Origin of the sequence: Halorubrum zhoui, from assembly GCF_051194155.1 — an archaeon.
In the GTDB taxonomy this organism is placed as follows: Archaea; Halobacteriota; Halobacteria; order Halobacteriales; family Haloferacaceae; genus Halorubrum.
Map to the genome: position 1 here is coordinate 223,407 of NZ_JBLZNJ010000001.1, position 109,976 is coordinate 333,382.

General features: G+C 67.8%; 119 protein-coding genes (2 of these 119 cut by a window edge). 55 read left to right on the forward strand and 64 right to left on the reverse strand.

The genetic code is table 11. The features are described 5' to 3' along the window. Positions 1-348: the 5' portion of a hypothetical protein gene (locus tag ACNTAO_RS01115; RefSeq protein ID WP_435160084.1), read on the reverse strand. The gene continues 54 nt to the left of window position 1, outside the view; the window shows 348 of its 402 coding nt (coding positions 1-348); it begins with the start codon at positions 346-348; its stop codon lies off the left edge, out of view. 130 nt (positions 349-478) lie between these two features. Here ACNTAO_RS01115 and ACNTAO_RS01120 point away from each other — a divergent pair, with 130 nt between their 5' ends. From ACNTAO_RS01120 to ACNTAO_RS01130, 3 genes are all read left to right on the forward strand, one after another. Beyond that, positions 479-679: a hypothetical protein gene (locus ACNTAO_RS01120; protein ID WP_435160086.1), complete on the forward strand. Its 201-nt coding sequence runs from the start codon at positions 479-481 to the stop codon at positions 677-679. Between the two features lie 64 nt (positions 680-743). Then, positions 744-1,916 carry a Cdc6/Cdc18 family protein gene (locus ACNTAO_RS01125; protein ID WP_435160087.1) on the forward strand — a complete coding sequence of 391 codons (1,173 nt, stop codon included), beginning with the start codon at positions 744-746 and terminating at the stop codon, positions 1,914-1,916. Positions 1,917-1,994: 78 nt separating this feature from the next. Beyond that, the gene (locus tag ACNTAO_RS01130) at positions 1,995-2,678 is read left to right on the forward strand and encodes an HAD-IIB family hydrolase (RefSeq protein ID WP_435160089.1); all 684 of its coding nucleotides are present in this window, start codon (positions 1,995-1,997) and stop codon (positions 2,676-2,678) included. Between the two features lie 26 nt (positions 2,679-2,704). Here ACNTAO_RS01130 and ACNTAO_RS01135 read toward each other — a convergent pair whose 3' ends face one another. Then, positions 2,705-2,983 (reverse strand): ribonuclease P protein component 4, encoded by a 279-nt coding sequence (locus ACNTAO_RS01135; protein ID WP_435160090.1) that lies wholly within the window; start codon positions 2,981-2,983, stop codon positions 2,705-2,707. Between the two features lie 157 nt (positions 2,984-3,140). On the opposite strand from ACNTAO_RS01135, the gene ACNTAO_RS01140 reads away from it, so the two are divergent. After that, a complete protein-coding gene (locus ACNTAO_RS01140) occupies positions 3,141-4,529 on the forward strand; it encodes an MmgE/PrpD family protein (protein ID WP_435160091.1) in 1,389 nt (462 codons plus the stop codon). A gap of 38 nt (positions 4,530-4,567) precedes the next feature. Here the strand turns inward: ACNTAO_RS01140 and ACNTAO_RS01145 are convergent, their stop codons facing one another. The 7 genes from ACNTAO_RS01145 to ACNTAO_RS01175 form a co-directional block, all read right to left on the reverse strand. Beyond that, a complete protein-coding gene (locus ACNTAO_RS01145) occupies positions 4,568-4,996 on the reverse strand; it encodes a universal stress protein (RefSeq protein ID WP_435160093.1) in 429 nt (142 codons plus the stop codon). Positions 4,997-5,082: 86 nt separating this feature from the next. Next, positions 5,083-6,267: an MFS transporter gene (locus ACNTAO_RS01150; RefSeq protein ID WP_435160095.1), complete on the reverse strand. Its 1,185-nt coding sequence runs from the start codon at positions 6,265-6,267 to the stop codon at positions 5,083-5,085. Between the two features lie 40 nt (positions 6,268-6,307). Continuing rightward, positions 6,308-8,626 carry a TRAP transporter permease gene (locus ACNTAO_RS01155; protein ID WP_435160096.1) on the reverse strand — a complete coding sequence of 773 codons (2,319 nt, stop codon included), beginning with the start codon at positions 8,624-8,626 and terminating at the stop codon, positions 6,308-6,310. Between the two features lie 36 nt (positions 8,627-8,662). After that, a complete protein-coding gene (locus tag ACNTAO_RS01160) occupies positions 8,663-9,751 on the reverse strand; it encodes a TAXI family TRAP transporter solute-binding subunit (protein WP_435160098.1) in 1,089 nt (362 codons plus the stop codon). Positions 9,752-9,939: 188 nt separating this feature from the next. Next, the gene (locus ACNTAO_RS01165; RefSeq protein WP_435160099.1) at positions 9,940-11,448 is read right to left on the reverse strand and encodes an acetyl-CoA hydrolase/transferase C-terminal domain-containing protein; all 1,509 of its coding nucleotides are present in this window, start codon (positions 11,446-11,448) and stop codon (positions 9,940-9,942) included. Continuing rightward, the gene (locus ACNTAO_RS01170; RefSeq protein ID WP_435160100.1) at positions 11,445-12,044 is read right to left on the reverse strand and encodes a MaoC family dehydratase; all 600 of its coding nucleotides are present in this window, start codon (positions 12,042-12,044) and stop codon (positions 11,445-11,447) included. The genes ACNTAO_RS01165 and ACNTAO_RS01170 overlap by 4 nt, the downstream gene beginning before the upstream one ends. A 99-nt stretch (positions 12,045-12,143) precedes the next feature. Further along, complete coding sequence (locus ACNTAO_RS01175) at positions 12,144-13,352, reverse strand: acyl-CoA dehydrogenase family protein (RefSeq protein WP_435160101.1); 1,209 nt, start codon at positions 13,350-13,352, stop codon at positions 12,144-12,146. 105 nt (positions 13,353-13,457) lie between these two features. Between ACNTAO_RS01175 and ACNTAO_RS01180 the strand changes: the two genes are divergently transcribed. The 4 genes from ACNTAO_RS01180 (at position 13,458) to ACNTAO_RS01195 (ending at position 15,963) form a co-directional block, all read left to right on the forward strand. After that, positions 13,458-14,231, forward strand: a complete 774-nt coding sequence (locus ACNTAO_RS01180; protein WP_435160103.1) for an IclR family transcriptional regulator — start codon at positions 13,458-13,460, stop codon at positions 14,229-14,231. A gap of 175 nt (positions 14,232-14,406) precedes the next feature. After that, positions 14,407-14,703 (forward strand): PadR family transcriptional regulator, encoded by a 297-nt coding sequence (locus ACNTAO_RS01185; protein WP_435160104.1) that lies wholly within the window; start codon positions 14,407-14,409, stop codon positions 14,701-14,703. Positions 14,704-14,806: 103 nt separating this feature from the next. Next, complete coding sequence (locus tag ACNTAO_RS01190; protein ID WP_435160105.1) at positions 14,807-15,142, forward strand: carboxymuconolactone decarboxylase family protein; 336 nt, start codon at positions 14,807-14,809, stop codon at positions 15,140-15,142. 83 nt (positions 15,143-15,225) lie between these two features. After that, the gene (locus tag ACNTAO_RS01195; RefSeq protein WP_435160106.1) at positions 15,226-15,963 is read left to right on the forward strand and encodes a helix-turn-helix domain-containing protein; all 738 of its coding nucleotides are present in this window, start codon (positions 15,226-15,228) and stop codon (positions 15,961-15,963) included. On the opposite strand, the gene ACNTAO_RS01200 is transcribed toward ACNTAO_RS01195, so the two are convergent. The 3 genes from ACNTAO_RS01200 to ACNTAO_RS01210 all read right to left on the reverse strand — a co-directional run bounded on the left by ACNTAO_RS01200 (position 15,964) and on the right by ACNTAO_RS01210 (position 19,280). Further along, positions 15,964-17,619 carry an FAD-dependent oxidoreductase gene (locus tag ACNTAO_RS01200; RefSeq protein WP_435160107.1) on the reverse strand — a complete coding sequence of 552 codons (1,656 nt, stop codon included), beginning with the start codon at positions 17,617-17,619 and terminating at the stop codon, positions 15,964-15,966. It abuts the gene before it with no gap. 150 nt (positions 17,620-17,769) lie between these two features. Further along, complete coding sequence (locus ACNTAO_RS01205; protein ID WP_435160108.1) at positions 17,770-18,885, reverse strand: Mrp/NBP35 family ATP-binding protein; 1,116 nt, start codon at positions 18,883-18,885, stop codon at positions 17,770-17,772. Then, complete coding sequence (locus tag ACNTAO_RS01210; RefSeq protein WP_435160109.1) at positions 18,882-19,280, reverse strand: hypothetical protein; 399 nt, start codon at positions 19,278-19,280, stop codon at positions 18,882-18,884. The genes ACNTAO_RS01205 and ACNTAO_RS01210 overlap by 4 nt, the downstream gene beginning before the upstream one ends. 159 nt (positions 19,281-19,439) lie before the next feature. Here ACNTAO_RS01210 and ACNTAO_RS01215 point away from each other — a divergent pair, with 159 nt between their 5' ends. The 6 genes from ACNTAO_RS01215 (at position 19,440) to ACNTAO_RS01240 (ending at position 25,176) form a co-directional block, all read left to right on the forward strand. Beyond that, a complete protein-coding gene (locus ACNTAO_RS01215; RefSeq protein WP_435160110.1) occupies positions 19,440-20,102 on the forward strand; it encodes a GNAT family N-acetyltransferase in 663 nt (220 codons plus the stop codon). Between the two features lie 268 nt (positions 20,103-20,370). Next, positions 20,371-20,616, forward strand: a complete 246-nt coding sequence (locus ACNTAO_RS01220; protein ID WP_435160111.1) for a 4Fe-4S ferredoxin N-terminal domain-containing protein — start codon at positions 20,371-20,373, stop codon at positions 20,614-20,616. After that, complete coding sequence (locus ACNTAO_RS01225) at positions 20,609-22,963, forward strand: molybdopterin-containing oxidoreductase family protein (protein ID WP_435160112.1); 2,355 nt, start codon at positions 20,609-20,611, stop codon at positions 22,961-22,963. The genes ACNTAO_RS01220 and ACNTAO_RS01225 overlap by 8 nt, the downstream gene beginning before the upstream one ends. Before the next feature lies 1 nt (position 22,964). Continuing rightward, positions 22,965-23,567: a 4Fe-4S dicluster domain-containing protein gene (locus ACNTAO_RS01230; protein ID WP_435160113.1), complete on the forward strand. Its 603-nt coding sequence runs from the start codon at positions 22,965-22,967 to the stop codon at positions 23,565-23,567. Between the two features lie 5 nt (positions 23,568-23,572). Continuing rightward, entirely contained in the window at positions 23,573-24,595 is a 1,023-nt protein-coding gene (gene nrfD, locus ACNTAO_RS01235) for an NrfD/PsrC family molybdoenzyme membrane anchor subunit (protein ID WP_435160114.1), read from the forward strand. Between the two features lie 20 nt (positions 24,596-24,615). After that, entirely contained in the window at positions 24,616-25,176 is a 561-nt protein-coding gene (locus ACNTAO_RS01240) for a molecular chaperone TorD family protein (protein ID WP_435160116.1), read from the forward strand. A 28-nt stretch (positions 25,177-25,204) separates the two neighbouring features. Here ACNTAO_RS01240 and ACNTAO_RS01245 read toward each other — a convergent pair whose 3' ends face one another. Further along, positions 25,205-25,978 (reverse strand): creatininase family protein, encoded by a 774-nt coding sequence (locus ACNTAO_RS01245; protein WP_435160118.1) that lies wholly within the window; start codon positions 25,976-25,978, stop codon positions 25,205-25,207. Between the two features lie 163 nt (positions 25,979-26,141). On the opposite strand from ACNTAO_RS01245, the gene ACNTAO_RS01250 reads away from it, so the two are divergent. Both ACNTAO_RS01250 and ACNTAO_RS01255 read left to right on the forward strand, forming a co-directional pair. Next, a complete protein-coding gene (locus ACNTAO_RS01250; protein ID WP_435160119.1) occupies positions 26,142-26,552 on the forward strand; it encodes a nascent polypeptide-associated complex protein in 411 nt (136 codons plus the stop codon). Further along, positions 26,549-27,289: a methyltransferase domain-containing protein gene (locus ACNTAO_RS01255; RefSeq protein ID WP_435160120.1), complete on the forward strand. Its 741-nt coding sequence runs from the start codon at positions 26,549-26,551 to the stop codon at positions 27,287-27,289. The genes ACNTAO_RS01250 and ACNTAO_RS01255 overlap by 4 nt, the downstream gene beginning before the upstream one ends. A gap of 60 nt (positions 27,290-27,349) precedes the next feature. Here ACNTAO_RS01255 and ACNTAO_RS01260 read toward each other — a convergent pair whose 3' ends face one another. Then, positions 27,350-28,789, reverse strand: coding sequence for an amidohydrolase family protein (locus tag ACNTAO_RS01260; RefSeq protein WP_435160121.1), 1,440 nt, complete (start codon positions 28,787-28,789; stop codon positions 27,350-27,352). A 231-nt stretch (positions 28,790-29,020) separates the two neighbouring features. Here ACNTAO_RS01260 and ACNTAO_RS01265 point away from each other — a divergent pair, with 231 nt between their 5' ends. The 3 genes from ACNTAO_RS01265 (at position 29,021) to ACNTAO_RS01275 (ending at position 31,960) form a co-directional block, all read left to right on the forward strand. Then, complete coding sequence (locus tag ACNTAO_RS01265) at positions 29,021-30,145, forward strand: pyridoxal phosphate-dependent aminotransferase (RefSeq protein WP_435160122.1); 1,125 nt, start codon at positions 29,021-29,023, stop codon at positions 30,143-30,145. Between the two features lie 69 nt (positions 30,146-30,214). Continuing rightward, positions 30,215-31,417: a methionine adenosyltransferase gene (locus tag ACNTAO_RS01270; protein WP_435160123.1), complete on the forward strand. Its 1,203-nt coding sequence runs from the start codon at positions 30,215-30,217 to the stop codon at positions 31,415-31,417. 90 nt (positions 31,418-31,507) lie between these two features. Continuing rightward, complete coding sequence (locus tag ACNTAO_RS01275; RefSeq protein ID WP_435160124.1) at positions 31,508-31,960, forward strand: DUF5804 family protein; 453 nt, start codon at positions 31,508-31,510, stop codon at positions 31,958-31,960. Positions 31,961-31,983: 23 nt separating this feature from the next. Here ACNTAO_RS01275 and ACNTAO_RS01280 read toward each other — a convergent pair whose 3' ends face one another. Continuing rightward, positions 31,984-32,844 carry a glycoside hydrolase family protein gene (locus tag ACNTAO_RS01280; protein ID WP_435160125.1) on the reverse strand — a complete coding sequence of 287 codons (861 nt, stop codon included), beginning with the start codon at positions 32,842-32,844 and terminating at the stop codon, positions 31,984-31,986. A 344-nt stretch (positions 32,845-33,188) separates the two neighbouring features. On the opposite strand from ACNTAO_RS01280, the gene ACNTAO_RS01285 reads away from it, so the two are divergent. Then, positions 33,189-33,494 carry a hypothetical protein gene (locus ACNTAO_RS01285; protein WP_435160126.1) on the forward strand — a complete coding sequence of 102 codons (306 nt, stop codon included), beginning with the start codon at positions 33,189-33,191 and terminating at the stop codon, positions 33,492-33,494. 54 nt (positions 33,495-33,548) lie between these two features. On the opposite strand, the gene pyrI is transcribed toward ACNTAO_RS01285, so the two are convergent. Then, positions 33,549-34,007 carry an aspartate carbamoyltransferase regulatory subunit gene (gene pyrI / locus ACNTAO_RS01290; RefSeq protein ID WP_435160127.1) on the reverse strand — a complete coding sequence of 153 codons (459 nt, stop codon included), beginning with the start codon at positions 34,005-34,007 and terminating at the stop codon, positions 33,549-33,551. Further along, positions 34,000-34,917 carry an aspartate carbamoyltransferase gene (pyrB, locus tag ACNTAO_RS01295; RefSeq protein WP_435160128.1) on the reverse strand — a complete coding sequence of 306 codons (918 nt, stop codon included), beginning with the start codon at positions 34,915-34,917 and terminating at the stop codon, positions 34,000-34,002. Before pyrB ends, pyrI begins: the two co-directional genes overlap by 8 nt. 113 nt (positions 34,918-35,030) lie before the next feature. On the opposite strand from pyrB, the gene ACNTAO_RS01300 reads away from it, so the two are divergent. Together ACNTAO_RS01300 and ACNTAO_RS01305 are read left to right on the forward strand one after the other, a co-directional pair. Beyond that, positions 35,031-35,348, forward strand: coding sequence for an ASCH domain-containing protein (locus ACNTAO_RS01300; RefSeq protein ID WP_435160129.1), 318 nt, complete (start codon positions 35,031-35,033; stop codon positions 35,346-35,348). Between the two features lie 13 nt (positions 35,349-35,361). Further along, positions 35,362-35,967 (forward strand): methyltransferase domain-containing protein, encoded by a 606-nt coding sequence (locus ACNTAO_RS01305; protein ID WP_435160130.1) that lies wholly within the window; start codon positions 35,362-35,364, stop codon positions 35,965-35,967. Between the two features lie 13 nt (positions 35,968-35,980). Here ACNTAO_RS01305 and ACNTAO_RS01310 read toward each other — a convergent pair whose 3' ends face one another. Continuing rightward, a complete protein-coding gene (locus ACNTAO_RS01310) occupies positions 35,981-36,382 on the reverse strand; it encodes a DUF7475 family protein (RefSeq protein ID WP_435160131.1) in 402 nt (133 codons plus the stop codon). A gap of 767 nt (positions 36,383-37,149) precedes the next feature. Here ACNTAO_RS01310 and ACNTAO_RS01315 point away from each other — a divergent pair. Beyond that, entirely contained in the window at positions 37,150-37,539 is a 390-nt protein-coding gene (locus tag ACNTAO_RS01315) for a 2Fe-2S iron-sulfur cluster-binding protein (RefSeq protein WP_435160132.1), read from the forward strand. 88 nt (positions 37,540-37,627) lie between these two features. Continuing rightward, positions 37,628-38,488 carry a hypothetical protein gene (locus tag ACNTAO_RS01320; RefSeq protein ID WP_435160133.1) on the forward strand — a complete coding sequence of 287 codons (861 nt, stop codon included), beginning with the start codon at positions 37,628-37,630 and terminating at the stop codon, positions 38,486-38,488. 269 nt (positions 38,489-38,757) lie between these two features. On the opposite strand, the gene ACNTAO_RS01325 is transcribed toward ACNTAO_RS01320, so the two are convergent. From ACNTAO_RS01325 to ACNTAO_RS01345, 5 genes are all read right to left on the reverse strand, one after another. Then, entirely contained in the window at positions 38,758-39,864 is a 1,107-nt protein-coding gene (locus ACNTAO_RS01325) for an ATP-NAD kinase family protein (protein WP_435160134.1), read from the reverse strand. Between the two features lie 255 nt (positions 39,865-40,119). Continuing rightward, the gene (locus ACNTAO_RS01330; protein ID WP_435160135.1) at positions 40,120-40,806 is read right to left on the reverse strand and encodes a competence/damage-inducible protein A; all 687 of its coding nucleotides are present in this window, start codon (positions 40,804-40,806) and stop codon (positions 40,120-40,122) included. A 75-nt stretch (positions 40,807-40,881) separates the two neighbouring features. Beyond that, positions 40,882-41,661 (reverse strand): DUF5803 family protein, encoded by a 780-nt coding sequence (locus ACNTAO_RS01335; protein WP_435160136.1) that lies wholly within the window; start codon positions 41,659-41,661, stop codon positions 40,882-40,884. 3 nt (positions 41,662-41,664) lie between these two features. Continuing rightward, positions 41,665-42,399, reverse strand: coding sequence for a DUF2110 family protein (locus ACNTAO_RS01340; RefSeq protein ID WP_435160137.1), 735 nt, complete (start codon positions 42,397-42,399; stop codon positions 41,665-41,667). Continuing rightward, the gene (locus ACNTAO_RS01345) at positions 42,399-42,923 is read right to left on the reverse strand and encodes a transcription factor (RefSeq protein WP_435160138.1); all 525 of its coding nucleotides are present in this window, start codon (positions 42,921-42,923) and stop codon (positions 42,399-42,401) included. Before ACNTAO_RS01345 ends, ACNTAO_RS01340 begins: the two co-directional genes overlap by 1 nt. 135 nt (positions 42,924-43,058) lie before the next feature. On the opposite strand from ACNTAO_RS01345, the gene ACNTAO_RS01350 reads away from it, so the two are divergent. The 10 genes from ACNTAO_RS01350 to ACNTAO_RS01395 all read left to right on the forward strand — a co-directional run bounded on the left by ACNTAO_RS01350 (position 43,059) and on the right by ACNTAO_RS01395 (position 50,186). Next, a complete protein-coding gene (locus tag ACNTAO_RS01350; RefSeq protein WP_435160139.1) occupies positions 43,059-44,000 on the forward strand; it encodes a hypothetical protein in 942 nt (313 codons plus the stop codon). 102 nt (positions 44,001-44,102) lie between these two features. Next, positions 44,103-44,306: a DUF7576 family protein gene (locus ACNTAO_RS01355; RefSeq protein WP_435160140.1), complete on the forward strand. Its 204-nt coding sequence runs from the start codon at positions 44,103-44,105 to the stop codon at positions 44,304-44,306. A gap of 107 nt (positions 44,307-44,413) precedes the next feature. After that, positions 44,414-45,139 (forward strand): ribosome assembly factor SBDS, encoded by a 726-nt coding sequence (locus ACNTAO_RS01360; RefSeq protein ID WP_435160141.1) that lies wholly within the window; start codon positions 44,414-44,416, stop codon positions 45,137-45,139. Between the two features lie 3 nt (positions 45,140-45,142). Further along, positions 45,143-45,664, forward strand: a complete 522-nt coding sequence (locus ACNTAO_RS01365; RefSeq protein WP_435160142.1) for a YbaK/EbsC family protein — start codon at positions 45,143-45,145, stop codon at positions 45,662-45,664. Between the two features lie 81 nt (positions 45,665-45,745). Then, on the forward strand, positions 45,746-46,927 hold the full coding sequence (locus ACNTAO_RS01370) for a metal ABC transporter substrate-binding protein (protein ID WP_435160143.1): 1,182 nt from the start codon (positions 45,746-45,748) through the stop codon (positions 46,925-46,927). A 68-nt stretch (positions 46,928-46,995) separates the two neighbouring features. Continuing rightward, positions 46,996-47,736, forward strand: coding sequence for a metal ABC transporter ATP-binding protein (locus ACNTAO_RS01375; RefSeq protein ID WP_435160144.1), 741 nt, complete (start codon positions 46,996-46,998; stop codon positions 47,734-47,736). Further along, positions 47,736-48,773, forward strand: coding sequence for a metal ABC transporter permease (locus ACNTAO_RS01380; RefSeq protein WP_435160145.1), 1,038 nt, complete (start codon positions 47,736-47,738; stop codon positions 48,771-48,773). Before ACNTAO_RS01375 ends, ACNTAO_RS01380 begins: the two co-directional genes overlap by 1 nt. A gap of 99 nt (positions 48,774-48,872) precedes the next feature. Then, positions 48,873-49,157: a DUF7545 family protein gene (locus ACNTAO_RS01385; RefSeq protein ID WP_435160146.1), complete on the forward strand. Its 285-nt coding sequence runs from the start codon at positions 48,873-48,875 to the stop codon at positions 49,155-49,157. Between the two features lie 54 nt (positions 49,158-49,211). After that, entirely contained in the window at positions 49,212-49,646 is a 435-nt protein-coding gene (locus tag ACNTAO_RS01390) for a thiol-disulfide oxidoreductase DCC family protein (protein WP_435160147.1), read from the forward strand. 72 nt (positions 49,647-49,718) lie between these two features. Next, the gene (locus ACNTAO_RS01395; protein ID WP_435160148.1) at positions 49,719-50,186 is read left to right on the forward strand and encodes a GIY-YIG nuclease family protein; all 468 of its coding nucleotides are present in this window, start codon (positions 49,719-49,721) and stop codon (positions 50,184-50,186) included. 24 nt (positions 50,187-50,210) lie between these two features. Here ACNTAO_RS01395 and ACNTAO_RS01400 read toward each other — a convergent pair whose 3' ends face one another. Both ACNTAO_RS01400 and ACNTAO_RS01405 read right to left on the reverse strand, forming a co-directional pair. After that, a complete protein-coding gene (locus ACNTAO_RS01400) occupies positions 50,211-50,729 on the reverse strand; it encodes an acyl-CoA thioesterase (protein ID WP_435160149.1) in 519 nt (172 codons plus the stop codon). A 70-nt stretch (positions 50,730-50,799) separates the two neighbouring features. Further along, on the reverse strand, positions 50,800-51,252 hold the full coding sequence (locus tag ACNTAO_RS01405) for a bifunctional nuclease family protein (RefSeq protein WP_435160150.1): 453 nt from the start codon (positions 51,250-51,252) through the stop codon (positions 50,800-50,802). Positions 51,253-51,404: 152 nt separating this feature from the next. On the opposite strand from ACNTAO_RS01405, the gene ACNTAO_RS01410 reads away from it, so the two are divergent. The 3 genes from ACNTAO_RS01410 to purM all read left to right on the forward strand — a co-directional run bounded on the left by ACNTAO_RS01410 (position 51,405) and on the right by purM (position 54,861). Further along, positions 51,405-53,138 (forward strand): TraB/GumN family protein, encoded by a 1,734-nt coding sequence (locus tag ACNTAO_RS01410; protein WP_435160151.1) that lies wholly within the window; start codon positions 51,405-51,407, stop codon positions 53,136-53,138. A 2-nt stretch (positions 53,139-53,140) separates the two neighbouring features. Beyond that, positions 53,141-53,809: a metalloprotease gene (locus tag ACNTAO_RS01415; RefSeq protein ID WP_435160152.1), complete on the forward strand. Its 669-nt coding sequence runs from the start codon at positions 53,141-53,143 to the stop codon at positions 53,807-53,809. A 65-nt stretch (positions 53,810-53,874) separates the two neighbouring features. Then, positions 53,875-54,861 (forward strand): phosphoribosylformylglycinamidine cyclo-ligase, encoded by a 987-nt coding sequence (gene purM / locus ACNTAO_RS01420; protein WP_435160153.1) that lies wholly within the window; start codon positions 53,875-53,877, stop codon positions 54,859-54,861. A 6-nt stretch (positions 54,862-54,867) separates the two neighbouring features. On the opposite strand, the gene ACNTAO_RS01425 is transcribed toward purM, so the two are convergent. From ACNTAO_RS01425 to ACNTAO_RS01435, 3 genes are all read right to left on the reverse strand, one after another. Then, the gene (locus ACNTAO_RS01425) at positions 54,868-55,161 is read right to left on the reverse strand and encodes a DUF6360 family protein (protein ID WP_435160154.1); all 294 of its coding nucleotides are present in this window, start codon (positions 55,159-55,161) and stop codon (positions 54,868-54,870) included. A 21-nt stretch (positions 55,162-55,182) separates the two neighbouring features. After that, positions 55,183-56,931 (reverse strand): nitrite/sulfite reductase, encoded by a 1,749-nt coding sequence (locus ACNTAO_RS01430; protein ID WP_435160155.1) that lies wholly within the window; start codon positions 56,929-56,931, stop codon positions 55,183-55,185. A gap of 105 nt (positions 56,932-57,036) precedes the next feature. Continuing rightward, positions 57,037-57,330, reverse strand: a complete 294-nt coding sequence (locus ACNTAO_RS01435; RefSeq protein WP_435160156.1) for a DUF8134 family protein — start codon at positions 57,328-57,330, stop codon at positions 57,037-57,039. A 332-nt stretch (positions 57,331-57,662) separates the two neighbouring features. On the opposite strand from ACNTAO_RS01435, the gene ACNTAO_RS01440 reads away from it, so the two are divergent. Next, positions 57,663-57,827 carry a DUF8595 family protein gene (locus tag ACNTAO_RS01440; protein ID WP_435160157.1) on the forward strand — a complete coding sequence of 55 codons (165 nt, stop codon included), beginning with the start codon at positions 57,663-57,665 and terminating at the stop codon, positions 57,825-57,827. Between the two features lie 33 nt (positions 57,828-57,860). On the opposite strand, the gene ACNTAO_RS01445 is transcribed toward ACNTAO_RS01440, so the two are convergent. The 11 genes from ACNTAO_RS01445 to ACNTAO_RS01495 all read right to left on the reverse strand — a co-directional run bounded on the left by ACNTAO_RS01445 (position 57,861) and on the right by ACNTAO_RS01495 (position 68,203). Continuing rightward, positions 57,861-58,400 (reverse strand): CBS domain-containing protein, encoded by a 540-nt coding sequence (locus ACNTAO_RS01445; protein ID WP_435160158.1) that lies wholly within the window; start codon positions 58,398-58,400, stop codon positions 57,861-57,863. 83 nt (positions 58,401-58,483) lie between these two features. Beyond that, on the reverse strand, positions 58,484-58,852 hold the full coding sequence (locus ACNTAO_RS01450) for a DUF555 domain-containing protein (RefSeq protein ID WP_435160159.1): 369 nt from the start codon (positions 58,850-58,852) through the stop codon (positions 58,484-58,486). A gap of 48 nt (positions 58,853-58,900) precedes the next feature. Further along, positions 58,901-59,893 (reverse strand): isocitrate/isopropylmalate family dehydrogenase, encoded by a 993-nt coding sequence (locus ACNTAO_RS01455; RefSeq protein ID WP_435160160.1) that lies wholly within the window; start codon positions 59,891-59,893, stop codon positions 58,901-58,903. Positions 59,894-59,943: 50 nt separating this feature from the next. Further along, positions 59,944-60,549: a 3-isopropylmalate dehydratase small subunit gene (locus tag ACNTAO_RS01460; protein ID WP_435160161.1), complete on the reverse strand. Its 606-nt coding sequence runs from the start codon at positions 60,547-60,549 to the stop codon at positions 59,944-59,946. Then, entirely contained in the window at positions 60,549-62,009 is a 1,461-nt protein-coding gene (gene leuC, locus ACNTAO_RS01465; RefSeq protein ID WP_435160162.1) for a 3-isopropylmalate dehydratase large subunit, read from the reverse strand. The genes ACNTAO_RS01460 and leuC overlap by 1 nt, the downstream gene beginning before the upstream one ends. Before the next feature lie 46 nt (positions 62,010-62,055). After that, the gene (gene ilvC / locus ACNTAO_RS01470) at positions 62,056-63,114 is read right to left on the reverse strand and encodes a ketol-acid reductoisomerase (protein ID WP_435160163.1); all 1,059 of its coding nucleotides are present in this window, start codon (positions 63,112-63,114) and stop codon (positions 62,056-62,058) included. A gap of 2 nt (positions 63,115-63,116) precedes the next feature. After that, positions 63,117-63,761 carry an acetolactate synthase small subunit gene (ilvN, locus tag ACNTAO_RS01475; RefSeq protein ID WP_435160164.1) on the reverse strand — a complete coding sequence of 215 codons (645 nt, stop codon included), beginning with the start codon at positions 63,759-63,761 and terminating at the stop codon, positions 63,117-63,119. After that, positions 63,758-65,593 carry a biosynthetic-type acetolactate synthase large subunit gene (gene ilvB / locus ACNTAO_RS01480; protein WP_435160165.1) on the reverse strand — a complete coding sequence of 612 codons (1,836 nt, stop codon included), beginning with the start codon at positions 65,591-65,593 and terminating at the stop codon, positions 63,758-63,760. The genes ilvN and ilvB overlap by 4 nt, the downstream gene beginning before the upstream one ends. Positions 65,594-65,984: 391 nt before the next feature. After that, entirely contained in the window at positions 65,985-67,166 is a 1,182-nt protein-coding gene (locus tag ACNTAO_RS01485) for a LeuA family protein (protein ID WP_435160223.1), read from the reverse strand. Positions 67,167-67,283: 117 nt separating this feature from the next. Further along, positions 67,284-67,580, reverse strand: coding sequence for a DUF7111 family protein (locus ACNTAO_RS01490; RefSeq protein ID WP_435160166.1), 297 nt, complete (start codon positions 67,578-67,580; stop codon positions 67,284-67,286). A gap of 80 nt (positions 67,581-67,660) precedes the next feature. Further along, positions 67,661-68,203, reverse strand: a complete 543-nt coding sequence (locus ACNTAO_RS01495) for a carboxymuconolactone decarboxylase family protein (RefSeq protein ID WP_435160167.1) — start codon at positions 68,201-68,203, stop codon at positions 67,661-67,663. A 147-nt stretch (positions 68,204-68,350) separates the two neighbouring features. Here ACNTAO_RS01495 and ACNTAO_RS01500 point away from each other — a divergent pair, with 147 nt between their 5' ends. Together ACNTAO_RS01500 and ACNTAO_RS01505 are read left to right on the forward strand one after the other, a co-directional pair. Continuing rightward, a complete protein-coding gene (locus ACNTAO_RS01500; protein WP_435160168.1) occupies positions 68,351-69,280 on the forward strand; it encodes a 1,4-dihydroxy-2-naphthoate polyprenyltransferase in 930 nt (309 codons plus the stop codon). Beyond that, positions 69,280-70,359 (forward strand): mandelate racemase/muconate lactonizing enzyme family protein, encoded by a 1,080-nt coding sequence (locus ACNTAO_RS01505; RefSeq protein ID WP_435160169.1) that lies wholly within the window; start codon positions 69,280-69,282, stop codon positions 70,357-70,359. Before ACNTAO_RS01500 ends, ACNTAO_RS01505 begins: the two co-directional genes overlap by 1 nt. A 33-nt stretch (positions 70,360-70,392) precedes the next feature. Here the strand turns inward: ACNTAO_RS01505 and ACNTAO_RS01510 are convergent, their stop codons facing one another. Further along, the gene (locus ACNTAO_RS01510) at positions 70,393-70,944 is read right to left on the reverse strand and encodes a hypothetical protein (RefSeq protein ID WP_435160170.1); all 552 of its coding nucleotides are present in this window, start codon (positions 70,942-70,944) and stop codon (positions 70,393-70,395) included. A 121-nt stretch (positions 70,945-71,065) separates the two neighbouring features. Between ACNTAO_RS01510 and ACNTAO_RS01515 the strand changes: the two genes are divergently transcribed. Next, a complete protein-coding gene (locus ACNTAO_RS01515) occupies positions 71,066-73,750 on the forward strand; it encodes an AAA domain-containing protein (RefSeq protein ID WP_435160171.1) in 2,685 nt (894 codons plus the stop codon). A gap of 29 nt (positions 73,751-73,779) precedes the next feature. Here ACNTAO_RS01515 and ACNTAO_RS01520 read toward each other — a convergent pair whose 3' ends face one another. From ACNTAO_RS01520 to ACNTAO_RS01535, 4 genes are all read right to left on the reverse strand, one after another. Continuing rightward, the gene (locus ACNTAO_RS01520; protein ID WP_435160172.1) at positions 73,780-74,493 is read right to left on the reverse strand and encodes a DUF47 domain-containing protein; all 714 of its coding nucleotides are present in this window, start codon (positions 74,491-74,493) and stop codon (positions 73,780-73,782) included. 85 nt (positions 74,494-74,578) lie between these two features. Further along, entirely contained in the window at positions 74,579-75,289 is a 711-nt protein-coding gene (locus ACNTAO_RS01525) for a halocyanin domain-containing protein (protein ID WP_435160173.1), read from the reverse strand. A 103-nt stretch (positions 75,290-75,392) separates the two neighbouring features. Beyond that, the gene (purF, locus tag ACNTAO_RS01530) at positions 75,393-76,895 is read right to left on the reverse strand and encodes an amidophosphoribosyltransferase (protein WP_435160174.1); all 1,503 of its coding nucleotides are present in this window, start codon (positions 76,893-76,895) and stop codon (positions 75,393-75,395) included. Between the two features lie 90 nt (positions 76,896-76,985). Continuing rightward, positions 76,986-77,453 (reverse strand): OsmC family protein, encoded by a 468-nt coding sequence (locus ACNTAO_RS01535; RefSeq protein ID WP_435160175.1) that lies wholly within the window; start codon positions 77,451-77,453, stop codon positions 76,986-76,988. Positions 77,454-77,587: 134 nt separating this feature from the next. Here ACNTAO_RS01535 and ACNTAO_RS01540 point away from each other — a divergent pair, with 134 nt between their 5' ends. Then, positions 77,588-77,989 (forward strand): helix-turn-helix domain-containing protein, encoded by a 402-nt coding sequence (locus ACNTAO_RS01540; RefSeq protein WP_435160176.1) that lies wholly within the window; start codon positions 77,588-77,590, stop codon positions 77,987-77,989. A gap of 33 nt (positions 77,990-78,022) precedes the next feature. Here ACNTAO_RS01540 and ACNTAO_RS01545 read toward each other — a convergent pair whose 3' ends face one another. Beyond that, positions 78,023-78,484, reverse strand: coding sequence for an Hsp20/alpha crystallin family protein (locus ACNTAO_RS01545; protein WP_435160177.1), 462 nt, complete (start codon positions 78,482-78,484; stop codon positions 78,023-78,025). 112 nt (positions 78,485-78,596) lie between these two features. Beyond that, positions 78,597-79,172, reverse strand: coding sequence for a DUF7344 domain-containing protein (locus tag ACNTAO_RS01550; protein ID WP_435160178.1), 576 nt, complete (start codon positions 79,170-79,172; stop codon positions 78,597-78,599). A gap of 448 nt (positions 79,173-79,620) precedes the next feature. Here ACNTAO_RS01550 and ACNTAO_RS01555 point away from each other — a divergent pair, with 448 nt between their 5' ends. Beyond that, positions 79,621-80,265, forward strand: coding sequence for a DUF7344 domain-containing protein (locus ACNTAO_RS01555; RefSeq protein WP_435160179.1), 645 nt, complete (start codon positions 79,621-79,623; stop codon positions 80,263-80,265). 127 nt (positions 80,266-80,392) lie between these two features. Here the strand turns inward: ACNTAO_RS01555 and ACNTAO_RS01560 are convergent, their stop codons facing one another. The 3 genes from ACNTAO_RS01560 to ACNTAO_RS01570 form a co-directional block, all read right to left on the reverse strand. Further along, entirely contained in the window at positions 80,393-80,533 is a 141-nt protein-coding gene (locus ACNTAO_RS01560; protein ID WP_435160180.1) for a hypothetical protein, read from the reverse strand. 82 nt (positions 80,534-80,615) lie between these two features. Next, complete coding sequence (locus ACNTAO_RS12465) at positions 80,616-80,918, reverse strand: DUF7999 family protein (protein ID WP_496923234.1); 303 nt, start codon at positions 80,916-80,918, stop codon at positions 80,616-80,618. Positions 80,919-81,289: 371 nt separating this feature from the next. Beyond that, a complete protein-coding gene (locus ACNTAO_RS01570) occupies positions 81,290-81,538 on the reverse strand; it encodes a DUF7563 family protein (protein WP_435160182.1) in 249 nt (82 codons plus the stop codon). A 159-nt stretch (positions 81,539-81,697) separates the two neighbouring features. Here ACNTAO_RS01570 and ACNTAO_RS01575 point away from each other — a divergent pair, with 159 nt between their 5' ends. Both ACNTAO_RS01575 and ACNTAO_RS01580 read left to right on the forward strand, forming a co-directional pair. After that, entirely contained in the window at positions 81,698-82,360 is a 663-nt protein-coding gene (locus ACNTAO_RS01575) for an HAD family hydrolase (RefSeq protein ID WP_435160183.1), read from the forward strand. A gap of 123 nt (positions 82,361-82,483) precedes the next feature. Beyond that, a complete protein-coding gene (locus ACNTAO_RS01580) occupies positions 82,484-83,146 on the forward strand; it encodes an AIM24 family protein (RefSeq protein ID WP_435160184.1) in 663 nt (220 codons plus the stop codon). A gap of 62 nt (positions 83,147-83,208) precedes the next feature. On the opposite strand, the gene map is transcribed toward ACNTAO_RS01580, so the two are convergent. The 3 genes from map to ACNTAO_RS01595 all read right to left on the reverse strand — a co-directional run bounded on the left by map (position 83,209) and on the right by ACNTAO_RS01595 (position 85,694). Beyond that, positions 83,209-84,114: a type II methionyl aminopeptidase gene (map, locus tag ACNTAO_RS01585; protein WP_435160185.1), complete on the reverse strand. Its 906-nt coding sequence runs from the start codon at positions 84,112-84,114 to the stop codon at positions 83,209-83,211. Positions 84,115-84,292: 178 nt separating this feature from the next. Then, positions 84,293-85,219, reverse strand: coding sequence for a DMT family transporter (locus ACNTAO_RS01590; RefSeq protein WP_435160186.1), 927 nt, complete (start codon positions 85,217-85,219; stop codon positions 84,293-84,295). Positions 85,220-85,325: 106 nt separating this feature from the next. Then, a complete protein-coding gene (locus ACNTAO_RS01595; protein WP_435160187.1) occupies positions 85,326-85,694 on the reverse strand; it encodes an Hsp20/alpha crystallin family protein in 369 nt (122 codons plus the stop codon). Positions 85,695-85,836: 142 nt separating this feature from the next. Here ACNTAO_RS01595 and ggt point away from each other — a divergent pair, with 142 nt between their 5' ends. Further along, positions 85,837-87,495 (forward strand): gamma-glutamyltransferase, encoded by a 1,659-nt coding sequence (gene ggt, locus ACNTAO_RS01600; protein WP_435160188.1) that lies wholly within the window; start codon positions 85,837-85,839, stop codon positions 87,493-87,495. 55 nt (positions 87,496-87,550) lie between these two features. On the opposite strand, the gene lipA is transcribed toward ggt, so the two are convergent. The 3 genes from lipA to ACNTAO_RS01615 are packed head-to-tail and all read right to left on the reverse strand — an operon-like array spanning position 87,551 to position 89,960. Further along, on the reverse strand, positions 87,551-88,492 hold the full coding sequence (gene lipA, locus ACNTAO_RS01605; protein WP_435160189.1) for a lipoyl synthase: 942 nt from the start codon (positions 88,490-88,492) through the stop codon (positions 87,551-87,553). 60 nt (positions 88,493-88,552) lie between these two features. After that, on the reverse strand, positions 88,553-89,095 hold the full coding sequence (locus tag ACNTAO_RS01610) for a cysteine hydrolase family protein (RefSeq protein WP_435160190.1): 543 nt from the start codon (positions 89,093-89,095) through the stop codon (positions 88,553-88,555). Next, positions 89,088-89,960, reverse strand: a complete 873-nt coding sequence (locus ACNTAO_RS01615) for a YqcI/YcgG family protein (protein WP_435160191.1) — start codon at positions 89,958-89,960, stop codon at positions 89,088-89,090. Before ACNTAO_RS01615 ends, ACNTAO_RS01610 begins: the two co-directional genes overlap by 8 nt. 167 nt (positions 89,961-90,127) lie before the next feature. Here ACNTAO_RS01615 and ACNTAO_RS01620 point away from each other — a divergent pair, with 167 nt between their 5' ends. Next, positions 90,128-91,306 (forward strand): M24 family metallopeptidase, encoded by a 1,179-nt coding sequence (locus ACNTAO_RS01620; RefSeq protein ID WP_435160192.1) that lies wholly within the window; start codon positions 90,128-90,130, stop codon positions 91,304-91,306. Positions 91,307-91,320: 14 nt separating this feature from the next. Here the strand turns inward: ACNTAO_RS01620 and ACNTAO_RS01625 are convergent, their stop codons facing one another. Then, positions 91,321-92,304 (reverse strand): D-2-hydroxyacid dehydrogenase, encoded by a 984-nt coding sequence (locus ACNTAO_RS01625; protein ID WP_435160193.1) that lies wholly within the window; start codon positions 92,302-92,304, stop codon positions 91,321-91,323. A 123-nt stretch (positions 92,305-92,427) separates the two neighbouring features. On the opposite strand from ACNTAO_RS01625, the gene ACNTAO_RS01630 reads away from it, so the two are divergent. Next, positions 92,428-93,717 carry an amidohydrolase gene (locus ACNTAO_RS01630; protein WP_435160194.1) on the forward strand — a complete coding sequence of 430 codons (1,290 nt, stop codon included), beginning with the start codon at positions 92,428-92,430 and terminating at the stop codon, positions 93,715-93,717. A gap of 11 nt (positions 93,718-93,728) precedes the next feature. On the opposite strand, the gene ACNTAO_RS01635 is transcribed toward ACNTAO_RS01630, so the two are convergent. The 4 genes from ACNTAO_RS01635 to proC form a co-directional block, all read right to left on the reverse strand. Beyond that, positions 93,729-95,090: an aminotransferase class III-fold pyridoxal phosphate-dependent enzyme gene (locus tag ACNTAO_RS01635; protein WP_435160195.1), complete on the reverse strand. Its 1,362-nt coding sequence runs from the start codon at positions 95,088-95,090 to the stop codon at positions 93,729-93,731. A 179-nt stretch (positions 95,091-95,269) separates the two neighbouring features. Then, a complete protein-coding gene (locus ACNTAO_RS01640; RefSeq protein ID WP_435160196.1) occupies positions 95,270-96,613 on the reverse strand; it encodes a glutamate-5-semialdehyde dehydrogenase in 1,344 nt (447 codons plus the stop codon). Then, on the reverse strand, positions 96,606-97,538 hold the full coding sequence (proB, locus tag ACNTAO_RS01645; RefSeq protein ID WP_435160197.1) for a glutamate 5-kinase: 933 nt from the start codon (positions 97,536-97,538) through the stop codon (positions 96,606-96,608). Before proB ends, ACNTAO_RS01640 begins: the two co-directional genes overlap by 8 nt. Beyond that, positions 97,535-98,305 carry a pyrroline-5-carboxylate reductase gene (gene proC, locus ACNTAO_RS01650; RefSeq protein WP_435160198.1) on the reverse strand — a complete coding sequence of 257 codons (771 nt, stop codon included), beginning with the start codon at positions 98,303-98,305 and terminating at the stop codon, positions 97,535-97,537. The genes proB and proC overlap by 4 nt, the downstream gene beginning before the upstream one ends. 193 nt (positions 98,306-98,498) lie before the next feature. Between proC and ACNTAO_RS01655 the strand changes: the two genes are divergently transcribed. The 6 genes from ACNTAO_RS01655 to ACNTAO_RS01680 all read left to right on the forward strand — a co-directional run bounded on the left by ACNTAO_RS01655 (position 98,499) and on the right by ACNTAO_RS01680 (position 104,569). After that, positions 98,499-99,506, forward strand: a complete 1,008-nt coding sequence (locus tag ACNTAO_RS01655; protein ID WP_435160199.1) for an agmatinase family protein — start codon at positions 98,499-98,501, stop codon at positions 99,504-99,506. Positions 99,507-99,662: 156 nt separating this feature from the next. Further along, entirely contained in the window at positions 99,663-100,832 is a 1,170-nt protein-coding gene (locus tag ACNTAO_RS01660) for an ABC transporter substrate-binding protein (RefSeq protein WP_435160200.1), read from the forward strand. A 23-nt stretch (positions 100,833-100,855) separates the two neighbouring features. Beyond that, positions 100,856-101,947, forward strand: coding sequence for an ABC transporter ATP-binding protein (locus ACNTAO_RS01665; RefSeq protein WP_435160201.1), 1,092 nt, complete (start codon positions 100,856-100,858; stop codon positions 101,945-101,947). Between the two features lie 4 nt (positions 101,948-101,951). Beyond that, complete coding sequence (locus ACNTAO_RS01670; RefSeq protein WP_435160202.1) at positions 101,952-102,878, forward strand: ABC transporter permease; 927 nt, start codon at positions 101,952-101,954, stop codon at positions 102,876-102,878. A gap of 2 nt (positions 102,879-102,880) precedes the next feature. Beyond that, positions 102,881-103,735, forward strand: a complete 855-nt coding sequence (locus ACNTAO_RS01675; RefSeq protein ID WP_435160203.1) for an ABC transporter permease — start codon at positions 102,881-102,883, stop codon at positions 103,733-103,735. Positions 103,736-103,780: 45 nt separating this feature from the next. After that, positions 103,781-104,569 carry a creatininase family protein gene (locus ACNTAO_RS01680; RefSeq protein WP_435160204.1) on the forward strand — a complete coding sequence of 263 codons (789 nt, stop codon included), beginning with the start codon at positions 103,781-103,783 and terminating at the stop codon, positions 104,567-104,569. 15 nt (positions 104,570-104,584) lie between these two features. On the opposite strand, the gene ACNTAO_RS01685 is transcribed toward ACNTAO_RS01680, so the two are convergent. The 4 genes from ACNTAO_RS01685 to ACNTAO_RS01700 all read right to left on the reverse strand — a co-directional run bounded on the left by ACNTAO_RS01685 (position 104,585) and on the right by ACNTAO_RS01700 (position 109,155). Further along, positions 104,585-105,232 (reverse strand): DUF8102 family protein, encoded by a 648-nt coding sequence (locus tag ACNTAO_RS01685; RefSeq protein ID WP_435160205.1) that lies wholly within the window; start codon positions 105,230-105,232, stop codon positions 104,585-104,587. A gap of 135 nt (positions 105,233-105,367) precedes the next feature. Next, complete coding sequence (locus ACNTAO_RS01690; protein ID WP_435160206.1) at positions 105,368-106,648, reverse strand: amidohydrolase; 1,281 nt, start codon at positions 106,646-106,648, stop codon at positions 105,368-105,370. Between the two features lie 35 nt (positions 106,649-106,683). Beyond that, entirely contained in the window at positions 106,684-108,114 is a 1,431-nt protein-coding gene (locus ACNTAO_RS01695; protein WP_435160207.1) for an aspartate aminotransferase family protein, read from the reverse strand. Between the two features lie 72 nt (positions 108,115-108,186). Further along, entirely contained in the window at positions 108,187-109,155 is a 969-nt protein-coding gene (locus ACNTAO_RS01700) for a hydroxyacid dehydrogenase (RefSeq protein WP_435160208.1), read from the reverse strand. 153 nt (positions 109,156-109,308) lie between these two features. Between ACNTAO_RS01700 and dnaG the strand changes: the two genes are divergently transcribed. Continuing rightward, positions 109,309-109,976: the 5' end (the start) of a DNA primase DnaG gene (gene dnaG, locus ACNTAO_RS01705; protein WP_435160209.1), read on the forward strand. 751 nt of this gene lie beyond the right edge of the window; only the first 668 of its 1,419 coding nucleotides appear in the window; it begins with the start codon at positions 109,309-109,311; its stop codon lies beyond the right edge, outside the window.

Consider the following 109,976-nt stretch of genomic DNA (forward strand, 5'->3'; position numbering starts at 1 on the left):
GACCCCGACGCCAACGGCGGTGACGAGCGCGTGAGTAGCGACGAACGCGCCAACCGCGACGAGAGACGAGACGAACAGGCCGAGCCCCGCAGCACCGTGATGGTACTCGCCTACTGCCGGGTGGTCGGCGAGCGGCGTCCGTTCGGCCTCGGGGATCCGCAGGTTCGCGTGGTACGGGACGTACAGTCGAACCGCGATCCCCGTGGCCGCCGCGGTGATCGAGGCGAACTGCACGTCCGCGACGACGGCGCGTATCGCCACGAACGCGACGACCGCGACGACCAGCGCCGCGGCCTTGCTCCACTGGTCGGCCCGCTTCACCGAGTCGTGGACGGTCGGCTCTGTCATGTCGCGGGGAACGAAACCCCGGCGAATAAGTGTGTGGTTGCGACGCGGCCGGTCTCACCGCCGCGCGACGATCCGTGCCAGTGCCGCTCGAGGTGGGTGGATTTAACCCGACCACCCTCGATGGTCGCGCATGAACACGTACGGATTCACCCGCGCGGACGGGCGAAATCTGCTCGTCGTCGCCGGCATCGTCGGTGCCGTCACCGCGGTGACGACGGCCGGCTCGCCCGCGGTGCGGGTCGCATCGGGCGTGCTCGCCGGAGTCATAAGCGGCGTCGTCTTCACCGTGTCGACGGTGCTCATCAACCGGTACAAGCCGGACCACTGGTAGCGACGGCCGCGCTCACGCACCCGCGTCGCCGCGCGTGCGGTCGCCCGCCGGCGGTGATCGCTCGATGAACATCGACGACCGCATCGAACGCCGTCTGGGCTACGACGCCGGAGCGGGGGTGTTGATCACCCTCGACGCTGTCTCGCCCGTCGCACACCTCGACTCGCCGATCGGTCGCGGGCCGGCCCTCGAGCGGCTGCTCGACGTCTTCAACCCGGCACTCAGCGGGCAGCTCCCGCCGAGCACCTACGTGTTCGGACCGAAAGGTAGCGGGAAGTCGGCGGTCGTGAGCGCACTGTTCGCCCGACTCGCGACGTACAGCGGCCCACCGCAGGCGATCCAGACGACGACGCGGGCCGTCGAGCCGACCCTGCCGGGGTTCGTCTACGTCGACGCGCGACGGGCAGGCACCCGGTTTCGACTCTACCACGACACGCTCGCCGCCGTCACCGACGAGTCGGTTCCGGACCACGGCGTGGGCACCGACGACCTCGCCGCGTCCCTTCGGTCGGCCGTCGACGACGGCACCGCGGTCGTGGTCGCCGTCGACCACACGAACGAGCCGGAGACGCCCGCGCCGGCGACGGTCGTCGAGTGGCTCACGGACGTCTCCGGCCGGATCGTTCCGGTCTGTCTCGGCAGAGACCAGCCGGACGCGCTCGCGTGGGACCCCGACGCGTCGGTCGCGTTCACCCGCTACCGGCGACACGTGCTCGTCGAGCTGTTGACGAGCCGGTGTTCGACCGGGCTCGGGCGCGACGCGATCAGCCACGATCAGATCCGTGAAGTCGCAGAGTGGGCGTCAGGCGACGCACACGACGCACTCGCGGCGATCGCGGGCGCGGCCATCACGGCGACGCGGAGCGGGGCGTCGACTATCAGACCGACCCACCTCGACGCGGGCATCGAGGGAGTCCCCAAGCCGTGTGCTGCACTCGGCCGAGTCCTCGGTCTCTCTGCGAGCCGGCAGCGGCTGCTCTACGAGCTCGTCTCGCTGCCGGAGTCGGACCGCTCCTCGGTGAGCACGGCGACAGAGGCCATCGCTACGACCGATCACGTCGACCTCTCGGTGTCGACGGTCCGACGGATGCTCTACGAACTCGCGGACGCCGAGCTGCTCGAGCGCGTGACCGTCGAGCGGAGCGACGGGAAGGGCCGCCCCCCGAGCCGGCTCGTGCCGCGCTTCCCGACGGTGGTGTTTCGGGAGGTGTTCGCGCGGCCAACATCGGGACCGTAGCCGTCGGTGCCGGCGGCCTCTCGTCCCGATCGTCGGTCGAGCGCAAGGTAGTTCGGGACGCTGCACGAACCACACGATATGGTTCCGCCGCTCGCGTTGGACATCGACGGCACGCTGACGACAGCCGACGGGCGCATCGACCCTCGCGTCTTCGAGCGCCTCCCGACGTGGGACGCCCCGGTCGTCTTCGCGACGGGGAAGGCGTTCCCGTACCCGGTCGCGCTCGCGACGTTTCTCGGACTCCCGATCCGCGTGGTCGCGGAGAACGGTGGGGTCGTCCACGCGGACGGTGAGACGTCGATCCGAGCGAATCCAGCGGCTCCCCAGGCCGCCGCCGAGGCCTTCCTCGAGCGCGGCGGGAGCCTGGGATGGGGGACAGACGAGACCGTGAACCGCTGGCGCGAAACGGAGGTCGCGGCGGCACCCGACGCCGACGAGTCGTTGTTGCGGTCGGTGGCGGCGTCGACAGACGACGTCGACCTGATCGACACCGGCTACGCCTTCCACCTCACGTCGCCGACCGTTAGTAAGGGCGACGGACTTCGTCTCGTCGCCGAGGCGCTCGAGCTCGCTCCCGACGCGTTCGTCGCAATCGGCGACAGCGAGAACGACGTGTCGACGTTCGACGTCGTCGGGCGCTCGTACGCCGTCGCGAACGCGGACCAGGCGGCGACCACGGCCGCAGACGTCGTCCTCGAGGAGTCGTTTGCGGACGGAACGATGGCCGTCCTCGACACGCTTCACACGGCGGCGAACCGCTGAGCGGTCGACGACGTTGGTCGTGCGGCTCAGTCGTACGGGTACCGACCGGTCGCGCCGCACTCGCGACACCTGACGACGACGCGTCCAGGGCCGAGTCGCACCCGGCTCGTCTCTCCGGCCCGGAGGTATACGGCACAGTCGTCACACGTCTTACGCTCGAACTCGCGGGGGACGCCACAGCGGTTCCGCTCGGCGATACGACGCGCGAGCCGGACGTACTCGCGCGCGCGGTCGTATTCGCCGTCGACGACGGCCTCGCGTGCGAGACCGAACAGCCGATCGATTCGCTCGGAGGGGATCCCCATGGTCGCTCTCACCGGGTCGAGTGACAAGCCGCTGTCGCTCCCCGCGTCGAGTCGTGTGTCGTCCCGGGATCCGATCGCGTGGTGGCGACCGTGGTCGGACCGACGGGCCGTCTGCCGAGACGCCAACGTTGATGTGTGTGCTGCGCCGATCTGTCGCATGGTAACTGAGCGCCTCGTCGCCCACTGTCTGCGAGCCGACGGCGACCGCGACGCGCTCCCTGCTCACCTCCTCGACTGGTTCGGCGTGACCATCGGCGGCGTGACGCACGCGGACTCGTCGCCGGCGGTGCTCGACGGCATCGACGCGCTCTGTGGTCCGGCACCGGACCCGGCGACCGACTCCGCCGCGACGCTCGTTCCGAGCGGGCGACGGCTGACTCCGGCCGACGCCGCGTTCGCGAACGGGACGTTCGCGCACAGTCTCGACTTCGACGACACACACCTCGGCTCGTCGCTTCACCCGGCGGCGCCGACGGTCGCCGCCGCGCTCGCCGCCGCCGAGGCCACCGACGCGAGCGTCGAGCGGTTCTACGACGCGGTCGCCGCCGGCTACGACGTGGCGTGTACGGTCGGTGAACTCGTCGGGCCGGACGCTCACTACGCGCGTGGGTTTCACATCACCGCGACCTGTGGCACGTTCGGCGCCGTCGCGGCGGCCGGCGTCGCCGGTGGCCTCACCGAGGCCGCGCTTCGGGACGCGTTCGGTATCGCGGGGAGCCAGGCGGCGGGATCGATCCAGTTCCTCGAGAACGGCGCGTGGAACAAGCGCCTCCACCCGGGACTCGCCGCTCGCCGCGGGATCGAGGCGACGACGCTCGCCGCGGCCGGCGTCGTTGGGGCCGAAGCGCCGATCGACGGCGAGTACGGCTTCCTCGCGGGGTACACACCCGACCCGGACCACGCGGCGATCGACCGGCTGGAGACGCGCGACGCGGTCGCCGAGACGGGACTGAAGCCGTATCCCTGCTGTCGGTACCTCCACGCGGCGATCGACGGCCTCCGCGAGCTCGCTCCGTCGATCGAGACGCGTGCGGTGTCGGCGGTCGAGATGGCCGTTCCGAGCCCGGGCGTTCGTTTGACCGGCGACCCGATCGAGGCGAAGCGGCGCCCGCAGAGTTTCGTCGACTGTCAGTTTTCTGCACCCTTCGTCGCCGCGTTGACGCTCGAGACGGGCACCGCAGACGCGACGACGTTTCTGGACGCGGTCGGACAGGGAGACGCTCCTCCACGGTGGGGAACGACGACCACGCGCCGGCTGATGGACGCGACGAGCGTGACGACAGACGAGGCGATCGAGCGCCGATTCCCCGAGGAGTGGGGTGCTCGCGTCTCCGTGCAGGCGGACGGAGAGACGCACTCGGCGACGGTTCGTATCCCCGCCGGCGAGCCCGGATCCCCGCTGACCGACGGTGAGGTCAAAGCGAAGACGGCCGCGCTGCTCCGTGGCTCGGGGGTCGACCCCGACCGGCTCTCCACGACGCTCCTCGAGCGCGAGCCGCGGTCGGTGGCGGCGATCGTCGACGCGGCCACGAGCGACGGTGGGTGACGGCGAGCCTGACCCACCGCGGTCGCGAGCGGGGCCGGTCACTCGGGCCGGTCGACGATGACCGGCCGGTCGGCCGAGAGGAGGACCGCCTGGCCGACGCTTCCGAAGAGGGCCTTCCCGACCGGAGTCCGCGCTCGAACGCCGACGGATATCGCGTCGGCGTCGTGGGCTGTGGCGGCCGAGACGATCGCGTCTGCTGGCTCACCGACGTGTAACTCGCGGTCGTGAGCGATGGCCAGTGCGTCGAGCCGCGACTCGACGGCCGTGACCGACTCTGGGATCCCGCGGAGGTCTTCGATCGATCGATTGACGTCGTCGATGACGCTCGAGCCCGCCTCGTCGGCGGGGGCGTCGACCGCCTCGTACACGTGGACGACGGTCACGAACAGCTCGTCGGCCGAGGCGGGGAGGGCCTCGAGTACGTCCACCTGTGACAGCGCGCGGTCGACGTCGGTGTCTACAGCCACCAGCACGTGATACATACCGCACGATTGTTCGTCCACGACCTATAAGTAATCCGCATCGACGGTGGTCCCCTCACGGCCCGCCACAGTCAGGCGGTTACGGCCCGAGGCGGCGGGCTCCGGATGACCGCGGCGACGAGCAGGGCGGCGAGCAGACACGTCACGGCGAGGAAGGTCCAGCCCGTCCCATAGTCGACACCGTCGGCGAGGAGTCCGAACACCGGCGGAGCGACGAGCGCGCCCGCGTTGAGCGTGAGCTGACAGCCTGCGGTCGCACTCCCGACCGCGCCGGGAGCGACGAGCGTCGTCATGTACGAGTAGTACACGCCGGTGAACCCGAGCACGAAGAATCCCAGCGCGGCGAACGCGAGGGCGGCACTCCGTGGCGTCGAGGTGCGGGCGACGACGAGAAACAACGCCCCACTCGCGAGCGTCTGGACCAGTAAGATGCCTCCGATGCGTTTGTGTGGGTCGCCCGGGAGCCGGTCGGCCAACCAGCCGGTGAGCACGCGTCCACCGCTCCCGAAGAGCTGGACGACTGCCAAGACGACGCCGCCAAACGCGACCGACCCGCCGAGCGACTCCTCGACGTAGAGGATGGTGTAGCCGGTCGTGGTGAACAGCGCGGCGCCGAGAAAGAGGCCAGAGAGCGCCAGAAGCACGTAGGGCCGATTGTCGGTGAGCGCCCGAAGGTCTGGATACTCGGCGGTTCCCTCGCGTTTCGTGCGGTACAGCGCGTAGAACGCGACGGCGACGGCCGCGCCGACGACCGCGGCGACGAGGAACCCGGCCTGCCAGAACAGATAGCCGGCGAGTCCGGTCACGAGGAGGGCGCTGAGGCCGCTGCCGCCCGTGATCCCCACCTGTTTGATCCCCATCGCGGTGTTCAGTCGGTCTGCCGGGATGGTGTCGTACACGGCCTTGTTCGTTCCGGGCATCGCGGTGCTGTAGACGGCACCGAGGAGCACGACGGCCACCAGCAAGGAGGCGTATCCGGACGCGCTGGCGACGAGCACCATCCCGACCGCGAGACCGACGAGCCCACCCGTGAGCGTTACGCGCTCGCCGTATCGGTCGGTGAGGGCACCGACGGGGATCAGACAGACCGCGTATCCCAGCGTGAGCGCGGTGACCGTGAGTCCGACCTCGAACCGGGAGAGCCCGAACGCGTCCCGGAAGAACGGGCCGGCCGCGAAGACAGCGTAGTAGCAGACGCTCGCGGCGATCTGCCACGCCGTGACGAGCCCGACCGTCTGCCAGAGGTCACGGTCCATCACTGCATCACGCAAAGGAGGCGGGTCGGGACGTATTACCCTACCGTTTGCGGCCGGAGAACAGCCCCGCCGCCCCGCGAAGCGTTCGTAGCGGATCCGGCCGACCGACGGCGGTCTGAAGGACGTACAGTCCGCCGACTGCCGCGAGCGCGCCGAGCTGTACCTCCACCATCGGGTGGACCATCGCGAGGACGCCGGCGACGAAGAACGCCACCCGAAGGCCGTACGTCTGCCCCCGACCGAAGACGAACTGATAGTTGATCCCGTGGATCATCGCGATCGACCCGAAGAGCGCGAGCAGTCCCGAAACGATCGCCGCGGGTTCGAACGTCCCCGAAACGAGCTCCGGATGGTAGACGAACGCGAACGGCAGCACGAAGAGCGGCGCCGAGATCCGAAGCGCCTCCTTACAACTCGTCCAGAACCCGCCGCCGGAGATCCCACACGTCACCGCGACGCACGTCGCGATCGGCGGCGTCAAGCCGGCCAAGATAGCGGCGTAGAACACGAAAAAGTGCGCGGCGAACTCGGGGACGGCGAACTGGCTGATGAGCGTCGGAGCGACGAGCAACGCGACGACCGTGTACGCCGCGGTGGTCGGCATGCCGAGCCCGAGTAGGATGCAGATGATCATCGCGAGAACGAACGCGATGATCGCGACCCCCCCAGAGAGGTCCAAGAGCGTGAGCGAGATGGCCGTCGGCACGCCGGTGGCCATGAGAATGTCGACCACGCCATTGATCGCCGCGAGGATGATGGTGACCGGTGCGACCACGATCACGCCCTCTCGGAAGCCGTCGACCGTCTGCTCTAGGGTCCCGACGAACGCGTCTCGACGGCTCTCTCCGGCCAGCGTCGCCTGTACGAGCGGGATCCCGATGCCGAAGGCGATCATCGACAGCGCCGTGTAGAGCGCGGCGGTCATCACGGTGTACTGTAACACCCCGAGCACGTAGATCAGGATCGCGAGCGGCACCCCGTACTTGATCGACTCGAGCACCATCTCCTGGCGGTCCATCGCCTCGGAGAACACGCCGCTCATCTCGGGGTCTGCGATCTGCGGTGCCGCGACGTAGTGGACGGCCATCACGATCGAGACGACGAGCACTGCGGCTGGGATCAGCCCCGCGATGATCACGTCGACGTAGGTGATCCCCGTGATGAGCGACGCCATGATGAACGCACCGGCGCCCATCACCGGCGGGAGCACCTGTCCGGACGTCGAGGCGACGGCCTCGATGCCGCCCGCGGTCTCCGGTTTGATCCCGTTTTCTTTCATCAACGGGATCGTGAACGACCCCGTCATCCCGGCGTTCGCCGTCTGGCTCCCGTTGACCGAGCCGATGACCGCGCTCGCGATGACCGCCGTCTGTGCGATCCCCGAGTCGACGTACTTCGCCGACCGGACCGCGAGCCGGAGGATCAGACTGAACGCGCCGTACGCCTTCAACAACCCGGCGTACAGGAGGAACAAGGCGATCCACGCCGCGACGAGCCTCGTGAGGAAGCCGTAGAAGCCGTCGACCGAGACCACGAGGATCCGGAGGATGCGGTCGGGCGAGAGCCCGCCGTGGCTCAGCGCGCCCGGCATCTGTGGCCCGGCAAGCCCGTACCCGATCCCGATGAGCACGACCGTGAGGAACGTGAGCCCGAACGAGCGCCACGTGAGGTAGATCATCGAGAGCGTAAACAAGAACGCGAGGGCGATCTGCCCCTCCGTCGCCCGCCCGACCGTGTCGATCGCGACGGATTGGTAGTTCATGAACAGGTACCCGCTCGTCACGACCGAGATGAGACCGGTCGTGAGCAACAGTCCTGCCTCGAGCCAGCGCTTCTCGACGAGCGGCCGGTCGAGTTCGGAGAGGACGTACAACGCGAGGATGAACCCGAGGAAGGCGACGGCGTACCGCCCACGGGGCATCTGCTGGGTGTACGAGTACCACATCACGATCATCCAGAACGGGACCGAGTACGACACGAGCGCCATCCGGAGCCGTTCTTCGATCCCGGAGCCGAGCCAGAGGATAGCTGCCGTTACGCCGAGAATGCCGACCGCCCCGGCGACGCCGAGTACGGTCGTCGACAACGACTCGGCGGTTGCTGCGGCTGCCGCCGGGTCCTCGACGAGGAGCGCCGGTATCCACGCTCCGTACGCACCCGACAGCGCGTTCGGCACGACGACCGTGGGCACGAAGATGACGAGCGCCCAAAACGGCAGTGAGAGGAGGTACAACCAGAGCTGTCGGTTCCCTCTGGAACCGTCGGCGAGTTCGAGCGAGCGATCGGTAGCGAGCAGGTCCCCTGCTGAGGACGGCTCGGCGTCGTCTGTGTCGGATGGTGTCTCGGAGTTCGTGGACATTCGTCGGATGTAGGGGTGGTGAAGCTCCCGGGAGCGCTACTCGTCGCCGCGGCTCCAGGAGTCGTTCCAGACGTCGTTCGCCTCGAAGAAGTCGGCCACGCCGGCGTGGACGTCGATCTCGGGGATCACCGTCTGCGTCATCGCCTCCGGCGTGTACTCGAGCGTCGTCGGGTCCGACTCACGCAGCGTCTCTTCGTGTTCGATCGCGAGACGGCACACCTCCTCGGTCGCACGCGCCGGGATGTCCGGACTGAACGCCCACTGTCCGGCGAGCGACCAGGCGGTGAGCGTGTCGGTGTACGCCGTGACCTCCTGTTCGTAGCCGTACGGCTCGACCTCTTCGAGGATCGCTCCGGGGTGTTCTTCGACCACCGAGCGGAACTCGTCGTCGACCTCGAGCAGATTCAGGCCGCCGCCGCTGCGGACGTCCACCTCCTGACACCAACCGGAGAGGTTGACGCCGTTCGCCCCGTACAGACACAGCGCGTCGACGCGACCCTCTTCGACGGCCCCGGGAATGTCGCCCGTGTCGACGTTGAGGATGTCGTTCTGCTCCCAGAGTCCCGCCTCCTTCAGGATCTCCTCGGTGAGGAGCCGCGTTCCGAAGCCGGGCTGGATCGGGTAGATCGTGTAGCCACCCTCGCGCAGGTCGGCGACCGACTCGACGCCGCTGCCCTCTAGGCCGACCCAGTGAATCTGAAGCGACGTGAACAGGAAGCCCTGATTCGGGAGCGTGTCGACCGGATCCTCGGCGAACGGCCCCTCCTCGCTGAGCGCCTTCGAGAGGGAGTTGTTGTCGACACCCATCGCCGGGATCTGGTCGTTGGCGTACTCGTAGAGGTTCGCCGTCCACCCCTGTGTCTCTTGGACCGAGACGTTGAGGAAGTCGCTGTGCTGTTGAGCGGCTCGCGCGAGCGCCTGGCCGGCCGCCTGCGTCGAACTCCCCGTCGAGGTGCCGCCGATGGTGATCGTCACCTCACCGCCGTCGTCGCCGCCGTCGCCACCGTCACCGCTGCTGCCTTCGCCACCGTCGCCGCCGCCAGAACACCCAGCGAGGCCGACGACCCCGAGTGTGGCCGCTCCTTTGACGACGTCCCGCCGCTTCGTGCTGTCATCATCTATCATGCGATATATGAGAGAGAACGCGTCGGTAAAAGTGTAACGTAATTACTCCTGATAGTTGTATCACGCGGTGGTCACGCCGCACCGTATCGTCTCCGCGGCGTCGCTCTCGGCCGGCACCGGAGCACGATACGTGGGGACCAACCGACGAACCACGGGACCGGCCGGCCGACCGACGCACGTCCCGATCGCTACCGGGTCCAGTCGAACGCCGACTCGAGGTCGTGTGGCGTGTTGCCGTCGCCGGACGCCGCGCGCTGGCGGTAGCGCTCGAGGTCCTCGCGAAACGCGGGGTCGGCGACCGCGGTCAGGGCCTCGGCGCGCTCGCGCGGCGACCGCCCTCGAAGGTCGGCGACGCCGTGTTCCGTGACCACGACGCTCGCGTCGTGTTCTGTGTGGTCGACGTGCGGCGTGAGCGGCACGATCCGCGACACGTCACCCTCGACGGCCGTCGAGGGAAGGGTGACGATCCCGAGCCGGCAGTTGCGGGCGAAGTCGCCGCCGCCTCCGATGCCGTTCACCACCCGCGTCCCGCGGATGTGCGTGGCGTTGACGTTTCCGTAGAGGTCGACTTCGACCGCACTGTTGATCCCGACGACGCCGAACCGGTCGATCAGCGCCGGCGCGTTCGAAATGTCTGCTGGACGGAGAATCACGTCGGCTGCGTAGCGCTCGACGTCGTCGAACAGCCGCGCCTGTCCGTCCGCGGAGAGCGCGAGCGAGGTGGCACTCGCGCCGGATAGCTGGCCGCCGTCGAGCATGTCTAACAGGCCGTCCTGTACCACTTCCCCCACGTACGACACCTCGCGATCGCCGAAGTCGACGGCCGACAGCCCACCCATCAAGGCGTTCCCGAGCGACCCGACGCCGAACTGGAGGTTCACCCGCTCTGCAAGCAGTGGGTTCCGTGCCAGCTCCGCCTCCAGGAACCGACAAAGGTGGTCGGCGATCGCCCGTTCGGTCTTCCCCGCCTCCCGAAACTCGTAGGGGTCGTCGGGCCGGTCGGTCTCGACGACGGCTCGGAGCGTCGCCGGATCGAATCTGATGGCCGGTCCCCCGATCGTGTCGAGCGGATCGTCGAGCGGGATCGGCTCTCTGTGTGGTGGCGCCTGCCGGAGGTAGACGTCGTGGACCCGACCGAGTTCGAGCGGCTGTGCATGGTTCACTTCGACGATGAGGTGGTCCGCCGTCTCGACGTACGCCGGGGTGTGTCCGACCGACGTCGACGGGATGAGCCAGTCGCTCCCGACCGCCACGGCCTCCACGATGGCGACGGTCGGTCCGTTCATGCCGGCGCGAAGACCGCCGAACCGAACCTCGTCTGCGAGCCGCGAGATGTGTCTGTCGTGGAACGCCACCGCACCCGCGTTGACCGCGTCTCGAACCGTCTCGTTCGGAACGAACGGGTACCGTCGCGCCATGTCCCCCGACTCGACGAGGTCGCGGTCGATCTCGTCGCCGACCCCACCGCCAGAGACGACGGTCAGCTCGCGTTGGTCGCCGGCTGCTATCGCCTCTGGAACGAGCTTCGGATACCCGACGCCGCCGAACCCAGAGACCAACAGGGTCGCCGTCTCCGGGACGGTCGCGGCGGCCTCCGCGGGCGTCGTGGTCGACAGGCGACCGGTCAGTCGCGTCGACGGGACCGGGTTCGCCGCCGTCGGCACGCCGGCGTCGTTCGACCCGGAGGATCCGCTCACGAGACGTCCTCCGGCTGGGTGCCGATGCCTGCTGGCCACCCCGTCGGCTGTGCCGCCGTCGGGTCGGCGTGTGACCGCTTCAACACCATCGGCGTGCGCTCTAACGAGAGGACGAGGTCGCCGTCCTGATTGTACGTGCGGAGTTCGGTCGTGACGATACCCACGTGATCACGGGAGTCCGACTCGCGTTTCGAGAGCACCTCCGACTCCGCGAACAGCGTGTCTCCGTGAAACACCGGTGCGTGGTGGCGTATCGCGTCGTACCCGAGGTTCGCGGTCGCGTTGGCGCTGACGTCGATCACGCTCATACCGACCGCGAGTGCGATGACGAACGTGCCGTCGACGAGTCGCTCGCCGAACTCGGTGGTCGCGGCGTACGCCTCGTTGAAGTGCATCGGATTGAGGTTCATCGAGACGTTCGTGAACCAGACGTTGTCGGTCTCGGTCACCGTGCGACCGTACGGGTGTTTGTACACGTCGCCGACGGCGAAGTCCTCGTAGTACCTGCCCTGCCAGCCCGCTATCAGTCGTCTCTCGTCGGCACTGTCTGCGTTGTCGGTGCTGCTGGATTCGTTAGTGGCTGGGTCGTCGGTCATGCGTCAAGTGTATGTGTTGTATGGTATCGGTGGTGAGTCGTTCCGGTGACGGTACGGGTCATGGTGTCACTAAGTGCGGTATCGTCGCGCTCGAGACGCTCAGTACGAGCGCGGGAGCCCGAGCTCCCGCTCGCCGATGTAGTTGAGCGCGAGCTCCTGGGCGATCGGCACGAGCCGAGAGAGCCGCGCCTCACGAAAGTATCGCTCCACGTCGTACTCGACAGCGATCCCCTTCCCGCCGTGAGCTTGCACGGCGGCGTCCGCCGCGCTCGACGCCGCGTTGGCGGCGAGGTACTTCGCCGCGTTCGCACGCGCACCGAGCGACTCCCGGTCGAGGCTGCCCTCGGCGGACCGACTCGCGGCCTCGTACGTCACCTGTCGGGCCGCCTGCACTTCGGCGTGTGCGGCCGCCAAGGGGTGTTGAATCGCCTGGTTCGCCCCGATCGGCCGGTCGAACACGTCCCGGTCCGCGGCGTAGTCGGCACCCTTCGACAGGGCGAGCTCGGCCATCCCGATCAGCTCTGCGGCGATGACGAGCCGTTCTTCGTTCAGGCCGTCGAGGACCTGGTAAAATCCCGCGCCCTCCTCGCCGATCAGGTTCTCGGCCGGAACGCGAAGGTCGTCGAACGTCAGCCGGTAGGAGTTGACGAACGTGCTCGCCGACTTCTCGATCGGCTCTTTGTGTAACCGACCCTGCGATCGCGCGTCTTCGAGATCTACGAGGAACGTGGAGATGCCGCGCGTACGCTTGTCGACCGCCGACTTGGGACTGGTCCGAGCGACCAACAGCATGTAGTCGCTCACGTCGACCCGGGAGATCCACATCTTCTCGCCGGAGACGACGTACTCGTCCCCCTCGCGCCGGGCGAACGTCTCCATGCTCGGCGCGTTGGATCCCGCCTCGGGCTCTGTCAGCCCGAACGCCTGGATCGAGACCTCCCCCCGCGCTATCTTCGGAAGCAACGTCTCCTTGCGGTCCGGGCTCGCGTTGTTCACCAGTGGCGGCGAGTTGTATATCCCCCCGTGGATCGTCTGTGCACCGCCGAATCCGGCCCCGCTCGCGGCGATCTCTTCCATCATCACCACCGTCTCTGGCGTTCCGAGCCCCTTCCCCCCGTACGACTCCGGAACGAGCACCCCGAGCCATCCCTCCGCGGCGAGCGCATCGACGAACTCGTGCGGATAGGTCTCCTCGCGAGCGTGCCGCCGCCAGTACGCGTGGTCGAAGTCGTCACAGATCGCGCGTATCGACTCGCGAACGTGGCGCTGGCTCTCCGTCAGGTCGATGTCGAACCGCGGGACTGGCATACCAATTCTTCACTATCTATTGTATAATAACGGTACTGGTAGGGGAACCGACGCGTTCGTTCGACGATGCAGAACACATTTGTCCCGGCGCTCGCCGGTGGACACATGACCAAGACGGAGGACGAACCCGACCGAGACCGCGTCGGTGCCGCACAGACGGTGTTCGAGATCATCGAGCAGGTGCGTGCGGAGGCCAGTCCCACGCTCTCAGACATCGCCCGCGAGGTACCGTACGCGAAGAGCACCGTGTTCCGACACCTACAGACGCTCGAATCGCTCGGACTGGTCGTCGAACGTGCGAACGGCTACCAGCTCGGACTGCGATTCCTCCAGTTGAGCCAGCGGGCGTGTCGGAGCCACCCGGGGTACGAACTCGCTCGCGAGAAGGTCGCCGAGATCGCGACCGAGACGGGCGAACGAGCGCAGTACATCGTCGAAGAGCACGGCGAGGCCGTGTACCTCTGTCGTGCCGTCGGCGCGCGTGGGGTCCGCACGGACCCCGGTATCGGAAGCCGGATCCCGCTTCACTCGACGGCCGCCGGAAAGGCCATCCTGGCGGCGATGACCGCAGAGCAGGCGGCGGCGATCTTAGAGGAGCAGCCGCTCGCTGCCCGCACCGACGCGACGATCACCGACGAGCGACGCCTGTTCGACGCGCTCGAACGCGGCCGAGAACGCGGGTACAGCCTCAACCGCGAGGAGAACGTGTCCGGGCTCAACGCCGTCGGCGTCCCGGTGGTCGTCGACGACACCGTCGTCGGCGCGCTCAGCGTCTCTGGCCCCTCCCACCGGCTCGCCGGCGACAGGCTCACTGGCGAGCTGCCGGACTACCTGCTCGGTGCCGCCAACGAACTCGAGTTGAACGTCGCGTACGCCTGATCCTGCGGCCTCGACGCTGCCCGGCCGGCTCGGCCGACCACAGGGCGTCGGAGTCGACGGTTCGACGGCGCGGAACTGTCGACCTGTGATAGTGTCGATAGCGTTCGCTACTATCGACTACCTGACTCGCGTAGGCACCGCATACCCATACGTCACGGCGGTGACGTCGATTCGCATGCACGACCTGACAGGATTCCAGCGCGACCTCCTGTACGTGACCGCGGGGCTCGAACGACCACACGGTCTGGCGATCAAACGCGAACTCGACGAGTACTACGACACCGAGATCCATCAGAGCCGGCTCTACCCGAATCTCGACGCGCTGGTCGAGAAGGGGCTCCTGTACAAACGGCGCCGTGATCAACGGACCAACGAGTACGGGCTGACCGGTCGGGGGAAGCGCGAAATCGACGCCCGGATGGCGTGGGAGACGCGGTACGAGGATCGGATGTCGAGCACTGCCACCGGGTGATGGACGCGATCCCGTCTCGTTTGACGCCGGACCGCTTCGACCCGCCGGACCGCGAGACGGTCGTCTCCACAATACCTTTGTTCTGGGCTGCGAACGTCGACCGATGACAGACACCGGAGACGACAGCGAGGAGCTCCCGTCCGCCGCCGGCAACTTCGCCAACGAACACCCCGACGTGTGGGAGGCGTACAGCGACCTCGGCGAGGCGTGCGCCGCGGCCGGGCCGATCGACGGCGAGACGAAACGACTGGTCAAACTCGCGCTCGCGGCGGGTGCCGAGTCGGAGGGGGCGGTCCACTCGCACGTCCGTCGGGGACTCGACGCAGGGATCGACCCCGACACGCTGCGTCACGTGGCCGTGCTGGCGGCACCGACGATCGGGTTCCCGAAGGCGATGGCGGTGTTGACGTGGATAGACGACCTCGCCGACGACGCGTAGGTCGGTGTGTGCGGCATCGACTCGAATTCTTACGCGGTGACGCGGCGGGGTACCTTTTTACGGCTACTGACGAACGGTCTCGTATGAGTCGTTCCGATGGAAACACGTCGGTCACCGATGCCCCGTCGGCGACCGTCGAGGACCGTGACCTCCGTGTCGTCCTCGAGATCGAGCGGGGTGGCCCCTGTTTTATCGACGACATCGACGGCGACGTACTGGACGTCGACGTACGGGTTGCAGGGGGGACGTGTCACACCGAGGTCACGGTGTGTGAGTCCTGTACGCCCGACGAGCCCGCGCTCGATGCGCCTGCCAGCCACGACGAGCCACGTCCCGACGGGCGCCCGCGAACGCAGGATCGACCGGACGACGACGCCGAAGACCGGGTCGTCACCAAGTACCACACCGACGACGTCTGTGACCACTGTCCGACCGCGGTGTTCGCGACCTACGGCTGCATTCCGCACTTCGTCCGCGCCGAGCACCGATCGTTTTTCGTGAAGGCGTTCCTGCCGAACTCGGCTGCGGTGTCGAACCTCGTCGCCGACCTCAACGAGATCGGCGCTACCGTACGGCTCGTGAGCATGACACACACCGGCAGCGGCGAGGAGCTCAGCGACGAGATATACGAGGTCGACGTCTCGGCGTTGACGCCGAAACAGCGCGAAGCGCTCGAGTTGGCGATCGACGAGGGGTACTACGAGGCCGGTGAACGCCCCTCGATGGCGTCACTCGCCGAACGGCTCGACATCTCGACGTCGGCGTTCTCCCAGCGGCTGGCTCGTGCCGAAGGAAACGTGATGAGCCAGTTCGCGACGTGATCAGTCGTCCGCCGAGGCGGCCAGTTCGTACCGGTAGTATCCGCCGGTGAGACTCCGGGCGTCGATCCCTTCGTGCTCGAGAATACGACTCGCCATGTACGAGCTCTTCCCGATCTTACAGTAGGTCAACACCGTTTCGTCGCCGTCGCAGTCGGCGGCCCACGAGCGCAGTCGGCCGAGCGGGACGTGCTCGTCGCCGGGGATCGACCCCTGCGCCTCGCGCATCGCTGGTGGCCGGGTGTCGACGACGGTCGCGGTCTCGCGTTCTTCGAGGAACTCCTCGAGGTGGATCACGGATGCCACGTCGGAGAGCACGTTCGCGCCGATCATTCCCAACACGTTGACCGGGTCCTTCGCGGCCCCGTACGGCGGGGCGTACGCCAGATCGAGGTCCCGGATGTCGAACACCGTATCGCCGTGGGATATCGCGGTCGCCAACACGTCGATTCGCTTGTCGACGCCTTCCTCGCCGATCGCTTGGACGCCGAGGACCGTGCCATCGTCCGAGTCGAACAACAGTTTGAAGTGAATGTCGACGGCGCCAGGGTAGTACTCGGCGTGGCTCGGCTCTGCGGTGTACACCGTCTCGTACGGCCGGTCAGCCTCCGTGAGGTCGGCTTCGGTGAACCCGACCGTCCCGACGTCGAGGTCGAACACCTTGGCGATCGCGGTGTCGAGGACGGGGTCGAGTGCGTCCTCGTGGCCAGCGATGTCGTTCGCGGCCACCCGTCCCTGTCGGTTGGCCGGCCCACCGAGGGGGATCCAGGCGTGTCCCTCGCCGAGCGCGCTCGGCGCCGCAGCCGCGTCACCGACCGCGTGGATCGACGGCTCGCTCGTTCGGAGTCGGTCGTCGACCACCACCGCACCGCTCTCGTGCCGGTCGAGCCCGATGGCATCGGCAAGGCCGGTTCGGGGCCTGACCCCGGTGGCGATCACCACGAGGTCGAACGTGCGGTCGGTCGCACCGTCCATGGAGGCCGTGATCGAGCCGTCGTCGGTCTGTGTCAACGACTCGACGCCGACGCCGAGTTGCAGTTCGACGCCGTGGTCGGTGAGGTGTCGCTCGACGCGGGTCGCCATCTCCGGCCCCAGCGTGTTCGCCATCACGTGGTCAAGCAGCTCGGCGACGACGACGTCGTGGCCCGCCTCGTGGAGGTTCTCTGCGACCTCGACCCCGATGTACCCGCCACCGATGACCAGCGCCTCCTCGGCGTCGTCTACCCGGTCGCGGATGGCGATCGCGTCCTCGACGGTGCGCAGCGTGTGACACCCGTCGAGCGCGTCGACGTCGAACATCGGCGGCACGAGTGGCTCTGCGCCGGTTGCGAGCACGAGGTCGTCGTACGTCAGTTCGTAGGGCTCGCCGTCGCTCGGGGTTATCGTCGCGCGCCGTTCTTCTGGCGCGACGTCGGTCACCGTCTCTTCGGTTCGAATGTCGAGGTCGAACGCCGCGCTGAGCTGGTCGACGCCCATGACCGCGAGGTCGGATTCGACGACCGTGTCGCTCAGGTGATACGGGAGTCCGCAACTCGCGTACGAGACGGTGTCGGTCGACTCGACGATCGTGATGTCTGTGGCCTCGTCTACCCGCCGTAACCGTGTTGCCGTGCTCATCCCCGCCGCGTTCCCGCCGACGATCAGGCAGTGTGAACCCATACCCGAACGCGGCGGCTGTGGGGGTTATGGGTTGCTCGCGTTTTCAGTTCGTGGCACCGCTGTCGGGCGAACCTCGCGGTGGGCGGGCGTCGAATCGGCCGACCGGTCCCGACGGACGACGACGCCGGTTCGGTGCGCCCCGCGCTCCGTTCAGGGCCAGTCGGTTCCCCCAGACGCGTGTGATCGTCGCCGGTGTGCTCCCACGTGATCCATCACCGTCCCCGCGAGGTCGGCGAACCGTTCGCCGACCGGTGCGTCGTCGAACACGATTGGCTCGCCGACCTCGCCGGCGTCGCCGATGGCCGGGTCGAGGGGAATCCGGCTCAACACGGGGAGGTCGAACTCCTCGGCGAGCCGGCTGCCGCCACCGGCGCGGAACACCTCGTGGTGGTCTCCACAACTCGGACAGGTGAACGCGCTCATGTTTTCGACGATCCCGAGGACGTCGGCTTCGTGGTCGTCGAACAGCCGGACCCCTTTGCGAGCGTTGTCGAGCGCGACGTCCTGTGGGGTCGTCACGACCACCGATCCGACGACGGGCATCTGCTGGAGCATCGTGAGCTGGGCGTCACCGGTGCCGGGCGGGAGGTCGACAACGACGTAATCGAGGTGCCCCCAGTTGACGTCATGCCAGAGTTCGGTCAGCGTCTGGTCGACGAGCGAGCCACGCCAGACGACCGGTAGGTCCTCGTCGACGAGGAAGCCGACGCTCATCAGCTTGAGCCCGTGTGCTTCGACCGGGACGATCTGCTGGTGGCGGTCGGCTCGGACCGGCTCACCCTGGACGCCGAGCATCCGCGGCACGTTTGGACCGTACACGTCCGTGTCGAATAGTCCGACCGCCGCACCGCGATCGGCCATCCCCGCCGCGAGGTTCACCGCGATCGTGCTCTTTCCTACGCCGCCTTTCCCCGAGGAGACCGCGATCACGATCGGCGCGTCGCCGGCCGCGGGCGTTTCGTCGTCGATCGCGACCGACAGCGACGGCTCGAAGCCAGCCGTCTCAACCGCACTCCGGACCGCTTTCGCCAACGCCGTCTCGGCCGGCGAGTACGGAGCGCCGAGCGCCAGCGGGATCGTCGCGACGTCGCCGTCTACCGTGACGTCGCCGACGAGGCCCGCGGAGACGACGTCGGCTTCGGCATCCGCGTCCGGGTCGTCGGCGTCGCCGTGTTCGACTCCCTCCGCTCGTCCGTCGGTCTCGTTCGTCACCGGTGATGACGGTGCCGGGACCGATCGGAGCGCCGCTTCGATGGCGTCGTTCATCGAACCTCCTCGGTGACCGAGGAGCGTCGTTCGCAGTCGGCAGTAGAGGGAAGCTGCTCGTCGGCCGATTCGGTCACGTCGAGTCGGATGCCGTCGCGCTCCCAGAGCGTCGCCTCGAGTCCCGTGACCAGTCGTCGCAGCCCCTCCGTCGCCAGGACGTGACACCGGCTGTCGACGAACCGCGTCCAGGCGTCGAGCGTGCGGAAGCCGAACTGGAACTTGACCTCCGGTGTGAGTCCCTTGTCGTTCTGCCAGACGTCGAACGCTGCCACGGTCTCGTGGGTGATCCACGGCATCCCGTTTTCAGCGACCCACCGGTCGTACGCCTCCCGTCGGTCGCCGATCACGTCGAACTCGATCTCGTAGCTGTATGGCGTCGTGCGCAGTGTCGTCATGCGTGAACACACACGGTCGATCCGTATTGATGTACGCCTCAACAGGATAAGATTTTAAATAGGCACGTCGCCCGGCCGGACTGCACCTGGGCCCGCACGGCTTCTCACATTTTGGGAGCCGAGGGAGGGGTGAAAGTCGAGCGGTCCCGAAACACGATCATGAATCACTCGCCCGACATCGACCGTGGTGGTCGGGACGATGCCGACCGCGACGACCGGGACGATGCCGACCGCGACGACCGGGACGGTGCCCGCCGCGAGAGCGGGGACCACGCCGACCGAACGGGCACGGCAACCGACCCACCGCGCTGGCCGCAGTTCGTCGACAAGGAGGGGTCTCGCTGGACGCTCCGACAGGCAGACCACGCCGACCTCGACCAGCTCGTCGAGCTGTACGACGCGTTCGGCGACGCCGACCGTGCACAGGGTATCCCGCCGGCGGTCGAGCACCGCCGCCGCTCCTGGATCGAGATGCTGCTCGAAGACGGGTATAACATCGTCGCCGAAGGCGACGGAGGGATCGTCGGTCACATCGTGTACACGCCGCTCGAGGACGCCTGTCCGGAATTGGCGATCTTCGTGCACCCCGCGTTCCACGACCGCGGGATCGGCACCGAACTCTGCAGACGGCTGGTCGCGTCGGCTGCGGCCGCCGACCGCGAAGCGCTCGAACTCTTCGTCGAGCTGCGAAACCGTGCCGCGATCAGCGTCTACCGCCGGGTCGGCTTCGAGACGGTCGACTCCGACCACGAGGTCCGCATGGTTCACGCGCTCGAGGACCCGACGGTGTCTGCAGTCGGGTCCCCGCCCGCCGACTCGTAGCGGGACGAGACCCAGCCGACCCAGTCTCTCGTCTCGAACGTCGCGGTATCGCTTCATGTCGACGGCATGACGGTGCAGATCTCTCCCAGCACGTGAACACCTCATCGGGTACGCGTCGATGGCCTCGGGTACGCGGCCGCGACGTGTATCGACCCGACTCGGATCCGCACACGACTCGCTGACGTGATCGGGGCCTGCGGCGGGTAGTATATAAAACCTTCACCGGTTGAGAGTGACGCCTACGGCGGCGGGTCGCGTGTGTACAGATATGAGCGACTCAACCGACCCATCGGCGGACGGCGGACTGGACCCGCTCGACCTCGTCGGCGCACTCGAGGAGGCACCGGCGGAGAGCGAGTACGACCAGGAGTTGGGGAGGCGCATGGGGGTCGACGCCATGCGCGTCGCCAACGGCGAGCTCGACGAGCGGGCGTTCCACGAGAAGTACGAGTCGGCGCTGCTCGCGGAGTTCGGCGACGACTACGAGCCGGCGGAGGTGATGGCCGATGAGTAGTGACGCGGGCGACGGCCTCACGCGCCGCACGCTGTTGAAGACGGGCGCCGGCGCGGCGACGATGGCCGCACTCGGCGGGTGTGCAGACACCGCCCGCCAGCTCGGCATCGGTCAGACGGACCGTTCGGCGACTCCCGTCGCCGACGCGAACGTCGCGTACGGCAACTGTTGGATGTGCTGTCACAACTGTGCACAGGAGGTGAAGGTGACCGACGACGGTTCTGTCGTCGGCATCACCGGTGTGGACGGCAACCCTCGTGGGAGCGCTGGTCCTGGAACGGAGGGAACGCTCTGTCCGAAGGGGCTCGGACAACTCGATAAGACCCACGACCCAGAGCGGATCAAGCAGCCGTACATCCGCGTCGACGGGGAACTCCAAGAGGCGACCTGGGACGAGGCGTTCGAGTACACCGCCGAGCGGCTCCGTGAATTCGACGACGAACACGGCGCAGAGACGTTCCTCGACGCGGGAAGCTGGGCAGAGACGCCGATCTTCCGCACGATTTGGCGGGACCTCTACGGGACGCCAGAGCGGATCGGCCGCGGGATCCACGTCTGTGCCGGACCGACGTTCGTCAACGGCGGGATGATGGGTATCGGCTCGAACGCCCGGGTGCCGGACTACCAGAACTCCGAGTACCTCATCATGTGGGGACGCAATCCGCTTGAGGCGTTCGCCGGGCAGTTCGAGGCGAAGGGCATCCTGAAGGCCATCGAGGAGAACGACGCGACGCTCGTTACCATCGACCCGCAGTACACCGAGACCGCCGAGAAGTCGGACGCGTGGCTCCCGATCGAGCCGCGAACCGACGGCGCACTCGCACTGGCGATGGCGAACGTCATCATCGACGAAGAGCGGTACGACGCCGACTTCGTCGAGAACCACACCTACGGGTTCGAGGCGTACCGCGAGGCCGTCGCGGACACGACGCCCGAGTGGGCCGCCGAGATCACCGGCCTCGACGCCGAGACGATCCGCGTTATCGCTCGTGACTTCGCTGAGGCCGCCCCACAGGCCGGCATCTCGGTGTGGTCGGGCACCGCCCAGTCTGGCAACGGCTGGAAGGCGACCCAGAACATCATCGCGCTCAACGGACTCGTCGGCAACATCGACCGACCCGGCGGCCTCCGGCTCTGGAAGTCGACGCCGATGGCCGACCCGTTTGAGGTGTGTGAGTGGACACCCGAGGGCAAAGGCAGCGGTGCGGCCCGCGGCACCGAGACGACGATCGGCGTCGACCTGCCGAACAACGCCGAGGGCAAGACGCCCGCGTTCCGCAAGTACGACGAGTACAGCGACTACCCGGCCCGGCACATCACGGGTATCGCACACAATCTCGTCCCCGAGATGGTCGAGAACGGCCACATCAACGGGATGTACTGTCACCACGACATGCCGCTGAAAGACGGCAACGCCGAGGCGTGGCTGACCGCGCTCGACGAGATGGACCTCGTCATCGCCGTCGACGCCTACTGGAACGGCGTCACTCGGAACGCGGACGTCGTGTTCGCGGACGCGACACAGCTCGAGAAAGACACCGTCGGGACCGGCTCGTGGAGCTCCTACAGCGAGGCGCAGTGGGTCGTCGGGGGGAAGGCCGCCGTCGAGCCACAGTTCAACACGAAGCCAGACTACGAGATCCTGACCGGCCTCGCCGAGGCGATGGGCTGGGGTGAGTACTTCCCGTGGGAGGACCACGAGGCGTTCATCGACGACCAGCTACAGTCGGTGGACCTCACGCTCGAGGAGCTCTCGACCGGCGAGAAGAACTACGCGATCGTCGGCGAGTACGGCTACGAGCAGTGGCGCGAGAGCGACGGACCCGCGTTCCGGTTCGACCTCGATCAGGTGCCGTCGTTCACGGCGGCCGCAGAAGAGGCCGGCATGGACACCGCGCCGTCGTGGCAGCCACCGGGAACGTACGGCGACAGCCTCGACGAGACGTACCCACTGGAGTTCTACGACGTCCGGTCGGTGTACTTCTCACACGGGAGTGACCAGGGGATCGACCGGCTCCTCGAGCAGTTCGCACGCAAGAACGACTTACACGACGAGGAGTACCGCGGTAACTACCTCCACATCAACCCGGTCGACGCCGAGGCGCGGGGCATCGAGACGGGTGATATGGTGACCGTCGAGTCGAAGACGGGCGGCGGCGAGCTGATGGCACACGTCACCGAGCTGATCAAACCCGGGGTCGTGACGAGCGAGTACGGCTTCGGCGAGGGGTCGACCCAGCAGGACTACGAGGGACTGAACACCATGAAGCTACACGAGACGCAGATGGACCCGATCACGGGACAAGTAGACAGACACATCGCGGTCGACGTGACCGGAGGTGAGTGAGATGGGAGAACAGTGGGGGTTCTACTTCGACTCAGACAAGTGCATCGGGTGTCACGCCTGCTCGGTGTCGTGTAAACAACGACACGGCCGCGACCCCGAACAGGACGAGTGGCGAACGGTAACGAACGTCACGACCGGCGAGTTCCCCGACGTGAGCTCGCTGCCCGTCTCGATGTCGTGTATGCACTGTTCGGACGCCCCCTGCGAGAAGGTGTGTCCGTGCAACTCGATTCAAAAACGCGAGGAGGACGGCATCGTCGTCGTCGACCGCGACAGCTGTATCGGCTGTCACTACTGCGGCTGGGCGTGTCCGTACGGCGCCCCGACGTACGACGACGGCGGCATCATGTCGAAGTGTAACCTCTGTATCGGCGAGGGACCCGGTGGCGGTCACGAGATGCCGCCGCGCGAGGAACAGGAGGACGGCGGTGCCCAGCCCGCGTGTGTCGACAACTGCGTCGGCGGCGCCATCCAGGCCGGGCCGGTGAGCGAGTTGAAAGAACAGGCGACGACGGAGGCAGTCGAGCGGTTCGAACAGGAGCCGGCCAACGTCATCGTCGAGGCGAACAGAGACGACACCACCGCGTTCCCGTACGAGGCGTGATCACGATGGCATCATTTGGACTCTGGTGGGGCGGTGTCGGCCACTGGGACGTCTTCGTCGCCATCTACCTGTTCCTCGGGGGGATCTCGGGCGGGTCGTTCCTCGTCGCGTCGATCGCCGAGTGGTTCGGTGAGCGCCGCCAGCAGGCCGGCTACGCGCACATCAGCCGGTGGGGGTGGACCCTCTCGTTCGGCACCATCGTCGTCGGTTCCTGGACGCTGTTGGCACACCTCTCGGGGCCGTTCCTCCGGGCGTTCATGTTCCCGATCAAGTTCACCAACTGGACGTCGTGGATGGCGATCGGAACCTGGGTAGTCGTCACCTTCAGCCTCGTCGTGATGGCGCGGATGATCTGGGCGACGTTCGGCACGGCTGCCGTCGACGACCCGAGTGGGCTGCCGAGACACCTCGTCGAGCGCGTCGGATTCGGCCTGACCGACCTCGTCGACCGCGGTGCCGACCTGACCCGGCCGACGGGCCCACTTCGGCGGCTCGTCCAGGTCACCGGCGTCGGCCTGGCGGTCATGCTCGTGATCTACACGGCGCTGTTGTTGAGCGCGGTCGGCTGGCTGGTCCCGCTGTGGAACCAGACGCTGTTGCCGCCGTTGTTCGTCGCCAGTGGCTTCTCGGCCGGCATCGCGCTGGTGATCGCGGTCACCGCCTGGCAGAACGACCTCGACGGCGGGCTCGTTCACCGGTTCGGGCTGCTCGACGACGCGGTGATCGTCGTGGAGGGGGTCGTCCTCGCCACGCTGTTGTACACGCTCACGACGGGGGGTGCCGCCGCGGCACGAACGGTCAACGGGCTCACGAGCGGCAGTGGGCTGCTGTTGTTGGTCGGGATGGTGAGCGCCGGGCTCCTCCTCCCGCTCGCCATCTCGGCGGCACAGGAGCTTCTCGGCAGCGACAGCCTACTCGCGAGCAGACAGGTGACGACCGCGAAGTTCGGGCTCGTGATCGCAGGGTCCTTTCTGCTCCGCGTCCTGCTGATATTCACCGCGCTCCAACAACCGATCATCGTCACCTAACACCCCAGTATCCGTTCGCCATGGCTCACTCCTACGCAGACTGTTACGCTGCGCTCGCAACGTGTTTTCAACACCCCGACGACGACTTCGTCGAGGCCGTCGAGGACGGGACCCTCGCGACGACGATCGCCGAGTGCGCCGAGGACCTCGGCGTCCGGGGCGTCGAAACGCCGCCGTCGTTTCGAGCGCCGCCGCGGGAGGCGTACCTCCGGACGTTCGAGGCGTTCGACGGCGAGTACGCGCCGCCCGCCGAGTCGGCGTATGAGGCGTGGTGGGACGGCGATCAGCGCGGGATCCTCTCGGGGCCGCCCGCGGCCGACATGCGGCAGCGCTACGAGGCACTCGATGCCGAGGTCCCGCCCGCCTACCCGGCCGACCACGTCTCGTTGCTGCTCGAGTACGCCAGTCTGTTGTTGGAGACGGCTGACACCGCGACGTACGCCACGTTCCACGAGGCGCACTTCGCGTGGCTTCCCGCGTTCCGCGAGCGGGTGGAAGCGACCGCCGACGCTCCCTTCTATCACTGGGCCGTCCAGACGCTCGACCGGGTCACGTCGGCCGCGGCCGACGAGTTCTGTTGAGGGTGGGTCCGAGACGGAACGACCCCGCTTACACGTGCGGCTTCGGTAGCAAGTCAACGAGCGGCTTCGACTCCAGCCACTCACACAGCCGGACGAGCTCGTCGGTCGCCGCCTCGAAGAGCCGTGCCCCCTTCTCTGCGGTCGCGTCCGTCTGATCACCGAAGACGCCGTTGTCGGTGTTGTCGATCGCGTCGTAAAACGTCCGGGAGCCGTGCACGCGGAGTCCGTCTCCGGCGCGCCAGTCGCGAAGGCCGCCGTCGCGGGCAGCCTCGAGTCGATCCTCGCGGACGAGCTCGCCGGCGACGTGCTGGATGAGCGCCGTCTCTTTCGGGCCGCCGTGCGGACCGTTCTGTTCGAAGGCGTCGTCGACGAGGTCCGGGATGCTCTCGTTCCACATCCACTCGATCGCGTACAGCTCCCCGTCGTCTCTGAGTCGGCGGCCCACCTCGCGAAGGTGCTCGACGTTCCCGCCGTGGGCGTTGACGTAGACGACGCGGTCGACGCCGTGGTACGCGAGGTTGCGCGTCAACGACTCGACGTAGTCACGAAAAACCGGCGCGTCCACCCACATCGTGCCGGTGAACTGCCGGTGGTGCGGGCTCACGCCGACGGTGACCGTCGGGGTACAGAGGACGTCCGCTCGGTCGGCGGCCTCGCGGGCGAACGCCTCCGCGATCAGGTGGTCGGTCGCGAGCGGGAGGTGGGGACCGTGCTGTTCCGTCGAGCCGAGCGGAACGAGCGCCAGCGACTCGTCGGTCACGTGCGCGTCCAGCTCGGGCCACGTGTGATCTGCGAGGTACACACCCGCCTGTGGACAGCGGCCCGTATCAAACCAGGTGTCGTGGCGGTGTCTGCCGACTGGTCACGCCGGACAGGCCACGATAGAAGAGCCACGCAGGACGGACCACGCTGCTCGGGCTCTGCGTGTCGTCACCCTTTTTGTGCCCTGTGGCCGAACGAGGTGTATGTTCGGAGGAGGCGGCCTGAATCCGCGGAAAATGAAACAGATGATGAAACAGATGGGGATCGACGTCGACGAGCTCGACGCCGACCGCGTGGTGATCGAGACCCCCGACGACGACCTCGTCTTCGAAGCTCCACAGGTCACCCGCATGGACGCCCAGGGTCAACAAACCTACCAGATCGTCGGCGAGGCCGAGGCGGTCGCCGACGCCGGCCTCGACGGTGCGGCCGCGGCGGTCGAGGGTGACGCCGACGAGTCGTCGAGCGACGACACGGCGAGCGAGACGGACGCGATCCCCGAGGCCGACGTGTCGCTCGTCGCCGACCGCGCTGGCGTGCCGGAGTCGACCGCGCGCGAGACGCTCGAGGCGCACGACGGCGACCTCGCGGCGGCGATCGCCGAGCTCGAGTGAGCGACCCCGCGTATCTACTGGTGGCCGACGACCGCGAGTACCTCGTCGAGCCCGGGACCGAGTTCGGGACGGACCTCGGCGTCTTGGAGGTTCCCGCGGACGTGGCTGCCGGCGACACCGTCGAGACGCACCTCGGGACGCCCTTCGAGGTGCGTGCGCTCCGCGGACCGGACCTCTTCACGCACCTCGACCGCACTGGCGCTCCGATGATGCCACGGGACATTGGCCTCGTCGTCGGGCTGACGGGTGCGGCCGCCGGCGACCGGGTTCTCGACGCGGGGACCGGTACCGGCATCCTGGCCGTCCACCTCGGACGCATCGGTGCGTCGGTCACCACCTACGAGATCGATCCCGACTTCGCCGACGTCGCCCGCGAGAACGTCGCGACCGCCGGCGTCGCCGACCACGTCACGGTCCACACCGGTGACGTCACCGACGAGCTCTCCGAGCTGGCAGCCGGCGAGCCGTTCGATGTCGTCACCCTCGACACGGGCGACGCCCCCGACGTCGTCGAACGCGCCCCCGACCTCCTCGTCGGTGGCGGCTTTCTCGCCGTCTACTCGCCGTTCGTCGAGGGTGCCCGCGACGCGGTCGAGGCGGCTGAAGCGGCCGGACTCGAGTCAGTGACGACACGCGAGACGATCCAGCGCGAGATGGAGTTCACCGACCGCGGCTCACGGCCCTCGACCGCGGGCGTCGGGCACACCGGTTATCTGGTCGTCGCCAGAGCACCCTGATCGGCCGGTCGGAGCGGCGGTTCGTGGCGTCGGCGACCGACGAGACGACGACCGGTCGACTCAGAGCCGACCGCGGTCGGCCGCGTCGACGAGCGCCGAGTCGGCCGCACGCCAGTCGGCGGCCGCATCGTCGAAGATTCGTCGTGCGCGCTCGGCGGCCTCCGTGACGACCGCGTCGACGTCGACGCCGACGATGCCGCCCGCAGAGACGACCTGCACGCCGTCGACGAAGACGTCTTGAACCACGTCGCCGCCACCGTACACGAGGTTCGGGATCGCGGTGTGAAACGGCTCTCGCACACACGGCGCGATACTCGGACGCGTCAAATCACAGCACACGACGTCCGCGCGCTTTCCGGGCGTGAGCGTCCCGACCCGGTCGGCGATTCCGAGTGCGCGTGCTCCACCGACCGTCGCGAGCTGGAGTGCTCCAGCGGCGTCGAGCGCGGTCGGGTCCGCGTGTGCTGCCTTCGTCACCATTGCGCTCGTGCGCGCCTCACGAAGCGCGTCGTGCCCGCCCGGACCGGGCGCTTGGTCGGTCCCGAGTCCGACGACCCCGCCGACGTCTCGGTACTCGACGACGGGCGGAACGACACCGTCGATGGCGGTGATAGAGGACGGACAGCCGACCATCCGAACGCCCGCGTCGGCGAGCTGATCACGTTCCGTCGGTGTCGCGCCGTGGAGGTGTGCCGCGAGTAGGTGGTCACCGAGGAGTCCCTCGCGCTTGAGGATCCCGACGGTCGTCGCCCCGTCACCGTACCGGGCGGCGATCTGTTTCCGCTCCCTGTCGCCTTGTGCCACGTGGACGTGGACGGTTCGGTCCGCCTCGCGGGCGCGGTCGGTGATCGTCTCGAGCCGGTCGAGCGAGACCATGTCGAGCGCTTGGGGGCCGTACGCCGGCTCGACGAGCGGATCGTCGGCGAACCGCTCGAAGAGCGACTCGGCGCGGTCCAGCGCGGCCGTGCCCGCCGCGTCGTCGAGCGGGTACGGCTCGTCGGGGTCGCGGTCGGATCGGTCGGCCGTCACCTCGGAGATCGTCTCGGTGGCGACGACGCGGAGCCCGTGTGGCCGGTACACCGACGCGACGAGCTCGCTGACGTTCGTCGCGTACTCGCCGAGCGTCGTGGTCCCGGAGGCGAGCGCCTCGATCGCCGTGAGCCGCGCGCCGACGACGCCGTCCGCTGCGGTCGCGTGGTCGGCTATTGGCCCAAGCGCGCGCGTCATCCACTCGATCTCCGGGACGTCTTGTGCGGCCCCGCGCAGGATAGTCTGTCGGCCGTGGACGTGGGCGTTCACCAACCCCGGAAGTGTGAGACAGCCACCGCCGTCGACGATTCGATCGGCGGCGGCGTCGACCTCGCTCGCCGGACCGACGTAGGTGATCTCGCCGTCGACCCAGCCGACCGCGCCGTCGTCGACGATCCCCAACGCGCCGGTCGCCCCCGAGACGTCCGGGTCCATCGTCACGAGGAGCGTGTTGGTGACGAGCGCGTCCATGCGACGGCTTCTCACCCCGACGACAAGGACCTGTCGGTGTCACAGAATCAGTCGTCGCGGGTGGAGCACGGTCCGTCGATGCGGGTGGAGCACGGTCCGTCGATGCGGGTGGAGCACGGTCCGTCGATGCGGGTGGAGCACGGTCCGTCGATGCGGGTGGAGCACGGTCCGTCGATGCGGGCACCGGGAGCCGTGACAAGACATAACTCCGGGCGGCGCTCTCGCTGTGGTATGCCGAACTTCGCAGCGCGCGTCGAGTCGATCGGGATCAGCGGCATCCGCGAGGTGTTCGAAGCGGCCGGCGAGGACGCGATCAACCTCGGAATCGGTCAGCCGGATTTTCCGACGCCAGCACACGCCCGACAGGCAGCGATCGACGCCATAGAGCGCGGCGACGCCGACGCGTACACGCCGAACAAAGGCACGGTCTCGCTCCGCGAGGCGATCGCGGCGAAACACCGGGCCGACCAGGGGATCGACTTGGACCCGAAGCGGGTCATCGCTACCGCCGGCGGGAGCGAGGCGCTCCACATCGCGTTGGAGGCACACGTGAGTGCTGGTGAGGAAGTCATCGTCCCCGACCCCGGATTCGTCTCGTACGACGCGTTGACGCGACTCGCCGGCGGGACGCCGGTCCCCGTCCCGCTGCGCGACGACGACACGATCGACCCGGCCGCGATCGAGGCGGCCATCACCGAGGACACCGCCGCGTTCGTCGTCAACTCGCCGGGGAACCCGACGGGGGCAGTCTCACCGCCCGAGGACGTGCGGGAGTTCGCGCGGATCGCCGACGAACACGACGTGCTCTGTCTCTCCGATGAGGTGTACGAGTACACCGTCTTCGAGGGTGAACACCGCTCGCCGATGGAGTTCGCCGACCGCGACAGCGTCGTGGTGGTCAACTCGGCGTCCAAACTCTTCTCGATGACCGGTTGGCGGTTGGGATGGGTGTACGGCTCGGCCGAGCGGGTCGACCGGATGCTCCGCGTCCACCAGTACGCACAGGCGTGTGCGTCGGCGCCGGCACAGTACGCCGCGGAGGCCGCCCTGCGGGGCGACCGGAGCGTCGTCGACGAGATGACGGCGTCGTTCCGACGTCGTCGCGACATCCTCCTCGACGGGCTCGAAGACGCGGGTATCGAGTGTCCAACACCGAGAGGGGCGTTTTACGCGATGCCCCGCGTCCCCGAGGGGTTCGTCGACGCGTGTCTCGACCGTGGCGTCGTCGTGGTTCCGGGGTCGGCTTTCGGCGCGGGAGGCCGCGGGTCGGCACGGATCTCGTACGCGACCGCAGAAGCGGACCTCCGTGAGGCGATCGACGTGATGGCGGCCGCGGCCGAGGCCGTTCGAGAATAACTTACGGGCATAATTATCCGTCGAGTGGTTTCCGCAAGTTATACCGTAGGGCGCATCGAGGTGAGAGGTATGCGTCGGAACATACGGGTCAGCCGGCTCGATCGGCAGGCGGTCGAAGACCAGACGGTCGAGATCGTCGAGCGGAAGGGGATCGGCCACCCCGACTCGATCTGCGACGGCCTCGCGGAGGCGGTCTCGCGCGCGCTCTCACAGCTGTACCTCGACCGCGTCGGGAAGGTCCTCCACTACAACACCGACGAGACGCAGCTCGTCGCGGGACGGGCCGCACCGGCGTTCGGGGGCGGTGAGGTCATCGAACCGATCTACGTCCTCATCGTCGGCCGGGCCACGAAAGAGTACGACGGACAGCAACTCCCCGTCAACTCTCGGGCGCTCGCCGCTGCGCGCGAGTATCTCACCGAGTCGCTCCCGGCGCTCGAGTACGGGACCGACATCGTCGTCGACGTTCGTCTCGGCGAGGGGTCTGGAGACCTACAGGACGTCTTCGGCGAGGAGACCCAAGAGGTGCCGATGGCCAACGACACGTCGTTCGGGGTCGGCCACGCGCCGCTGACCGAGACGGAGACGATCGTATACGAGACCGAACACGAGCTCAACACGTCGTACGCGGCCGACCACCCGGAGCTCGGCCCGGACGTGAAGGTGATGGGTAAACGCGAGGGCGACGCGATCGACATCACGGTCGCGGCGGCCATGGTCGATGCACATGTCCCGGACCTCGACGCCTACGACGACGCGGTAGAGCGCGTCCATGCCTTTGTCACCGACCTCGCCGAGTCACGGACCGACCGGACGGTCAACGTCGACGTCAACACCGCCGACGACTACGAAGCGGGGTCGATCTATCTCACCGTCACTGGCACCTCCGCCGAGCAGGGCGACGACGGCTCCGTCGGCCGCGGGAACCGCGCGAACGGCTTGATCACGCCCAACCGCCCGATGTCGATGGAGGCCACGTCGGGAAAGAACCCGGTCAACCACATCGGAAAGATCTACAACGTGCTCTCGACGCACATCGCCGAGACGGTCACCGACGAGGTCGATGGGATCCGCGACCTCCAGATCCGCCTGCTCTCACAGATCGGCCGGCCGATAGACGAACCCCACGTCGCGGACGCACAGATCGTCACCGAGTCGGGCGTCGACCTCGCGGCGATCGAAGACGACGTCGTCGCCATCGTCGACGCCGAACTCGCAGACGTGACGTCGGTGACACGCCGGGTCATCGACGGCGAGGTCTCCACGTTCTGAACGCCGCGGCGGCGTTCACCGTGACCACACCGCTGTCGTCGACGATCACCGATCAGAACGGATTTGTGGCTCCCCGCCGACCGGCCGGTCGTGACGCGGGTGTGTCTCCTCGGCGAGCCGGACGTGACCCTGCAGTACGAGCTGTTGTCGCGTGAGACCGCCCGCGAGGCGCTCGCTACCTACGACATCTCGACGCCGTTCGAGAACAGCGTCGCCGTCGACACCGTGAGTCTCGGTGCTGCGGTGTCGCTGTGTAACGACCTCGACTGGTACCTCGTTCGGTTCGTCGACACGGCGTTGGTGTTGGAACCGTCGGTGTCGACCGACGAGTGGCTCTCGCGCGACCTCGCCGAGCGGGTCCGAGACGGCGCGGTGCCGCCAGAAGAAACCGACCAGCGGCTGCTCGTGTACGGCATCGTCGACGGGCGACCCGTCGAACCACTGTACGTCCGCCGAACCCAAGGAGAGCGGCCCACGTACGACCTCCGTGACGTCGACGAGACGCTCGTGGTGCGCGTGAGTGCGGCCGAGTTCGGCGCGTGAGTGCGGCCGAGTTCGGCGAAGGGTCACTCCGGACGGTGGACGACGCCGTCTCGGGAGTCGGCGTCCTTCCGGCGGAGCGCGGCCGCCGCGTTGTTCGCGTCGTAGCCGAAAAAGACGTCTTTGGCGTACGTCTCTGCGACCTCTGTCGCGTGGACCAGTGCGTCGAGGCCGACGTCGACCGCGTACAACTCGAGTGAGAACGGGGTGTCCGGCGGTGCGCCGTACACGTCGTAGTCGCCACCGAGTCGCGAGCGGAACCCACGGGCGACGGTCTCCAGCCAGTACGTCGTCTCGTACGCGGTGTCGTACAGCGGCACGACGAACTCGTCGACGTGTTCGCTCAGCGCGTCGACGTCGATCCCAGCGCGCGCGGCGAGGTGGTCTGGGTACGGGTCGGGGTACAGCGTCAGTAGCGTCCGCCCCGGAACGCGAGACGCGGCCTCGGCGACGAAGTCGGTGATCACGGCCGTGCGCCACGCAGCCCACTCGTCGTGGGCGCTCTCGTCGAACAGCCGACGACACCGGTCACAGCGACAGTAGCCCTCGCGTGGAAATCCGACGTCGTCGAGGCGCACGTCGTCGCTTACGCTGGCACAGTCTTCGACGATCTCGAGGAGCCCCGCACGGTACTCGGGGTGAGTGGGACAGATGTACGCCCAATCGAAGTAGTCGCGATCGCGGGTCGCGGGCTCGCCGGTCTCGTCGACCGGGACGAGGTCCGGGTTCTCGGCGGCGGCCGCGTTGTCGCCGAAACACGACACCATGTTCACCGCGTTCGGGATCGGCGCGGCCGCCCGTCCCGTCACGTCTTTGACCTCGTAGAACCCGCAGTCGAACGGGTCCATCTCGACCTCGTCGGCGTTCCGCGTCACGACCCCGTACATGGCTCAGGCTACGCGGCTCGGTGGTAAAAGCGTCGGGCTCCGTCCGACGCGATCACGTTCGTGTGACGATGCGACTGGGCCGCCGACTCACTCGATCTCGATCGGTTCTTTGTCGCCCGCGAGGAGGACGTACGCGAGGACGACGAGCGAGACGGCCAGGACAAGTTTCGCTTTCGTTCCCATACACGCAGATTGGTTAGCGCTCAGTAAAAGCTACCGGCCGCTCCCGGTCCGTGGCCACTCGACTGATCGTCACGCAATCAGTCGATGGCACGCGACTGGTGGCCGCCGCGGCTGCTCGCCCGGCGGAGCGCCCAAGTGTCTCGCGCCCGTGAGATACGCGTATGTTCGGCGACAAACGCGGTTGTCTGTCAGGCGACGACGACGCGGAGCGAACGGTCGCATCGTCCGGGGCGCAAGTCGGCGCTCGCATCGGTGCCGCAGTGGGATCGCGCGGCGGACCGTTCGCCGCCGGCCTCGCCTCCGGGCTGGGCGGTGCGACGGGCTACCTCGTCGGTGCCGTCGTCGACGACGTCGAAGCGAGCGTGAAGTCGAAGACGCCGCTCCCGGACGGGGGCCAACCGGCTGCACACGACGGCCGCGGTGCGGCGGACGAAGACGGCGTGGCGATTCCCGTCACCGAGGAGTGAGGGCGCGGCGACGGCCGGTGTGTCGGCGCTGTTGGCCCCAGCACGTCCACGACCTCACACGTCGATGTGGGCGGCGATGTCTGCGCGTACCACGGTCGAGCAGTACTCACATCGGACCCCATCGGCGATCACGGTGAATCGCGTGTCGACTGGCTCCTCGGCATTCGTGATGCAGTTTCGGTTGGGACACGAGAGCACGCCGACCACGCGCTCCGGGCGGGTCACGCGGTTCTTCTCGACCACGTCGAACGCACGAACGATGTTGATCGTCGCCTCCGGTGCGATGAGCGAGAGCACGTCGACTTCCGACGACGAGAGCTCGCGCCCTTCGACCTTGACGATGTCCTTTCGCCCGAGTCGGTCCGAGGGGACGTTCATCCCGACGGAGACGCTCAGCCCTTCGCTCCCGTCGATACCCAAGATCGCGAGGACGTTGAGCGCCTGTCCCCCCTGGACGTGGTCGATGACGGTACCGTTGCGGATCTTCGAGACGCGGAGTTCGTGTTCACTCATGGGTGGACTCTAGGAGGGAGTCGAGAAGCGCCATCCGGACCGGGATGCCGTTGTGTGCCTGCTCGAAGTACCGGGCGTGGTCGGTGTCGTCCACGTCGGGGGCGATCTCGTCGACGCGCGGCAGCGGGTGCATCACGGTGAGGTCGTCTGCGGCCGCCTCGAGGACCGACGCGTCGATCTGGTACTCGCCGGCGACGCGGTGATACTCGTTCTCGTCTGGAAATCGCTCCTGTTGAATCCGCGTGACGTACAACACGTCGAGTTCGGGCAGGACCGCCCCGAGGTCGTCGTGTTCACGGATCTGCGCACCCGTCTCGTGGAGGTCGAACCGAACGGACCGCGGCAGCCCGAGCGACTCGGGGCTGATGAAGTGTTGGCGGGCGTCGAAGTTCGTGAGCGCGGTCGCGAGCGAGTGGACCGTCCGACCGTACTTCAAATCCCCCATCACCCCGATCGTGAGGTCGTCGAGTCCGTGCGTCTCCTGGATTGTGTAGAGGTCTAACAGCGTCTGTGACGGGTGCTGGCCGGCCCCGTCGCCGGCGTTCACCACCGGGACGTCGACGAACTCGGCGGCCATCTGTGCGGCCCCCTCGCTCGGGTGTCGCAACACGAGCGCGTCGCTGTATCCCTCGATCACGCGCACGGTGTCGGCGAGCGACTCGCCTTTCGACACCGACGACGCGGAGACGTCTCCCATGTCGATGGTGTCGATGCCGAGGCGTTTCGCGGCCGCATCGAAGCTCATCCGCGTGCGGGTGCTCGGCTCGAAAAAACAGAGCGCGAGCACCGTCCCGGCGTGTCGGTCCGCGTACGCGGTCGGGTCGGCCGCGATCGCGCGGGCCCGATCGAGTACCGCCTCGATGTCACCCCGCGAGAGCTGCGTCGCGGTGATGAGGTGGTCCTGACGCATCGTCGAAGAAGGGGCCCGGCACGCTCTTGAATCTCCCGGCTCAGCGTCCGCCGGCCAGCCGCACGACCACCCGCGAGGCGGTGGTATATACGATCGGAGGCCCTAACTCAACTATGAGCGACACCGACGCCGAGGCGCTGTTACCGAACGATCGCGTGAAACAGGCCGCTCTCGACGGCGACGTCACCCAACTCCACCGTGGCAACCAGTACGGCGAGGTCGGCGACACGTTCACCATAGACGACGTCACCTTCGAACTCGTCGAGGTGACGGAACGAACGCTCGGTGACATGACCGACGCGGACGCGACCCGCGAGGGATCGCCGTCACTTGAGGCGTACAAAGAACGGATGGTCCACGCACACGGCGGCGAGTTCGAGTGGGACGACGACGCCGACGTGGTCAGGCACCGTTTCGAGCGCGTCGCGTAGTCCTCACGCGCCGATGGTGCTCGACGACGCCGAGCGGGGAAAGCTCGACGAACGCGACGACGACGTGTTCTACGCCGAGCCACGGCTCGTCACCCACGTCGACGCGGGATTCCGTGCGCGTCTCACCGCGCTGTACGACGAGGTGCTCACGGCTGGCGACCGGGTGTTCGACGCGATGAGCAGCCACGTTTCCCACCTGCCGGACCGGCGGTTCGACCGGGTCGTCGGCCACGGGATGAACGCGACGGAGCTGGCCGCAAACGACCGACTCGACGACTGGTTCGTCCAGAACCTGAACGAGACGCCGACGCTCCCGCTCGACGACGCGGCGTTCGACGCGGTGACGTGTGCGGTGTCGGTTCAGTACCTCCAGCGTCCGGAAGCGGTGTTCACAGAGTTCGCCCGCGTGCTCACACCGGGCGGGGTCCTCGTGGTGAGCGTCTCCGATCGGATGTTTCCGACCAAGGCGGTCCGCGCGTGGTGGGACCGGTCGATGGACGAGCGGGCCGATCTCGTCGTCGCGTACGCCGAGTCGACCGGTCGGTTCGCCGACACGCGGATCGTCACCGATCGTCCCGACCGCGATCCGTTCGTCGGGATCGTCGCGCGACGAGCGTGAGTCGGTCGACCCCCTACTCGGTCGCGTAGAGGTAGAGCGAGGCGGCCGCGAGCACGACCTCTGCGGCCTTCGAGATCACCGCGCCGGGATTCACCGCGCCGCCGCGGTAGAACGCTTCGACGCTGAATCCCTGAAAGACGAACAGCGCGAGGACGGTCACGAGGGCGTAGCCCGCGGCGACCACGTAGAGCTCTCGGCGCCAGTAGCCAGAGAGGTAGACGCCGATCCCGCCGAGGAAGCCGAGCCCGTTCAACGCGAACAGCACGGCGAGGAACTGGCTGACGCCGATCACTTGCGTTGCGAGCACGAGGTGGAGGACCCCGGTCACGATCGCGGCGAGGATCGCGACGTAGCCGACCGGATCGTCCGGCAGTCGCGACTCGCTCGTAGCTGCGGTTCTGGTAGCCATACACATCATTCCGCGCACGACACACATAAAGTTATTCGAATCAGTGACACGACTCTGCACAGGGTTTGCACGCGCTGTGCTCGAGCCGACCGTCGGAGCGGCGTCTCGGCCGGTGGGCGAGCCCGACGACACGAACGACCAACAACGTGGCGCGCGCCTCGTGAGGTCGCCGCAGGCGGCCTCGCGAGCGCGTGCGAGGGATGAGCGAGTCGCCGCAGGCGACGAGCGAATCGGCTGGGGAGGGTGTGGCCAACTGGTGTCCGGCGGTCGCGGAGTCGTGTTGTTCACACAGCCACACACGCACGAGAGCGAATCGGCTGGGGAGGGTGTGGCCAAACCGTGCCCGGCGGTCGCGGAGTCGTGTTGTTGGGTGAACGGTGGTAGCCTGGCGACCGTGTGAACGAGACGCCGCTGCGACACCCGGACACCACTTCGCCACACCCTCCCCAGCCGATCTATTATGCGTGTAGTGGCTGTATGATCGAGACGACCGCACGGTAGCCGGGCACCACTTCACCACACCCTCCCCAACCGATTCGCTCGGTCGCTTCACTCCCTCGCTCATCCCTCGCACGCGCTCGTGAGCCCGCCTGCGGCGACCTCACGAGGCGCGCGCCACCGCAGAGGGCTCTGTCTCGACGATGGGGGTCGAAACGGCGCAGCTGCGCGTCAGGACGTCGCTCGTCGGTGCACTGTCGGCCGCCGGTCCAATCTAATAGTGACCAATGCACAATACTCACATTTATTGTTGATCACGGATCATCTGTGTGATGATGGCGACGGTGGAATACCTCAACTACGACGTCCTCGAGAACCGTGGGTGGGCGCTCCACGACCGCTCCACCTTCCAGAAGGCGGCACGGGCCGAACTCGACCGCACGGATCACGGGACCGTCGAGGTATCCACCGACGAGTCGATCCTCGAGGCGGCCGAGCGAGCGGGACTCGGGTGGTCCTCGAAGTGTCTACAAGGGCGGTGTGGACGGTGTGTCGCCGTCGTCGTCGACGGAGACGTCAGGATGGACGCCGACCAGGAGTTCCTGACGCCCGCAGAGGTCGACGCGGCCGACTACTGTCTGACGTGTCTGGCCACCCCAGCGAGCGACCTCAAACTGGTGTACGGCGTCGAGACGCACGAGGCTCTCACACACCGTGTGAAGTGACTCCCGCGGGGGTGCGGCCGATTCGGGTCTTTCACGCCCGATGGAACCGCAGACAGGTTTATGATCGAACGATGATCATGATTCGGTGATGGCTATCGCTCCGTTTCCGGAGATTCCTCCGTACGACGACGCAGATCACGTGTTCGACTCGGGGCATCTGTGGATCACGGAGTGGATCGTCGGTGACCCTCTTCGGTTTCAGCTCACCCACGACGGGTTCGTGCGGTTTGGCACCGACGAGCAGGTACTCGCACACGACGCGATCCCACTCGGCGTCCAGACCGCCGTCCGCACGGTCCGAAACGACTTCGACCGGTCGGCGTTTCGGGCGGCCGTCGACGACACCGAGTCGGTGACGTTCCACGGCGTGGCCACACACAGCCGGACGCTCCCGTACGACCTCGACGACATCCCGGCGTTCGTCGGGACGGCGATCTACGACGAGACGTGGGGACGAGCGCTGCCGCCGGACACCGTCGAGAAGGTCTTCGATCGGGTGAACCTCGCGAGCGTGGACCCGGTCGACAGGGAGGTTCGTGCGACCGACCTCGACCCGGCGCGGTATCAGCTGCCCACGTCCGCGTGGCTCGATGGGACGGCGCCCGGCGTCGTGTTCGTCAACAAAGGCGGCGGACGGGCGTATCGCACGCAGCCCCGCGACGCGTGGCCGACCGGGGTGAACGACGACACGATGGCGGAGGTAGACGACGCGACGGCCGAATCGGCGAGCGAGATGGTGAGCCGGTGGGTGACCGACGAGTGGGTCATGGATCGTATCGACTCCTGTGGGCCCGCGGAGACGGTCGAAGCGATCACGGCCCACGCGCTCCGGCGACTCGCCAGGGAGGTCCCCGTAGTGGGCACGGAGACGGGACGCGCAGACGCGGGGGTGTCGGTCGGCGCGCTCCGGTCGGCGCTCGCAGAACGGATCGCCGAGGAGGTAAGCTGACACGACGAGGTACCCCGGCGTTCGACCACCTCTCGGGCGACGGTGTCGCGTCCCACATCGACCGTCCGCTCGACCCGGCGGACGCATTCGTAGCCGAGACCGGCCAAGACTGCCGACGTGACGGCACCGAATTCGAACCCGGCGAGATCGTCAAGAGATGTCGCTCGCGGGTAGCTACCGGATGTCGTGGGAGATCAAGATATCCTCCTCACGAACCGATCGACGCCCGTCGGCCACGCTGTCGGACGCCCCGCGGTGCGATCGGCCACTCACACGATCCGCATCATCCGGGTTTCGAACTTCCCGACGCGGACGCGCACCCAGCCCGCGAGCGACTCGTCTAGTGCCGGGTCGTCGGTGTCGACACGGAGGGTACGGACCGTGTCGAGTTTCGCACGGGAGGCGACGATCTGCACCTCGGCTTCGCGGATGACCGCCGGAGAGAGCTGCGGGTTCCCGCGACCGAAGACGAAGCCCTGGCCGCCGATCGGCGAGACGACGATGACCGCCTCGCCATCGAGTTCGTCAACGATCGCCGACTCCGCTGCGTCTCTCGCGACGACCGCTCCATCCCGCCAGACGTCGACGCCGATGGGTGAGGGCTCGAAGCCGAGCGCCGATTTGATCGCCCCGACCGTCGATCCCGGACCGAGGACGTAGGTGACCCCGTCGCCGTCGCGCGCCCGGATGTCCGCGGCGACGCCCTCGGCCAACGACTCGACCGTCCCGCTCGCGGTCTGTTTCGACGCCTGGAGGTTCTCGGCGACGGGGACGTGTGCGATACCGCGAAGCGTGGGCACCACCTCCCCCTCGCGGTACGCGTCCTCGTCGATGTCCATCACCTCGCGGCGTTCCGTCCGTGAGAACCTGACGGCGACCTCGGCGGCGTCCTCTGGAGAGACGCCGAACACCGACGAGTACACCTTCACGCCGGCCGGGACGCCGAGCATCGGCGTGTCGTCTCCCTCGAGTGCGGACGCGACGTCCGTCGCGGTGCCGTCGCCACCGACGAACAACACGAGGTCGACACCGGCAGCTGCGAGCCGTTCGGCGGCGACCCGGGTGTGTTCGGCGGTCGTCTCCGTCGGGACGTCCCCGACGTCTACCGCCGGCATCGGGTCGTCGAACGGGTCGACGACGCGCTCAGGCTTGAAGCCGGCCGCACGAACGAGTCGCTCGCCCATCGGTGCGGCCACCGTCGAGACGGTCGCGTCGGGAGCGAGCTCGGCCAGCCGGTCCAGTGCCCGACGCGCGCGGTCCGGCGCCCAAGGGTCGGCCCCGCGTTCGAGTGCCGCCTCGAGTTTCCCGTCGGTTCCTTTTAATCCAACGCGACCGCCCATCCCGGCGATCGGGTTCACGACGACACCGACGTGCATACAGACGGGTCGCGCGGCAGCCACTTAACGGGGCCGCGACGGATCCACCGCGTGTGGCGACCCATCTGCAAACAATTAAACCATCCCCGTCGAACGATCACGTATGATCCTGTCTGCCGTGCAGCCGGAGCCGCTCCCGATCGAGGCGACCGCTATCGCCGTGCTCGTCGCCGGACTACTCGTCACCGCAGGATGGCTCGGGCTCCTCGCGCGGTGAACGCGAATCCGGGGCGGCCAGACCCACGGCGACACCGCTCACACGACGGCGTCTGAACGATCGCGGAGCCACTCGGCGGCGCGTTCTGCTTCGGTCGCCTCCGTGGCCGAGAGTTTGACCCTGACGCGCTCGCCTGGGTACGACCCAACCCGCACGTCGAACCGGTCGCGAAGCGTCTCGAATCGGTCGAGCAGCGCGCTCTCCGGTTCGGCTACCTCAACGACGACCGTGTGCGTCCGCGTCCCTTCGAACTCGTCTGCGATCCGCTCGAACATGGCCCGCATCTCGGCGGGCACACCGGGGAGGACGTACGCGGACTCGACGACCGCTCCCGGGGCGACCCCCGCCTCGTTGGGGAGCGGACGACACCCCGACGGGAGATGCGTCGTCCCCTCGTCGAGATCCTCGCCGCTGTAGCCGTGTGACGCCAGCCACGTCGCGGCCTCCTCGTTCGCCTCGACCGTCCGGCCGAATGCGGCCGCCACCGCCTCCATCGTGACGTCGTCGTGTGTCGGCCCGAGTCCGCCGGTCACGATCACCGCGTCGTAGGCTGCGTGGTGCTCGTTGACGACCTGGGCGATCTCGCCCACGTCGTCGGGAACCACAGACACGCGGCGCACGGTCACGCCGCGGTCGGCGAGCCGTGCACACAGCCACGTGGCGTTCGTGTTCTCCGTGTCACCGACCAGGAGCTCGTCTCCGACGGTGACGATCGCGGCGTTCATACGCGCCGGTATGCGACCGTCGCTCAAAAGATCGCCGACACCGACGGGGCGGGCGAGTGCGCGTCCTCCGCAGGCTCAAAGCAGTCCGTCATCGTCGTCGTCTTCGTACACGCCGAGCCCCATCTCGCGTCGTTTCTCGCGCAACGCGTCGAGCTGGCGTTTGAATCGAAGGGTCCCGACGACGGCGACGATCGACGCGACGCCGAGGATGCCCGCGAAGATGACCAGGTCGGTCTCGCGGTACGACTGTACGACGATCGAGTCGGTCACCGACTCCCAGACGATGCGGTCGCGGCCGTTCACCGTCTCGACCGCGTAGTCGCGTGGCGCCACGTGCCCGACAACCGGCACGTCGGTGCTGAACTCAGGCGGGAGCGTCACCGCGTAGGAGCCTTCGACGTACGCCAACGAGGTGAATCGACGCGGCGATCCGCGCCCGGCGATGGCGAGTTGCCCGTCGTCCATCTCGTCGGTGAACCGAACGTACACCTCGTCGGGCGTCTGTTCGACCTCCCCGCCACGCGCCCGAAACTCACTGCCCGTGATGACCTCGCCGTCGGCGTAGCGGTACCGGAGCCCCTCGAACTCGAGCGGCTGGTCGCCGGCGTACGGCGTCTCACGGTAGAGTCTGAGCGTCGATCGGTCGGAGACGTTGTACACGACGGTGTACTCCGCGTCTGCCGACAGCGTGAACGCGGCGTCGCGGTCCGTCTCGAAGTCGTACGACATCGGGGGGTCGGCGTCGAGCGTCTCGTTCGTCACCTCGCCGCCGCCAGTGACGTAGCCGAGACACCCACCGGTGAGTGTGAGCAACGCGACGGCGACCAACGCGAGCGCGAGGCGTCGTCGGGTCACGGCTCAGACGACACACCGCATTTCGGCCGGGAGGTACGAACCGATCGACGCGAGTAGTCCCGGCGGGTCGGTTCCCTCTGCACAGACGATGCTCTGTTCTGTGAGACCGAGGCGTTCGACGGTGACGATGTCGTTGGCGTGGCCCGCGCGGTTGACCGTGGCTCTGACCTCACCACGCGTCGCGGAGTTGACGGTCACCCGGCCGGGACCGCGCTGCCAATCGTAGAGTCGGTCTCGCTCGGCGTCGGCGAGCCGCGTGGCGTCTGGGCCGTTGCCGCCGGAGTCGGCACCAGTTGCGGTGTCGCCGTCGGTGGCACCACTCTCACCGCCGTAGACGAACTGCATCGGGAGGTGCTGGACGAGCCCGAACCGCTCGACGACCTGTGGTGGGGCGCCCACGCCGAGTCCCAGCTCGTCGGCAGGGACGTGGACCGTCGTGCCCGCGTCCAAGACGATCCCGTCGTCGTCCCACGACTCGAGGGTTCCGACGTGCGTCTCCCCGCGAGTCAATCCCTCGTCGTGGGCGACGATCTCGCCCCACGTCTCGGCGAGGGCGTTCTCGGCGACGGTCGCGTCTGCTCCGCCGAGGTCAACCTGCACGAAGCCGTCGTCCCGGACGCCGACCGTCCACTCGACGCGTAGGTCACCGACCTCGTTGTCGACGAGCGAGTGCATCCCATCGAGCGCGCGCCCGCGGGCGTCGCCCTCGAGATAGCACTTGGTTGCGAGCACGACCATCAGCCGGTCACGTCCACGTTGAGTTCCTCACGCAGTTCCTCGACTCGCCACTCCATGGTCTCCCGGAGTCGGTCGTTCTCCATCGCGTCGAGCGGCGACCCACACTCTGGACACTCGAAGCCGAAGTCCATGGCCTCGCCAAACTCGAAGCGGAGCGAACACACCTCACAGAGGTAAAATTCGTGGGTCCGCTCGTACTCCGCACGGTCTTCGAGTGCCTCGAGCAGCCGGTACATCTCCGCCTGGAGGTTCTCCGGGATGTTGTCGTAGTGAAACGTCCAGAGGTACGTGAGCCATCCCGAGTCCTCGTCGCGAACGCGTCGGTACGTGGCTAGGTCGTTCTCGTAGAGAATAAACAGTGCACGTCTGACGTCGTTCAACTCCAGTCCGAGCTCTTCGGCCAGCTCCTCGTCGGTCACCTCGCCGTCGGGAGGTGCGGCGGCGACCGGCATCCCCGTCGGTCCCACGAGTTCGTGGAGGTACTTCTGGATGACGGGGTCGTTCAACAAGTCCTCAAAAGCCATTGTGTATCGATAGCGCCGCCGTCCGATTAAAAGCTCCGAATACCGCGGTCGCATCCATCGGCGTCGACGCAGCCGATCAGCGTGCACCAACGTGGGGTCGACACAGATAACTGTCCGCCACGAGAGCATCGCCCGATGCCATCGACACGCGCCCGCCAGGTGACGCGGGCACTCGGCGCGCTCGCGCTCGTCGCCGTCCCCTGCCTCTTCGCGGGGCTCTTGATCGCGCCGCTCGTCGCCTTCACGCGCGTGGGTCCCGTAGCCGGAGGCGTCGCCGCGACCCTGGGCGGCGTCGTCACGGCGGTCGCGCTCGGCCCGGTCGTCGTCGACCGACGGGTCGCGTCACTGCCGCGGGTCGGTCCGAACGACGACCGGCGGTCGCTCGCCGAGTCGCGCGTCGCCGCGATCGCCGCCCAGCTCGGCGTCGACCGACCCGCGGTGACGGTTGCAGCCGTCGACGCGGTCAACGTCGCGGTCACCGACGGCCACCGCGGCAGCCGGCTGGTCGTCACCACGCGGCTCCTGTCGCTTCCGCCGTCGAGTCGCGACGCCGCGATTCGGCACGCGATCGCTCGACTCCAGCGCCGTGAGGCAGCGGTCACGACAGCCGCACTCCCCGGGCTCGTCGCGGTCGAGACCGTGGCGCTCGCTGCGATCCTCCTCGTCTCTCACGAACCGGACCGTCGACCGACCGACAGGCGAGTCAACCGAATTCACGGGTACGAGCCCGACCGGGACCGGATCCCGGCGCCGCTGTACACCGCCGGCGGACTGCTCGCGTGGCTCGTGACGCTGCCGGTGTGGCTTCCGGCAGCGGTCGGCGACCGGCTCTTCGTCGGCGGCCGTCGGCGCGACGCAGACGCCGTGGTCGCGCGGTTCGACGCCGACGCTCGAGCGGGGCTCGCCGCGGCGATCAGGGCCACCGAGGAGGCGCCGGGTGCGGGCGACTGGCCGCCGCTTCTCGACCGACTCTCGGTGGTCTCGATGGGCGACGCGACGACCGAGCGGGTGCGCGGCACGAGCCGACACGAGACGCGCTGTCGGCTCGCTCGGCTCCGGTCGAAGCAGCGTCTGTGAACGACGACTGTCACGTGCCGTCATCGACCCGGCGAGCCACCGGGTGCGACCCTCGCCGCGCACAACTGACGGGTTCAAGTGGCTTCGGGCGCACGGGCGCGTATGGTTGATCCGACATCCGACCTCGGCGAGGACCTCACCGAGGAAGACGCACCCCGGTGTGCGTGGTGTGAGGAGCCTGCCTTCGGCGTCGGCAGACGCGTCGTCACGCGGGTAGTAAACGGACAGATCGAACACGTCCACTTCTGTGGAGACGCCTGCCGGACGGCGTGGCAGCGCGACGAACGGGAGGCGACACACCCGTAGCGGACGGACAGCCGCCGTGTGGTGGCGAGTGAGCGGGCGCGTCCAGGCCGACGACGAGAGGGGGCCCGCGCGGGAGGCTTTTTATCGCGGGGGTGGTACGTATCGATATGATATCACTCGACGAAGCGGTGACCGCACGGCTCGAATCCCACGGCGAGCGGTTCGAGGTGCTCGTCGACCCAGAGGCCGCCTTGGCGATGAAACGCGGCGAGTTCGAGGGAGACCTCGAGGACGTCATCGCCGCCGAGGACGTCTTCGAGAACGCCTCGCGAGGCGATCGACCCGCCGAGTCGGCACTCGAGACGGTGTTCGAGACGACGGACCCACTCGCGATCATCCCGGAGGTCGTTCGCGAAGGAGAGATACAGATCACTGCCGAGCAGCGCGAGGCAATGCAGGAACGCAAACACCGTGGACTGGTGAACACGATCACCCGCAACGCGGTGAACCCGCAGATGGACGACTCACCGCATCCGCCCGAACGAATCGAGCGCGCGCTCGAGGAGGCTGGGTTCCAGGTCGACCCGATGGAGCCCGTCGAGAGTCAGGTCGACGAGGCGCTGGAGGCGCTGCGCCCCGTGATCCCGATCCGGTTCGAGGAGGTGACGATGGCGGTGCAGCTCCCGGCCGAGTACGCCGGGTCGGGACAGGCACAGGTCCGCGAGTTCGGCGACCTCGAGCGGGAGGAGTGGCAAAACGACGGCTCGTGGGTCGGCGTGCTCACCTTCCCCGCGGGGCTCCAAAACGACCTCTACGACCTCGTCAACGAGGTGACCTCGGGTGAGGGCGACGCCCGCGTGATCAAAGACAAGGACGAACTCCGGACGCGGTGAGCCGTGCACGACCGCGCAGCCGAGTTCGTCGATCGGGCGCACGGCCGATACGACGTCGCCCTCGAGGTACGAGAGTTCGACGCGGGCACGGAGACCGCCGCCGCGGCGGCCGAGGCGGTCGGGTGTGACCCCGGCGCGATCGCCTCGACGATCGTCGTCTCGCTCGGTGACGACGACACACCGACCGAAGCTACAACCGGCAGCGACGCGTCCGCCGAGACCGACCTCGTCGCCGCGATCACGAGCGGAGCGAACCGTCTCGACCTCGACGCGGTCGCCGACCACTTCGGCGTCGCGGCGGCGGCGATGGGGACACCGGACCGGATCCGGTCGGTCGTCGGCTGGAGCATCGGCGGCGTCCCCCCGATCTGTCACGACACGCCGATTCCGACGGTGATGGACCCGTCGCTCTGTGCGTTCGATCGGGTGTACGGCGCAGCCGGAACCCCGAGCGCGTTGTTCTCGATCGCCCCAGACCGCCTCGCGGACCTCGCCGACGCGACCGTCGTCGACCTCACCGAGTGACGCGACGCACCGTCCTCAGCATTGTTAATCGAGCGTTGTGAAATAATAGGACTTATGTATTAATCGGACATAGGGTGGTGTATGGCACACTCACGACGCGCGGTGTTGAAGCGTGGGACGGCACTCGTCACAGCGGGCGCGGCGGCCTCGATGGCCGGCTGCACGGGAGACGCGACCAGTAGCGGAGGAGGCGCTGCCGGTGGGTTCGAGGAAGGATACGCCGCCTTTTTTACCCTCCACGACTGGACGAGCCAGGTCGCTGGCGACCGCGTCGCGTTCACCGACCCCGTCGACGTCGGACAGCTCGGTCACGGCTGGGAGCCGGACGGCGACCTGGTCGCCGACGTCGCCGCCACCGACGCCTTCGTCTACCTCGACAGTCCGGAGTTCGCGTGGGCCCAAGACGTGGCGTCGACGCTCGAAGCCGACTACGACGGGGTTGCGGTCGTCGACGCGCTCGCTGGTGTCGAAGACGACCTGTTGGCGTGGGACCACGACCACGGCGCCGAAGGCGAGCACGATAGCGCCGAAGTGGACGATCACAGTGAGGGGGACGGCCACGACCACGCCGAAAAAGAGGATCACGACCACGCCGAAGAGGACGACCACGACCACGCCGAAGAAGAGGATCACGACCACGCCGAAGAGGACGGCCACGACCACGCCGAAGAGGACGGCCACGACCACGCCGAAGAGGAGGACGGTCACGATCACGGTGGCACCACACAGTACGACCCCCACGCGTGGGTCGACCCCGTGCTCGCGGGCGACATGGTCGACACGATCGCCGACGGCCTCGGCGCTGCGGACCCGGACAACGCAGAGGCGTACGCCGACAACGCTACCGCGTACATCGAATCGCTCGACTCGGTTCACGAGGCGTTCGAACGGATAGCGGCGAACGCGACGCGAGACGTTGCGGTGCTCGCCGGGCACAACTCGTTTCAGTACCTCGAGGCGCGCTACGGCTTCCGGCTCCACTCGCCCGTCGGCGTCTCACCGCAGAACGAACCCAGCGGCACCCAGATCGCCGAGACGGTCGGGGTGGTCGACGACGAGGGCATCGACACGATCCTCTACGACCGTTTCGAGTCCCCGCGGCTCGCCGAGACGATCGTCGAGAACAGCGACGCGACCCGGACGATGGCCGTGTCCCCGGCCGGCGGCACGATAGCCGAGTGGAACGACGCGGGCTACGGCTACCTCGAGCAGATGACCGAGATCAACGTCCCGGCGTTCGAGCGGGCGTTCGGCGCACAGTGAGCCGCGCCGAGCCGCGCCCGCGGAGTAAAAGAGCTAAACGTTCGGACGCGAGATCATATACGAACACCGTGCCACCAGTGGTCGAGATCACAGACGTCACGTTCGCCTACGGCGACACGCCCGCCGTGAGTGACGTCTCCTTGACCGTCGAGGCCGGCGATTTCTTAGGTCTCGTCGGCCCGAACGGCTCCGGGAAGACGACGCTTCTACACCTCATGCTCGGGCTGTTGACGCCCGACGAGGGGGCCGTCGAACTCTTCGGTGAGCCGGTCGAGGCGTTCGACGACGGCGGACGGATCGGCTACGTCTCACAGAAGGCGACGAGCCAGGGCGGGTCGATGCCCGTCACCGTCCGCGAGTGCGTGACGATGGGGCGCTACGCACACGTCGGCCGCGGCCGACTCACCGACGCCGACCGCGACGCCGTCGCCGACGCGCTCGAGACGGTCGGCATCGTCGACCTCGCCGGCCGGATGCTCGCCGAGCTCTCGGGCGGACAGAAACAGCGCGCGTACATCGCCCGGGCGCTGGCGAGCGACGCGGACCTGTTGGCGCTCGACGAACCGACGGTCGGGGTTGACGCGGAGTCACGAGACGCGTTCTACGCGCTTCTCGACGGGCTCAACGACGACGGCATCACGATCGTGCTCATCGAACACGACATCGGTGTCGTTACCGACCGCGCGAGCCGCGTCGCCTGTATCAACACCGAGCTGTACCACCACGGCGACACGGCGTCGTTCGTCGAGAGCGACGCGCTCGCCGAGGCGTACGGCACGACTGGCCAGGTCGTCCACCACCACCACTGATGTCGGCTCTCACGTCGACCGACCTCGCCGACCGTCGCCGAGCCGTCCAAGTCGTCGGCATCGGAGCCACGGCACTGCTCGCCGCCGGGATGCTCGGCTTTCTCGCCCTCTACTGGGCCCAGGACCTGCCCGTCGCGCGCGAGCTCTACGCCGCGTTCCGCGCGATGGGGCGCGGTGTGGACGCGGCACTCGGCACCAACGTCTTTCGGCACCCGTTCATGTGGCAGTCGCTGTCGACGGGGGTGCTCGTCGGCGTCGTGGCCCCGCTCGTCGGCGTCTTCTTGGTCCACCGGGAGATGGCGCTTATCGGCGAGACGCTCGCACACACCGCCTTCGCGGGCGTCGCGGTGGGGCTGCTGGTGACGTCGACGACCGGCTGGAGCGGGTCGCTCCTACTCGTCGCGCTGGTCGTTGGGATCGCCGGCGCGCTCGGTGTGCAGTGGCTCACCGAACACACCGACGCGTACGGCGACGTCCCGATCGCGATCATGTTGAGCGGGAGCTTCGCGGTCGGAACGCTGATCATCAGCTACGGCAGAGGGCTGACCGGCATCAACGTCGAGGGGTACCTCTTCGGGAACCTCGCGGTCGTCACCGTCGAGGGCGCACGCCTCATGGGGGTGCTCTCGGTCGTCGTCGTCGCCGCGATTCTGCTCACGTACAAGCCACTGCTGTTCATCACGTTCGACGAGCAGGCCGCTCGGGTCGCCCAGCTCGACGTCACGGGCTACAACGCGCTGTTGGTCGTGTTGACGGCCGTCGTCGTCGTCGGCGCGATGCAGGTGCTCGGCGTCATCCTCGTCGCGGCGATGCTCGTCGTCCCCGTCGCGGCCGCCTCGCAGGTGGCCCGGAGCTTCCGCGAGGCGACGCGTCTCTCCGTGCTCTTTGGCCAGCTGTCGGTGCTCGGCGGCTTCGCGCTGGCGATTCGGCTCGGCCTGCCGACGGGTGGCTCGATCGTCGTGGTCGCGATCGCGATCTATCTTGGGGCCATCGCGCTCGCCGGGTCCTCGACTCGGGCGATCTCGACGCACGGGTGAAGCCCATCACCCGTCTCGGGCCCACACGCGACGGTCACGCCCCACCGCCGGTCGTCGCAGTTCCCACAGAGCCTTATGTCGTGGTCTCGACGAACTGGTATGGGAGACACAGAGACCTACACCGTCACCGCGCCGGACGGCACCGAAGAGTCGTTCGACCTACCAGCCGGCCTCGTCGACGTGCTCAGCGAGCAGGGCGAGCCGTCGACCCGTGTCGTCAGCGACGTCATCGTCCAAGCGATGGCACAGCAGGCGCACGTCATCGCACACCACAGCGAAGGCGAGGTTCCAGCCGACGTCGCAGAGATGAGTGAGACGGCCGCCGATCTCTTCGAGGAGCGCTTCGGCCAGTCACTCGAAGACGTCCTCGGTCACTCACACTGACGACGCGCGGGTCGCGGCCGACGGCTTAAGACCGTTCGGGGCGTAGCAGACGTCATGAGTAAGACGGCGGGCGCGCCGGTGTTGATCTTCGACGGTGACTGTCCGTACTGTTCGATCGCTGCGGTCGCGCTCCGACGGCTAGAGGGCGTCGAAGCGGTCCCGTGGGAGGCCGACCCGGTGGGACCGTTCCTCGAGGCGCAGTTCGGTGACAGACCGTTCGCGATGGTGCTCGTCGACCCTCGCGAGCGACGCGTGTACGCCGGTCGGTCGGCGGCCGAAGAACTCGCGACGCGAGCCGGCACTCCAGGTATCGTCGGCGGACTCGTCCGCGACAACTACGACCGAATCGCCGACGTCGTCGGGACGCTCTCCGGGCGTGGGCGCGACCCCGCAGACGTCCACGACACGTATCCGCTCGACCCGGCGGCCGGCGACCTCGTCGACGAGCTCCGCGCCGCCGCCAGCGACGCCCCCGCGCCGACCGTGTGAGCCGTGCGCGGCGATCCTGACCGAAGGGAAGGCTCGGAACAAGCGAGCGGCGGAGCCACGAGCGACGAGCCCGTGTCGACGACGTCGGCCCGACAGCGCGACGCCGGCGGCACCTACACGCTCCTCGTCGACCTTCCCGCGACGACGACGGTGACCGTCGGTGCGCTCGGCACGCATCGGCTGTCGGCGGGCGCGTACGCCTACACTGGGAGCGCCCTCGGACCGGGCGGGTTCGCGCGGGTCACACGCCACCGCCGGACGGCTCGCGACGACCACGACGTCCGCCACTGGCACATCGACTCGCTTCTCGGCGACACGCCGGCGACGATAGACCGCGTCTACTACGCCTCTGGGGCCGACGTCGAGTGCTCGGTAGCCGACCGACTCCCGGCGGGACCGGTCGACGGCTTCGGCGCTTCCGACTGCGGCTGTGTGAGCCACCTGGCCGGTCCCGAACCGGCCGACGTGCTCAGAGAGCGCGCCAGGCGCGCGTACGACGCTGAGGCGTCAACGGTCGACGTCTCGACGGACGGACGATAGCGCGACCGGTCGCGCCTCGAGCCGTCACAGTCCGTGCCGCGCACACACCTGCTCGAGCTGTTCGAGCCGTGCGTCGAGCGCGCGGTCGCGCCGCGCCGCCTCTTCGTCGCTGGGACACACGAGCGACGGCACCGGCGTCGGCTGTTCGTCGTCGTCGAGCGCGACGAACGTCAGATACGAACTCGTCGTCTGGCGGTGCTCCCCGGTTCGCGGGTCGGCCGCCCGTACCTCGACGGTGACGTCGAGGCTCGTCCGACCGGTGTCGAACACGAACCCCTCGATCGTGGCCACCTCGCCGACCTCGATCGGGGCGATGAAGTCGACGTGTTCCATCGAGGCCGTCACCACCTGCTGTCCGGCGAATCGCATGGCTGCGATAGCCCCGCAAACGTCCATCCAGTGCAGCACCGTCCCGCCGAGCGCTCGTCCCAGAGAGTTGGTGTCGTCCGGTACGAGGAGTTCCGTCATCTCCGTGTGGGAGACAGCGAGCCGTTCGGTGTCGTCGGGAGGCGTCGACGCCGCGGACGTGTTCGTCTCGTCCATACGACCGGTCCGACCGAGACGTACTTGAACGCGTGGCTCTGCACCGCACCGCGACCACGAGGTCGACAGGTCAGGGTCCACCTCGGGTTCCATCATCAAATTGGATCGATTCGGGCGGTTGTCCGGCCTCGTCGACCACGTCACCGGCGACGACCACCGGACACTCGACGCGAACGGCGAGCGCGATGGCGTCGGACGGACGCGCGTCGAAGACGTATCGTTCCGGCTCGCCGGCGTCGTACCGCTCGACGTCGACTTTCGCGTAGAACGTGCCGTCGGCGAGGTCGTCGATCCGAACCCGGTCTATCGCGCCGCCGAACTCGGTGAGGATGTCGACGAGCAGGTCGTGTGTCAGGGGACGATCGAACGGCTCGTCTTCGAGCACCGTCGCGATCGATCGGGCCTGATCGCCACTGACGAAGATGGGGACGTACTCCTCGCGAACGCTGAGCACGACCGTCGGGACGTCGCCGCCGGGTGCAGAGCCCGCCCCGACTCCGACGACCTCGGCTTCGTGTTCCATACCGCCGCTTGGCGAGGCCGGCTTGAATAGCTGTCCCCGACCGTGTGCCTCGCTCGCGGTCACGAGCCGCCCTCGCCGGTCACGAGGCCGCCCGCGGAGACCGCACCTCGTGACGACAAAGTTGAAACGCGGTGACGAAGTACGTCTGCGTGATGACAGAGACGCCAGGCGGGGCGACCGGTGTCGACACCCTCACAGCGACCGACGACGACGAGTCGGCAGAGGGCTCGGTGACGGTCGTCGGAACCGCCCACGTCTCGTCGCGCTCCGTCGAGGAGGTCGAAGCGACGATCGAACGCGAGCGTCCCGACGTCGTCGCCGTCGAACTCGACGAGGGACGCTATCGGCGACTCAACGGCGAGACCCCCGACGACCTCGACGCCGGTGATCTCCTGCGTGGAAACACCGTCTTCCAGTTTCTCGCCTACTGGATCCTCTCGTACGTCCAGACGCAACTCGGAGACCGGTTCGACATCGAGCCCGGAGCAGACATGAACGCGGCGGTCGACACCGCCGAACGACTCGGCATCGACGTCGCGTTGGTCGACCGCGACATCCAGACCACGATACAACGCTTCTGGGGACGAATGACCGTCACCGAGAAGGTCCGGATGGTGGGCGGGCTCGCGTTCGGGGCGACGGACGCCCGCGTCGTCGGCATAACCGCCGGGGTGTTCATCGGGCTCGTCGCCGGCCCGCTGGTCGGGCTCTTCGGCAGTGCCGTCGGCATCACGACTGGAATGTTGACGAGCGTGACCGCTGGCGTGGCCGCGGCGATCCTCACGGGCGTGATCGTCGACCAGGTCGGGAAAGCCGCGTTATCGCCGGATGGACGGCTCTACGCCGCCGCGGCTCTCGGGCCGCTCACGGGCCTCTTCGTCGCACTCAGTGGCGTCGCCGACGGAGTCGTCGCGGCGGCGGTCGGCGACCTCACGGTTCGTGCGGTCGGGAGTCTCGGTATCGGTCTCGCCGCCGGGCTCTCGATCGGTCTCACCGCCGTCGTCGTCCTCGGCGCGTTCGGCAGACTCGACGCACCGCCTGCGGACTCGACCGATGGCCTCGACGAGCTCGACCTCGACGCGCTCACCGACACCGACGTGGTGACGATGATGATAGACGAGTTCCGTCGGTTCTCGCCCGGCGGCGCCGAGGCGCTCATCGACGAGCGCGACGCGTTCATCGCGCGCCGACTCGTCGCGCTCAGAGACGCCGGCCACGACGTCGTCGCCGTCGTTGGTGCGGGTCACAGAGCGGGCATCGAGCGGTACCTCGATGCCCCGGCGTCTCTGCCGCCCGAGTCGACGCTCGTCGGGACCGCAGGGTCACGAGGGGTACCCTGGAAGCGCCTCGTCGGGTACGGCATCACCGTGGCGTTCGTCGGCTTCTTCGTGCTGCTCGCGATGGCCGGCGTTCGGAACGGCTTCCTGCTCCGGCTGTTCGGGGCGTGGTTCCTGATAAACGGCGTCTTCGCGTTCGGCTTCGCGAAACTCGCCGGGGCCCGGTGGTCGTCTGCGGGGGTCGGTGGCGCCGTCGCCTGGATGACGTCTATCAACCCGCTGCTCGCGCCGGGGTGGTTCACGGGGTACGTCGAGCTGCGACACCTCACGGTGAACGTCGCCGACATCGAGCGGCTCAACCGTCTGCTCTCGGACGAGTCGCGGTCGCCGCTCGACCTCGTCTCACGGATGCTCGAGGTGCCCTTGTTCCGGCTGATCGTGGTCGTCGCGATGACGAACGTCGGCAGCATCGTCGCGAGCCTCTTGTTCGCGGTGTACGTGTTGCCGGCGATGTTTGGCGCCGAAGTCGGGAGCGTCGACGAGGTGACGCGGCTCATGCTTCGGGGCGCACAGAACAGCGTCGACCTCTTACAGGGGCTCGTCGGGTAACCGTGTCGGCACGCACGCGCGGACGCCGGATCGGCGGGCTCTACTTCAGTGGCACCGAGCTTCGCGACCTCCTCGTCGCCTGGCTCGCGCTCGGCGTCGCGTTCGCGCTCTTTTTCGTCGGTGGGGCGGCCGGCATCGGCCGAATCGTCGCCGCCGGCGTACTCCTCCCGCTCGTGGTCAGTTTGGTGACGGCGGGGAGCGGATTTCTGTTCCACGAGCTGGCTCACAAGGCCGTCGCGGTGCGTTACGACCAAGTCGCCGAGTTCCGCGCCGACCGCGGTATGCTGTTTCTCGCCGTGATGAGCGCGCTCTTGGGCTTCATCTTCGCGGCCCCCGGTGCGGTGTACCACCGCGGCCGGGTGACGCCCGGCGAGCAGGCCCGGATCGCGCTCGCCGGTCCAGCGGTCAACGCGGTCCTGCTCGTGGTGTTCGTTCCGGTGTTCGTTCTCGGCGGCGCACTCGGTAACGAGGTCGTGACGCTCGTCGGCGAGCGAGGAGTCGCAATAAACGTCTTCCTGGCCGCGTTCAACCTGATTCCGTACGGACCGCTCGACGGCCGGACCGTCTACCGGTGGCGGCGTCTCGCGTGGGCGGTGACGTTCGTTCCCGCGGCGCTCTCCGCTGGACTCCTCGTCTTCGGCTTCGGCCTCGGGTTCGGCGGGCCGTTCTGACGGCCGACGACGACTCGCGCTCGGCCAAGCGGTGTGCTTTTGCTCTGCCGGATCACGACACGCGTATGACCGAAGACGACGCAGACGAACTCACGTACGCGGACGCGGGCGTCGACATCGACGCGAGCGAGGCGGCGACCGCGGCGCTCATCGGTGCCGTTGGCGAGAGCGCGGGCGACTACGCGGGGCTCCTCGACATCGGCGACCGATACCTCGCGTTGGCGACGGACGGCGTCGGCACGAAGCTCCTCGTCGCCGACGCGCTCGGCGACTACTCGACCGTCGGGATCGACTGCGTCGCGATGAACGTCAACGACCTCGTCGCCGCCGGGATCCGGCCCGTCGCGTTCGTCGACTACCTCGCCGTGGACGAACCGGACGAGACGTTCGCCGAGCAGGTGGGCGTCGGCCTCTCACGCGGTGCCGAGCTGGCCGGCCTCGAGCTGGTCGGCGGTGAGACCGCGGTGATGCCGGAGGTCGTCACCGGCCTCGATCTCGCCGGCACCTGTGCGGGTCTCGCCGCGAAAGACGCGGTGTTTGCGGGCGAGGCTCGTCCGGGCGACGCGCTCGTCGGCTGGCGCTCGTCGGGGATCCACTCGAACGGATTGACGCTCGCGCGCGAGGCCGTCACGCGGGACCACGCCTACACCGACCCGGCCCCCTTCGACGGGCACGACACGCTCGGCGAGGCGTTACTCGAGCCTACACGAATCTACACCGACCTGCTCGACCCGATGCGCGCACACGACGTCCGCGCCGCGGCACACGTCACCGGCGGAGGGTGGACGAACCTGACGCGGCTGGGCACGCACCGATACGTCGTGGAAGACCCATTCGACGCACAACCCGTCTTCGAGTTCGTCCAGCGCGTGGGGAACGTCTCCGACGAGGAGATGCACCGGACGTTCAACACCGGAACCGGGTTCGTCGCCGCGGCGGCTCCGGCGGACGCCGAGACGCTCGCGGCCGAGACCGGCGGCCGCGTGATCGGCCACGTCGAATCGACGTCGGAGACGGACGGGTCGGTCGCGATCCGCGACCTGGAGCTCTGAGTCGACTCAGGCGTCGTCCGTCTCGGTCGCGCCCTCAACGCGGTTTGCCGCCGACTCCAGCGCCCCGGCGAGCGTCCGAGCCTGGTCGGCAGAGAGCGTGATCTCGTCTGCGTGTGCCGGGAGCGACTTGACGTCGGCGTCGTCGAGCTCGACTTGGAGGTCGACGTGGTCTGGCGTCTCACGCGGCGTCGAGACGTTCACCACGCCGAGCGCCGTCGCCTCGAAGTCGTGGCCTCGCACCCGTGCATCCACGAGGTCGAGCGTGGTGTACGCGTTCACACGGAGCAGTCGATCGCTCATGGTGGTCGCTCGCGTGTCATCTCAGTCGTCTGCTGGCGTCGGCGGGGCGTCTTCGAGCGCGTCGTCTTCGGCGTACGGGTACCAGGTCCGCTTCGTGTTGTGCATCATCGGATCCTCGTAATCCGTCTCTTCGGGCTCGACGAACCCGTCGAGCGTCTCGTCGTCGTGCCGGGCGACGAACGCACGGAACGACTCACCGGGATTCCGCCGTTCGGCGAACGTCTCGAGGAGGGTCGCGATCGCACCGGGCACCTCGTCGACCGGGACGCGTTGGGTGACCCACCGGGCGAACGTCGGCTCGTCGCCGAGGCCGCCGCCGAGACCGACGTCAAGCGCCTCGACGGGCTCGCCGTCCTTTCGCGTCTTCATCCCCCGCAGACTCACGTCGGCGATCTGCGGCTGTGCACAGGAAGCGGTACAGCCGGAGAGGTGCACGTGGAACTCGTCGACGTCGGCGGGGAGCGAGGCGTTCTCTTTGAGCCACCGAGCGAACCGAACCTGTCGGTTCTTCGTCTCGACGATGGAGAGCGAGCAGAACTCGGTGCCGGTACACGCGACGGAGCCGCGCATGAACGGGGACGGCTCCGGCGAGTAGTGTTCCAATAGCGGCTCCGCACAGAACGCCTCGAGCTCGTCGTCAGGAACGTCGGTGACGATCACGTTCTGCCGCTGTGAGAGTCGTACCTCGCCAGAGCCGTACTCGTCGGCGAGGTCGGCGAGCGCGAGCACGTCGGCTGCGCCCATGCGACCGACGAGCACGTTCAAGCCGACGAAGTTCGTGCCGTCGGCTTGGTCGTGAACGCCAACGAGGTCGTTCCGGGTGCCATCGCCGGTGTTGTACGTGTACTCCGAACGAACGTCACGGCCGGCCGTCTCGAGGTCGAAATCGACGTACTCCGCCTGGAGCGTCTCACGCACTCGTTCTGGCCCCCACTCGTCGACGAGGAACTTCACCCGCGCGTTGTAGCGGTCCTCGCGGTCGCCGTTGTCGCGGAACAGCGCAGAGATGCCGCCGGCGACGGCCGCGACCCGCTCCGGCCGGACCCAGACGTCGATGTCGCGGGCGAACCGCGGCTCGTTCCGCGCGAGTCCCCCACCGACTCGGACGTTGAATCCGACGACCTCCTCACCGTCGACCGTCTTGTACGCGGGCTCGAACGCCAGGTCGTTGATGTCGCCCTGTCCGGAGCCGTCTGCCGACCCCGTCACGGACACCTTCCACTTCCGGGGGAGGTTCGCGTGCGCGTCGTTCCCCGTGAACGTCTCGTTGAGCTCTTGGATGACGGGCCAGGCGTCGACGACCTCGCGGGCGTCTTTGCCGGCGACGGGGTTCCCGACGATGTTTCGCCAGGAGTCACCACACGCCTGCTGTGTCGAGAGTCCGTGTTCGTCGAGCGTCTCGAATATCTCCGGGACGTCTGCGAGTTCGATCCAGTGGAGCTGGATCGACTGGCGGGTCGTGAAATCGACGTACGCGTCGCCGAAGATTGGATTCGTTCCGGGCCCGCGTGCGTAGGTGTCGGCTATCTCGCCGACTGCACGGAGCTGACCGGGTTTTAACACGCCGTTCGGCGTCCCGATCCGCATCATGAAGTACCCTTCCTGACCGTTTCGCTGGTGGTACAACCCCCACCACTTGAACCGCTCGAACCACGCGTCCCGCTCGTCGTCGGGGATCGAGTCGAAGCCCGTCTCGGCGAACGCGAAGAGATGGTCACGGATCTCCTCGCCGTAAACCGCTGATTTCCACTTCTCGACGTCTGTTGGCATCGTAAGGGGACAGGGGACGCCACGACATAGCTGCCCGCGTGGAGTCACCATTGCCCGGTGCCCCCCTAAACGAGCAATTGTTTCCGGTATGTGGCGTGGGCGCGTTCACCGGATCGACGCCCGATCGACGAGGAGAAACTCGCCGTCTCGCACCGCTCCAACCGGGAGCCAGCCGGTTATCCCCGTCTCACCACAGGCGATACACTGGCCGTAGATCCGGGTCTCGACCGTTCGTCCGTCGACGCCGACGTCCTGGAAGTTCTGGACGACGAGGTCAGTGGGCGCACAGGCGCAGAAATCCGGCGAATCGAGCCGCCAGAGTTCGCCGACGCGCACCGCTCTGGCGTCGTCGACGGAGATCCACGCGCCGTCGTCGAGCACGCGCAATCGAGTGGTCACACCTCGCGTTCGCCCGCCACACGGCAGTGCCTGCCGGTGCGTGCAAGCCCCGTCGACGTCGATGACGCAGATCGTGTGTGAAAACCACGAGACTGCGAGTCGATACGCCCCGCGTACCGCGACACAGATGGCCGCGATACTGGCCGGTACTGGTGAGTAGTGGTCCGATTTACTGCGGGAGGTCGGCTTATTCATCCCGCTGCGGTACTGCCACCGATGACAGAGTCAACGCCCGAAGAGACAACCCACCGATCGGAGTCGCCCGACGCGCCGTACGAACACACCTCGGCCGACGTCGCACCCGAACTGTTCGACGGGTTCACCGAGAGCCGATGACGGACGAGCGAGCAGCGACAGACACAGAAGCGACGGACCAAGCAGCGACGGACCCAGACGCCGGCGACGACGAAGACGACACGGGACACCTCGACGACCTCCCCGACGGCGCCGGCTGCACGGAGATCTGGGAGCACATCTCGGACAATCGCGACGAGTGACGCCGGCGGAGACCGTCGCGTGCGCGACACCCGCTAGGAGAGGTACGCGGCGATGTCCGCCTCGGTGATGATCCCGACCGTCTCGCCGCCGTCGGTCACCATCACGGCCGTGTAGTGGTCGAGGAGGTTCCGCACCTCGTCTACCGTCGCGCCGGCACCGACCGTCGGGAACGACTCGCTCATCACCTCGCTCACCGGGTGCGTCCCGACCTTCTCGCCCGCGTGGACGACGTCGCCCTGACTGATCGAGCCGACGGGGACGCCGTTTTGTAACACCGGCAGCTGTGAGTACGCCTCGCGCTCCATCAGCTCGACCGCGTCGCGCACGGCGTCGTCGGGAGCGACGCTGATCACGGTCTCGTTCATCAGGTCGGCGGCCCGAACCACCGCGCCTTCCGCCTCCTGGAGTGCGTTCACGATGCGGCGAAGCGTCGAGAGCCGCGGGTCGACGTCGCCGCCTTCGATCCGCGCGATGAGCGGCTGGGAGACGCCGGCCGACTCGGCGAGCTCACTCTGGGTGAGCTCCAGTGACGTCCGTCGTTCTCTGAGGTCCTGTGGGGTGGGAAGCTGCATGGATCTAATTACTATTAGTTATTAGAAAAGCTTTCGCCACCGCGCGCACCCGCGACTCACAGACGGTGCCGCCCGTCACCGGCTCACCGCTCGTCGTCTTCGTCGTCCGCTTCGGTCTCGACCACGTCGATGACCTCGAGCGGGACGTCGCGCAGTGCGCCACCGACTTCGCTCTTTGCGATCCGCTCTGCGTGTTCGTCGCTGTCGGCGTTGAACACGTCTATCTCCAGGAGGAGCCCGACGAGCGCCGTGTTCGCCGCGAGGAAGGCGGCATCGAACGGCTCCCCACAGGCCGGACAGCCGGTGACGCCGGGTTCGACCTCGACGTACTGCTTGTCCGTCTCGTTGAGTCGCTTTCCGGCCTCGCTGACCGCGACGCCGATGGCGTCGTCGGTCTCTTCGACGTCACGGACCAACCAGGCGGCTTCCATCGCGACTGCGTAGTTGCTCATACGCGGAGCAACGCGCCGCAGGGTTTCACCTCTTGTGGTTCGGTCGGCTCAGAGCGCACCGAGTATCGCCGTCGTCACGGCCTCAGTCGTCGCGTCGCCGCCGAGGTCGCCGGTCCGTGGACCGTCGGCGAGGACCGTCTCGACCGCCGCCCGCACCCGCTGTCCGTCCGCCGTGTAGCCGAGGTACTCGAGAAGCATCGCCGCCGAGAGTATCGCGGCGGTCGGATTCGCGACGCCCTCGCCGGCGATGTCCGGTGCCGTCCCGTGGACCGGCTCGAACAGCGCGTTGTCGTGGCCCACGTTCGCCGACGGCAACAGCCCGAGCCCGCCGACTAACCCCGCAGCGAGATCAGAGAGGACGTCGCCGGCGAGGTTCGGACAGACGATCACGCCGTACTGCGTCGGGTCGAGTGGGAGCTTCGTCGCGAACGCGTCCATCAGCTCCTCGTCGGCGTCGACGCCGTGTGCGTCGGCGACCTCGAGGGCGGTCTCGCGGAACCGGCCGTCGGTCTCTCGCATCACGTTCGCCTTGTGTACGACGGTGACGGCCTCCCGTCCCGCCGGGCCGCGTCCGTCCGCGACGAACTCGCAGGCGTACTCGGCGAGTTCGCGCGACGCCGACGACGTGACGACCCGCGTCAGCGTCGACAGGTCGTCGCTGAGCCGGTCCTCGTGGCCGGCGTACACGCCCTCGGTGTTCTCGCGTAAGAACACGACGTCCGTCTCCGGCCGAAGGGCGTCCACGCCGGGGTACGCCCGCGCCGGACGAACGTTCACGAACGAGTCGACGGCGTCCCGTAGCGGTAAGATGACGTCCGCGGCCGTCTCGCCTGCCGCACCGAACAGCGTCGCGTCCGCCTCGGCTGCTAGCTCGTACGTCTCCGTCGGCAGCGCCTGACCGGTCTCCGCTCGCACGGCGTCACCCGCCGCACCCGAGACGAACGTGAACTCCCGGTCGAGCGCCTGCAACACCTCGACGGCCGCGGGGATCACTTCCTGGCCGATACCGTCGCCTTCGATGACCGCGATTCGGTCGCTCATGCGATGACTCCACCCGACGCCGAAAAGAGGATGTCGATGTCGAGACCGGCTCAGTCGTCGCTCTCGACGTACGGAAGGTCGGCGACCGTCTCGTCGACCTTACTGCGGTTCGAGTACATGAGCGCGGTCGTGTCCCAGATGCCATCCACGAGCGCCTCCTGCATCGATCCGTCGATGTCGACGTCGATCGTGGTGTCGCCGTACGTCACCGTCGCCGCCTCGACGTCGATGTCGATCTCGCCGTCCGGGTTCGCTTCGATCCACTCCTGGAGCTCGGTCACCGTTTCGTGGTCCGCGGTCACCGCCGGAATGCCGAGCGACTTGCAGTTGTCGCGGAAGATCTCCGCGTACGACTCGCCGACGACCCCGTCGACGCCCCAGCGCATCATCGCCTGGGGGGCGTGTTCACGCGAGGAGCCACAGCCGAAGTTCGAGTTCACGACGGCGATCGACGCGCCCTCGAACCGATTGAGCGGGTGGTCGTTGTACGCGCCGTCGGCGTCCCGTCGCGCGTCATAAAAGAGGTAGTCGGCCATGTTGTCGAAGGTGACCTCCTTCATGAACTTCGCGGGCAGGATCTGGTCGGTGTCGACGTCGTCGCCCGGGATCGGAACGCCGGTGCCGGAGACCGCGGTGATGTGTTGGTCGTCGCTCATCAGTCCGCCACCTCCTCGACGCCGCCCGCGCCACCGGTCGGACCCTCACCGAGGTACTCGCGGGCGTCGGTGACTGCACCCTCGACGGCCGCGGCCGCGACCATCGCCGGACTCATCAGGACGGTCCGCCCCTCCTTCGAGCCCTGCCGGCCGACGAAGTTCCGGTTCGAAGAAGACGCACACACTTCGTCGCCCTCGAGCATGTCGTCGTTCATCGCGAGACACATCGAACAGCCGGCGCGCCGCCACTGGAAGCCAGCGTTGATGAACGTCTCGTCTATCCCGCGTGCCTCACACTCCTTTCGGACCGTCTCAGAGCCGGGGACCGCGAGCGCCCGCACGCCATCGCCGACCGTGTGTCCTTCGAGCACCGCAGCCGCCTCCTCGAAGTCCGAGACCCGACCGTTCGTACACGTGCCGAGGAACGCCACGTCGACCTCGTAGCCGAGCATCGACTGGCCGGGTTCGATCTCCATGTGCTCGAGCGCCGACGCCGCGGCCTCGCGGTCGGTCCGCGCCTCGAACGACGACGGCTCCGGCACCGGCTCCGAGATCTCGATGACCTGGCCGGGGTTGATCCCCCACGTCACGAGCGGGTCGATGCCACCTGCGTCGACGGTGACGACGTCGTCGTACTCGGCGTCGTCGTCGGAGGCGATCGACTCCCAGTAGGCTTTCAGCTCCTCGAACGCCTCGCCCTCCGGAACGTACTCGCGCCCCTCGAGGTACTCGAAGGTCGTCTCGTCCGGGTTGATGTAGCCCGCGCGAGCGCCCCCTTCAATCGACATGTTACACACCGCGAGTCGGCCCTCCATGTCGAGCGCCTCGATGGCCGGGCCGCCGTACTCGTAGACGTGGCCGACCCCGCCGTCGACGCCGAGGTCCTGGATCACTTTCAGGATGATGTCTTTGGCGTAGACGCCCTCGCCGAGTTCGCCTTCGATCTCGATCCGTCGAACCCGTTGTTTGTCCGCGGCGATACACCCCGTCGCGAGGACGTCGCGGATCTGGCTCGTGCCTATCCCGACGCCGATCGAGCCGAACGCGCCGTGCGTCGCGGTGTGGCTGTCACCACACGCGACGGTCATCCCAGGCTGTGAAAGCCCCAGTTCGGGGGCGACGACGTGGGTGATCCCCTGCTTGCCCGACTCGAAGTCGAAGAACGTGATCCCGTTCTCGTCGGTGTTCGACTCGAGCGCCGAGAGCATCTTCTCTGCTTGGTCGTCGACCAACGGCCGCTCGCGCTTTTCGGCCTCCGTCGGGGCGATGTGGTCGGTTGTCGCGAACGTCCGGTCCGGGTACGCCACGTCGAGGTCCCGCTCGCGAAGCATCCCGAACGCCTGCGGGCTCGTCACCTCGTGGACGAGGTGGAGGCCGATGAACAGCTGGTCCTGGCCGTTCGGCAGCTCCGTCACCTTGTGGTTCTCCCACACCGCGTCGTACAGCGTCCCCTCGCTCATCGGTGTTCACCCGCGTTGGGTACGTCGTGCGCCCGCTCGTCGGTCATCACGCCTTCACCTCGGTCGGCTCCTCGTCGTCCGTCGCTTCGTCCTCCTGCCAGGCGAAGAGTCCACGCAGCTCCTCGCCGACGGCCTCGATCTCGTGATTCTTCTCGGCGGTGCGCAGCTGGGTGTACGACGGCCGACCGGCCTGGTTCTCGGCGATCCACTCGCGAGCGAACTCCCCGTTCTGTACCTTCTCGAGGACCTGTTCCATGTTCTCACGGGCGTGCTCGTCGACGACGACGTCACCCTGCGTGAGCCCGCCGTACTCGGCGGTGTCGGAGACCGAGTCCCACATGCCGCCGAGCCCGTCCTCGTACATTAGGTCGACGATGAGTTTGAGCTCGTTGAGACACTCGAAGTACGCCATCTCCGGGGAGTAGCCGGCGTCGACGAGCGTCTCGTAGCCCTGTTTGACGAGTGCGGTGACGCCACCACACAGGACCGCCTGCTCGCCGAAGAGGTCGGTCTCGGTCTCCTCGCGGAACGACGTCTCGACGACGCCGGCGCGGGTACAGCCGATCGCGGCCGCGTACGCGAGTCCCTCCTCGTGGGCGTCGCCGGTCGCGTCCTGGTAGACGGCCAACAGTCCGGGGGTCCCCTCGTCGTTCTCGTAGTTCCGGCGGACGAGGTGTCCCGGCGACTTCGGCGCGACCATCGTTACGTCGACGTCTGCTGGCGGCTGGATCTGGTTGTAGTGGATGTTGAAGCCGTGTGCGAACTGGAGCGTGTCGCCCGCCTCGAGGTTCGGCTCGATCGCGTTCTCGTAGACGTCCGGCTGGACGGTGTCCGGGACGAGTACGCTCACGGTGTCGGCGTCTGCGACGGCGTCGGCGGGCGTCGCGACCCGCAGGCCGTCACTCTCGGCGGCGGCGCGCGAGGAGCTGTCCTCGCGGAGCCCGACGACGACGTCGACCCCGCTGTCGGCGAGGTTCTGCGCGTGGGCGTGTCCCTGCGAACCGTAGCCGAGGACGGCGACGGTCTTGTCGGCGAGCGCCGTGGGGTCGGCGTCCGCGTCGTAGTATACTGTCGAATCGAACGGTTGTGCGTCGTCTGCTGTCATGATTACTGTGAAGTCGGCGTCGTCGGTTCGCCGGCCGTGGCGGGCTTTTCTCCGGGTGCCGTGGGGATGTTCCCCCGGGCGAGTGCCGTCTGACCGGTCCGGGCGATCTCGACGATCCCGAACTGGCCGAACGCGTCGATAGCGTCGTCGATCTTCGACTCGTCACCGGTCAGCTGGACGGTGATCGTCTCCGGACCGGCGTCGAGCGTCTGTCCGTCGTACATCTCGGCGACCGCGTGGACCTTGTCGGGTTCGTCGCCGGTGACCTTGAGCAAGACCAGCTCGGAGGTGACCGCGTCGCCGGACACCTCGCCCACCGAGATGACGGGCTTGAGTTTCGCCATCTGTTTTTCGATCTGGTCGATGCCGGGGTCGGTCTCTTCGACGACCATCGTGATCCGCGAGTGGCCCTCGACGGTCGTCGGCCCGACAGTCAGGCTCTCGATGTTGAACTGTCGCCGCGAGACGAGCCCGGAGACGCGCGCGAGCACGCCGGGTTCGTCTTCGACCAGCGCCGAGATGACCGCGCGTCGCACGTCGTGTTCCGCCTCGACGACCGGGTCGATACGGTGGCCTTCGAGGTTCCGTCGACCCTCGGGGTGCGGCCGCTCGTCTGGGCCCGGACCCGTCATTCCCTCGCCGCTCATAGCTGGTCCTCCGAGAGGGCGAACCGCCCGTTTGCGCCGCCGCTCGGAACCATCGGTAGCACGTTCTCTTCGGGATCGACGTGGAAGTCGACCACGGCGGGACCGTCGTACGCGAGCGCCTCCTCGACCGCCGGCGCGACCTCGTCGTAGCCGTCGACACGGATCCCAAGCGCGCCGAACGCCTCGGCGAGTTTGTCGAACTCGGGCATCCAGTTGTACTCCGACGCCATGTGTCGCCCCTCGAAGAACGCGTCCTGCCACTGGCGAACCATCCCGATGTACTCGTTGTTCAACACCGCGACGGTGATGTTCAGATTCTCGCGCACGGCGACCGAGAGCTCCTGCATCGTCATCAACAGCGAGCCGTCGCCGTCGAAACAGATCACGTCGCGGTCGGGCTCGTCCATCGCGTCGGCGGCCATCCGCGCGCCGATAGCTGCCGGCAGTCCGTACCCCATCGTGCCGAGGCCGTGTGAGGAGACCCACGTTCGCGGCTCCGTGTACGTCCAGAACTGCGAGGCCCACATCTGGTGTTGGCCGACGCCCGTCGTGACGATCGTGTCGTCGTCGGTCGCCTCGTCGAACGCCTCGACGACGAACTGCGGTTTGAGCGGCTCGTCGTCTGGTGCCGCGTAGGTCATCGGATACGTCTCTTTCCACGCTCGACACTGCTCGCGCCAGTCGTCAGCGGCTGGCGTGGTGTCGATCGCTCCGTCGAGCTGTTCGAGCACGGTCGCCGCGTCTCCGACGAGCGGGTAATCGGCGTACACGTTCTTCGAGATCTCCGCCGGGTCGATGTCGATGTGGACGACCTCGGCCTCCGGTGCGAACGTGTCGATGCCGCCGGTGAGCCGGTCGTCAAATCGGGTCCCCACCGCGACGAGACAGTCGGTGTGGGTTATCGCCATGTTGGCGTAGCCGGTGCCGTGCATGCCGGCCCACGACAGACAGAGCTCGTCGTCTTCGGGGAACGACCCGATACCCGGCATCGTCGTCACGACTGGGATTTCGTACGTGCGCGCGAACTCGCGCGCCGTCTCGCTCGCCTCGCCTTTGATCACGCCGCCGCCGAACAGACAGACGGGCTTGTCGGCCGACTCGATCGCACGCGCGGCGGCCTCGACGGCATCGGCCCGCGCGCTCGGGTCGGGATCCGTCCCGGCGGGCGCCTCGGCGTCGCCCGGCTCCTCGTCCGTCTCGTCGAGCGTGACGTCCTTCGGGAGGTCGACGAGCGTCGGGCCGGGTCGGCCGACCGACGAGAGCGCGAACGCCTCACCGACGACGTCACCGACCGAGTCGGCGTCGCTCGCGAAGTAGTTGTGTTTCGTCACGGGGCGAGTGACGCCGACGGTGTCGGTCTCCTGGAACGCGTCGTTGCCGACGAAGTCCGTCGGCACCTGGCCGGTCAACGCCAGCATCGCGTCGGAGTCCATGTCGGCGTCGGCGATGCCCGTGACGAGGTTCGTCGCTCCCGGACCCGAGGTCGCCAGACAGAGCCCGGGCTCGCCGGCGACCACGCCGTACGCGTCTGCGGCGTGTGCGGCGCCCTGTTCGTGCGCCATCATGACGTGGCGGATGGACGAGTTGTACAGCGCGTCGTAGACGGGCATTATCGCCCCGCCTTGCACGCCGAACGCCGTCTCGGCACCCGCCGCCTCGAGCGCGGCGACGACCGACTCTGCGCCGGTCGTCACCGTCTCGATCGGGTCGCCCGTCGGTGGCGTCTCCTCGACGGACGGGTCCGTGCCGTCCGTTGGGTCCGGTCCGTCCGTGTCGGTCGCCGCGTCGGCGTCCGCGCCCTCTTCTCGTGGGTGTGCTGCTGAGTCGCTCATCGTATGTGGTGTGTCGGTGGTGTCTGCGGTCGAGTGTCGATCGGTTCGAACGAGCGGTTGCGCGAACGGTTCGCGCCGTGGCGTCGTCCGACGGTTCGGTGTCTCGGTGAGGAAGGGGTGCTGTAGGGGCTCAAACCCCTACGATACGTACAGCGACGGCTCCCGTTCGGGAGGACACCTCGGGGTGTCGAAACGACCGTCGCATTCGGTTGCAACTCACACCGCCCGCCTATAAATCTGTGTCGGAGCGCGGGCTCGACCCCCTTCTCCGTCGGCCCAGCCGGGGGGAGCACCGACGATCCGTCACCGTGAGGCCACCGAGGGCCGGACGGTGCCCGTGGTGTCGGCGTCGACGGCCGCTCGCCGGGCGCGCGTGCCGGCTGGGAGGCCATCAGACCCGAACCTCCTCCTCGCGGTCGACGCCCGTCTCCCGGGCGAACCGCTCGACGTCGCCGGCCGTCACCTGTCGCTTGCCAGCGCCGTACTCTTTCACCCGTTTGGTGATGTCGCGCACCTCGCTCTCCGTCGGGTCGAAGCCGGCTTCGACGAGGTGTTTCCGCACGCTGTGGGTACCAGTGTGTTTGCCCAACACGAACTCGCGTTCGGCGCCGACCATCTCCGGAGTCATCACGCCTGTCTCGAACGTATCGGCGTTCTCGATGACGCCCGCCGCGTGGATACCCGACTCGTGGGCAAACGCGTTGCGCCCGGTGACGGGCTTGTTGGCCGGAACCGGAATGTCCGAGGCGTCCTCGACGATCCGGGCCAGTTTCGTTATTTGGGTCGTGTCGATGCCGGTATCGACGCCGTACACCGACTCGACGGCCATGACGACCTCCTCGTAGGCGGCGTTGCCGGCGCGCTCGCCGATCCCGTTGACCGACACCTGCGCCTGGGCGGCACCGTTTTCGAATCCGGTGACCGCGTTCGCCGCAGCCATGCCGAAGTCGTCGTGGGTGTGGACGTCGACGCGAGCGTCGGTCGCCTCCACGACGGCTGCGACCGTCTGCCCGAAGCTGGTCGGCATCGCGACGCCGCAGGTGTCCGGGATGTTGATCCAATCGGTGCCGGCCTCGCTGACGGCCTCGACGATCTCGGTGAGGTACGCCGGGTCCGTTCGGGTCGCATCCATCGGCGAGAACATACACTCGACGCCGACGGCTTTCACCTGTTCGACGGCGTCGACCGCGCGCGCCTTCGCCTCCTGGCGGGTGGCGTGCATCGAGTCCTCGAGTTGGACGTCGCTCGTCGAGACGAACACGTGGATCATCTCGACGCCGGCGTCGATCGCCGCCTCGATGTCGCCGTCGACGACGCGGGCCAGCCCGCAGACCGTCGTGTCCGTCGCCGCCGCGATGTCGCTCACGGCTTCGAACTCCGCGTCGGAGTTCACCGGGAACCCAGCCTCGATGACGTGGGTGCCCATGTCGTCCAGCGTCGCCGCTATGTCGCGTTTTTCGTCGTAGCTGAACGACGTCCGTGGTGACTGTTCGCCGTCTCGTAACGTCGTATCGAAGATCCGTACAGGACCGATCTCGGTGTTAGAAGCTATCGTGCCCTGGAAGAACTCGATCCGCCGGGGTGTCCGACGAAGCCTCCGTGATGTCTACCATCAGTTTCATCGAACGTTGACACCTACTTAAGCGTTTCTGGACGAACCCGGCTGGCGGTCCGTCGTGTGACCGAGACGTCACATCCCCATGTCCGTGGCCGCCTCTGGCACGGGTAGGTCGCGGACGCCGACGGCGAGCCGCTCTGCGGCGTGGTCGAGCGCCATGTCGAATCCGTAGTACCGCTCCAGCTCGTCGCCGTCGGGACCCGTTCGCACCTTCAACATCGCGTAGCCCTCCTGGTTCTGTGCCACCGTCGCGGTGCGGCCGTCTGCGGCGAACGTCAGGAGCCGCTCACCGTTCGCCTCCTCGTAGCGGGCGGTGACCCCGTCGGCTTCGACGCTCGTCTCTGTGGTCGTCTCCGTCGCGTCGGTCATAGCTACGCTTCGAGCCGAGCGGAGTCGTATCTGTCGGTCGCCTCGGTGCACCCCGTCTCGTCACACGGGCTCGGTCAGCCTTACCGAGGGTCCCACCCGTGGAACGACTCGTCGGGTTCTAACTTGAGGTCGAACGCGCGGATGAGCCCGCCGAGTGCGACGTACCCTTGCGCGGTCGCGGCGATGCCAACGAGCACGTCGGGGTCGTATCGGTCTGCCGCCACGGCGTGTGCGACGGCGTCGACCCGTCCGGTGACGACCGCGCGAACGTACTCGACGAGCGTCCGGTCGGCGTCCTTGAGGGCGGCGAGTGCCCCGTCGCCGATGGCGGCGATGACCGCATCGTCGACGCCGACGTCGCGGGCAATCGCCACGTGCTGGTGCCACTCGTAGCGGCTCTCAACCGTCGCCGCGGTCGTGAGGATGACGAGCTCGCGCTCGCGTTCCGAGAGGCCGCTATCGCGCCACAGCGCGCGCAAGAGTGCTCGCATTCCCGCGAGCACGGGCGGGTTGTTTCCGAGCGCGCGGTACACGTTGAGCGGCTTGCCCTGGAGCTCAGATGACAGTAGTGACTCGTGCTCGTCTGGGACGTCTTCGGGGTCAGCGTACGGAACGCGTGCCATACCCGCGACGCGTGTGCCAGGCAATTAGGGCTGTGTACCCCGGCCCGGATCGCCGGAGGTGTTCGTACCGAGGAGCCGGTGACGGCCTCCCGGCCGGGGCGTCAGCCGATCCGAATCTTAAGTACGGTGACGCCCCAACGGCTCGTAATGGCTACCCAGGTGTCGCGCCGTCGGGCGTGGGTGATCGCCGCGCGGCCACAGACGCTGCCGGCGGCGGCTGCGCCGGTGATCGTCGGTGTCGGTCTCGCACTCGATGCGGGCGTGTTCGCCCCGCTGCCGGCACTCGCCGCGCTCATCGGCGCGGCACTCATTCAGATCGGGACCAACTTCGCGAACGACTACTACGACGCGATCCAGGGCGCCGACACCGACGACCGCGAGGGCTTCACCCGCGTCGTCGCCAGCGGCCTCATCGACCCTGACGAGGTCAAACGCGCCATGTGGCTGACGTTCGCGGCCGCCATCGTCGTCGGAACGTATCTCGTCGCTGTCGGCGGCCTTCCAATCCTCGTGATCGGGCTCGCGTCGGTCGCGGCGGGTATCGCGTACACTGGCGGCCCCTACCCGCTCGGATACCACGGACTCGGTGACGTCTTCGTCTTCGCGTTTTTCGGCGTGATCGCGGTGACGGGCACCTACTACGTGCAGGCCGCAGCACTCACCGGCGGGCTGTTTCCGCTCGCGCCGCCGCCCGGAACGATACCCCTCACGGCGGTCGTCGCGAGTCTCCCCGTCGCCGCGTTGTCGACGAACATCCTCGTCGTCAACAACGTTCGCGACCGCGAGGAGGACGCCGAGACGGGCAAGCGGACGCTGGCGGTTCGGTTCGGATACGGCTTCGCGCGGACGCAGTACGTCGGCCTCCTCGGGCTCGCGTACGCCGTCCCAGTCTGGTTCGCCGCCACCGGCCACGGCCTCGCGGTCCTCCTCCCGCTGGCGACGGCGCCGCTCGCCGTCGGCGTCGCGAAAACCGTACTGACGGAGACGGCCGGTGAGGCGCTCAACCCCGCGCTCGAGTCGACCGGCAAACTGCTCGCGGCGTACGCCGTCGCGTTCGCGGTCGGGCTCGGTGTCTGATGCAGACGCGTCGCTTCACGGCCCCCCTTTCGCGGCCGCTCGAGACGGCTCGGGGACCGATCCGCGAGCGTCGTGGCCACCTCGTCGCCGTCGGACCCGAACCGGGAGACGGCGTAGAGACGAACGGAATCGGCGAAGCCACGCCGCTGTCCGGCTGGACGGAGTCGCCCGCGGCGTGTGCGTCGGCGCTCGCGTCCGGTCGACCCGCACGGGCCGTGCTCGACGGTCTCGATCCGAGGGAGACGCCGGCCGCTCGCCACGGCGTCTCGCTCGCGCTCGCGGACGCGAGTTCGCGCGCGGACGGACGCCCGCTCGCCGCACACCTCGCCGACGGTGCCGGACTCTCGTCACCCGCCCGGTCGGTGCCGGTGAACGCGACGATCGGCGACGGGAGCCCCACCGAGACCGCGGCCGCCGCGTCACGGGCCGTCGACGGGGGCACCACCTGTCTCAAGCTGAAGGTCGGCGCTCGGTCGGTCGACGCGGACGTGCGGCGGCTTCGAGCGGTCCGAGATGCGGTCGCCCCGGCCGTCGAGGTGCGCGCGGACGCGAACGGTGCCTGGGACCTCGAGACCGCCCACCGGGCGCTCGACCGGCTCGAACCGATGGACCTCGCGTACGTCGAGCAGCCGCTTCCGGCGACCGAACTGGCGTCGACGGCGCGTCTAGCCCGGGAGAGTGCCGTGTCAATCGCCGTAGACGAGTCACTCGCCGAACACGGCGTCGACGCGGTGCTCGCCGCCGACGCGGCCGACGTGGTGGTCCTCAAACCCATGGCGCTCGGCGGACCAGACCGAACCGTCGACGCCGCCGTGCGGGCCCGGGACGCGGGCGTCGAGCCCGTGGTCACGACGACGATCGACGCCGTCGTCGCCCGGACCGCGGCCGTGCACGTCGCCGCCGCGATACCGAACGTGTCGGCGTGCGGGCTCGCGACGGCCGGACTCCTCGAGGAGGACCTCGCGGCGGATCCGTGCCCGGTCGAGGCGGGGTGGGTGTCCGTTCCGGACGGACCTGGGCTCGCCGGCGATGCGTTCGACGGACTGGTGGACTCGGTCGGCGGGCACGATCGGGGGTGAGCTACCCGGTCGATCGTGCGACGACGGCGCCGGTCAGTGAAACCCGCGGTCGACGTCGTCGGCCTCGATGAGCTCGTCGAGCTCGGCCGAGAGCAGCGCGTCGGCCTCCTCGAACGTGTCGTTGAGCTCGTCGAGCTCGTCGGGGCGTCCATCGAACGCGTAGTCCATGGGTCCGAATGCCGGTGCGTCGACCGCTTCCATCACGTCTTCGAAGAGGTGCTCGGGGTCCGTCGGCGTCTCGGCGTGGACGCGAAGCGTCTCTTCGAGCCGGGTCGCCATCGACGTCGCCTCGTCCTCGTCCGCCGGAGGCCGCCGGACGGCGAACCGTCCCTCGGCGTCCTGGGTGGGTAACAACGGGTCGAGGCCGTCGTCGACCCGGCGGGCCACGCGCGTCCCGACGCCGCGGAGGTCGCGCGGGTTCTTGGCGTACGTCTTCAGGTGATACACTCCGACGGTCGGGTGACCGAAGTAGAGGTCTTCGCCGAGCCCCGACCGCCGGGATCCGGCGACGGCACGCCAGCCGTCCGGGTCGGTCGAGTCGCTCGCGACGTCCGCGAGAATGTCCTGCCAATCGCGTACGCGCATGGACGACAGTACGAGCGAGCGGCCGTATGAGCGTATCGGTCGAAGAGACCGTGACAATCGGCGGCGACCGAGGACCTCGTGCACCGACAGCGTTTTTTCGCGACGACGACGACGGGTGCGCGTGAAGATTCGGGGGCCCATCGTGTCGGTCGCGGAGCCGCGAACGGTGTCGACGTCGTCGGGTGAGCGGACGCTGTGTGAGATCGACGTCAGGCCGGACCGTGGCGAGCGAGATCCCGTCACCGTCACGCTCTGGGGGGACTGGGCGGAGACGGCCGAGCACGCCGAACCCGGGATGTCCCTGCTCGTCACTGAGGCGGCCGAGAACGACTACCGGGGCGAAACGGGATACGCGACGTCCGGCGATTCGTGGGTCGTCGTAGAGCCCGACTTTCTCGTCGACGTCACCGGCATCCGGTCGTGGGTGCAGTGTCCCCGGCTGTACTACCTCAACAAGCTCTCGGGCATCCCGCTCAACTATCCGGTGGTCAAGGGGACGATCGTCCACGAGGTGTTCGGCGACCTGCTTCGTGGCGTCGACCTCGAAACGGCGGTCACAGACCGCGTCGAGGAGGCCGGGCTGGAGTTGGGGCTCCTCGGGTACGACCGTGTGACCGTCGAAGACGAGGTTCGGCGCAACGCGGCGGCGATCGAGGGCTGGCTCGCACAGGGGACGCTCGGCGACGACGACTCCTGGCGGTCCGAGTTCACGCTCCTCTCGCCGACGTTCGGCCTGAAGGGCCGAGCGGACGCCCTCCGGCGTGGAAGCCCCGTGGAGTTGAAGACCGGGAAGAACACCAACCGTGAGCCGCGGTTTCACGACAAGATCCAGGCGGCCTGTTACGCGCTCATGCTCGAGGAGCGAGGGGTCGACCCGGAGTTGGCGACGCTGTTGTACACGAAGAACACCGCGCTCGACCGCTCGGAGGCGTCCGGCGACCTCTCACCGGCGAAGGAGTTCACCGTCGGTGCGGGATTGCTCCGGTTCGTCGTCCGCGAGCGCAACGCGCTGGCGGCGATGGAGTGGCGGGCGCTCCACGACTCGGCGGCTCGGCCAACGGTGCCGACCGGCCACGAGGCCGACGCGACGTGTGCGTACTGTTTCGAACAGGACACCTGCATGGTCGTCTCCGGCCGTCTCGATCAGGAGTCGAAAGCCGGCCAGGTCGGAACCCCGGTCCCCGCGGACGAACGGGCGTACTTCGACCGCTTCTACGTCGCGATCGAAGAAGAGCGCCGGCAGACCCACGCGGAGTACCGCAAGCTGTGGGAACAATCGCCCAGCGAGCGCGCCGCAGACGACCGCGCCCTGATCGACCTCGAACCGATCGCCCAGACGCAGGTCGACGACAATCGGTACGAGCTCCGCGCGCGAGTACCCGACGACGCGGTCTCGAAGCTGCGCGAGGGCGACGTGGCGCTCGCCAGCGACGGGAGTCCGGTCGAGGGGCACGCCGAGCTCTGTCGAATCACCACCCTCGAAGACGTGGTCGTCGTCGAGACGGACGAGCCCGTCGAGCTCCGTCGGCTCGACGTCTATCCATCCGAGATCTCGGTCGACCGGATGCTCACCGCCCTCCACGACGCGGTGTTGAAAGGCGACGAACGGCGCAAGGACGTGGTGTTCGGCCGGCGTGAGCCGTCCTTTCGTGACCGATCTGCGGACGGCGACCGACCGACCTACGTCGACAACAACGCGGCCCAGGACGCGGCCGTCGCGCTCGCGGTCGACGCCGAAGACTGTGCGCTGATCCACGGCCCGCCTGGGACGGGCAAGACGTACACGATCGCCCAGACGATCCGAGCCCTCGTCGAGCGTGGCGACCGCGTCTTGCTCGCCGCCTTCACCAACCGGGCCGTCGACAACGCGATCGAAGCGCTTCGCGACCAGGGGTTCGACGACGTGTGTCGGATCGGCTCGGAGAGCGGCGTTCGCCGCGACATGCACGACCTCCGGCTCGTCGAGCGCGGTGACCCGGACGCTAAGGCGGCCGAGTTGCGATCGGCACCGGTGGTCGCAGCGACGACGGCGGCGTGTGGGTCGCGGGTCCTCCGTGAGTGTTCGTTCGACGTGGCGCTCGTCGACGAGGCCTCACAGCTGACCGAGCCGAGCACGCACGCGGCGATCGCGTTAGCGGACCGGTTCGTGCTCGTCGGCGACCACCAGCAGCTCCCGCCCGTCGTCCGCGCCGAGAACGACCTCAAACGGTCGTTGTTCGAGCGCCTCATCGAGGCGTATCCCGACGCGAGCGTGCTGCTCGACCGGCAGTACCGCATGAGCCAGCGCATCCAGGCGTTCTCGTCGGCCGCGTTCTACGACGGGGCGCTCAGACCGGCGACGCCCTCGGTGGCACGACGGAGCCTCGCGGACCTCGCCGACCTCGACGCGCTTCCCACGGGGCTCGACGGCGGGGTCACCGTCGTCGATCCCGACGGGACGCGGGACGGCAACCGGAACGTCACCGAGGCGCGCCAGGTGGCCGCGATCGTCGACGCCTACCGGGCCGCCGGCGTCGACCCCGAAGACATCGGCGTGATCGCTCCGTTCCGCGCGCAGGTCGCCGAGATCGGCGGGCGTACGGACGTGACCGTCGACACGGTCGACCGGTTTCAGGGCTCCGCAAAGGAGGTGATCGTCGTCTCGTTCGTCGCCACGGGTACCCTCGACGGGCCGATCTTCGAGGACCACCGTCGGGTGAACGTGGCGCTCACGCGGGCGAAACGCCAGCTCACCCTCGTTTGTGACACCGACGCACTGGCGAGTGACCCGTTCTACGCTCGGATGCTCGAGTGGGCGCGACGGTGAGTCGAGGCGAAGCCGTCGTCGCCGTCCGCTCACTCGGTCACGTCCGGGTCGGCGTCGGTGACGATTCCCGGCTCCGTGCTCGCGATGACGATCATCCGGTCGGTGAGGTCTTCGATCGTGTTCGCGAGTTCGTCGAGTAAGATCGCGAGTTCACGGTAGACGAGCGGTGCGTCGATCGACTCGTCGGCGAAGGCGGTCGCGATGGCGTCGTTGCGCAGCTCGTCACAGGCGCTCTCGAGTTCCCGAATCGTCTCGATGTCGTCGACGAGCGTGCGGGTGCCGTCGCTCTGGGTGAGCCCCCGGACGAAGTCGCCGACGACCGACTCCAGTGTGGCCGTCATCTCGACTATCAGGCCGGCCATCTCGCGCATGTCGGCGAACGGCTGAACGTCGGCCGGCGGGCGCATCATCACGACCTCCTGGACGATGCGCTCTGTGTGGTTCGCGACCACGTCGAGCGTCTTGTACAGGTCGATGAGCGCCGATTCGTTGAACGTGATTCGGGTGTTGAGCAGTCCGATGTCGTCGGGACCGGCGTTGGTGATCACGGCGGTCAGCTCGCGAACGCGTTCGTCGCACTCGCTCTCGATAGTGCCGATCTCCGCGGCCGTGTCGGTGGTGTCACCGGTCGTCTCGTACGTCTCGAGTGCGACCGGGAGGAGACGGACGCAGTCGTGGATCCGCTCGAGGTACGCGTCGGTCTGTGTCTCCAGTCGCTCGCCGAAGTCGCCGTCGGTTGCCATACACGTCGTGACAGCGCGCAGGGGTAAAACGGTTCGTCGATGGCGTGGAGCGCCGACGTCGGCGACCGGGGAGACGCGTCGACGATTACTCGCGCTCTGCGCGCCGATGCGCGGCGTAAAAAAGCGGCACGAGGAGTGCGCCGGCGACGCCCAGCCCGAGCGCGAGCGCGACGACGTCGCCGGTCGTGAGTCCGTCTCCGCGCCCGCCATCGGTCGACTCGGCCGTCTCGTTCTCCGCAGTCGCGTTCCCGTTCGTCTCGTCGCCGTCCGTTTCGCCACCGCCCGTTCCGTCGCCCGGCGTCACGAGCCGGTCGTCCACCTCGCCGACCGCGACGACGCCTTTCATCCCGACGGCCTGATGCGGCGTACAGAGGTACGGGAAGACGTCACCGGCGGCGGCGTCGGCGACGGTGTACTCGAAGGTGTGGCCGGCCTCACCGACGGTCTCACCGCTGTCGAAGGTGCCGCCGTCGGCGACCACGTTGTGTGCGCCGCCCGCACCGGTCCACTCCCACACCACGGTCGTCCCCGGATCGACCAGGATCGCCGCCGGCCCGAACACCAGCCCGTTCTCGCCCGCCCCGACCGCGACGGTGACCTCGTCGCGACCGCGGTAGTCGTGCGTGCCGTCGTAGTTCGGGACGTCCGACAGCCAGTCGTCGTACTGGGCGCTCACCGAGGCCGGGGCCGCAGCGAGGCCCGCCGCGGCAACAGCACCGGCACTCCCCGCGCGGAGAAATCGACGGCGGTCGAGTGATATGCGAGCGGTCGACGGCGCGTCGGAGTTCGAGTGCATAGGTGCAGGTGAGACGGTCGGCATCTTCAACCACGCGATATACCGTGCGCTCCGTCTCGCTCGGTGCCCCCACGGTCGTCGGCCGCGGGGGCGTCGGCTGCGGTCAGTCGTCGGCCGCGGGGGCGTCGGCCGCGGTCGGTGCCTCAACCGGCCGGTCGGTCTCTTCGCCATCGACGTCGAACGGATACGCCCCCGTCACACAGCCTAGACAAAGGTTCGCACGCGAGGCGTCGAGCGCCGCAGCGACCGCGTCGATGGAGAGGTACGCGAGCGAATCGGCGCCGACGGCGTCGCGGATCGCCGCCGGCGACTGATCCGCGGCGATGAGCTCCTCGCGGGTCGCCATGTCGATTCCGAAGTAACACGGCGCGACGATCGGCGGCGCACCGATCCGAAGGTGGACCTCCTCGGCACCGGCCTCTCGCACCAGCTCGACGAGCTGCGTCGAGGTGGTACCACGGACGATGGAGTCGTCGATGATCGTGACCGACTTCCCCTCGACCGTGGAGCGAATCGGGTTGAGTTTCAGTCGGACGGCGCGCTCGCGCTCGTCTTGGGTCGGCATGATGAACGTCCGGCCGACGTACCGGTTCTTCATCAGCCCCTCTGCGAACTCGATGCCCCCTTGTCCTTCCGGACGGGGCGCACCGTCGGCGTCCGTCTCGGCGGCCGCGTCGGCGTACCCGGAGGCGAACGCCCGACCGGAGTCGGGCACGGGCATCACCACGTCGGATTCGACGCCGGACTCCTCCCAGAGCTTTCGGCCCAGCTCGCGGCGGACCTCGTAGACGAGCGAGCCGTCGATGACGGAGTCGGGTCGAGCGAAGTAAACGTGCTCGAAAAAGCAGTGTGCGGTCGACTCGGCCTCGATGAGCTGGTACGTGTCGTAGTCGGAGCCGTCCGGCTCCAAGACGACGAGTTCGCCCGGCTCGACGTCGCGAACCAGCTCGCCGTCGAGGGTGTCGATGGCGGCGGATTCGCTGGCGAGGACGTAGCCGTCCTCGAGCTTGCCGAGACAGAGCGGGCGGTTGCCGAGCGGGTCGCGCACGCCAAAGACGGTGTCGTCGTGTGAGATGGCGAGCGAGTACGAGCCGTGGATGCGTTTCATCGTGTGTTTGACCGCGCGAACGAGGTCCTCCTCGAGGAGATTTCGCGCGAGGTCGTGTGCGATCACCTCGGTGTCGCCGTCGGAGGTGAACGCGTGGCCCGCGGCCGCGAGCTCCTCGCGGACCTCGTCGGCGTTCACGAGGTTGCCGTTGTGTGACAACCCCAGCGACCCGGACTTAAACGAGACCGAAAACGGCTGTGCACAGCTCTTGTCCAGGCTCCCGGCGGTAGGGTACCGAACGTGACCGATGCCGGTCGAGCCGGCCAGCGACTCGAGGTCGCCGGGGTCGAACGCGTCGCCGACGAGTCCGCGTTCGACGTGCGTGTGCTGTTGAAACCCGTCGTGGGTGACGATCCCCGCCGACTCCTGTCCGCGGTGTTGGAGCGCGTACAGCGCGTAGTACAACGGTCGCGCCGCCGAACGGTCAGCGAGAGAGACACCGACGATACCACACTTCTCGCGCGGTTCGTCGCCGGCGAGGTCTCCACCGGAGTGCATGGCTCACAGTGTGCGTGGCGGCGATAAAAACCCTCGTGTTCGTGGCGTACCGTCCCACTCTCTCACCCTTGAGTGTGCACGTTCGTGGATCTACTCGAGGGAGAGGTCGACTGGGGTCTCGGCGGCGAGGTTGTCGCTCACCGGACAGCGGTCCTCGGTGCGTTCGAGCCACTCGCGTTCGGTTTCGTCGTCGACGGGGTCGCCCGCCGCGTCGGTCAGCTCGGCCCGAATCGACGCGGTGATCTGCTGGTACCCCGCGCGTGAGTCGACGGCTGCGCCCTGGAACCGCGCCGGGTTCAGTTCGCCGTCGACGTCGACGGCGAGCGACTCGAGTTCGAGGTCCATCTCCGCGGCGACCGCGTGGCCGACGATGCTGAGACACCCCCCAAGCGCGCCGAGGAGGTACTCGACCGGGTTCGGTCCCGCGTTCGTGCCGCCGAGCGACTCCGGCTCGTCGATCACGTACGTGAACTCGCGCGTCTCGACGCTGACCCGCGTGCCGGCGTCGAGTTCGGTGTGCGTGTCGAACGTCACGGACTGTTGGCCTGCGTCACTCATACCTCGACGCTCGAGCGGGAGATACTTCAGCGTCGCTAGCATTCTCAGGACCCGACGACGTGCGCGACCGAAAGCGGCGTGTACACCCAGAAGGCAGTACATACTATTCAGTGATCCCGTCGGCGGTTCGAGACATGAGTCGGCCACCGCTCATCGCGTCACGGTCAGACGCGCACGACGACCGACCGAGCGTCGAACGCGTTCGTGACGACGCGGAGGTACAACGCCTCCTCGAGATACTCACGGACCGACGGTGTCGCGCGATCCTCGACGCGACGAGCGACACGGTCCGTTCGACGCGAGAGATAGCCGAGGCGTGTGGATTCCCGCTCTCGACGACGTATCGAAAGGTCGAGTCGCTGGTCGAGGCGGACTTCCTCGACGAGCGTGTGCGGGTGAAGTGCCAGGGTCGTCATCCGAGCGAGTACGTTCGGATCGTCGAGTCACTGGCCGTCTCGGTCGGCGAGAACGGACGGATCGACCTCTGGCTCTCTCGACGCGCGCCACCGCAGTGGCGGACGCCCCGGGACCGATGAGCACGAGAACACGCTGGGGGCCGCACGGGTCGACTACGCCGCCGGTTCCGTGATCTCGACGTGTGTCTCCTCGCTGTCGGGCGCTGTCTTGGGAATCGTCGTCGTGAGGACGCCGTTCTGTAACGACGCCTCGACCCCGTCCGAATCGATCGACTCGGGGAGCCGCACGGACCGGCTGAGCGAGTAGCGTTCGCGCTCGCGCCGGAGATACGTCTCCTCGTCCGACTCGGCCGTCGCCTCGCGGCTGGCGTCGATGAAGAGGGTCTGGCCGTTCGCGCGCACGTCTATCTCGTCCCGGTCGAAGCCCGGAATATCGGCCGTGACGACGAACGTCGAGTCCGACTCGGCTACGTCCAGTGCCATCGCGTGCGGTCCGAACTCGCCGAACGCGTCACCGTTCCACGACGGCCACCGGCCGGTGACCTGATCGAGTTGGTCGTTCAACTGGCGAAGCGTCTGCTCGAGGGGTCCAAACGGTCGGTCGCGGGGTGTCATCGGTGTACCACCGATCTCGAGTACGAAGTAGCTGATAAACAACCTTCTCGAACGTTCCAGTCGATGAAAACATCGGCGAGTGCGGCCGCACGATCGTCGACGAGCGCGAATCTCAGGTGGCGTCGTTACCGGTCGGTCCGGCGGCCGGGTTCTCGACGGCCAGCTCGATGGGGAGTTCGCGGCGTCTCCGTCGCCGTCGTCGTCGGTGAACGAGTGCGGACACCCCGAGCGCGGCGGCTACCACGAGCGCGACGGCCGAGGCCGGAACGACATCGAAGAGCGGTGCGTCGAGCGACGTCAGCCAGTACAGCGTGCCGCCGCCGATGGCGATCGTTCGATAGTGCGTGGTCCACTGATACGGCTCGTCGCTCGCTCGCGTCAGGTACGCGTCTATCGCATTCGCGCGGTCGGTGAGTCCGACGAGTCCGGCCTCCTCGTCGTAGTCGACGAACCCCATCTGTGCGAGCTTCGGCAGGTGCGTCTGGTACACCGAGACGTAGGCGCGCTTCCGCTGTCGCTGTGTCACCGAGCCAGGCTCGACGTCGTGTTCGGCCGCGGCGATCCGTTCGGAGAGCTCGTCGACGGTGACCGGCGGGTCGTGGGTCCGGAGATACGAGAGCACCATGCGCCGTCGCGCGTTGCTGAGGGTAGCGAACACCTGGTCCGGCGTCGGTTCGTCTGCGTGCATGTGATACGTGTCGCGTGGTGCCACCTAGTCGGCGGCTGCGACGCTTGATCGACAGCACCAGCGACGAGACCCTTGTAACGAGTCGGTTACTGGGGCGGACTCGGTGGCCGTCCGCTACCGACGAGCGTCGACCTCGACCCGGCGCTGCGCCGGATCGAGCGGACGCTCACCAGACGGCACGGCCGACGCACGACGACCCGCGTGCACCGTCGTAGGCGGTGAATAACAACGAGTGTTTCTGGGTCATCGAAGTGACATGGGAGACACGAGCGGCACGACGGACCGTCCACGTCGGCGAAGGGAGTGTGTACTTCACCGCCATCTCGGCGAGTCACGAAATGATTATGTACGTCCGAAGAAGTGGCAGTACACAGAACATTCAGCTGAGTACGAATGTACCGTGCGAACGCTCTCGTAGACGCCCACTGCTGCACCCACGCCACCACAGATGCCACACCATACGACCGACTCAGCTACCGAGCAGACGGAGACGAAGCGTACTCACGATCCCAGGGCCGGTGAGTCCGAAGGAACGTCGGACGACGCGAGTCGCGTTCCCGAGGAGCTCCCCTCTATCCCACTCGATCAGGTGTTCGAGGTGTTAAAAAACGAGCGGCGGAGACGCGTACTCGAACGGCTCACGGAGGCCGAAGAACCGCTCGACCTCGGAACCCTCGCAGAGGAGATCGCCGCCCTCGAGAACGACAAAGACGTTCGACAGATCACCTCGACCGAGCGGAAACGGGTGTACGTCGGGTTGTATCAGTGTCACCTCCCAAAGATGGACGACTTCGGCGTCGTCTCCTTCGAGAAGTCTCGGGGGACGATCGAACCCGGCCCACACATCGACGCCGTCCTGCGGTACCTCGAGACGCCCGAGTCGGCGTCGACACCCGACGGCGAGCGCACGTCACTCGTCCTGTCGGCCAGCGGTGCGGTCGCGCTCGCCGCTGCGGTAGTGGCCGACCCCGTGACGACGTTGCCGGTCCTCGACCTCGTCGTGTGGGGGCTCATCGTTGCCTTCGTCGTCCACGTGACCGTTCGCCTCTACGCGGTCCACGTCGACGACGCGTCGGAACCGTACGGGGGTTAGACGGACGCGACGAAGTCCGCCCGAACGTGACGAAGACCGCCTGGCTCGCGGTCGCTCGCCCCTGCCGATGCGACCGCTGCGCGCTCGTGACGGCTGCCGGCGAGTGACGCACAGTGCCTGCGCGCCGCTACTCCGACGTGTCGGTACTCGACGCCTCACCGGGTGCCGGTTCGTCGGGAACGAGCAGCTCGGGGCGTCGGTCGTACGACGGTGTGGCCAGGAATTCGGCGATCCGCTCGTGGTCGCTCTCGGTTAGGTGGTCTCCCATCGGACCGCCGGTAGACGTGAGGGAAGTATAGTTATGCAAGTGATACGATGGTGGTAGGCACGTGGCTACGGTACTGGAGCCGTCACAACACCTCGACGGCTCGCCAGAGGTTCCCGCGGGCGTGGATCGGCTCGAGCCGAACGCAGACGAGGTCCTCGGTGGACAACTGTGCCAAACTGTCGCACACCTTTGTGTGGGCGTAGTCGACGACCTGAAACGTCCGGTGGCCCGCACGCGACTCGAGCGTCATCGCGTCGTGTGCGTTCATCCGATACCGGACTGTACACGGGGCGACCGTGGTCGGTCGAGGGCCGTCCGGAGTCGTTGGGCGCGATGCACAGGGGGCCGCCGCGGTCGCCTCCCGATTCGCCGACGATGGTACCATACCAGCCCATCGGGGGCCAGGAACGTTACTAGGCGTCTGCTACTGCCCGCTCGTGCCGGGATCGCGGCGTCGGAGAGCGCCGAAGACTGCAGACAACCGGCGAGGGACGCGAACGGACGTCTGGCGGCCGTGTGAACGCGCGAGGAGGGGTCCCGGACGATACGGGGGAGCACCGCCCGGGCCCGAGACGTGGAGGCTGGATTTGCGTGGGGAAGGGGTGTGTAGCAGCCGACCAGCACACTCCACCGCGTTCGACTGCTACGTCCGCACCGACGGCGAGACGGGACATAGTTATCGACGGGCTACGCGGTTACGATCCCACACCGTCCCGGTATCTCACTCGACATCCTCGTCCGGCGCGGGACGGCCGCTCACCGGTGCGCCGTCTCGTCGGCGTCGGCCGGCGAGTCAGTCGTTGACCGCCAGTCGCGGTTCATCGTCGCTCGTGGACGGTCGCTCCGGCGCTTCGCGGCGTCTCCCTGAGAGAGTTCACGCCGAGGACGGCAGTCGAGACAGCCGTGTACTTCGCCCTCCAACCCGAAGACGCGGACGAAACTGTGGCTGACGGCGCTCCCACATCGGCTACATCGGTGGCCGCTCTCTCGGTCGTGATCCGACATGTCTCACTCCTCACAGACGCCACTCGTAACTACGCGCCCACTACTCGGGACGTCGCCGGCGTGCCGGCTACGTCTCGAGCGTGCAGTTCCGATCGTCGTGTGCGTCGTGGCGGGCTGGAACCGGACCGTTCATCTATCACACGGGCGTACCGTCGTCCGATGCACGACCGACGGTACGACGGCCTCCTCTTAGACCACGACGGCGTCCTCGTGACGCTGTGCTCGCGGTCGACCCTGCGGGCCGCCGCCCGTGAGGCGTTCGCCGACGTCGGCGTCGACCGTCCTCCCACCGCCGACGTCGACGCGATCACGATTCGGGTCTCACCGACGGACCTCCGATCGGTCGCCGGACGGCACGCGCTCGACCCCGGCCGACTGTGGCGTGCGCGCGAAGACCGAATCGAGGCGGCGCTTCGGTCGGCCGTCGAGACGGGTGAGAAGGTGCCGTACGACGACGTGGCGTGTCTCGAGTCGGTGTCGGTTCCCCTCGGCGTAGTGAGCAACAATCAACAGCGGATCGTCGAGCACGTCCTCGAGGCACACGGGCTCGACCACCTCTTCGAGACGGTACACGCGCGTCCGCCGACGCTCGCGAGCCTCGAAGACAAAAAGCCCGCGCCGACGTACCTCGAGGCTGCTGCGGGACGGCTCGGTTGTTCGAACCCGCTGTTCGTCGGCGACAGCGACACCGACGTCGTCGCTGGACGACGAGCCGGCTTCGGCACGGCGCTGCTTCGCCGACCACACAACGCGGACCGCGACCTCGACGTCGACCCGACGGTCGACGCGTCGAGTCTCGACGCCGTCGTCGCCGAACTCTGAGCGGCGCTCGACGAGAGCGAGCCGCCCGCAGTCGCGACGACTCCACCGCCTCGTCCCGCCCCGACACTTCTTAAGTGAAGCCGCGGAACTTCGTCGGGAGTCGGACCACCCGACTCGGTACCCATGGACATCGACGAGTTCACCACGCGACACGCACCGACGACGTCCGAACAGCCGTTCGCACTCGAAACCGAGTACACGCTCGACGTAGCCGTCGACGGGTCGGTCTCTGCCAAAGCCGGATCGATGGTCGCGTACGACGGCGACCTCTCGTTCACCGGCCGCGCAAGCGCATCCGGCGGCATCACGGGGTTCCTCAAGGAGGCGGCGACCGGGGAAGGGACACCAGTGATGACCGTCGAGGGGACCGGCAACGTCTATCTTGCAGACGACGGCAAGAAGGTACAGGTGATCACACTCGGAGCCCGTGACTCGATCACGGTGAACGGCGAGGACGTCCTCGCGTTCGAATCGAGCGTCGACTACGACATCAGCACGATAGACAGCCTGGCCGGGTCCTTTGCGGGCGGCTTCACCAACGTGTATCTCGAGGGACCGGGCGCCGTCGCCATCACGACCCACGGGAGCCCGGTGGTGTTCGAACCCCCGGTCACCACCGACCCGAGCGCGACCGTCGCCTGGAGCCGAACGACACCGAACGTCGAGGTGAACCGAAGCCTCGCAGACGTGGTCGGCCAGGAGTCCGGCGAGCGGTTCCAAATGCGCTTCGACGGTACAGACGGGTTTGTCGTCGTGCAGCCGTACGAGGAACGCGGGGGGCCGTAGTCGACGCGGATCGTATCGAGTGTCGGTAGCAAGCCGCTCGCGGGCGGGACGGTCGGTCTCGTCTAGTCGAAGCTGTGGATCCCGGCTGTCGTCACCTCGACGCCGTCGTCGGTGATCAACAGCGTGTGCTCGGCCTGACTCACGAGAGCGCCGTCCGCCTCCTTGAGCACGGGGTAGCCCTTGATCGCGTTGGCCTGTTTGAGCCGGCGAAGCGACATGGTCACCCGGTCGCCATCGAGCCACCGAGCGGCAAACGGGAGGTCGTCGAACGCCTCGATCGCCTCGAGCGTCTCTCTGGCGCGACGGTCACGGACGCTTCGCGACTGTTCGAACTCGTAGATCTCCTCGTCGGTTCCCTCGCCGACCTTCCCGCGGCCGTCGGTCGCGAACGGCTCGATGGCGACGGCCTGGCCGGGCGCTAACTCGACGGAGCGTTCGACGCCGCGGTTCGGCACGGTCGGCCCCGTGTGTGCGTCGTAGCGTTCGACGCCGTGCCCAGAGAGGTTGAGCACGGGCGTGTAGCCGTAGCCGCGGATCACGTCTTCTATCGCCTGGCCAACGACGCCGACCTTAACGCCCGGTCCCGCCTCGTCGACCGCTGCCTCGAGGGCCATCTCGGCCGCCTCGACGAGCTCTGGGGTGTCGGTGTGGTCGACGGTGACCGCCGCGTCGGCGATGTAGCCGTCGACGTGGACGCCGACGTCGAGACACACCATCTCCTCGCCGAACTCGGTCTCGTCGTCGCGGGCGGGTGTGGCGTGTGAGGCCTCGGCGTCGACGCTGAGGTTGACCGGAAACGCCAATCCGGCGTCGCTCTCGCGCACGAAGTCTTCGACCCACTCTGCGACCGCGAGCTGTCTCCGGCCCGGTTCCACCATCGACCGCGCCTCGGTCACCGCCTCCGTCAACACCGCGCCGGCCGTCCGATAGCTCTCGACCGCGTCGTCGTCGAGGGGTCCGTGAGTCATACCGCGAGGTTCGGCGAGCGTCCGCAAAGAGGTTGCGGGACTGCACGCACGGACCGAGACCGCGGACGCGACGTGACCGTCGAGGGACTGTCACGTGGCCGATGTCCTCGGAGACGTCGCGACGTTCGAGGAGTGACGCGCGAGTGGGCCCACAGCGGAGCGACGCGATGGCCGTTGCTCACCGGCGACCGGCGACCAGCGCGACGATCCCCGGGAGTTCGTCGGCGATCGCCCGCCGCTTCAGCAGCCCGAATCCGGCGAGGATCACGGCGAAACCGACGATGGTGAGCGCCGTCACCGTCTCCGCGAGGAGGACGACACCGGCGACCGTGGCGACGACCGGCACGACGTACGACACCAGGTTGATCTCGAATGGACCGAGTCGGTCGAGCAGGGTAAAGTAGATGCTGTAGGCCACAGCAGACGAGAGCACGCCGAGGAAACCGAGCGCGAGGAGTGCCATCGGTGCCATCGACGGGAGCTGTTGGGTCTCGCCGACGCCGGCGCTCGCCGTGTGGATAACCATGCCGCCGAACAACATCGACCAGCCGGTAAGTGTGACGCTCGAGAGCCTGGTCTCGACGGCGCGGAGGCCGACGCTGCTGACCGAGACGGCGAGCACGCCGAGGAAGATGAGCCCGACGCCGAGCGTCACCCCGCTGGTGAGTGTGCTCGGGCTCGGCCGGGCCACGAGGCCGACCCCGACGAACGCGAGGACGACGCCTATCGCCCCGCGCGCGTCGAGACCGGACTCACCGAGCCAGATCGCGGCGGCCGCGGCGGTGACGATGGGGACGAGGCTGTAGGTGATCGAAGCCACCCCGCTCGTGGTGTACTGCTGGCCGGTGAACAACAGCGAGTTGTTGGCGGCGACGTTGAGACCGCCGCCGAGCCCGATCGCCGCGAGGTCGCCGCGCGTCTGCGGCAGCGGGTCCGAGTCGGTGAGCCAGACGTACGTCAGTAAGACGACGGCGGCGACGTCGAACCGGTAGGCCGCGTACAAAAGCGGCGGGTAGTACGCGAGACCGACCTCGATGGCGACGAACGATCCACCCCAGAGACCGGCGAGGGCGAGAAAGAGGAGGGCGCTACGGTACCGAGACACTGTCAAATCGTGACGTCGCCGGCCGTTTAGCTGTATCTATCTGATCGTGTGATCGGCCGAAAAAACGGACATCCACCGCAGGCCGGTATTCGCCGCGAGCCCGCGATTAGTGATCGATCTCGATTTCCGTGCCGGTCGTCGCACCGTCGATCGCGACCGGGAGCGTGACGGTGAGGATGCCGTTTTTGTACTCGGCGTCGATGTCCTCGTCGTCGACACGCTTCGGGAACTGGAACCGGCGGTGGTACGTTCGACGCACGCCACGCGTCTCGTCGGCGTGCTCGCCGGCGACGTTCAACACGCCGTCGTCCCACGAGACGGTCAGCTCCGCCGGGTCGAACCCGGGGAGCTCGACGGTGAGGACGAACTCGTCGTCCTGTTCGTACAGCTCGTAGTCGGTGCTATCTGCTTCGAACAGTCGACTCGGGAGGTCGAATCCGCCCGTCCACGTGGTTGCTGGTCGTGGAAGTGCCATCGGAGTTCACCTCGAATGCATCTAATACTATGTTTGCGCGACAATATAAATCTTTATAATCTTGGTACGATCTCTCAGTCCACGTCGAATACGATCGCCGGGGACTGGTGGGTATTTATCGGCCTCTACCGTGGGTGTCGACATGCAGCCAGACCTCGACCGCTTCACCTCGCGCCGATCAACCGTCTACGGGCAGCGCGGCGTCGTCGCGACGAGTCAGCCGCTGGCCACCGAGGCCGGAATCCGTATCCTGCGTGCCGGCGGGAACGCCTTCGACGCAGCAGTCGCGACCGCCGCGGCACTCAACGTCGTCGAGCCGACCTCGACCGGCCTCGGCGGCGACGTGTTCGCGCTGTACCGCACCGCCGACGGCGACGTCGGGGCGATGCGCGCCTGCGGTGCCGCGCCGGCCGACGCGACGATCGAGAACGTCCGCACAGCCCTCGCAGAGACCGACGACACGTCGGCGTACTACCCCGAGGACCGCGGCTACGCGGTCGACGGTGCCGCAGAGGCGGAGATGCCATTTTACGGTCCCCACGCGGTGACGGTGCCTGGCACGGCTCGCGGCTGGGAGGCGACGATAGCGGAACTCGGCCGGCTCTCTCTCGCCGACGTGCTCGAACCCGCAATCCGGTACGCGATCGACGGCTACCCCGTTTCGGAGGTGATCGCTTCCTACTGGGAGAGTGCTGAAGACCTGTTTACCGACCCGAACGCTCGCGAGGCCTTCCTCTTCGATGGGGAGTCGCCGTCGGTCGGCCAGCGCGTGACGCTCCCGAAGCTCGGCCGGTCGATGCAGCGGATAGCCGAGGAGGGTGCAGACATCGTCTACGAGGGTGCGATCGCGGCGGCGATCGCCGAGGAGGTTCAGTCGCACGGCGGTTTCTTGACCATTGAGGACCTCGCCGACTTCGAGGTCGAGTGGCCGGAACCCGTCTCGACGACGTACAACGGCGCGACGGTGTACGAACTCCCGCCGAACAACCAAGGGCTCGTCGCGTTGGAGGCGCTCAACATCGCGGCCGAGCTCGGTGCGGGCGAGTACGACTACGACACAGCAGAGCGGGTCCACTACTTCTCGGAGGCGCTGAAGCTGGCGTTTCACGACGGCCACCGGTACATCACCGACCCCAAGTACGAAGACCACCCGCCGCTCGCGTCGGCGGCGTGGGCCACGCGTCGGGCGGCGACCGTCGGGGAGACCGCGAACCACGACGTGACCTTCGGCGTCCCGAACGCGAACGCCGAGGACGCGGACACGGTGCTTCTCACCGTCGCCGACGACGCCGGGAACGTGGTCTCGTATATCAATTCGCGATTCGCCGGCTTCGGCTCCGGACTCGTCGCCGGAGAGACCGGCATCGCGCTGCAGAACCGCGGGTCGTCGTTCTCGTTGGACCCCGAGCATCCGAACAGCCTCGAACCCGGCAAGCGGCCGTTCCACACGCTCATCCCGGGGGTCGTCCAGTTCGGGCCCGACGACTGGGCGGCCTTCGGCGTGATGGGCGGATACATGCAGCCGCAAGGACACGTGCAGGTGATCGCGAACCTCGTCGACTACGAGATGCCGCTTCAGCGCGCGCTCGACGAGCCGCGATGGCGATACCGTGAGAGCGGTGAGCTGGCACTGGAGGCGCACTTCGACGACGACGTCGCCGCGAAGCTGGTACGGAAGGGCCACGACGTGAAGACGCTCTCACCGGTGATGTTCGGCGGCGCACAGATCGCACGCAACCGCGATGGCGTGCTGTCGGCGGCGACCGAGCCACGAAAGGACGGCACTGCACAGGGGTACTGACGTCAGCACAACGCACGAGGAGCCGGCCCGCGATTGGTTCAGACGCGTGACCGAGTTAGTCGCCGCCGGCAGCCCGCGCCTGCTGTCTCGCCTCCGCCGGCGACCGCCCTTCGCGGAGCACGGCATCGACGAACAGCTCGCCGGCGCGGTACGACGACCGCACCATCGGGCCCGACGCACAGTAGAGGAAGTCGAACTCGGTCTCGGCCACCTCACGCCACGTCTCGAAGACGTCCGGGTGAACGTACTCGAAGACGTCCAGGTGTGACCGAGACGGCTGGAGGTACTGGCCGAACGTGACGACGTCGACGCCCACTTCACGGAGGTCCCCGAGGGTTCGGTACACCTCGTTGGCGTACTCGCCGACGCCGAGCATGAGGCTCGTCTTCGTGTACACGTCGGCCGTGCGGTCGATCCGGTCGAGCACCGACAGCGACTGCTCGTAGGTGGCACGCCGATCGCGAACCGGCCACTGGAGGCGCTCTACCGTCTCGACGTTGTGGGCGATCACGTCTGGGCCCGCCTCGACGATGCGGTCGACCGCATCTGGGTCGCCTTGGAAGTCGGGGATAAGTGTCTCGACGAGGACGTCTGCGTCGCGTCGTTTGATCGCACGAATCGTCTCTGCGAAGTGTGCGGAGCCGCCGTCGGCGAGGTCGTCGCGGTCGACGGACGTCAACACGACGTAGTCGAGCCCGATCTCGGCGACTGCGTCGGCGACGTTCGCCGGCTCTTCGGGATCGAGCGGCTCCATGCCGCCGGTCGCGACGTCACAGAAGTTACAGCCGCGCGAGCAGCGGTCGCCCATGAGCATGAACGTGGCCGTTCCCGGTCCGTCGTGGCCCCCGGACCAGCACTCGCCCATGTTCGGGCAGTTGGCCTCCTCACAGACGGTGTGGAGATTTCGGTCCCGAAGGGTCTCTTTGATCTCCGTGAACCGACTGCCCGAGGGCGGACGAGACTTCAGCCAGTCCGGCTTCCTGCGTCCGCGGTTCATACGCTCGATTCGAGAGCCGCGTGCAAAAGCGTGCGGGTCGGGGACACACCGGCCGCGGGCTCACGCCAGGTCGGCGGCGTCGACGACCGTCGCAAACTCCTCGCGTAAGTGTGCGAGCGCCACCCGATGTGACGTCTCGGCGTCGATGCGCTCCCCGTCTGGCGTCTCTCGGTCGTGCGTCGCGGTCGCGTCGGCAACGACGCACACGTCGTATCCGCGATTTTCGGCCATGCGAACCGTCGTCGAGACGCAGTGGTCCGTCGTGAGTCCACAGACGACGAGCGTCTCGTGGTCCGCCTCGCGGAGCCACGCGTCGAGGTCGGTGTCGACGAACGCGCCGTTCACCGACTTCTCGAACGTCGCCTCGCCGTCTGCGGGTGCCGTCTCGGGCTTCCAGGCGAATCCCGGCGCGTCGGGACGGAGCGGCGAGTCGGGCTCGGTCGACGCGTGTCTGACGTGTGCGACCGGTCTGTCGGCGGCACGCCAGCGCGCGAGCAGGTCCGCGGCGGTCGCCTCGGCGTCCGGGTTGTTCCGTGTGCCCCAGCCAGGGGCGTCAAAGCCGACTTGGAAGTCGACGAGCACGAGCACCGCGTCCTCAGTCATCGCTCACGCCGGCGGCCGTCTCCGGAGCCTCATGGGGGCTGCGAGCGTCGTCGGCGAGACGACGCCAGGCGCCCGGTTCGAGCAGCGGCTCGGGTGCCTTCGGGTGCGCTCGCGTCGGCGCTAAGGGACACTCGCTCGGACTCTGCGTCTCGTCCTCGCGGAAGAGGTACTGTTTCCACTCGCGGTCACTCTCGACCCCCCAGTCGCCGAGGTCAGCGTGCGGGCACACGCCGTCGTACGCTTCCATGCGAGTTTGGATGACGTCGCGAGCGCGCTGGCCGGCCTCGGTGTCCGCCGTGATCCCTTCGAAGACGGCTCGCGGCTGGAACGTTATCTCGAGGCCGATGGGCGAGTACCGGCTCAGCCGCTCGTCGTAGAAGGGGGCCCGAGAGGTCGGAAACATCGGCTCGCCGGCGAAACAGAACTCCCATCGGGGGTCGTCTGGGTCCGTCGGGATGGCTTCGGGCCACGGCTCCGGGTCGTGGACGTGGAGAAACTCGAGCACGTGCCAGAGCCGCTCGTGGTACTCCGCCTCGGTGGCGTCGTCGTCGAACGGGGCAAAAAAGACCGCGAGCGGCGCCCGGTCGGCGTGGTCTCGGTACGTGTCGAGGTACTCCGCGAGCGTGTCACGGAATCGGAGCAACGCCGTGGGGTCGGTCGTCGACGCACACGCCGCGTACAGGAGGTCGCCCTCGCGTTCGACGTCGATGCCGAAGTAACACGGAAACGGCGAGCCGTCTCGCTCGCCGAGCATCGACTCGCGGAACGTTCGGTAGTGGTCCTGTAGCCACCCGGGGGCGTCGTCGAGCCGCGCGTGGAGCGTCTCCTGGTCCAACAGCACACCTTCGGTGCCGGGCTCGTTCATACGACTGGGTGGGGACACGCGGGCTTTTGTGTTTCGACCAGGGTAGGGCGGTGAGAACGGCCCACCGGTCGGTGGGGTGTGCCGGCCAGTCGTACACGGTTTCTGTGGTACTTGTACACGAAATACTTAGGGACGGTGGGCGAGAGCCTCTCGGTAGGTGCCACCACATGCCAGGAAACGTCTTTCCTCGGTCGGAGTACGAACGGCGGGTCGAACGGACGCGAGCCCGGCTCGAGGCGCGCGACCTCGACGCGCTCGTCGTGTCCGACCCGGCGAACATGAACTACCTCACCGGGTACGACGGCTGGTCGTTCTACGTCCACCAGGCCGTCGTCCTCACCCGCGAACACGACGAGCCCGTCTGGGTCGGCCGCGACATGGACGCGAACGGGGCCCGCGCGACGACGTGGCTCGCCGAGCCCAACGTCCGCGCCTACAGCGACGACCACGTTCACTCTCCACACGACCGCCACCCGATGGACGTCCTCGCGACCGTTCTGGCCGACCTCGACGTGGAGACCGGCCGAGTCGGCGTCGAAATGGACGCGGCGTACTTCACCGCACGAGCGTACGAGCGACTCCGGTCGCGACTCCCCGAGGCAACACTCGTCGACGCGGATCTCCTCGTGAACTGGCTGCGCATCGAGAAGTCGGACCGCGAGATCGCCTACATGGAGGAGGCTGCGCGCATCTCAGAGGACGCGATGATGGCGGGGATAGACGCCATCGAGCCCGGTGTGCCCGAGTACGAGGCGGCCGCCGCGATATACGACCGGCTGATCCGCGGCACGGACGAGTACGGGGGCGACTATCCCGCCATCGTCCCGCTGATGCCCGCCGGCGACCACACGGGGACGCCACACCTCACCTGGAGCGACCGCGAGTTCGCGTCCGGCGACCCGGTGTTGATCGAACTCTCCGGCTGCCGACACCGGTACCACGCGCCGCTCGCGCGGACCGCCTTCGTCGGCGACCCGCCGGCGGCAGTCGAGGAGACGGCGGAGATCGTCGTCGAAGGGATGGAAGCCGCCCTCGACGCCGCCGAACCGGGCGTCACCTGCGAGGCGGTCGAGACCGCCTGGCGCGAGACCATCGCCCGGTACGGCGTCGAGAAGGCCGACCGGATCGGGTACTCGATGGGGCTCGGCTACCCACCAGACTGGGGCGAACACACCGCGAGCCTCCGCCCCGGCGACGAGACCGTCCTCGAGGAGGGGATGACCTTCCACGTGATCCCGGGTCTGTGGGAGGACGCGTTCGGCGTCGAACTCAGCGAGACGTTCCGGGTCACGAAGACGGGCGCGGAGACGCTCGCCGAGTTCCCGCGTCGACTGTTCACCGTGTGAGCAACGAGCGGGCCTCAGTCGCCGTCGGTCGGTGCCGCGACCAGGTTCCGTAGATCCCCTGACGTTGCGCCGTCGTCGAGCGCCTCGAGATTCTCGGCGACGATGTCAGCGAGCCGCTCCCAGTGACGCGGCGTGTGACCGCCGGTGTGTGGCGTGATCAGACAGTTCTCGAGGTCCCACAGCGGGTGGTCACCCGGCAGCGGCTCGGGGTCGGTGACGTCGAGTGCCGCACCGCGGATACCGCTCGTTCGGAGCGCGGACACCAACGCGTCCGTGTCGACGATGCCGCCACGGGCCGCGTTGACGACGACCGCGTGTGGGGGGAGCGTTGCGAGCTCTGCGGGACCGATCAGCGCACGCGTCGCCTCCGTCAGCGGACAGGCGAGGACGACGTAGTCACTTCGCGCGAGCGCGTCGTGAATCGCGTCCGATTCGAAGCCGATCACCTCGTCGGTCGGACCGCCTTTCGACGGCGTGTACCGGACGCCGATCGTCTCGACGTCGAACCCGGCCAGGCGGTCGACGACGTGGGTCCCGATCGACCCGAGTCCCACCACGGTGACGGTGCTGCCGGCGAACTCGAACGACTGGAAGTGACGCCACTCCCCACGTTGCTTGCGTCGCCACCCCTCGTGGAGCCGTCGGGCGAAGATGAGCATATTGGCGATCGTCTGCTCGGCGATCCCCGGCGCGTGGATTCCGCCGGCGTTGGTGACGGCGACGCCACGGTCGGTGAGGGCGTCGACGGGAACGTGGTCGGTTCCCGCGAAGGTACACGCGAACAGGTCGAGCCGGTCGGCGTCGTCAAGCATCGCCTCGTCGACGGTGATCCCGGTGACGACCCGCGCGTCGGACACGAGCGCGCGCTCCTCAGCCGGCGTCCGGGCGAGCCGGACCGTGTGCGCTGGGAGTCGCGCTCGAAGCGCCTCCGCGTACGATTCCATCGACAGTCCCTCGGTCCCCTCACGGAGTACGACGACAGCTGGCGTCTGGGTCATGGTGGATTCGCCGCCGCGCGGCGGTGGATGCGGGCGATTGGCCGGAGCGGTACTTACCACTTTTGTAGTCTTCGTATACGATCATCGTGTACTCTTAAGTCACGCCGCGTGCCACGAGGGCGTATGACACGAAGCGGCTCGACGCCGTCGACCGACGCACGGCTCATCGACCTCCGGCGGGAGCTGCACCGACGCCCGGAGCCGGGGTGGCGCGAGTTCGAGACGACGGCCAGACTCGTCGAGGAGATCGAGGCCATCGGAGTCGACGAGCTGGCGGTCGGACGAGAGGCGTACGATCCGGCCGACCGCATGGCCGTCCCCGATCCGGAGACGATCGAGCCGTGGATCGAGCGAGCGCGGGAGCGCGACGTGCGTGCCGACGTCCTCGAACGCACCCGCGGCGGCGTCACCGGGTGTGTCGCCGTCCTCGACCGCGGTGCGGGACCGTCGGTCGGCCTGCGGGTGGACATCGACGGTCTCCTGATCGCGGAGGCGACCGACGAGGACCACCGACCGGCCGAGGCCGGGTTCCGCTCCGCCGTAGACGGCACGATGCACGCCTGCGGTCACGACGTCCACATGACATGGGGGATCGCCGTCCTCAAGGCGGTCGCTGCGAGCGACTTCCAGGGGCGGCTCGTGGTCTTTTTTCAGCCCGCAGAGGAGCTGAGCGGCGGTGGACGCCCGATGGCCGAGAGTCGGTTCGCCGCCGACCTCGACGCCCTCTTCGCCGCACACGTCGGGCTCGACCACCCGACCGGTACGGTCGTCGCCGGGATCGAACGCCCGCTCGCAATGGCACACGTCGACGCGACGTTCGAGGGCACGTCGGCACACGCCGGGAAGACGCCAGCGGCGGGAGACAACGCCATGCAAGCGCTCGGAACCGCCATCTCGAACGCCTACGGGATTCCCCGTCACGGCGACGGAATGACCCGCGTGAACGTCGGCTACGCCGAGGCCGGCAGCGCCAGCAACGTGATCGCGGACCACGCACACGTCGAGGCCGAGGCACGCGGCGAGACCACCGCGCTGAAAGAGTACGCCAAGTCTCGACTGGAGCGAGCCTTCCGCGGCGCGGCCGAGTCACACGGCTGTACGCTCGCGTTCGACGTCGTCAGCGAGTCGCCGCGGGCCGACAGCGACCCGGCGTTGATCGACCACGTCGCCGAGACGGCCGCCGGTGTGTCTGGCGTCGAGACGGTGCTCGACACCGCGGACTTCGGCGCGAGCGAGGACGCGACGTTCCTGATGGAGCGCGCGCAGGCCGACGGCGGAGTGGCGACGTACCTCGTCGTGGGGACCGACCACCCCGGAGCACACCATACGCCGACGTTCGACGTGGACGAACGAAGCATCCAGATCGGTGCTGACGTTCTCAGCGAGGCCGTACTCGGCTTCGGCGACCGGTGAACGGTGCGGGCTCAGGTCGCCGTCGCCGCCGGCGCAGCGGCGGCGATCGCCTCCTCGAAGATGCCGATGCCGAGGTCGATCTCGCGCGGGGTCGAATCGAGCGGCGGCAGCAGCCGGATCGTCTTCTTTCCGCAGCCGAGCGTGAGGAGCCCGCGTGAGAGCGCCGCTTTGACGACAGCGTCGCGCCGCTCGGGCGTGTCGAACTCCACCGCCAGCATCAGCCCCTTCCCGCGGACGTCGACGACGTGGTCCGGGGCCCCGTCTCCGAGAAGTTCTCTGGCCTGGCGGCCGCGTTCGGTCGCGTTCGCGAGGAGGCCGTGGTCGCGGATGGCCTCGATCGTGAACGTGCCCATCATCGACGCGAGGAGGTCGCCGCCGCCGAACGTCGAGCCCAGTCGGTTCTTCTCGTCGGGAAAGAGTGACGACCGCCCGACGGTGGCGCCGACGCGAAGCGCCTTCGCCGCACAGATCACGTCGGGTTCGAGGTCGTAGTGCTCGGCCGCCCAAAACCGACCCGTGCGGCCGACGCCCGACTGGACCTCGTCGACGACGAGCGGGATGTCGTACTCGTCGGTGACCGCCCCGACCTCGGCCATGAACGACTCGCTCGGGAAACGATATCCACCGACTCCCTGGATCGGCTCCAACACGACGAACGCCACCTCTGCGGGGTCGACGTGGCCGCCCTCTGGCGTGAGCGCGCGTCTGAGTCGCGACCCCTCGCCGGTGAAGAAGCCGCACGCACACGTCTCGGGGGTGCAGCTGCGGTCAGCACAGAACGGCACCGTCTCGATGCCGGCGACCTCGGGGTAATGACGGGTGTACACCGACTTGGACTTGGTGAGCGAGAGCGTCCCGAGGGTGCGACCGTGAAAGCTGCCACCGAAGGCGTAGCCGCGCGTGGCCGCCGGATTCGCGTCGTGGGCGATCTTCACTGCGTTCTCGATCGCCTCTGCGCCGGAGTTCGAAAGAAACACCGTGTCGAGCCCGAACGACTCGGAGACGTCGGTGAGGCGGTCCATGAGCTGTGCCGACCCCGGAAACGGCGCGGCGTCGGGATCGGGGCCGGAGCCGAAGTAGAGGTCCTGGCCGGCGATCTTCATCGGCTCGACGAGGTCGAACGCGGCGAGTCGGTCGAGCACCTTCTCGTTGTTGTAGCCGAGCGGTGCCGCCCCGATGTGACAGGTGAAGTCCATGAGTACGTTCCCGTCGACGTCGGTGACGAACGGTCCGTGTGCCTCCGCGGTCACGTCCCAGACGAAGTCGTGTGAGTACTCGCTCGGGGCGGCGTGATCACGGTAGCGCTCGACCCACTTCGCGGCGTTCGGGCCCGGCAACCCGTCGGTGTCCGGCACGGCGGTGTCCCGATCCATACACAGTAATCGTATACACAGTCAATTAAAAGTATCTCTCAGTGTCGACGGGTGCCGCCACCGATCGGCGTCGGCCCGACGCGTCACCGGTCACGCTTCGGCGCGCGCCGAACGTAGCGGGAGCTCGGCGTGGTCACGCCGCAGTCGAGAGCGCCGAGGTACGGCGTCGCCGACGCCGGTCACTCGGACGAGCGGTGGCCGGGCGTCCACGTCGTCGACAGCTCGCGGTGGGTGTACGAGGCGGCGTCCTCGCCGCTGTAGGTCGCCACGAGGTGACCGTCGCCTTCGAGGTAGTACTTCGTCGTCGTGAGCCCCTCGAGCCCGACGGGGCCGCGAGCGTGTACCTTCCCCGTCGAGATGCCCACCTCGGCGCCGAGTCCGTATCGGTACCCGTCCGCAAATCGCGTCGACGCGTTGTGGAAGACGCTGGCGGCGTCGACGCCGGTCATGAACGTCTCTGCGGTCTCGGCGTCTTCGGTGAGGATGGACTCCGTGTGTTTCGAGCCGTGACGGTTGACGTGTGTGACCGCGTCGTACACGTCGTCGACGACACGGATCGAGAGTTCGAGGTCGCCGTACTCGGTGTCCCAGTCCGCGTCGGTCGCTGGGTCGACGTCGACGACCGCGCGCGTCCGGTCGTCGCCGCGAACCGTGACGCCGGCCGCCTCGTACCGATCGACGAGGGTCGGGAGCAGGTCGCCTGCGACGTCGTCGTCGACGAGCAGCGTCTCCACCGCGTTACACACGGCGGGATACTGCACCTTTGCGTCGTAGGCGACGTCGGCGGCCATCGATAGGTCGGCGTCGGCGTCGACGTAGACGTGACAGACGCCCTCCGTGTGTCCCAACACCGGAATGCTCGTCGCGTCCTGGATGTACGAGACGAACGCGGAGGACCCGCGCGGCATCACGAGGTCCACGGCGTCGTCGCGCTCGAGCACGCGGTCGACGTCCTCGTGCGCTTCGATCAGCTGGATCCACCCGTCCGGAACCCCGGCGGCCGCGGCGGCCTCGCGCAGCCACTCGTACAGCGCGCGATTCGACTCGCTCGCCTCGCTGCCGCCCTTGAGGATGACGGCGTTCCCCGACTCGAGCGCGAGCGCCGCGATCTGGACGAGCGCGTCGGGCCGCGACTCGAACACCGCGGCGACGACTCCGATCGGCACGGTCACCTCGTAGAGCTCGAGCCCGTCGTCGAGCTCGCGGGCGGCGACCGTCCGACCGAGCGGGTCCTCGAGTGCGGCCACCGACTCCACCATCGCCGCGATGTCGTCCACCTTCGCTGCGTCGAGCCGCAGCCTGTCGACGAGCGCCGCCGAATACTCCCCCCGCTCGAGGAGCGCCTCGGCGCGCTCGACGTCCGTCTCGTTGGCCGCGAGGACGTCGTCGGTGTGCGCACGCAGCGCGTCTGCCATCGCCGCGAGCGCCTCGTCGCGCGTCGTCTCGTCCGTGTTCGCGAGCCGCAGCGCGGCGTCTCGTGCCGCGGCGATCTGTTCGTCTGTCGTCGTGTGCGTGTCACTCATCGCTGTCGTCACCTCGGTACCGAACCCGCCGCCCCGGCTCGCCGACGAGCTCGATGTGGTCGTCTCGCGCCGAGACGCCGCCGTGCTCCGTTGCGTCTCGCGGGACGAATATCGTGCCGACGGACGCGCCGTCTGCGATGCGTTCGAGGACGTTTGGGTCCGCAGAGCCGGCAATTATCGCGGGTACCCCGTGCTCGCTGGCGTCGCGGGCCGCCTCTACTTTCGTGTCGATGCCGCCGAACTCGACGGCTCCCGTCTCGTCGACGATCCGGCTGACGGCCTCGTAGTTGTCGTCGACCGCCTCGATGCGTCTCGCGTCGGGATCGTGTTTGGGATTCCCCGTGTACACGCCGTCAACGTCGGTGAGCGTCACGAGCAGATCGATGTCGATGCCGGTCGCGATCGCCGCCGATATCATGTCGTTGTCGCCGATCTGCAGCTCGTCGGTCGCGACGGCGTCGTTCTCGTTGACGATCGGGACGACGTCCCACTCGAGGAGCGTCTCGACCGTCGTCCGGAGGTTCTCGAACCGCTCCGGGGTGTGAAAGTCCGTCCGCGTCACCAGGATCTGTGCCACCGTCTGGTCGAAGCGGTCGAAGCTCTGGGTGTAGTGGCGCATTAGGTGGCTCTGGCCGACCGTCGAGAGCGCCTGACTCCGCTCGAGGGTGTCGGCGTCGCGGCCGATCAAGCCCATGCCGGCGCCGACCGCCCCCGAAGAGACGAGCACGACGGACTTCCCGTGCTCGCGAAGCGACATCACCTCGGCGACGATCTCGTCGAGTTTGACGCGGTCGAGTCGCGACGCGTCGTCGGTCAGCGAGTTCGTCCCCGTCTTCACGAGCACCCGCTCGGCGTCTGCGGCTCGCTCGCGGGCGCGCTCGACGATCGTCGCGTCAACCGCGTCGACCGAGCCGGCGTCGCTCATTCCTCGAACGCCTCCGCGATCTCCCGTGACCGCCGCTCTGCGGCACCGACGGCGTCGGCGACGGCGCGATCCGCGTCGCTCTCCCAGAGCACCTCCATCCCCTCGATGGTCGTCCCGTTCGGCGAGCAGACCGCGTCGACGAGCTCGTCGACCGTCCGGTCGTCGCGGAGCACGGTCGCCGCGGCACCACGGAAGGTCTGTGCGGCGAGCCGCTCGGCCTGCGTGGGGTCGAGTCCGCCCTCGATCCCGGCCGTCTTCACGGCGTCGATCAGGTAGAAGACGAACGCCGGTCCGCTCCCGTTGACGGCCGTGGCGACGTCCATGAGCGACTCGTCGACCTTGGCGACGGTACCCATCGCCTCGAGGAGGGTTCGAACCTCCTCGGAGAGCCCCTCGTGTGTCGCGGCGGCGGCCATCTCGCCGAACTCGGCCGCGAGGTTCGGCATCACGCGGACGACCGTCGCGTCGGTACGCGCCGACACGAACGATCGCGAGACACCGGCCGCGAGGGTGACGAGCGTCTGGTCCGCGGTCAGGTCGAGCCCCGCGAGCACCGTGTCGACGAGGTCGGGTTTGACCGCCAGGACGACGATCGGGTCGACGGCGGCAGCGGGGTCCGCCGTCGTCTGCAACGCGCTGTCGGCGACCGACTCACGCGCCGCCTCGTCGGGGTCGATCGCCGTCACGTCGTACTCGTCGTGCTGTCCGAGGCCCTTCACAAACGCGCCGCCCATGTTGCCACAGCCGACGACGCTCACCCGTGTCATCTCGGCGTCCCTACTCCGGCGGGGAATATACGATCTGTGGTCTGGCGGCGTCCGACTCCCGCCCCGGCGACCGTACCGTTCGAACCGTCGGGTCACCACAGCGCGCGGCCTCGATTCGGACTGCCGCCCCCAGCGCACGCCACCTGTCTGCGTGCCGGAATATCTATACCGGTGGCTCTCACCACGACAGACGATGGCACAACGACTGGGGGTCGTCCCCGCGGAGGTCAGCGACCTCGTATCGCCGTACGCCGGGTATCGCGTCGCCGTCGACGACGAGTACGACACCAACGTGGGTGAACTCATCGAGGACGCCAGAGACGTCGAGGACGCAGACGTCGGTATCGTCGGCATCCCGTTCGACGCCGGCTGTGTCGCCGGGCCACGCGGCTCCCGCGCCGGCCCCGAAGGCGTTCGCGATCGGCTGACACACGGCACCTGTTACAACCCCGAGATCGACGTCGACATCAGCGAGGGTATCGATGTCGTCGACTACGGCGACGTCGACGCGCTGCAAACGGACCTCGAGGCGACCCACGAGCGGGTCGAGCGCGTGCTCACGGCGGTGACCGACTCCGGAGTCGTCCCGTTCAGCATCGGTGGTGACCACTCGCTGACGTACCCGACCGCGAAGGCGATGATGAACGCGGTCGACGGCCCGGTCGGGGTAATAAACGTCGACGCCCACCACGACGTGCGGCACTCACACGGCGGCGAGCGCTCTGCTGGGACGCCGTTCCGCCGGCTGCTCGAAGACGACGCAGACCAGCTCGCGGGCGAGAACTTCGTCGAGCTGGGGCTCTCTGGGTGGCACAACGCCAAGTACTACCTCGACTGGGTACACGACATCGGTGCCACCGTGGTGACGGCTCGGGAGGTACACAAGTCGGGCGTCGACGACGCCGCGGCGCGCGCGATGGAGGCGGCGACCGACGGCACGGAGGCCGTCTTCGTCTCGTTCGACGTCGACGTCCTCGACGCCGGATCGGCACCCGGCACGTGCGCGCCGAGCCCCGGCGGGCTCCTTCCGTGGCAGCTTCTCGAGCTGGCGTATCAGTTGGGCCGCCACGAGCTCGTCCGTGGCGCAGACCTCATGGAGGTCGCCCCACCGCTCGACCCGACGGGTGCGACCACCGCGGTCGGCGCGGCCGTCGTCACCCAGTTCATCGGCGCTCGAAAGGCAGCCGACGCGGTGCGGTGAGCCCCGGCCGTCACCGCTCGGCCGGCGACGTCCGAGAGACCTGTCGGACGGGCTAAACTACACATTTATTGTGTGTAGTCGAAGTTTAGTACACATAAGTCGTGTCTGGAGTCACCAAGATTTATGTACTACCTCTCAGTACGTTTGTGCGAGACGATGACAGACACAGACTCCGGATCGGGCGCGAGCGATCGTCGGACGTTTCTCAAGGCGGGCGGGACCAGTGTCGTCGGACTCGCCGGGCTCTCGGGCTGTCTCACCGGTGGTGGCGACACGACCGAGGGCGGGGAGTCGGGAGGCGGCGACGGCGGCGACGAGAGCGAGAGCGGCGACGGCGCCAGGGACTTCGGTGGAGCCGAACTCAACGTGATGGTAAACGTCGGGGCGATCGACACCATCCACAAGCAACACCTCATCCCGCGGGTCGAAGAAAAGTACAACCTCACGATCAACACGACGACGGCGGTCACGACCGAGCAGCTGACACAGATCGAGGCGAATCCGGAGAACCCACCGGACGTCATCGTGCCGGACGTCATCGGCATCGAGCGGGCCTCCCGCGAGGGGTGGCTCGAGCCACTCACCGACCACACAGACCTCGTTCCACAGGTCGAGAACATCTACGACAAGTTCGTCCACTACGACGGTGTCGCCGCCTCGTGGGAGGTCGGCGAGGTGCTGCCGGTGATCAACTCGGACGCGTGGGACTCGACGCCGACGTCACACGCAGAGCTGATGAAAAATGCGGACTCGACCGCTGTGGTACCGTTCTCGTGGTCCGCCGGACCCTACCTTCTGTTGATGGCGTCGGCCATCGCCACCGGCGAGTCGTTCGACTCCCGGCTGGACGTCGACGCTGGGTTCGCGTGGCTCGAGGAGAACTTCGCACCGAACGTCAGCTCCGAGTACGGCGGCGTCGCCTCCGCGAAACAACAACTCGCCAGCGGTAACGTCGACACGCTGAACCTGTTCTGGGACTACATGGTGTTCGACATGTTCGAGAACGATCAGCCGATCGACTCGCTCTTCCGGCTCGATCCGACTGGCATCGCGTTCGCCGAGTCGGTAGCCGTGACGCAGAACGCGAACAACATGGAGGCCGCACTCGTCTACGCGAACGAGTGTCTCTCACCGACGTTCCAGGAGACGGCCTCCGCAGAGATGGGGTGCGGAGTGACGAACCAGAACGCGGCGGTCGACGACACGGCGCTCGAGTTCGGTGCGACTACCGCCGACGAGTTCGACCAGCTCACGTTCCCCGACTTCCAGTACATCTGGGAGAACCGTGACAGCTGGTCTGAGCGGTACAACTCGCTGTTCCAATAACGTCGATCCTGGCTTACACATCAATGCAACGTGCAGCCGGCACCGGAGTTGCCATCGAGTACGAAGACGTAACGAAGACGTTCGGCGACGTCACCGCAGTCGACGGGGTCTCCTTCGCGGTCGAAGACGGCGAGCTCCTCGCCCTGTTGGGCCCGTCGGGGTCCGGCAAGACGACGACGCTCAGGATGCTCGCCGGCTTCGAGACCCCGACGAGCGGCACGATATCGCTGGCCGGCGACGACGTGACCCGCGTCCCGACGCACAAACGCGACACCGGTATGGTGTTTCAAGACTACGCGCTGTTCCCGCACATGACCGTCGGCGAGAACGTCGCGTTCGGGCTCGAACGACAGGGCGTCCCCGCCGACGAGGCCCGAGAGCGCATCGAGGAGGTGCTCGCGCTCGTCGACCTCGCCGGGTTCGCCGACCGCGACCCCAAGACGCTCTCTGGAGGCCAACAACAGCGCGTCGCCACGGCCCGAGCCATCGCGATCGAGCCGGAGGTACTGCTGATGGACGAGCCGCTCGGGGCGCTCGACAAGCGGCTCCGGGACCAGCTCGAGGTGGAGCTCACCGAGATCCAAGCCGACCTCGGGATCACCACGCTCTACGTGACACACAACCAGGAGGAAGCGCTCACCATCGCCGACCGAATCGCCGTCATGAACGACGGCCGGATCGAGCAGATCGCCTCGCCGATGGAGGTGTACGAGGAGCCCGCCACGGAGTTCGTCGCCGACTTCATCGGCGACACCAACTTCCTCGAGGGCGACCTCCACGAGGCCGCAGACGGGCGCGTGGTGCTCGAGACGACGACCGGCGAGCTCGAGGTCAACGCCGGCACCGCACCCGCAGACGGGGGCGGGCGGGTGTTCGTCCGACCCGAGAAGCTGACCGCCCACGACCCCGCGACGACCACCGCGACGCAGAACACGCTCCCCGGACACGTCGACCGTCGCCTCTTTCTCGGCTCGAAGGTGCGGTACTTCGTCGACGTCGACGGGCGTCAGGTCGTCGTCGACGAGTCGAACCGACACGCGTCGTCCATCCACGACGTCGGAGACGAGGTGACGCTCGCCTGGAGCGTCCAAGACACGCGGCTCGCGAGCGGGTGATTCGATGAGTCAACGTCGGTTCACGGCGGAACTCGAGCGCGTGAACGGCCGCCTCTCGGCGCTCGTGCGAGCCTACCGAGAGACGCGACTCGGGAAGTACGGGCTCCTCGCGCCGACGCTCGCGTTCGTCGCCGTCGTGATGGTGTTTCCGACGGCGATCCTCGTGAGCTACAGCTTCAACCCGTACGACGGCGGGACGGTCGGCGTCGGCGTGACGCTCGCACACTACGTTCGCGCGTTCACCACACCGCTGTACCAACAGACGCTGTTCCGAACGGTGTGGATCGCCGCAGCCGTGACAGCGATCGACTTCGTGCTCGGCTTCCCGCTGGCGTACGCCGCCGTCCGGAAGGGCGGCTGGGTTGGCAAGCTCATCGTGATCGCGACGCTCGCGCCACTGACAATAGACCTCGTCGTTCGGTCGTTTGGCTGGTTCATCCTGCTGAACGGCAGCGGGGTGATCAACTCGACGCTGGTCACACTGGGGATCGTTTCGGCCGAGAACGCCCCGAAGCTGCTGTTCAACGAGGTGGGGATCGTCATCGGACTCGCGCACGTCATGTTACCGTTCATGGTGTTTCCGATCATCAACGTGTTACACACGATCCCACACGAGCTAGAAGAGGCGGCGCAGAGCCTCGGGGCGAACCGTGCGACCACCTTCACCCGCGTGCTGGTGCCGCTCGCGCTCCCCGGCATAAGCGCCGGGGTGTTGATCACCTTCGTCGTCTCGCTGGCGTCGTACGTCACCCCCGCCCTGTTGGGTGGCGGCGTCCGGGTCATCCCGGTCGTGATCACGGAGACGTTCACGAGCACCAGTAACTGGCCGTTCGCGAGCGCGCTGTCGATGATCCTCGTCGCGGTGGCGCTCGTCGTCATCGTCGGCTACCAGCGCGTCCTCAGCCGGCTCGACGGTGTGGGGGGTGTCTGACCGTGGCGACCGCCTCCGACCCGAACCGGTGGCTGGACTGGCTGCTCGCGAGGGCCGGCTCCGTCGGCTACCAGACGCTCGTGTACGGCACCGTCGCCTTCCTGCTCGCGCCGCTCGCGATCGTCGTCGTGATCTCGTTCCAGCAGTCGGCGTACGCGACGTGGCCGCCGGAGGGGTTCACCCTTCGACACTATGCAGCACTGCCCGAACAGCTCGGCTTCCTCGGGGTCCGCGAGGCGCTGCTCGTGAGCGTCGAGCTCGCGGTCGCGACCGGAATCGTCTCGACCGTGCTCGGCGCACTGGCCGCCTTCGCCATCGTCCGCTACGAGTTCAAGTACCAGACCGCGCTGGAGACGGTGCTCATCTCGCCGCTCATCTACCCGTGGATCGTCGTCGGCCTCTCGCTGCTGTTGTTCCTCAACCGGCTCGGCGACGCCCTCGGGGTGACCGTGCAGCTCGGCTTTTTCACCCTGCTTCTCGGACACGTGATGTTCACGCTGCCGTACCCGATCCGAACGGTCGGCGCGAGCCTCCAGAACTACGACCACTCACTCGAGGAGGCCGCCCAGAACCTCGGTGCGACCGAACTCGAGTCGTACGTACGCGTCACGCTCCCGCTCATCCAGCCGGGGCTGGTGAGTGGGTTCGTCTTCGCGTTCATCCTCTCGTTTAACCAGTACATCGTCTCGCTGTTCCTCTCCGGGTCGGAGCTCACGACGATGCCGCTCGTCCTGTTCAGTCTGTTTTACAACACGGCTCCGGCGACGCTGGCGGCTATCGCGACGCTGTTGATGGCCGGCATCCTGACCGTGATCGGCGTCGTTGAGTACGTGTTCGGCATCAGCGAGTTCATGTGAGCCGTCGCCGAGGGAGTTAACGGGGCCGCCGTCGTTCGAGCACGTGTGACCGACGCCACCGACGACGTGTATCGCCTCGCGGAGATGACCTGGGAGGAGGTCGAGGCGGCGATCGAAACGACGCGTACGCTACTGCTTCCGGTCGGGAGCACGGAACAGCACGGGACGCACATGCCGCTCGGCGTCGACGTGTTCATGCCGGAGGCGATCTGCGAGCGGGTCGCCGCCGCGACGGGGTGTCTCCTCGCTCCGCCGATCTGGTACGGAGTGAGCCCACACCACACGTTCAAGCCGGGGACGTTCACCGTCGAGAGCGAGACGTTCCAGCGGTACGTCCGCGACGTCTGCGTCTCGGCGGGCGAGTGGGGCGTCGAGAACGTCCTGCTCGTCAACGGCCACTACCTGGTACAGGACCCAGAGCTCGAGGTCGTCGTGCGCGAACTCACGACGGACCACGGCCTCCGCGCGTTCCACGTGCCGCTCGTGTCCGTGTTCGAAGACGTCGCGACCGCCACGCGGACAAGCGAGGTGTCGTTTCACGCCGCGGAGTTCGAGACGAGCCTGATGCTCGCGGTCGCTCCCGACCTCGTCGACCTGGAGGCCGCGGAGGCGGTCGACCCCCCCGACGACGCCGTGCCGCTCACCGACTACGACGCGTACGGCGACAACCGGGTCGGCTGGGCGCTCTCACCGGGGCGGATGGACGCGCTGACGCACACCGGGAGCCTCGGGGACCCGACCGCGGCGACCGAAGCGAACGGACGAGCGCTGGTCGAGGCGGCCGTCGAGAACGTGGTCACGCTCGTCGACGCCCTCGCAGACACGCGCGCGTGAGCCGTCCACAAGGCGTCACTTCGTCAGCGTCCGGAGCGTCTGCTCGTCCGGTCCGTCGCCGTCTTCGAGCGCGCTCGCGAGCTCGTCGACCCGCGAGTTGAGACTCTCACGGACCGCTCCGGGGGTGAACTCCTCGGACATCGAGAGCAGCCGGACAAACGCGCGAAGCTCCTCGTCGGTGATGCGTTCGAACTCGTCGGCTTCGATCTTCTCGATCACCTCGTCGACGTCGATCTGGCCGACGGGTTCGACGTTGAACTCGACGGTGACCATCCGGTAGTCCGACCCGGCGAGCCGTTGTTCGGACTTCGCGACCCCCTCTGAGAGCATGTCCTTGAACGGCGTGTGATAGCCCATCGTCCCGAGGTGTAAGAAGCCGAGCATGTCGGTTATCCCGCGGGTGTACGACTCGCGGTCCGCGTCGTCCGGGTCGAAGACCGTCTTCCGGTCGCGGTCTTCGAGACACTCGTACAGGATGCTGAAGTCGAGGATCGCGTTGCGGACGCGTCGGCGAATTCGGTTCCGCTTCTGTTTTCGCGAGTGCTCGGTGTAGTCGGTCTTGCGACCGAGCAGAAAGTCGCGGTCCGAGGGCGTCAAAATTCCACGCGGACGGTCGGCGTCGGCCGCCAGCTCCAGCGACCCGGGCAGCTCGTCCTGTGACATGGATGAAACCCCGTGGGTGAGTGGATTAACCTTTGTGGTCAGATCGTCGATGGAGGCCCGTCGGGAGCGTCTCGGGGCGATCCGGGCCCACTCGGCGCGGAGGCGACGGGCCACGCTCGAGTCACGGCACAGACGTCACGGCCGGTCCTCGGCGACCGCGGTGACGCAGGCGGTCAGGAGTTCGACACCGATGTCGAGCGACCGCTCGTCGACGTCGAACGTCGGCGTGTGGTGTGCCGTCGGGTGGTCCGTCCCGACGAGGAGGTACACCGCCCGCCCGCCCCGTTCGTGAACGCGCTGCATCAGGAACGTCGCGTCCTCGCTCGCCCCAAGCGGGGCCGCCTCCGTGACGGTTCGTACCGACGGACGGTCGTGGGCGACGGCGGCGACCGTCCCGGCGAGCGTCGGGTCGCCGTCGACGCGGATCGACTCGCTGGTGCGGTGGATCACCACGTCACACTGGTGGAGTTCGGCGGCCGCGTAGAGCTCCCGTTCCAGTTCGGTGCGCATGTACTCCATGAGCGCGGTGGTCTCGCCGCGAACCTCGCCGTCGAGGACCACCTCCTCTGCGATCACGTTGCTCGCACTTCCCCCCTCGACCCGACCGAAGTTGATCCGGGTCAACCCGTCCGCGTGTCGGGGGATCCCGTAGGCGTTCTGGACCGCCGTCGTCATCGCCTGCATCGCGTTGGTTCCTCCGCTCGGGTTCTTCCCCGCGTGTGCGCTCGCCCCCTCGAAGGTGGCGTTGATGTGTGCCATCGCGAGCGGTCGGGTGGCGTTCGCGACGACAGTACCCGTCGGGTGTCCCAACCCGAGGTGGAACGCGAACAGGTAGTCGACGTCGTCGACGAGCCCCGACGCGGCCATCGGCTTGCCGCCCCCGGCAATCTCTTCTGCGGGCTGGAAGAAGACGCGAAACGACCCCTCGAAGTCGCTCGCAGCGACCGCCTCGAGCACCCCGAGTGCGATGGTGACGTGTGCGTCGTGACCGCACGCGTGCATGTACCCGTCGTGTTCCGACCGAAACCCCTCGTCGGCCGGGCGGTGGCCGGCAGCCGTCGACTCCGTCATCGAGACGCCGTCCATGTCGACGCGGACGCCGACCGTCGGCCCCGAACCCCTCTCGACGGTCGCTACGACGCCAGTATGTCCGTCGTCGAGCCGCTCGAGGAGGGCCGAGTCGACGCCGGCGTCGGCCGCCCGGTCGCGCCACGCGCGCAGCGTCTCGGTGGTCGGCAGCGCCATACGGTCCGGCTCCGACAGCGCCTCGGAGCCGATGGCGACGTCGTCGACGCCGATTCGACGCAGCTCCTCGACGATCCGAGCGGTCGTCTGAAACTCACACCAGCCGGGTTCGGGACGTCTGTGGAAGGCTCGCCTGAGCGCAGAGAGGCGGTTGCGCACGTCGTGTGCCATCGGTCGCCGAACGGTACGCCACCCGAGTAGTTAACTCACCGTGTTGCCGCCGTCTCGGCGGTGACGTGTTCGATGGCGTCGACCACGACGTCGAGTGCGGTGTCGGCCAGCTCGCGGGTCAACACGAGCGGCGGCAACAGCCGGAGCACGTTGCCGTGGCGTCCGGCGGTCCAGACGAGGACGCCGTGTTCGAAACAGTACTGCTGGATCGCGTCCACCGCGTCGCCGTCGGGAGCCCCGTCGGCGTCGACGAACTCGGCACCGACGAAGAGACCGCGGCCACGAACCTCGCCGAGTCGGTCGGTGTCCGCACCGGCCGTCCGGAGACGGTCACGGATGTGCTCGCCGAGGTCGCGTGCGTGCGCGAGGAGGTCGTGCTCCTGGATGTACTCGATGGCGCGCGTTCCGGCGCGCATCGCGACGACGTGTCCGCGATACGTGCCCGCGTGTCCGCCCGAATCCCACGTGTCGAGGTCCTCATGGTAGATCGTCGCCGACAGCGGGAAGCCGACGCCGCCGAGCGCCTTCGCCGTGGTCATGATGTCGGGGGTGACGCCGGCCCACTCGCTCGCCCACCACTGGCCCGAGCGGCCGAGTCCGCTCTGGATCTCGTCGAACATGAGCGGGATGTCGTTCGCGGTCGCGATCGCACGGAGCCCGCGGAGGAATCCCTCCGGGGGGACGATGACCCCGCCTTCTCCTTGGATCGGCTCGACGAAGATCCCGGCCGGATTCGCGAGGCCGCCGTACGGGTCCTCGATGATCTCTTCGACTTCTTTGAGCGCGCGTGCACACGATGTCGACCGACAGCACTCACTCGCCGGACGCGGACAAACCGATGTCGCGTCGCCGGACTCCGCGCGGTCGATGAACGGCGAGGGGTACTTCGCGTGGACGACGTCCGGGATGAGTGGCGTGTAGTCGTCTTTGAACCCCTTGTTCGCGGTGAGCGCCATCGCTCCCGAGGTCGCGCCGTGGTAGCTCCCCCGAAACGCGAGCAGCCCGTCGCCGCCGGTGTTGTACTTCGCGAGCTTGATCGCCGCCTCGACCGCGTCGCTGCCGGTCGGGCCGCCAAAGACGACGCGATTCTCCCCGCGGAGCCCAGGTGGGGCGATCTCGTCGAGCTTCTCGATGAGCCCGAGCCGCGCCTCCGTCGGGAAGTCGACCGTGTGGACGAGCTTCTCGCTCTGGTCGCGAACGGCCTCCATCACGTACGGGTTCGAGTGGCCGACGTTCAACACGCCGATGCCGGCGAACATGTCGATGTACGTGTTGCCGTCGGCGTCGCGGATCGTCGCACCCTTCCCGGCCTCGAACGCGACCGGAATGTCTTCGGGATACGCCACCGCGCTGCTATCTATCGCTCGCTGCGTCTCGAGGAGCTCACGGCTCTTCGGGCCGGGCACGTCTCCGACCGACGGCGCGTCGTCGAAGTGGATCGCATCGATCGGTGGTCCTGCGGGCATACCGCCTGTGACGGCGACGACCGATAAATAACTTGTCCACAGATATCACACTCGCTGTACACGATATTCGTTCTACGACGGCCCCCACGCGTCGGGATTGAGCGCCGTCTCGGGAACCGTCCCCTCGTAGGCCGTGCGGACGAGCGCCGCCGCCGCGCGGCTCATGTTTGCGAGCGCCGCCGCCGAGGTACCGGCGTTGTGCTGGGTCCGGACGACGCCGGGACACGATGCGATCGGGTCGTCTGGTGCCGGCGGCTCCGTCTCGTAGACGTCGATACCCGCCCCGCCGAGGTCGCCCGCCTCCAGTGCCGTCACGAGTGCGGCCTCGTCGACGATCCCGCCGCGTGCCGTGTTGACGACGACGCCGTCGTCGGGGAGTAGTGCGAACGCCTCCGCGCCGATCGCGTGGCGCGTCTCCGGGGTGAGCGGGGCGTGAACGCTCAGGTCGTCCGCGCGTTCGAAGAATTCCACTTCGTCGTCGACGAGTGAGACGGTCTCGGGGAGGGAGGCGGGGTCGGCGTACGGGTCGTACGCGACGCAGGTCACGCCGAAGCCGGCCAGCAGTGTCGCCACCCTCGTGCCCGCGTTACCGGCACCGAACAGCCCGAGCGTCCGTCCGCGAAGGTCGCGCCCGCGGAAGTCGGCCCGTCGCCACTCGCCGGCCTGCGTCGCGCGGTCGGCATCGACGACGTTTCGCGTAGCCGCCAACAGCAGCGCGACCGCGTGTTCGGCGACCGAATTGGCGTTCTCACCCGGCGTGTTCGCCACGACGACGCCGCGTTCGGTCGCGGCGTCGACGTCGACGTTGTCGACGCCAGTCCCGTGTTTGGCGACGATCTGGAGCCGGTCTGCGGCCGCGAGCAGTCGCTCGGTGACCGGTCGGGTTCGCGTGACGATCGCATCGTAGCGGTCGATGTCGGCGACGAGGGCGTCTTCGTCCGCGTATGCCGCTCGGCTCGTGCACGTGGCGATGTCCGCGAGCGACTCGGGACCGACGGGGTCGATGGTCGGCGGGAGCAGCACGGTCCATGTCCTCGACATTGGGACACACCTCCGCTCCGAACGGTATAGGCGCACGCCTTGCGGCGAATTCGTCGTCCGCGGTCGAAGCCGTGGCGACAGGTACTTTTTCACAACGTTCGTATACCGTTGCGGACGGTTCGTCGCCGTCCGTTCACATCACACTCACCATCCATGAACGACACAGCCAAGTACCTAATCCGCGCCACCATCGCGGCCGACGGGGTCGTCGAGCGAAGCGACGTCGTCGGTGCCGTGTTCGGACAGACCGAGGGGTTGCTCGGCGACGAGCTCGACTTACGCGACCTCCAAGAGTCGTCGAGGGTCGGACGAATCGACGTCTCGATACGGTCCGAGAACGGACAGTCGTTTGGCGAGGTGACCGTCGCCTCGAGCCTCGACAAGGTCGAGACGGCGATCTTAGCCGCCTCCCTCGAGACCATCGACCGCATCGGACCGTGTGGGGCAGCCGTCGAGGTGACGAGCATCGAAGACGTGCGGGCGGCGAAGCGTCGCGAGGTCGTCGAGCGCGCCAAAGAGCTCGTCGCCAGCGGCTTCGAAGAGACGAGCCTCGGCAGCGACGACGTCTTAGAGGAGGTCAGAGAGGCCGCCCGCGTCGCCGGCATCGTCGACTACGAGGGACTCCCGGCCGGCCCCCGCGTCGGGGACTCCGACGCGGTGATCGTCGTCGAGGGACGCGCGGACGTCTCCACCCTGCTCGAGTGTGGAATCAAGAACGCGGTCGCCGTCGAGGGAACGAACGTGCCCGACGCGGTCGCCGACCTCACCACCTCGCGGACGGTGACCGCCTTCCTCGACGGCGACCGTGGCGGCGAACTCAT

Bases quoted from the DNA above. Each gene is read 5' to 3' on its own strand.
- ACNTAO_RS01120 (WP_435160086.1), top strand. From the start codon at position 479: ATGAACACGTACGGATTCACCCGCGCGGACGGGCGAAATCTGCTCGTC.
- ACNTAO_RS01125 (WP_435160087.1), top strand. From the start codon at position 744: ATGAACATCGACGACCGCATCGAACGCCGTCTGGGCTACGACGCCGGA.
- ACNTAO_RS01130 (WP_435160089.1), top strand. From the start codon at position 1,995: ATGGTTCCGCCGCTCGCGTTGGACATCGACGGCACGCTGACGACAGCC.
- ACNTAO_RS01135 (WP_435160090.1), bottom strand. From the start codon at position 2,983: ATGGGGATCCCCTCCGAGCGAATCGATCGGCTGTTCGGTCTCGCACGC.
- ACNTAO_RS01140 (WP_435160091.1), top strand. From the start codon at position 3,141: ATGGTAACTGAGCGCCTCGTCGCCCACTGTCTGCGAGCCGACGGCGAC.
- ACNTAO_RS01150 (WP_435160095.1), bottom strand. From the start codon at position 6,267: ATGGACCGTGACCTCTGGCAGACGGTCGGGCTCGTCACGGCGTGGCAG.
- ACNTAO_RS01155 (WP_435160096.1), bottom strand. From the start codon at position 8,626: ATGTCCACGAACTCCGAGACACCATCCGACACAGACGACGCCGAGCCG.
- ACNTAO_RS01160 (WP_435160098.1), bottom strand. From the start codon at position 9,751: ATGATAGATGATGACAGCACGAAGCGGCGGGACGTCGTCAAAGGAGCG.
- ACNTAO_RS01170 (WP_435160100.1), bottom strand. From the start codon at position 12,044: ATGACCGACGACCCAGCCACTAACGAATCCAGCAGCACCGACAACGCA.
- ACNTAO_RS01175 (WP_435160101.1), bottom strand. From the start codon at position 13,352: ATGCCAGTCCCGCGGTTCGACATCGACCTGACGGAGAGCCAGCGCCAC.
- ACNTAO_RS01180 (WP_435160103.1), top strand. From the start codon at position 13,458: ATGACCAAGACGGAGGACGAACCCGACCGAGACCGCGTCGGTGCCGCA.
- ACNTAO_RS01185 (WP_435160104.1), top strand. From the start codon at position 14,407: ATGCACGACCTGACAGGATTCCAGCGCGACCTCCTGTACGTGACCGCG.
- ACNTAO_RS01190 (WP_435160105.1), top strand. From the start codon at position 14,807: ATGACAGACACCGGAGACGACAGCGAGGAGCTCCCGTCCGCCGCCGGC.
- ACNTAO_RS01195 (WP_435160106.1), top strand. From the start codon at position 15,226: ATGAGTCGTTCCGATGGAAACACGTCGGTCACCGATGCCCCGTCGGCG.
- ACNTAO_RS01200 (WP_435160107.1), bottom strand. From the start codon at position 17,619: ATGGGTTCACACTGCCTGATCGTCGGCGGGAACGCGGCGGGGATGAGC.
- ACNTAO_RS01205 (WP_435160108.1), bottom strand. From the start codon at position 18,885: ATGAACGACGCCATCGAAGCGGCGCTCCGATCGGTCCCGGCACCGTCA.
- ACNTAO_RS01210 (WP_435160109.1), bottom strand. From the start codon at position 19,280: ATGACGACACTGCGCACGACGCCATACAGCTACGAGATCGAGTTCGAC.
- ACNTAO_RS01215 (WP_435160110.1), top strand. From the start codon at position 19,440: ATGAATCACTCGCCCGACATCGACCGTGGTGGTCGGGACGATGCCGAC.
- ACNTAO_RS01220 (WP_435160111.1), top strand. From the start codon at position 20,371: ATGAGCGACTCAACCGACCCATCGGCGGACGGCGGACTGGACCCGCTC.
- ACNTAO_RS01225 (WP_435160112.1), top strand. From the start codon at position 20,609: ATGAGTAGTGACGCGGGCGACGGCCTCACGCGCCGCACGCTGTTGAAG.
- ACNTAO_RS01230 (WP_435160113.1), top strand. From the start codon at position 22,965: ATGGGAGAACAGTGGGGGTTCTACTTCGACTCAGACAAGTGCATCGGG.
- nrfD (WP_435160114.1), top strand. From the start codon at position 23,573: ATGGCATCATTTGGACTCTGGTGGGGCGGTGTCGGCCACTGGGACGTC.
- ACNTAO_RS01240 (WP_435160116.1), top strand. From the start codon at position 24,616: ATGGCTCACTCCTACGCAGACTGTTACGCTGCGCTCGCAACGTGTTTT.
- ACNTAO_RS01250 (WP_435160119.1), top strand. From the start codon at position 26,142: ATGTTCGGAGGAGGCGGCCTGAATCCGCGGAAAATGAAACAGATGATG.
- ACNTAO_RS01260 (WP_435160121.1), bottom strand. From the start codon at position 28,789: ATGGACGCGCTCGTCACCAACACGCTCCTCGTGACGATGGACCCGGAC.
- ACNTAO_RS01265 (WP_435160122.1), top strand. From the start codon at position 29,021: ATGCCGAACTTCGCAGCGCGCGTCGAGTCGATCGGGATCAGCGGCATC.
- ACNTAO_RS01270 (WP_435160123.1), top strand. From the start codon at position 30,215: ATGCGTCGGAACATACGGGTCAGCCGGCTCGATCGGCAGGCGGTCGAA.
- ACNTAO_RS01280 (WP_435160125.1), bottom strand. From the start codon at position 32,844: ATGTACGGGGTCGTGACGCGGAACGCCGACGAGGTCGAGATGGACCCG.
- ACNTAO_RS01285 (WP_435160126.1), top strand. From the start codon at position 33,189: ATGTTCGGCGACAAACGCGGTTGTCTGTCAGGCGACGACGACGCGGAG.
- pyrI (WP_435160127.1), bottom strand. From the start codon at position 34,007: ATGAGTGAACACGAACTCCGCGTCTCGAAGATCCGCAACGGTACCGTC.
- pyrB (WP_435160128.1), bottom strand. From the start codon at position 34,917: ATGCGTCAGGACCACCTCATCACCGCGACGCAGCTCTCGCGGGGTGAC.
- ACNTAO_RS01300 (WP_435160129.1), top strand. From the start codon at position 35,031: ATGAGCGACACCGACGCCGAGGCGCTGTTACCGAACGATCGCGTGAAA.
- ACNTAO_RS01305 (WP_435160130.1), top strand. From the start codon at position 35,362: ATGGTGCTCGACGACGCCGAGCGGGGAAAGCTCGACGAACGCGACGAC.
- ACNTAO_RS01310 (WP_435160131.1), bottom strand. From the start codon at position 36,382: ATGTGTATGGCTACCAGAACCGCAGCTACGAGCGAGTCGCGACTGCCG.
- ACNTAO_RS01315 (WP_435160132.1), top strand. From the start codon at position 37,150: ATGGCGACGGTGGAATACCTCAACTACGACGTCCTCGAGAACCGTGGG.
- ACNTAO_RS01320 (WP_435160133.1), top strand. From the start codon at position 37,628: ATGGCTATCGCTCCGTTTCCGGAGATTCCTCCGTACGACGACGCAGAT.
- ACNTAO_RS01325 (WP_435160134.1), bottom strand. From the start codon at position 39,864: ATGCACGTCGGTGTCGTCGTGAACCCGATCGCCGGGATGGGCGGTCGC.
- ACNTAO_RS01330 (WP_435160135.1), bottom strand. From the start codon at position 40,806: ATGAACGCCGCGATCGTCACCGTCGGAGACGAGCTCCTGGTCGGTGAC.
- ACNTAO_RS01340 (WP_435160137.1), bottom strand. From the start codon at position 42,399: ATGGTCGTGCTCGCAACCAAGTGCTATCTCGAGGGCGACGCCCGCGGG.
- ACNTAO_RS01345 (WP_435160138.1), bottom strand. From the start codon at position 42,923: ATGGCTTTTGAGGACTTGTTGAACGACCCCGTCATCCAGAAGTACCTC.
- ACNTAO_RS01350 (WP_435160139.1), top strand. From the start codon at position 43,059: ATGCCATCGACACGCGCCCGCCAGGTGACGCGGGCACTCGGCGCGCTC.
- ACNTAO_RS01355 (WP_435160140.1), top strand. From the start codon at position 44,103: ATGGTTGATCCGACATCCGACCTCGGCGAGGACCTCACCGAGGAAGAC.
- ACNTAO_RS01360 (WP_435160141.1), top strand. From the start codon at position 44,414: ATGATATCACTCGACGAAGCGGTGACCGCACGGCTCGAATCCCACGGC.
- ACNTAO_RS01370 (WP_435160143.1), top strand. From the start codon at position 45,746: ATGGCACACTCACGACGCGCGGTGTTGAAGCGTGGGACGGCACTCGTC.
- ACNTAO_RS01380 (WP_435160145.1), top strand. From the start codon at position 47,736: ATGTCGGCTCTCACGTCGACCGACCTCGCCGACCGTCGCCGAGCCGTC.
- ACNTAO_RS01385 (WP_435160146.1), top strand. From the start codon at position 48,873: ATGGGAGACACAGAGACCTACACCGTCACCGCGCCGGACGGCACCGAA.
- ACNTAO_RS01390 (WP_435160147.1), top strand. From the start codon at position 49,212: ATGAGTAAGACGGCGGGCGCGCCGGTGTTGATCTTCGACGGTGACTGT.
- ACNTAO_RS01400 (WP_435160149.1), bottom strand. From the start codon at position 50,729: ATGGACGAGACGAACACGTCCGCGGCGTCGACGCCTCCCGACGACACC.
- ACNTAO_RS01405 (WP_435160150.1), bottom strand. From the start codon at position 51,252: ATGGAACACGAAGCCGAGGTCGTCGGAGTCGGGGCGGGCTCTGCACCC.
- ACNTAO_RS01410 (WP_435160151.1), top strand. From the start codon at position 51,405: ATGACAGAGACGCCAGGCGGGGCGACCGGTGTCGACACCCTCACAGCG.
- purM (WP_435160153.1), top strand. From the start codon at position 53,875: ATGACCGAAGACGACGCAGACGAACTCACGTACGCGGACGCGGGCGTC.
- ACNTAO_RS01425 (WP_435160154.1), bottom strand. From the start codon at position 55,161: ATGAGCGATCGACTGCTCCGTGTGAACGCGTACACCACGCTCGACCTC.
- ACNTAO_RS01430 (WP_435160155.1), bottom strand. From the start codon at position 56,931: ATGCCAACAGACGTCGAGAAGTGGAAATCAGCGGTTTACGGCGAGGAG.
- ACNTAO_RS01440 (WP_435160157.1), top strand. From the start codon at position 57,663: ATGACGGACGAGCGAGCAGCGACAGACACAGAAGCGACGGACCAAGCA.
- ACNTAO_RS01445 (WP_435160158.1), bottom strand. From the start codon at position 58,400: ATGCAGCTTCCCACCCCACAGGACCTCAGAGAACGACGGACGTCACTG.
- ACNTAO_RS01450 (WP_435160159.1), bottom strand. From the start codon at position 58,852: ATGAGCAACTACGCAGTCGCGATGGAAGCCGCCTGGTTGGTCCGTGAC.
- ACNTAO_RS01455 (WP_435160160.1), bottom strand. From the start codon at position 59,893: ATGAGCGACCGAATCGCGGTCATCGAAGGCGACGGTATCGGCCAGGAA.
- ACNTAO_RS01460 (WP_435160161.1), bottom strand. From the start codon at position 60,549: ATGAGCGACGACCAACACATCACCGCGGTCTCCGGCACCGGCGTTCCG.
- leuC (WP_435160162.1), bottom strand. From the start codon at position 62,009: ATGAGCGAGGGGACGCTGTACGACGCGGTGTGGGAGAACCACAAGGTG.
- ilvC (WP_435160163.1), bottom strand. From the start codon at position 63,114: ATGACAGCAGACGACGCACAACCGTTCGATTCGACAGTATACTACGAC.
- ilvN (WP_435160164.1), bottom strand. From the start codon at position 63,761: ATGAGCGGCGAGGGAATGACGGGTCCGGGCCCAGACGAGCGGCCGCAC.
- ilvB (WP_435160165.1), bottom strand. From the start codon at position 65,593: ATGAGCGACTCAGCAGCACACCCACGAGAAGAGGGCGCGGACGCCGAC.
- ACNTAO_RS01490 (WP_435160166.1), bottom strand. From the start codon at position 67,580: ATGACCGACGCGACGGAGACGACCACAGAGACGAGCGTCGAAGCCGAC.
- ACNTAO_RS01495 (WP_435160167.1), bottom strand. From the start codon at position 68,203: ATGGCACGCGTTCCGTACGCTGACCCCGAAGACGTCCCAGACGAGCAC.
- ACNTAO_RS01500 (WP_435160168.1), top strand. From the start codon at position 68,351: ATGGCTACCCAGGTGTCGCGCCGTCGGGCGTGGGTGATCGCCGCGCGG.
- ACNTAO_RS01505 (WP_435160169.1), top strand. From the start codon at position 69,280: ATGCAGACGCGTCGCTTCACGGCCCCCCTTTCGCGGCCGCTCGAGACG.
- ACNTAO_RS01510 (WP_435160170.1), bottom strand. From the start codon at position 70,944: ATGCGCGTACGCGATTGGCAGGACATTCTCGCGGACGTCGCGAGCGAC.
- ACNTAO_RS01520 (WP_435160172.1), bottom strand. From the start codon at position 74,493: ATGGCAACCGACGGCGACTTCGGCGAGCGACTGGAGACACAGACCGAC.
- ACNTAO_RS01525 (WP_435160173.1), bottom strand. From the start codon at position 75,289: ATGCACTCGAACTCCGACGCGCCGTCGACCGCTCGCATATCACTCGAC.
- purF (WP_435160174.1), bottom strand. From the start codon at position 76,895: ATGCACTCCGGTGGAGACCTCGCCGGCGACGAACCGCGCGAGAAGTGT.
- ACNTAO_RS01535 (WP_435160175.1), bottom strand. From the start codon at position 77,453: ATGAGTGACGCAGGCCAACAGTCCGTGACGTTCGACACGCACACCGAA.
- ACNTAO_RS01540 (WP_435160176.1), top strand. From the start codon at position 77,588: ATGAGTCGGCCACCGCTCATCGCGTCACGGTCAGACGCGCACGACGAC.
- ACNTAO_RS01545 (WP_435160177.1), bottom strand. From the start codon at position 78,484: ATGACACCCCGCGACCGACCGTTTGGACCCCTCGAGCAGACGCTTCGC.
- ACNTAO_RS01550 (WP_435160178.1), bottom strand. From the start codon at position 79,172: ATGCACGCAGACGAACCGACGCCGGACCAGGTGTTCGCTACCCTCAGC.
- ACNTAO_RS01555 (WP_435160179.1), top strand. From the start codon at position 79,621: ATGCCACACCATACGACCGACTCAGCTACCGAGCAGACGGAGACGAAG.
- ACNTAO_RS01560 (WP_435160180.1), bottom strand. From the start codon at position 80,533: ATGGGAGACCACCTAACCGAGAGCGACCACGAGCGGATCGCCGAATTC.
- ACNTAO_RS12465 (WP_496923234.1), bottom strand. From the start codon at position 80,918: ATGGTACCATCGTCGGCGAATCGGGAGGCGACCGCGGCGGCCCCCTGT.
- ACNTAO_RS01570 (WP_435160182.1), bottom strand. From the start codon at position 81,538: ATGTCGGATCACGACCGAGAGAGCGGCCACCGATGTAGCCGATGTGGG.
- ACNTAO_RS01575 (WP_435160183.1), top strand. From the start codon at position 81,698: ATGCACGACCGACGGTACGACGGCCTCCTCTTAGACCACGACGGCGTC.
- ACNTAO_RS01580 (WP_435160184.1), top strand. From the start codon at position 82,484: ATGGACATCGACGAGTTCACCACGCGACACGCACCGACGACGTCCGAA.
- map (WP_435160185.1), bottom strand. From the start codon at position 84,114: ATGACTCACGGACCCCTCGACGACGACGCGGTCGAGAGCTATCGGACG.
- ACNTAO_RS01595 (WP_435160187.1), bottom strand. From the start codon at position 85,694: ATGGCACTTCCACGACCAGCAACCACGTGGACGGGCGGATTCGACCTC.
- ggt (WP_435160188.1), top strand. From the start codon at position 85,837: ATGCAGCCAGACCTCGACCGCTTCACCTCGCGCCGATCAACCGTCTAC.
- lipA (WP_435160189.1), bottom strand. From the start codon at position 88,492: ATGAACCGCGGACGCAGGAAGCCGGACTGGCTGAAGTCTCGTCCGCCC.
- ACNTAO_RS01610 (WP_435160190.1), bottom strand. From the start codon at position 89,095: ATGACTGAGGACGCGGTGCTCGTGCTCGTCGACTTCCAAGTCGGCTTT.
- ACNTAO_RS01615 (WP_435160191.1), bottom strand. From the start codon at position 89,960: ATGAACGAGCCCGGCACCGAAGGTGTGCTGTTGGACCAGGAGACGCTC.
- ACNTAO_RS01620 (WP_435160192.1), top strand. From the start codon at position 90,128: ATGCCAGGAAACGTCTTTCCTCGGTCGGAGTACGAACGGCGGGTCGAA.
- ACNTAO_RS01625 (WP_435160193.1), bottom strand. From the start codon at position 92,304: ATGACCCAGACGCCAGCTGTCGTCGTACTCCGTGAGGGGACCGAGGGA.
- ACNTAO_RS01630 (WP_435160194.1), top strand. From the start codon at position 92,428: ATGACACGAAGCGGCTCGACGCCGTCGACCGACGCACGGCTCATCGAC.
- ACNTAO_RS01635 (WP_435160195.1), bottom strand. From the start codon at position 95,090: ATGGATCGGGACACCGCCGTGCCGGACACCGACGGGTTGCCGGGCCCG.
- ACNTAO_RS01640 (WP_435160196.1), bottom strand. From the start codon at position 96,613: ATGAGTGACACGCACACGACGACAGACGAACAGATCGCCGCGGCACGA.
- proB (WP_435160197.1), bottom strand. From the start codon at position 97,538: ATGAGCGACGCCGGCTCGGTCGACGCGGTTGACGCGACGATCGTCGAG.
- proC (WP_435160198.1), bottom strand. From the start codon at position 98,305: ATGACACGGGTGAGCGTCGTCGGCTGTGGCAACATGGGCGGCGCGTTT.
- ACNTAO_RS01655 (WP_435160199.1), top strand. From the start codon at position 98,499: ATGGCACAACGACTGGGGGTCGTCCCCGCGGAGGTCAGCGACCTCGTA.
- ACNTAO_RS01660 (WP_435160200.1), top strand. From the start codon at position 99,663: ATGACAGACACAGACTCCGGATCGGGCGCGAGCGATCGTCGGACGTTT.
- ACNTAO_RS01665 (WP_435160201.1), top strand. From the start codon at position 100,856: ATGCAACGTGCAGCCGGCACCGGAGTTGCCATCGAGTACGAAGACGTA.
- ACNTAO_RS01670 (WP_435160202.1), top strand. From the start codon at position 101,952: ATGAGTCAACGTCGGTTCACGGCGGAACTCGAGCGCGTGAACGGCCGC.
- ACNTAO_RS01685 (WP_435160205.1), bottom strand. From the start codon at position 105,232: ATGTCACAGGACGAGCTGCCCGGGTCGCTGGAGCTGGCGGCCGACGCC.
- ACNTAO_RS01690 (WP_435160206.1), bottom strand. From the start codon at position 106,648: ATGGCACACGACGTGCGCAACCGCCTCTCTGCGCTCAGGCGAGCCTTC.
- ACNTAO_RS01695 (WP_435160207.1), bottom strand. From the start codon at position 108,114: ATGCCCGCAGGACCACCGATCGATGCGATCCACTTCGACGACGCGCCG.
- ACNTAO_RS01700 (WP_435160208.1), bottom strand. From the start codon at position 109,155: ATGTCGAGGACATGGACCGTGCTGCTCCCGCCGACCATCGACCCCGTC.